The 114473-nt window shown below is 65.1% G+C and carries 107 protein-coding genes and 1 tRNA gene (1 of these 108 running past the window's edge); 75 read left to right on the top strand and 33 right to left on the bottom strand.

The window, feature by feature from the left end; all coding sequences use genetic code 11:
- A protein-coding gene (locus ACX80G_RS09385; protein ID WP_459307374.1) for a helix-turn-helix domain-containing protein crosses the window boundary here: on the bottom strand, nt 1-461 show its 5' portion. Its footprint begins 385 nt before the window's first position; 461 of the gene's 846 nt are visible here — the first part of the coding sequence; its start codon is at nt 459-461; its stop codon lies beyond the left edge, outside the window.
- Nucleotides 462-498: 37 nt separating this feature from the next.
- Here ACX80G_RS09385 and ACX80G_RS09380 point away from each other — a divergent pair, with 37 nt between their 5' ends.
- The 15 genes from ACX80G_RS09380 to ACX80G_RS09310 all read left to right on the top strand — a co-directional run bounded on the left by ACX80G_RS09380 (nt 499) and on the right by ACX80G_RS09310 (nt 16137).
- Nucleotides 499-1047 (top strand): maleylpyruvate isomerase family mycothiol-dependent enzyme, encoded by a 549-nt coding sequence (locus tag ACX80G_RS09380; protein WP_459307373.1) that lies wholly within the window; start codon nt 499-501, stop codon nt 1045-1047.
- Nucleotides 1048-1573: 526 nt separating this feature from the next.
- The gene (locus ACX80G_RS09375) at nt 1574-1969 is read left to right on the top strand and encodes a GntR family transcriptional regulator (RefSeq protein WP_459307372.1); all 396 of its coding nucleotides are present in this window, start codon (nt 1574-1576) and stop codon (nt 1967-1969) included.
- An 85-nt stretch (nt 1970-2054) separates the two neighbouring features.
- Nucleotides 2055-4955, top strand: coding sequence for an excinuclease ABC subunit UvrA (gene uvrA, locus ACX80G_RS09370; RefSeq protein ID WP_459307371.1), 2901 nt, complete (start codon nt 2055-2057; stop codon nt 4953-4955).
- A 27-nt stretch (nt 4956-4982) separates the two neighbouring features.
- Nucleotides 4983-5720 (top strand): HAD hydrolase-like protein, encoded by a 738-nt coding sequence (locus ACX80G_RS09365; protein WP_459307370.1) that lies wholly within the window; start codon nt 4983-4985, stop codon nt 5718-5720.
- Complete coding sequence (locus ACX80G_RS09360; protein WP_459307369.1) at nt 5707-6375, top strand: lysophospholipid acyltransferase family protein; 669 nt, start codon at nt 5707-5709, stop codon at nt 6373-6375. The genes ACX80G_RS09365 and ACX80G_RS09360 overlap by 14 nt, the downstream gene beginning before the upstream one ends.
- Entirely contained in the window at nt 6375-8390 is a 2016-nt protein-coding gene (gene uvrC / locus ACX80G_RS09355; RefSeq protein WP_459307368.1) for an excinuclease ABC subunit UvrC, read from the top strand. The genes ACX80G_RS09360 and uvrC overlap by 1 nt, the downstream gene beginning before the upstream one ends.
- Nucleotides 8391-8453: 63 nt before the next feature.
- Nucleotides 8454-9356: an RNase adapter RapZ gene (rapZ, locus tag ACX80G_RS09350; RefSeq protein WP_459307367.1), complete on the top strand. Its 903-nt coding sequence runs from the start codon at nt 8454-8456 to the stop codon at nt 9354-9356.
- Entirely contained in the window at nt 9356-10387 is a 1032-nt protein-coding gene (locus ACX80G_RS09345) for a gluconeogenesis factor YvcK family protein (RefSeq protein WP_459307366.1), read from the top strand. The genes rapZ and ACX80G_RS09345 overlap by 1 nt, the downstream gene beginning before the upstream one ends.
- A gap of 19 nt (nt 10388-10406) precedes the next feature.
- A complete protein-coding gene (whiA, locus tag ACX80G_RS09340; protein ID WP_459307365.1) occupies nt 10407-11387 on the top strand; it encodes a DNA-binding protein WhiA in 981 nt (326 codons plus the stop codon).
- A gap of 136 nt (nt 11388-11523) precedes the next feature.
- Nucleotides 11524-12150 carry a superoxide dismutase gene (locus ACX80G_RS09335; RefSeq protein ID WP_459307364.1) on the top strand — a complete coding sequence of 209 codons (627 nt, stop codon included), beginning with the start codon at nt 11524-11526 and terminating at the stop codon, nt 12148-12150.
- 97 nt (nt 12151-12247) lie between these two features.
- Nucleotides 12248-13258, top strand: a complete 1011-nt coding sequence (gene gap, locus ACX80G_RS09330) for a type I glyceraldehyde-3-phosphate dehydrogenase (protein WP_459307363.1) — start codon at nt 12248-12250, stop codon at nt 13256-13258.
- A gap of 13 nt (nt 13259-13271) precedes the next feature.
- The gene (locus ACX80G_RS09325) at nt 13272-14519 is read left to right on the top strand and encodes a phosphoglycerate kinase (RefSeq protein ID WP_459307439.1); all 1248 of its coding nucleotides are present in this window, start codon (nt 13272-13274) and stop codon (nt 14517-14519) included.
- Between the two features lie 9 nt (nt 14520-14528).
- Complete coding sequence (gene tpiA / locus ACX80G_RS09320; RefSeq protein ID WP_459307362.1) at nt 14529-15344, top strand: triose-phosphate isomerase; 816 nt, start codon at nt 14529-14531, stop codon at nt 15342-15344.
- Nucleotides 15345-15398: 54 nt separating this feature from the next.
- Entirely contained in the window at nt 15399-15644 is a 246-nt protein-coding gene (gene secG / locus ACX80G_RS09315) for a preprotein translocase subunit SecG (RefSeq protein ID WP_459307361.1), read from the top strand.
- Nucleotides 15645-15741: 97 nt separating this feature from the next.
- Nucleotides 15742-16137, top strand: a complete 396-nt coding sequence (locus ACX80G_RS09310) for an RNA polymerase-binding protein RbpA (protein WP_459307360.1) — start codon at nt 15742-15744, stop codon at nt 16135-16137.
- Between the two features lie 20 nt (nt 16138-16157).
- Here ACX80G_RS09310 and pgl read toward each other — a convergent pair whose 3' ends face one another.
- Genes pgl through tkt form a run of 6 tightly spaced genes read right to left on the bottom strand, consistent with a single transcriptional unit; the run spans nt 16158 to nt 24468 of the window.
- Nucleotides 16158-17018 (bottom strand): 6-phosphogluconolactonase, encoded by an 861-nt coding sequence (pgl, locus tag ACX80G_RS09305; protein ID WP_459307359.1) that lies wholly within the window; start codon nt 17016-17018, stop codon nt 16158-16160.
- On the bottom strand, nt 17008-17949 hold the full coding sequence (locus tag ACX80G_RS09300; protein ID WP_459307358.1) for a glucose-6-phosphate dehydrogenase assembly protein OpcA: 942 nt from the start codon (nt 17947-17949) through the stop codon (nt 17008-17010). The genes pgl and ACX80G_RS09300 overlap by 11 nt, the downstream gene beginning before the upstream one ends.
- On the bottom strand, nt 17946-19490 hold the full coding sequence (zwf, locus tag ACX80G_RS09295; protein ID WP_459307357.1) for a glucose-6-phosphate dehydrogenase: 1545 nt from the start codon (nt 19488-19490) through the stop codon (nt 17946-17948). Before zwf ends, ACX80G_RS09300 begins: the two co-directional genes overlap by 4 nt.
- Nucleotides 19490-21145, bottom strand: coding sequence for a glucose-6-phosphate isomerase (locus ACX80G_RS09290; protein WP_459307356.1), 1656 nt, complete (start codon nt 21143-21145; stop codon nt 19490-19492). The genes zwf and ACX80G_RS09290 overlap by 1 nt, the downstream gene beginning before the upstream one ends.
- A gap of 3 nt (nt 21146-21148) precedes the next feature.
- Nucleotides 21149-22261 (bottom strand): transaldolase, encoded by a 1113-nt coding sequence (tal, locus tag ACX80G_RS09285; protein ID WP_459307355.1) that lies wholly within the window; start codon nt 22259-22261, stop codon nt 21149-21151.
- 26 nt (nt 22262-22287) lie between these two features.
- Nucleotides 22288-24468, bottom strand: coding sequence for a transketolase (gene tkt, locus ACX80G_RS09280; protein ID WP_459307354.1), 2181 nt, complete (start codon nt 24466-24468; stop codon nt 22288-22290).
- Between the two features lie 346 nt (nt 24469-24814).
- Here tkt and ACX80G_RS09275 point away from each other — a divergent pair, with 346 nt between their 5' ends.
- Both ACX80G_RS09275 and ACX80G_RS09270 read left to right on the top strand, forming a co-directional pair.
- Nucleotides 24815-25759: a heme o synthase gene (locus tag ACX80G_RS09275; RefSeq protein WP_459307353.1), complete on the top strand. Its 945-nt coding sequence runs from the start codon at nt 24815-24817 to the stop codon at nt 25757-25759.
- Nucleotides 25760-26003: 244 nt separating this feature from the next.
- A complete protein-coding gene (locus tag ACX80G_RS09270; RefSeq protein WP_459307352.1) occupies nt 26004-26909 on the top strand; it encodes a dihydrodipicolinate synthase family protein in 906 nt (301 codons plus the stop codon).
- Here the strand turns inward: ACX80G_RS09270 and ACX80G_RS09265 are convergent.
- Genes ACX80G_RS09265 through ACX80G_RS09255 form a run of 3 tightly spaced genes read right to left on the bottom strand, consistent with a single transcriptional unit; the run spans nt 26893 to nt 29590 of the window.
- Nucleotides 26893-27894, bottom strand: coding sequence for a COX15/CtaA family protein (locus tag ACX80G_RS09265; protein WP_459307351.1), 1002 nt, complete (start codon nt 27892-27894; stop codon nt 26893-26895). The genes ACX80G_RS09270 and ACX80G_RS09265 overlap by 17 nt on opposite strands.
- Nucleotides 27895-27899: 5 nt before the next feature.
- Entirely contained in the window at nt 27900-28643 is a 744-nt protein-coding gene (locus tag ACX80G_RS09260; RefSeq protein WP_459307350.1) for an ABC transporter permease, read from the bottom strand.
- Nucleotides 28640-29590, bottom strand: coding sequence for an ABC transporter ATP-binding protein (locus ACX80G_RS09255; protein ID WP_459307349.1), 951 nt, complete (start codon nt 29588-29590; stop codon nt 28640-28642). The genes ACX80G_RS09260 and ACX80G_RS09255 overlap by 4 nt, the downstream gene beginning before the upstream one ends.
- Before the next feature lie 182 nt (nt 29591-29772).
- On the opposite strand from ACX80G_RS09255, the gene ACX80G_RS09250 reads away from it, so the two are divergent.
- The 6 genes from ACX80G_RS09250 (at nt 29773) to ACX80G_RS09225 (ending at nt 34938) form a co-directional block, all read left to right on the top strand.
- A complete protein-coding gene (locus ACX80G_RS09250) occupies nt 29773-30591 on the top strand; it encodes a helix-turn-helix transcriptional regulator (protein WP_459307348.1) in 819 nt (272 codons plus the stop codon).
- A complete protein-coding gene (sufB, locus tag ACX80G_RS09245) occupies nt 30591-32066 on the top strand; it encodes a Fe-S cluster assembly protein SufB (RefSeq protein WP_459307347.1) in 1476 nt (491 codons plus the stop codon). The genes ACX80G_RS09250 and sufB overlap by 1 nt, the downstream gene beginning before the upstream one ends.
- Nucleotides 32067-32068: 2 nt before the next feature.
- Entirely contained in the window at nt 32069-33334 is a 1266-nt protein-coding gene (gene sufD / locus ACX80G_RS09240) for a Fe-S cluster assembly protein SufD (protein ID WP_459307346.1), read from the top strand.
- Complete coding sequence (locus tag ACX80G_RS09235; protein WP_459307345.1) at nt 33334-33693, top strand: non-heme iron oxygenase ferredoxin subunit; 360 nt, start codon at nt 33334-33336, stop codon at nt 33691-33693. Before sufD ends, ACX80G_RS09235 begins: the two co-directional genes overlap by 1 nt.
- A 79-nt stretch (nt 33694-33772) precedes the next feature.
- The gene (sufC, locus tag ACX80G_RS09230) at nt 33773-34561 is read left to right on the top strand and encodes a Fe-S cluster assembly ATPase SufC (protein ID WP_459307344.1); all 789 of its coding nucleotides are present in this window, start codon (nt 33773-33775) and stop codon (nt 34559-34561) included.
- A gap of 47 nt (nt 34562-34608) precedes the next feature.
- Nucleotides 34609-34938, top strand: a complete 330-nt coding sequence (locus ACX80G_RS09225) for a metal-sulfur cluster assembly factor (RefSeq protein ID WP_196841456.1) — start codon at nt 34609-34611, stop codon at nt 34936-34938.
- 143 nt (nt 34939-35081) lie between these two features.
- Here the strand turns inward: ACX80G_RS09225 and ACX80G_RS09220 are convergent, their stop codons facing one another.
- Genes ACX80G_RS09220 through ACX80G_RS09210 form a run of 3 tightly spaced genes read right to left on the bottom strand, consistent with a single transcriptional unit; the run spans nt 35082 to nt 37091 of the window.
- Complete coding sequence (locus ACX80G_RS09220) at nt 35082-35699, bottom strand: energy-coupling factor transporter transmembrane component T family protein (RefSeq protein ID WP_459307343.1); 618 nt, start codon at nt 35697-35699, stop codon at nt 35082-35084.
- Nucleotides 35696-36409 carry an energy-coupling factor ABC transporter ATP-binding protein gene (locus ACX80G_RS09215; RefSeq protein ID WP_459307342.1) on the bottom strand — a complete coding sequence of 238 codons (714 nt, stop codon included), beginning with the start codon at nt 36407-36409 and terminating at the stop codon, nt 35696-35698. The genes ACX80G_RS09220 and ACX80G_RS09215 overlap by 4 nt, the downstream gene beginning before the upstream one ends.
- Before the next feature lie 22 nt (nt 36410-36431).
- The gene (locus tag ACX80G_RS09210; protein ID WP_459307341.1) at nt 36432-37091 is read right to left on the bottom strand and encodes a biotin transporter BioY; all 660 of its coding nucleotides are present in this window, start codon (nt 37089-37091) and stop codon (nt 36432-36434) included.
- 152 nt (nt 37092-37243) lie between these two features.
- Between ACX80G_RS09210 and ACX80G_RS09205 the strand changes: the two genes are divergently transcribed.
- Nucleotides 37244-38842: an ABC-F family ATP-binding cassette domain-containing protein gene (locus ACX80G_RS09205; protein ID WP_116777768.1), complete on the top strand. Its 1599-nt coding sequence runs from the start codon at nt 37244-37246 to the stop codon at nt 38840-38842.
- Here ACX80G_RS09205 and ACX80G_RS09200 read toward each other — a convergent pair.
- The 3 genes from ACX80G_RS09200 to ACX80G_RS09190 are packed head-to-tail and all read right to left on the bottom strand — an operon-like array spanning nt 38839 to nt 40433.
- Nucleotides 38839-39675, bottom strand: coding sequence for an SURF1 family cytochrome oxidase biogenesis protein (locus ACX80G_RS09200; RefSeq protein ID WP_459307340.1), 837 nt, complete (start codon nt 39673-39675; stop codon nt 38839-38841). The two genes, ACX80G_RS09205 and ACX80G_RS09200, sit on opposite strands and share 4 nt — an antisense overlap.
- On the bottom strand, nt 39676-39948 hold the full coding sequence (locus tag ACX80G_RS09195) for a hypothetical protein (protein ID WP_459307339.1): 273 nt from the start codon (nt 39946-39948) through the stop codon (nt 39676-39678). It lies immediately after the preceding gene.
- Complete coding sequence (locus ACX80G_RS09190; protein WP_459307338.1) at nt 39945-40433, bottom strand: DUF3099 domain-containing protein; 489 nt, start codon at nt 40431-40433, stop codon at nt 39945-39947. The genes ACX80G_RS09195 and ACX80G_RS09190 overlap by 4 nt, the downstream gene beginning before the upstream one ends.
- Before the next feature lie 134 nt (nt 40434-40567).
- On the opposite strand from ACX80G_RS09190, the gene ACX80G_RS09185 reads away from it, so the two are divergent.
- Together ACX80G_RS09185 and ACX80G_RS09180 are read left to right on the top strand one after the other, a co-directional pair.
- Nucleotides 40568-41305, top strand: a complete 738-nt coding sequence (locus ACX80G_RS09185) for a beta-ketoacyl-ACP reductase (RefSeq protein WP_459307337.1) — start codon at nt 40568-40570, stop codon at nt 41303-41305.
- A gap of 65 nt (nt 41306-41370) precedes the next feature.
- Nucleotides 41371-42114 carry an SDR family oxidoreductase gene (locus ACX80G_RS09180; RefSeq protein ID WP_459307336.1) on the top strand — a complete coding sequence of 248 codons (744 nt, stop codon included), beginning with the start codon at nt 41371-41373 and terminating at the stop codon, nt 42112-42114.
- A 40-nt stretch (nt 42115-42154) separates the two neighbouring features.
- Here ACX80G_RS09180 and serB read toward each other — a convergent pair whose 3' ends face one another.
- The gene (serB, locus tag ACX80G_RS09175) at nt 42155-43036 is read right to left on the bottom strand and encodes a phosphoserine phosphatase SerB (RefSeq protein ID WP_459307335.1); all 882 of its coding nucleotides are present in this window, start codon (nt 43034-43036) and stop codon (nt 42155-42157) included.
- 206 nt (nt 43037-43242) lie between these two features.
- Between serB and ACX80G_RS09170 the strand changes: the two genes are divergently transcribed.
- The 5 genes from ACX80G_RS09170 to lplAB all read left to right on the top strand — a co-directional run bounded on the left by ACX80G_RS09170 (nt 43243) and on the right by lplAB (nt 47206).
- Nucleotides 43243-44034 carry an ABC transporter ATP-binding protein gene (locus ACX80G_RS09170; RefSeq protein WP_459307334.1) on the top strand — a complete coding sequence of 264 codons (792 nt, stop codon included), beginning with the start codon at nt 43243-43245 and terminating at the stop codon, nt 44032-44034.
- Nucleotides 44035-44052: 18 nt separating this feature from the next.
- Complete coding sequence (locus ACX80G_RS09165) at nt 44053-44832, top strand: sulfite exporter TauE/SafE family protein (protein ID WP_459307333.1); 780 nt, start codon at nt 44053-44055, stop codon at nt 44830-44832.
- Nucleotides 44829-45635: a TrmH family RNA methyltransferase gene (locus ACX80G_RS09160; protein WP_459307332.1), complete on the top strand. Its 807-nt coding sequence runs from the start codon at nt 44829-44831 to the stop codon at nt 45633-45635. The genes ACX80G_RS09165 and ACX80G_RS09160 overlap by 4 nt, the downstream gene beginning before the upstream one ends.
- A 137-nt stretch (nt 45636-45772) precedes the next feature.
- A complete protein-coding gene (locus ACX80G_RS09155; protein ID WP_459307331.1) occupies nt 45773-46027 on the top strand; it encodes a type B 50S ribosomal protein L31 in 255 nt (84 codons plus the stop codon).
- A gap of 102 nt (nt 46028-46129) precedes the next feature.
- Nucleotides 46130-47206, top strand: coding sequence for a lipoate-protein ligase LplAB (gene lplAB / locus ACX80G_RS09150; RefSeq protein WP_459307330.1), 1077 nt, complete (start codon nt 46130-46132; stop codon nt 47204-47206).
- Between the two features lie 18 nt (nt 47207-47224).
- Here the strand turns inward: lplAB and pepN are convergent, their stop codons facing one another.
- Entirely contained in the window at nt 47225-49828 is a 2604-nt protein-coding gene (gene pepN, locus ACX80G_RS09145) for an aminopeptidase N (protein WP_459307329.1), read from the bottom strand.
- Between the two features lie 227 nt (nt 49829-50055).
- Here pepN and ACX80G_RS09140 point away from each other — a divergent pair, with 227 nt between their 5' ends.
- The 5 genes from ACX80G_RS09140 (at nt 50056) to ACX80G_RS09120 (ending at nt 56650) form a co-directional block, all read left to right on the top strand.
- Nucleotides 50056-51681, top strand: a complete 1626-nt coding sequence (locus tag ACX80G_RS09140; RefSeq protein WP_459307328.1) for a circularly permuted type 2 ATP-grasp protein — start codon at nt 50056-50058, stop codon at nt 51679-51681.
- Entirely contained in the window at nt 51674-52600 is a 927-nt protein-coding gene (locus ACX80G_RS09135) for an alpha-E domain-containing protein (RefSeq protein WP_459307327.1), read from the top strand. The genes ACX80G_RS09140 and ACX80G_RS09135 overlap by 8 nt, the downstream gene beginning before the upstream one ends.
- A complete protein-coding gene (locus ACX80G_RS09130; RefSeq protein ID WP_459307326.1) occupies nt 52597-53448 on the top strand; it encodes a transglutaminase family protein in 852 nt (283 codons plus the stop codon). Before ACX80G_RS09135 ends, ACX80G_RS09130 begins: the two co-directional genes overlap by 4 nt.
- A gap of 44 nt (nt 53449-53492) precedes the next feature.
- Nucleotides 53493-55136 (top strand): IS1182 family transposase, encoded by a 1644-nt coding sequence (locus tag ACX80G_RS09125; RefSeq protein WP_459307438.1) that lies wholly within the window; start codon nt 53493-53495, stop codon nt 55134-55136.
- A 65-nt stretch (nt 55137-55201) separates the two neighbouring features.
- On the top strand, nt 55202-56650 hold the full coding sequence (locus tag ACX80G_RS09120) for an HNH endonuclease signature motif containing protein (protein WP_459307325.1): 1449 nt from the start codon (nt 55202-55204) through the stop codon (nt 56648-56650).
- 151 nt (nt 56651-56801) lie between these two features.
- Here the strand turns inward: ACX80G_RS09120 and glgC are convergent, their stop codons facing one another.
- Nucleotides 56802-58040 (bottom strand): glucose-1-phosphate adenylyltransferase, encoded by a 1239-nt coding sequence (gene glgC, locus ACX80G_RS09115; protein WP_459307324.1) that lies wholly within the window; start codon nt 58038-58040, stop codon nt 56802-56804.
- 97 nt (nt 58041-58137) lie between these two features.
- On the opposite strand from glgC, the gene glgA reads away from it, so the two are divergent.
- Entirely contained in the window at nt 58138-59340 is a 1203-nt protein-coding gene (gene glgA / locus ACX80G_RS09110; protein WP_459307323.1) for a glycogen synthase, read from the top strand.
- Nucleotides 59341-59392: 52 nt separating this feature from the next.
- Nucleotides 59393-59623: a hypothetical protein gene (locus ACX80G_RS09105; RefSeq protein WP_459307322.1), complete on the top strand. Its 231-nt coding sequence runs from the start codon at nt 59393-59395 to the stop codon at nt 59621-59623.
- A 14-nt stretch (nt 59624-59637) separates the two neighbouring features.
- Here the strand turns inward: ACX80G_RS09105 and ACX80G_RS09100 are convergent, their stop codons facing one another.
- Both ACX80G_RS09100 and ACX80G_RS09095 read right to left on the bottom strand, forming a co-directional pair.
- The gene (locus tag ACX80G_RS09100; protein WP_459307321.1) at nt 59638-61728 is read right to left on the bottom strand and encodes an acyl-CoA dehydrogenase family protein; all 2091 of its coding nucleotides are present in this window, start codon (nt 61726-61728) and stop codon (nt 59638-59640) included.
- A complete protein-coding gene (locus ACX80G_RS09095) occupies nt 61725-62465 on the bottom strand; it encodes a TetR/AcrR family transcriptional regulator (protein WP_459307320.1) in 741 nt (246 codons plus the stop codon). Before ACX80G_RS09095 ends, ACX80G_RS09100 begins: the two co-directional genes overlap by 4 nt.
- 65 nt (nt 62466-62530) lie before the next feature.
- Here ACX80G_RS09095 and ACX80G_RS09090 point away from each other — a divergent pair, with 65 nt between their 5' ends.
- From ACX80G_RS09090 to ACX80G_RS09075, 4 genes are all read left to right on the top strand, one after another.
- On the top strand, nt 62531-63862 hold the full coding sequence (locus ACX80G_RS09090; RefSeq protein WP_459307319.1) for an acetyl-CoA C-acetyltransferase: 1332 nt from the start codon (nt 62531-62533) through the stop codon (nt 63860-63862).
- Nucleotides 63859-65193, top strand: a complete 1335-nt coding sequence (locus tag ACX80G_RS09085; protein ID WP_459307318.1) for a 3-oxoacyl-ACP reductase — start codon at nt 63859-63861, stop codon at nt 65191-65193. Before ACX80G_RS09090 ends, ACX80G_RS09085 begins: the two co-directional genes overlap by 4 nt.
- Nucleotides 65190-66125, top strand: a complete 936-nt coding sequence (locus ACX80G_RS09080) for a MaoC family dehydratase (protein WP_459307317.1) — start codon at nt 65190-65192, stop codon at nt 66123-66125. Before ACX80G_RS09085 ends, ACX80G_RS09080 begins: the two co-directional genes overlap by 4 nt.
- A gap of 87 nt (nt 66126-66212) precedes the next feature.
- Entirely contained in the window at nt 66213-67445 is a 1233-nt protein-coding gene (locus ACX80G_RS09075; protein ID WP_459307316.1) for a kynureninase, read from the top strand.
- Between the two features lie 251 nt (nt 67446-67696).
- Here ACX80G_RS09075 and ACX80G_RS09070 read toward each other — a convergent pair whose 3' ends face one another.
- Entirely contained in the window at nt 67697-67999 is a 303-nt protein-coding gene (locus ACX80G_RS09070; protein ID WP_196841484.1) for a DUF4193 domain-containing protein, read from the bottom strand.
- Nucleotides 68000-68474: 475 nt separating this feature from the next.
- On the opposite strand from ACX80G_RS09070, the gene ACX80G_RS09065 reads away from it, so the two are divergent.
- The 5 genes from ACX80G_RS09065 (at nt 68475) to ACX80G_RS09045 (ending at nt 72119) form a co-directional block, all read left to right on the top strand.
- On the top strand, nt 68475-69179 hold the full coding sequence (locus tag ACX80G_RS09065) for an Rv2135c family putative phosphatase (protein ID WP_459307315.1): 705 nt from the start codon (nt 68475-68477) through the stop codon (nt 69177-69179).
- 18 nt (nt 69180-69197) lie between these two features.
- Nucleotides 69198-69761 (top strand): Rv2134c family protein, encoded by a 564-nt coding sequence (locus ACX80G_RS09060; RefSeq protein WP_459307314.1) that lies wholly within the window; start codon nt 69198-69200, stop codon nt 69759-69761.
- Nucleotides 69761-70528, top strand: coding sequence for an Rv2133c family protein (locus tag ACX80G_RS09055; RefSeq protein ID WP_459307313.1), 768 nt, complete (start codon nt 69761-69763; stop codon nt 70526-70528). Before ACX80G_RS09060 ends, ACX80G_RS09055 begins: the two co-directional genes overlap by 1 nt.
- A gap of 58 nt (nt 70529-70586) precedes the next feature.
- On the top strand, nt 70587-71009 hold the full coding sequence (gene arfB, locus ACX80G_RS09050) for an alternative ribosome rescue aminoacyl-tRNA hydrolase ArfB (protein WP_459307312.1): 423 nt from the start codon (nt 70587-70589) through the stop codon (nt 71007-71009).
- Between the two features lie 453 nt (nt 71010-71462).
- A complete protein-coding gene (locus tag ACX80G_RS09045) occupies nt 71463-72119 on the top strand; it encodes an HNH endonuclease family protein (protein ID WP_459307311.1) in 657 nt (218 codons plus the stop codon).
- 321 nt (nt 72120-72440) lie between these two features.
- Here ACX80G_RS09045 and ACX80G_RS09040 read toward each other — a convergent pair whose 3' ends face one another.
- Nucleotides 72441-72887 (bottom strand): DUF5956 family protein, encoded by a 447-nt coding sequence (locus tag ACX80G_RS09040; protein WP_459307310.1) that lies wholly within the window; start codon nt 72885-72887, stop codon nt 72441-72443.
- Between the two features lie 1024 nt (nt 72888-73911).
- On the opposite strand from ACX80G_RS09040, the gene ACX80G_RS09035 reads away from it, so the two are divergent.
- Nucleotides 73912-74313 (top strand): hypothetical protein, encoded by a 402-nt coding sequence (locus ACX80G_RS09035; protein WP_459307309.1) that lies wholly within the window; start codon nt 73912-73914, stop codon nt 74311-74313.
- Nucleotides 74314-74637: 324 nt separating this feature from the next.
- On the opposite strand, the gene ACX80G_RS09030 is transcribed toward ACX80G_RS09035, so the two are convergent.
- Both ACX80G_RS09030 and ACX80G_RS09025 read right to left on the bottom strand, forming a co-directional pair.
- Nucleotides 74638-74928 (bottom strand): hypothetical protein, encoded by a 291-nt coding sequence (locus ACX80G_RS09030; RefSeq protein WP_459307308.1) that lies wholly within the window; start codon nt 74926-74928, stop codon nt 74638-74640.
- 87 nt (nt 74929-75015) lie between these two features.
- Nucleotides 75016-75098, bottom strand: a tRNA-Leu gene (locus tag ACX80G_RS09025).
- Between the two features lie 151 nt (nt 75099-75249).
- Here ACX80G_RS09025 and ACX80G_RS09020 point away from each other — a divergent pair.
- Together ACX80G_RS09020 and ACX80G_RS09015 are read left to right on the top strand one after the other, a co-directional pair.
- Entirely contained in the window at nt 75250-76551 is a 1302-nt protein-coding gene (locus tag ACX80G_RS09020) for a M20/M25/M40 family metallo-hydrolase (RefSeq protein ID WP_459307307.1), read from the top strand.
- 11 nt (nt 76552-76562) lie between these two features.
- Nucleotides 76563-77723: an acyl-CoA dehydrogenase family protein gene (locus tag ACX80G_RS09015; protein ID WP_459307306.1), complete on the top strand. Its 1161-nt coding sequence runs from the start codon at nt 76563-76565 to the stop codon at nt 77721-77723.
- 13 nt (nt 77724-77736) lie between these two features.
- On the opposite strand, the gene ACX80G_RS09010 is transcribed toward ACX80G_RS09015, so the two are convergent.
- Complete coding sequence (locus ACX80G_RS09010) at nt 77737-77970, bottom strand: DUF5703 family protein (protein ID WP_459307305.1); 234 nt, start codon at nt 77968-77970, stop codon at nt 77737-77739.
- Between the two features lie 40 nt (nt 77971-78010).
- Here ACX80G_RS09010 and ACX80G_RS09005 point away from each other — a divergent pair, with 40 nt between their 5' ends.
- Complete coding sequence (locus ACX80G_RS09005; RefSeq protein ID WP_459307304.1) at nt 78011-78238, top strand: hypothetical protein; 228 nt, start codon at nt 78011-78013, stop codon at nt 78236-78238.
- On the opposite strand, the gene ACX80G_RS09000 is transcribed toward ACX80G_RS09005, so the two are convergent.
- A complete protein-coding gene (locus ACX80G_RS09000; protein WP_459307303.1) occupies nt 78235-79173 on the bottom strand; it encodes an aldo/keto reductase in 939 nt (312 codons plus the stop codon). The two genes, ACX80G_RS09005 and ACX80G_RS09000, sit on opposite strands and share 4 nt — an antisense overlap.
- Nucleotides 79174-79247: 74 nt before the next feature.
- On the opposite strand from ACX80G_RS09000, the gene ACX80G_RS08995 reads away from it, so the two are divergent.
- Both ACX80G_RS08995 and mshC read left to right on the top strand, forming a co-directional pair.
- Nucleotides 79248-80072 (top strand): undecaprenyl-diphosphate phosphatase, encoded by an 825-nt coding sequence (locus ACX80G_RS08995; protein WP_459307302.1) that lies wholly within the window; start codon nt 79248-79250, stop codon nt 80070-80072.
- A 72-nt stretch (nt 80073-80144) separates the two neighbouring features.
- On the top strand, nt 80145-81422 hold the full coding sequence (gene mshC, locus ACX80G_RS08990) for a cysteine--1-D-myo-inosityl 2-amino-2-deoxy-alpha-D-glucopyranoside ligase (protein WP_459307301.1): 1278 nt from the start codon (nt 80145-80147) through the stop codon (nt 81420-81422).
- Between the two features lie 17 nt (nt 81423-81439).
- Here mshC and ACX80G_RS08985 read toward each other — a convergent pair whose 3' ends face one another.
- Nucleotides 81440-82327 carry a PAC2 family protein gene (locus ACX80G_RS08985; protein WP_459307300.1) on the bottom strand — a complete coding sequence of 296 codons (888 nt, stop codon included), beginning with the start codon at nt 82325-82327 and terminating at the stop codon, nt 81440-81442.
- A 106-nt stretch (nt 82328-82433) separates the two neighbouring features.
- On the opposite strand from ACX80G_RS08985, the gene ACX80G_RS08980 reads away from it, so the two are divergent.
- The 18 genes from ACX80G_RS08980 to ACX80G_RS08895 all read left to right on the top strand — a co-directional run bounded on the left by ACX80G_RS08980 (nt 82434) and on the right by ACX80G_RS08895 (nt 103246).
- Complete coding sequence (locus ACX80G_RS08980) at nt 82434-83192, top strand: HAD family hydrolase (protein WP_459307299.1); 759 nt, start codon at nt 82434-82436, stop codon at nt 83190-83192.
- Nucleotides 83189-84346, top strand: coding sequence for a site-2 protease family protein (locus ACX80G_RS08975; RefSeq protein WP_459307298.1), 1158 nt, complete (start codon nt 83189-83191; stop codon nt 84344-84346). Before ACX80G_RS08980 ends, ACX80G_RS08975 begins: the two co-directional genes overlap by 4 nt.
- A gap of 71 nt (nt 84347-84417) precedes the next feature.
- Nucleotides 84418-85506, top strand: coding sequence for a tRNA (adenine-N1)-methyltransferase (locus ACX80G_RS08970; protein WP_459307297.1), 1089 nt, complete (start codon nt 84418-84420; stop codon nt 85504-85506).
- 121 nt (nt 85507-85627) lie between these two features.
- Nucleotides 85628-87397, top strand: coding sequence for a proteasome ATPase (gene arc, locus ACX80G_RS08965; protein WP_459307296.1), 1770 nt, complete (start codon nt 85628-85630; stop codon nt 87395-87397).
- 65 nt (nt 87398-87462) lie between these two features.
- Nucleotides 87463-89049 (top strand): depupylase/deamidase Dop, encoded by a 1587-nt coding sequence (gene dop / locus ACX80G_RS08960; RefSeq protein ID WP_459307437.1) that lies wholly within the window; start codon nt 87463-87465, stop codon nt 89047-89049.
- Nucleotides 89050-89099: 50 nt separating this feature from the next.
- Complete coding sequence (locus tag ACX80G_RS08955) at nt 89100-89315, top strand: ubiquitin-like protein Pup (RefSeq protein ID WP_459307295.1); 216 nt, start codon at nt 89100-89102, stop codon at nt 89313-89315.
- 5 nt (nt 89316-89320) lie between these two features.
- The gene (gene prcB / locus ACX80G_RS08950) at nt 89321-90145 is read left to right on the top strand and encodes a proteasome subunit beta (protein WP_459307294.1); all 825 of its coding nucleotides are present in this window, start codon (nt 89321-89323) and stop codon (nt 90143-90145) included.
- 2 nt (nt 90146-90147) lie between these two features.
- Complete coding sequence (prcA, locus tag ACX80G_RS08945; protein WP_459307293.1) at nt 90148-90879, top strand: proteasome subunit alpha; 732 nt, start codon at nt 90148-90150, stop codon at nt 90877-90879.
- Entirely contained in the window at nt 90879-92240 is a 1362-nt protein-coding gene (gene pafA, locus ACX80G_RS08940; RefSeq protein ID WP_459307292.1) for a Pup--protein ligase, read from the top strand. The genes prcA and pafA overlap by 1 nt, the downstream gene beginning before the upstream one ends.
- Nucleotides 92241-92439: 199 nt before the next feature.
- Nucleotides 92440-93375, top strand: coding sequence for an FKBP-type peptidyl-prolyl cis-trans isomerase (locus tag ACX80G_RS08935; protein WP_459307291.1), 936 nt, complete (start codon nt 92440-92442; stop codon nt 93373-93375).
- Between the two features lie 42 nt (nt 93376-93417).
- Entirely contained in the window at nt 93418-93813 is a 396-nt protein-coding gene (locus ACX80G_RS08930; protein WP_459307290.1) for an FKBP-type peptidyl-prolyl cis-trans isomerase, read from the top strand.
- A gap of 89 nt (nt 93814-93902) precedes the next feature.
- Complete coding sequence (locus ACX80G_RS08925) at nt 93903-95867, top strand: helix-turn-helix transcriptional regulator (protein ID WP_459307289.1); 1965 nt, start codon at nt 93903-93905, stop codon at nt 95865-95867.
- A gap of 54 nt (nt 95868-95921) precedes the next feature.
- The gene (locus ACX80G_RS08920) at nt 95922-96260 is read left to right on the top strand and encodes a hypothetical protein (protein ID WP_459307288.1); all 339 of its coding nucleotides are present in this window, start codon (nt 95922-95924) and stop codon (nt 96258-96260) included.
- Between the two features lie 60 nt (nt 96261-96320).
- Nucleotides 96321-96620, top strand: a complete 300-nt coding sequence (tatA, locus tag ACX80G_RS08915) for a Sec-independent protein translocase subunit TatA (protein WP_459307287.1) — start codon at nt 96321-96323, stop codon at nt 96618-96620.
- 60 nt (nt 96621-96680) lie between these two features.
- Nucleotides 96681-97466 (top strand): twin-arginine translocase subunit TatC, encoded by a 786-nt coding sequence (gene tatC / locus ACX80G_RS08910; RefSeq protein ID WP_459307436.1) that lies wholly within the window; start codon nt 96681-96683, stop codon nt 97464-97466.
- Between the two features lie 51 nt (nt 97467-97517).
- Nucleotides 97518-100340, top strand: coding sequence for a DEAD/DEAH box helicase (locus tag ACX80G_RS08905; protein ID WP_459307286.1), 2823 nt, complete (start codon nt 97518-97520; stop codon nt 100338-100340).
- A gap of 54 nt (nt 100341-100394) precedes the next feature.
- Nucleotides 100395-102056: an amidohydrolase gene (locus ACX80G_RS08900; protein ID WP_459307285.1), complete on the top strand. Its 1662-nt coding sequence runs from the start codon at nt 100395-100397 to the stop codon at nt 102054-102056.
- 431 nt (nt 102057-102487) lie between these two features.
- Nucleotides 102488-103246 (top strand): polyprenol monophosphomannose synthase, encoded by a 759-nt coding sequence (locus ACX80G_RS08895; RefSeq protein ID WP_459307284.1) that lies wholly within the window; start codon nt 102488-102490, stop codon nt 103244-103246.
- Between the two features lie 103 nt (nt 103247-103349).
- Here ACX80G_RS08895 and ACX80G_RS08890 read toward each other — a convergent pair whose 3' ends face one another.
- The 4 genes from ACX80G_RS08890 to ACX80G_RS08875 form a co-directional block, all read right to left on the bottom strand.
- A complete protein-coding gene (locus ACX80G_RS08890) occupies nt 103350-103697 on the bottom strand; it encodes an RNA polymerase-binding protein RbpA (RefSeq protein ID WP_196840475.1) in 348 nt (115 codons plus the stop codon).
- Between the two features lie 177 nt (nt 103698-103874).
- Nucleotides 103875-104795, bottom strand: coding sequence for an SPFH domain-containing protein (locus tag ACX80G_RS08885; protein WP_459307283.1), 921 nt, complete (start codon nt 104793-104795; stop codon nt 103875-103877).
- Nucleotides 104796-104821: 26 nt separating this feature from the next.
- The gene (locus ACX80G_RS08880; protein ID WP_459307282.1) at nt 104822-105298 is read right to left on the bottom strand and encodes an NfeD family protein; all 477 of its coding nucleotides are present in this window, start codon (nt 105296-105298) and stop codon (nt 104822-104824) included.
- Between the two features lie 106 nt (nt 105299-105404).
- Nucleotides 105405-106274 (bottom strand): putative RNA methyltransferase, encoded by an 870-nt coding sequence (locus ACX80G_RS08875; protein ID WP_459307281.1) that lies wholly within the window; start codon nt 106272-106274, stop codon nt 105405-105407.
- 57 nt (nt 106275-106331) lie between these two features.
- Between ACX80G_RS08875 and ACX80G_RS08870 the strand changes: the two genes are divergently transcribed.
- The gene (locus ACX80G_RS08870; RefSeq protein ID WP_459307280.1) at nt 106332-108386 is read left to right on the top strand and encodes a S9 family peptidase; all 2055 of its coding nucleotides are present in this window, start codon (nt 106332-106334) and stop codon (nt 108384-108386) included.
- A 4-nt stretch (nt 108387-108390) separates the two neighbouring features.
- On the opposite strand, the gene ACX80G_RS08865 is transcribed toward ACX80G_RS08870, so the two are convergent.
- Nucleotides 108391-109833 (bottom strand): sensor histidine kinase, encoded by a 1443-nt coding sequence (locus tag ACX80G_RS08865; protein ID WP_459307279.1) that lies wholly within the window; start codon nt 109831-109833, stop codon nt 108391-108393.
- 291 nt (nt 109834-110124) lie between these two features.
- Here ACX80G_RS08865 and ACX80G_RS08860 point away from each other — a divergent pair, with 291 nt between their 5' ends.
- From ACX80G_RS08860 to ACX80G_RS08850, 3 genes are all read left to right on the top strand, one after another.
- Nucleotides 110125-112518 (top strand): ATP-binding cassette domain-containing protein, encoded by a 2394-nt coding sequence (locus tag ACX80G_RS08860; RefSeq protein ID WP_459307278.1) that lies wholly within the window; start codon nt 110125-110127, stop codon nt 112516-112518.
- Between the two features lie 420 nt (nt 112519-112938).
- On the top strand, nt 112939-113415 hold the full coding sequence (locus tag ACX80G_RS08855) for a DUF421 domain-containing protein (RefSeq protein ID WP_459307277.1): 477 nt from the start codon (nt 112939-112941) through the stop codon (nt 113413-113415).
- Between the two features lie 71 nt (nt 113416-113486).
- Nucleotides 113487-114164, top strand: a complete 678-nt coding sequence (locus tag ACX80G_RS08850) for a hypothetical protein (protein WP_459307276.1) — start codon at nt 113487-113489, stop codon at nt 114162-114164.
- Nucleotides 114165-114473 lie beyond the last annotated feature (309 nt).

The following is a 114473-nucleotide window of genomic DNA, read 5'->3' as shown; positions in this document are numbered from 1 at the left end:
CGGTGCGCTCCCGGGGAATGCGGGTCATTGAACATTGCTGCGCGGACACGGTCGGTCAGCTCCTTTCCGGACCGGCCGAGGACGTCGGACACGTCGACGTGCCGGTCGGTGAATCGGGCCATCGAGCCCCGGCCGATGAGTGAGCCGGCGGCCGGAGTGCACATGACACCTCCGGCCCACCCGTTCCCGGTCAGTACTGTCTGCGACAGGCCGGTCGTGACGCCGTAGAAGCGGGCGTAGTCCGAAGCGATTACGAGCAACGACACCGGGTACTGCAGAACCCGCTGCACTGACTGCTCACCCGCAGGGACGGACCAGACCGGTATCCAAAACCGCTGCACGAGGCTCGCCAGCTCGGACGGAGCCGGATACCGGTACATCACGTGCGAAGCGTCGTCGGGCGCCTTCAGGTGAGCTCGCTCGATCTCGTCCAGAGTACGCGGTGCTGTGTCGGGTTCCATCAATACTTAGGATGCCTCATCTGGCACCGTTGAGCATATGAATTCCACAGCCATCGCCTACGAGGCCGCCCTCCGCCCCCTCTCCCTCATTCTCGACTCGGTTCCGGCCGAGGCATGGACCGACCCTTCGCCATGCACTGGATGGACCGCACGGCATGTTGTTGCGCACATGATTGACACGCAGCGGAACCTGCTCTCCGAACATGGCCACGACCTCGGGCCGACCCCCGACCTGACCGACCCTGCTGCCGGGTTCCGAGATCACACCGAACGAGTATCGATCGTGATCAGCTGCGATGACGTCACCGACGTCGCGTATGACGGCTTCTTCGGCCCCACCACCGTGGGCGCGACCCTGGAGCAGTTCTATGTCTGGGATATGCTCGTCCACCGCTGGGACATCGCCCGAGCCACGGGTGGGAACGAGGTCATCTTTCCCGAAGAGATGGACCGCATCGAAGCTGGCGCTGACAGCTTCGGCAGCGCGTTGCACATGGACGGAATCTGCGGACCCGCCGTACCTGTCCCCGCGGATGCTGACCGGCAGACCCGGCTTTTAGGTCGGCTCGGGCGCATCACCTCGTGATCTAACGAGCACCGCTGGACTACCCGATTCGGCTCACATAGGGATGGGCTTACGGGCCGGCTCGGAACCGGAGATCGGCGCGAGCCTGCGGAGAGGGGCGCGCTCCAAGTGATGTTCCGGTGACTCGTTTTTTCTTGCGCAATGGCGGCATAAGCAGAACAGCTTGCAGCCGATCAACCTTCGAGTTCAGAGCCTCTTGTGCCCGATCGTTATGTAGTGCCATCTTTGCTGGCGTACCCCTAGCCTTGCGTGTCAGGCCGGAACAAGAGCTCATAGCAAGTCAGCTCAATCGCTTCGGGCGAGTACCAGGAAATAGATCATCGTGTCTACTCCAGTTTTAGCCGAAGAGAGCCGGGACGGATCCACGAACAGTTCCGGACCGCCCCCGACGTATCCCACGTCTAGGCACGCCGGGCAGTGACGGTCACGGCCGGGGCCCGGGGACGCGTGGAACAATGTGGATCAACGGTCCGGCCGCGAGATGGCAGGACGAAAACGATCAACAGACAGCGACCGAAAGGCCACCGTGAATCCTGGCGCAACAGGTAGCACCGATGTCACCAGTTGGCTCCGCATTGACCAGGCAAGTTCCGTCCCTCCCTACGAACAGCTCCGGGTCCAGATTCTCGACGCCGCCAACCAGGGTTCCCTGCCCGTAGGCACCCGGTTGCCGCCGGTGCGCACTTTGGCCGCCCATCTGGGCGTCGCAGTCAACACCGTCGCCCGGGCCTACCGGGAACTCGAGCAGGCAAACATTGTGGTCACCCGGTCACGGGCCGGAACGGTCGTCGCCGCCGCCGGAGATGAGGCACGGCAACGCGCCGCGGCGGCCGCCGACGGTTACGCCGAGGTGATCAAAGCCAACGGGCTCACCGAGGACGAAGCGGTAGCTTATCTGAGGGCCGCTCTGCGCCGACGGTGAACATCGGGACACAACGCGCCGACGACACGCTGAAAAGACACCTATCGAATATGTATTCGAACAATGTTTCAATTAGAGTGAATGGGTGTCTATTGCAACTTCGCTCGAATCCGAGTTTTCCGACCCTCACCTGCCGCAGGATCTTTCGCGCCTGATCGTCAAGGGGGCGCGCGAGCACAACCTGCGCAACGTCGACCTCGACCTGCCGCGGGACGCGATGATCGTCTTCACCGGGCTCTCCGGGTCGGGTAAGTCCTCCCTCGCGTTCGACACCATTTTTGCCGAAGGCCAGCGACGCTACGTCGAGTCCCTGTCCGCCTACGCCAGGCAATTCCTCGGCCAGGTGGACAAGCCGGATGTTGACTTCATCGAGGGCCTGTCACCGGCGGTGTCCATCGACCAGAAGTCAACCAACAAGAACCCCCGTTCAACGGTCGGCACCATCACCGAGATCTACGACTACATGCGCCTTCTCTGGGCGCGCGTCGGACGCCCGCACTGCCCCACCTGCGGCGAGCCGGTGGCCAAACAGACCCCCCAGCAGATCGTCGACCAGCTGCTGGAACTGGAGGAGGGCACCCGCTTCCAGATCCTCGCCCCGGTGGTCCGTGGCCGCAAAGGTGAGTTCGTCGACCTGTTCCAGGAGCTGACCGCCAAGGGGTACGCGCGCGCCCGGGTCGACGGCGACGTCGTCCAGCTCTCCGATCCGCCCAAGCTCGGCAAACAGTACAAACACACCATCGAAGTGATCGTTGACCGCCTGGTGGTCAAGGACGGCATCAGCCAACGGCTCACCGACTCGGTGGAGACGGCCCTAAAGCTGGCCGACGGTCGGGTGCTCGCCGATTTCGTCGACCTTCCCGAAAAGGACAGCAAGCGCGTCCGGGCGTTCTCCGAACATTTGGCCTGCCCCAACGAGCACCCGCTCGCCATCGACGAGATTGAGCCCCGCTCGTTCTCCTTCAACAACCCCTTCGGCGCGTGCCCGGCGTGTACCGGCATCGGTACCAAACTTGAGGTCGATGAGGAACTGGTGGTCCCCAACCCGGACCTCACTCTCGCTGAGGGGGCCATTGCCCCCTGGTCGCTGGGCACCGCAACCCTCGAATACTGGAACCGACTCCTCGAAGGGCTCTCCAAGGAGCTCAACTTCACGATGGACGTGCCGTGGCGCAAGCTACCGGACCGTGCCCGCGAGGCCGCCCTGTACGGCAAGGACCACAAGGTGGTGGTGCAGTACAAGAACAGGTTCGGGCGCGAGCGTAAGTACAGCACCGGCTTCGAGGGTGCCGTGCAGTACATCCACCGCAAGCACCTCGAAACCGAATCAGATCACGCGCGTGACCGCTACGAGGAGTACATGCGGCAGATCCCCTGCCCTGCATGCGGGGGAGCCCGGCTGAATCCCGCCTCACTGTCGGTCCTGATCAACGGCAAATCCATCTCCTCGGTCGCCGCCATGCCGATGCGCGACTGCAGCGACTTCCTCAACAACCTGGTCCTGACCGGCCGTGAAGCCCAGATCGCCGCCCAGGTGCTCAAGGAGATCCAGGCCCGCCTCCAGTTCCTGCTCGACGTCGGGCTGGAATACCTCAACCTCGAACGCGCCTCCGGGACCCTTTCCGGCGGTGAGGCGCAGCGCATCCGTCTGGCCACCCAGATCGGTTCGGGCCTGGTGGGTGTCCTCTACGTCCTGGACGAGCCGTCGATTGGTTTGCACCAACGCGACAACCGCCGGCTGATTGAAACCCTGGCCCGGCTCCGCAACCTCGGGAACACGCTCATTGTTGTGGAGCATGACGAGGACACCATTCAGGAAGCCGACTGGATCGTCGACATCGGTCCCGGCGCCGGCGAGCACGGCGGCGAGGTGGTGCACTCCGGCCTCCTCGAAGACTTGCTCACCAACGAGCGCTCCATCACCGGCGATTACCTGTCGGGTCGCCGGAAGATCGAGATCCCGAAGAAGCGTCGGAAGATCGACAAGTCAAGGCAACTGAAGGTGATCGGCGCCCGCGAGCACAACCTGACCTCCTTCGATATTGCCTTCCCGCTGGGCGTCCTGACCGCCGTCACCGGGGTCAGCGGATCGGGAAAGTCGACCCTGGTCAACGAGATCCTGTACAAGGTCCTGGCCAACAAGCTCAACGGCGCCAAGCAGGTGGCCGGGCGGCACAAGCGAATCGACGGCCTCGAGCACCTCGATAAGGTGGTCCACGTCGATCAGAGCCCGATCGGCAGGACACCACGGTCCAATCCCGCGACCTACACCGGTGTGTTCGACAACATCAGGAAGCTTTTCGCCGAGACCACCGAGGCGAAGGTCCGCGGGTACCTCCCGGGCCGGTTCTCCTTCAACGTGAAGGGCGGGCGCTGCGAAGCGTGCTCCGGTGATGGCACCCTGAAGATCGAAATGAACTTCCTGCCGGACGTGTATGTACCGTGCGAGGTCTGCCACGGGCAGCGCTACAACCGCGAGACGCTCGAAGTTCACTACAAGGGCAAAACCATCGCCGATGTGCTGAACATGCCGATCGAGGAAGGCGCCGAGTTCTTTGCCGCCTTCAGCCCCATCGCCCGGCACCTCACCACCCTGGTGGATGTTGGTCTCGGGTATGTCCGGCTGGGACAGCCGGCCACCACCCTCTCCGGCGGCGAAGCGCAGCGCGTGAAGCTGGCCAGCGAGCTGCAGAAGCGGTCCAACGGTCGTAGCATCTACGTGCTCGACGAACCGACTACCGGCCTGCATTTCGAGGACATCCGCAAACTCCTGCTTGTCCTGCAAGGGCTGGTGGACAAAGGCAACACGGTGATCACCATCGAGCACAACCTCGACGTGATCAAAAGCGCGGACTGGGTTATCGACCTCGGGCCCGACGGCGGATCCGGCGGCGGGCAGATTATCGCCACCGGCACTCCGGAGCAGGTCGCCAAGTCGACCACCAGCTACACGGGGACCTTCCTCGCCGAGACTCTCGGACGATAGGCAGTCCCGATATATTCCGCAGAGGGAATGCAGTTATCGGGTGGGCACCGGCTGTGGGAAACTTGGCCGGTGATGGATTACCGCCTGCTCGTGCTCTTTGACCTTGATGGAACCCTCGTCGACCCCGCAGGCGCCATCACCGGGGGAATCGTCTCATCGTTGGAGGCCCACGGGCTGCCACGCCCCTCCGACACTGCTTTGCGGGCCATGGTCGGACCACCCCTGATGACGTCGCTGCGCAGCATCGGGGGCGTTCCCCAGCATCAACTGGAGTCGGTCATCGCGCACTACCGTGAGGGCTACCGCAGCCACGGGATGGCCGGCAGCAAACCGTACCCGGGCGTCATCGGCGTCGTCGAGGCACTGCGGTCCGGCGGCCACCTGGTCGCCGTAGCCACGCAGAAGCCACAGGGACTCGCCCGGGAGCTACTCCGGGTGCAGCGGATGGACACCCTGTTCGGCTCCATTCACGGGTCGCCCGACGAGGAGCATGCGCCCGGGATGGAAGGGAAAACACCCATCATCGCCGCCGCCTTGGCCGAGTATCAGGGTGGGTACGACGGCGCCATCATGGTCGGCGACCGGTCGCACGACATTACCGGGGCGGCAGCGAACGGGCTGGACTGCATCCCGGTGACCTGGGGGTTCGGGTCAGCCGAAGAATTCAGCGCCGCGGGCGCCACCCAGCCGGCGGACTCGGCCGAGCGGCTGTTGGAACTGATCCTCACCAGGGTGCAGCGTGGGGTGGACCATGGGAATCTATGACCTGACCCGGAGCGGCACCCGGGGCCTGATCGCCGGACTGTGCCGGCCGACCGTTGAAGGCCTCGCCAACGTTCCTGCCGACGGGCCGCTGATCGTTGCAGCGAACCATCTGTCGTTCCTGGACAGTGTGCTGATCCAGGCGCTCATGCCACGGCCCGTCGCCTTCTTCGCCAAAGCCGAGTACTTCACCGGCCGCGGTATCAAGGGCAAGGCCATGCGCTCGTTCTTCGAGGGCGTTGGCTCGATCCCGGTCGAACGGGGGCAGCAGGCGGCGAGTGTCCAGGCGCTGAAAACACTTCACAAACTCCTGGAAGGCGGCAACGGGATCGGGATCTATCCCGAGGGTACCCGGTCCCGGGACGGGCTGCTTTACCGGGGGCGGACCGGCGTCGGCTGGCTCGCCCTGACCACCGGTGCGCCGGTCCTCCCCGTAGGGCTGGTCGGCACCGAGGGCCTGCAGCCGGCCGGCCAGAAACGCATCAAACCCCAGCACTTCACCATGAGGATCGGCGTGCCCCTGTACTTCGAGAAGACCGGGCCGGGTCACTCCCTTCCGGCACGCCGGCACGCCACCGACACCATCATGGATTCCATCGCAGCGCTGAGCGGCCAACAACGTTCCACCAGCTACAACCAGAGTCCGGTGCTTGAGTAATGGCCGATCCCCGCAGCTACCGGCCCAAGACCGGCGAGATTCCGGTCGACCCTGGCGTTTACCGTTTCAGGGACGAACATTCCCGCGTGGTTTATGTGGGGAAGGCTAAGAATCTTCGGTCCCGGCTGAACTCCTACTTCGCGAACCCGCAGGGCCTGCTGCCCCGCACCCGGGCGATGGTGTTCACCGCAGCGAGTGTTGAGTGGACAGTGGTGGGCAGCGAGCTCGAAGCCTTGCAGCTCGAATACACCTGGATCAAAGAGTTCAACCCCCGGTTCAACGTCATGTTCCGCGACGACAAGTCCTACCCTTACCTTGCGGTCACGATGGGGGAGAAGTACCCCAGGGTTCAGGTGATGCGCGGGGACCGCCGGAAGGACACCCGCTATTTCGGGCCGTTCTACCCGGCCAAGGCGATCCGCGAGACCGTCGATACCCTGCTCCGGGTCTTCCCCGTACGGACGTGCAGCAGCGGAGTTTTCAAACGTGCCGAGCGCACTGGCCGTCCCTGCCTCCTGGGCTACATCGACAAGTGCTCGGCACCGTGCGTCGGACGGATCACCCCCGAGGACCATCGGGACCTCGCGGCCCAGTTCTGCGACTTCATGGGGGGCCAGGCGACCCGGTTCATCGTCGACCTGGAAAAAAGGATGACCGCCGCCGTCGCCGAGCTGGACTACGAGTCGGCGGCGAGGATCCGCGACGATATCGCCGCCTTGAAACGCGTGTTCGAACGCAACACCGTGGTGCTCTCCGAGGACACCAACGCCGACATCTTTGCCCTGAAGGAAGACGAGCTTGAGGCCGCGGTCCAGGTGTTCCACGTCCGCGGTGGCCGGATCCGCGGTCAGCGCGGTTGGATGGTGGAGAAGGTCGAGGACATGAGCACCGCCGACCTGGTGGAGCACCTCCTGCAGCAGGTGTACGGCGACGGCAGCAGCAGCAACAACCAGATCCCCCGCGAAGTGCTTGTACCGGAGCTGCCCAGTAACGCCGAGGAGATGTCAGTCTGGCTCGCCGGGCTCCGCGGCGCCCGGGTGGACCTGCGGGTTCCCCGCCGCGGCGACAAGGCGACCCTGCTGGGAACTGTCGAGCAGAACGCCGCCGACGCGCTAAGGCTCCACAAAAGCCGCCGCGCCGGCGACCTCACCACGCGGTCCGCAGCCCTCCAGGAGCTACAGGAGGCCCTCGACCTGCCGCAGCCCCTGATGCGCATCGAGTGCTTCGACATCTCGCATGTGCAGGGCACCAACGTGGTGGCCTCCATGGTGGTGGTCGAGGACGGGCTGCCCCGCAAGGCCGACTACCGCAGGTTCTCGATCACCGGTGACGCCGCCCGCGACGACACTGCATCGATGTACGACGTGATTCAGCGCCGGTTCCGCAACTACCTGGCCGAGAAGACCGGTCCGGTGCCCCGTGAATCCGGCGAGGTTAGTGTTGACGACGGCGTCGGCACGGCAGTCCCGCTAGCCGACACCACCACCACCGCCACCCGGCACAAGTTCGCCTACCCACCCAACCTGGTCGTGGTCGACGGCGGTCAGCCGCAGGTGCACGCCGCCGCCCGGGCGCTGAAGGACCTCGGCATCGACGACGTCTTCGTCATCGGCCTCGCCAAGCGGCTCGAGGAAGTGTGGCTGCCCGACAGTGATTTCCCGGTCATCCTGCCCCGCGCCTCGGAAGGACTCTTCCTCCTGCAGCGGATCCGGGACGAGGCGCACCGGTTCGCCATCGCCTTCCACCGGCAGAAACGCGGCAAATCGATGACGGCGTCAGCGCTCGACTCGGTTCCCGGCCTCGGTCCGGCCAAAAAGAAGGCGATCCTCAGCCACTTCGGGTCGGTCAAAAAAATCCGCGCCGCAACGATCGAGGAACTGCAGGACGTGCCCGGCGTCGGTCCCTCCCTCGCGGACACACTGCAGCGCACCCTCGCGACGGAGGGACCCGATGGGGCGTCGGACGCACCCGCACCAGCAGTGAATATGGCCACCGGCGAAATCCTCGAGACTTAGTTAGGGTAGAGAGTGGGGAAGACCAGTTCGAGCCACCACAAATCGCCGGGATGGAACACGCACATGACTGAGGGCGACGACAGCCTTACTCCGATCAAGCCTGCCGAATCGGAACTACTGGTGGTGACCGGCATGTCCGGCGCCGGCAGAAGTACGGCCGCCAACGCCCTGGAAGACCACGGCTGGTACGTGGTCGAAAACCTGCCACCCCAGATGCTGGGCACCCTCACCGAGTTGGTGGCCCGGATGCCGCAGTCCATCCCGAAGCTCGCTGTCGTCGTCGACGTCCGCAGCCAGGAACTGTTCCACGATATCCGGGGGTCCCTGCAGGCGCTCCGCACGTCGGGCGTCAATTACCGGGTCCTCTTCCTCGATGCCGCCGATGATACGCTCGTGCGGCGGTTCGAGCAGGGCCGCCGGCCCCACCCGCTCCAGGACGAGGGACGGATCCTCGACGGGATCGCCGCCGAACGGGAAGTGCTGAAGGAACTCAAAGAGGCGTCCGATCTGGTGGTTGACACGTCCCTGCTGAACGTCCATGCCCTCGCCACGACCATCACCGAACTGTTCTCCGAGTCCGGCCCGATCGTCCTGCGGATCAACGTCATGAGCTTCGGCTTCAAGTACGGGCTGCCAGTCGATTCCAACTACGTTGCCGACGTCCGCTTCATTCCCAACCCGCACTGGGTACCACTGCTGCGGCCCCAGACCGGACTCGACCAGCCGGTCCGCGACTATGTGCTGGGAGCCACCGGCGCAGCGGACTTCGTGAACCGGTACGTCCACGCCCTGGAACCCGTGCTGGAGGGGTACCGGCGTGAGAACAAGCATTACGCGACCATCGCGATCGGGTGCACCGGTGGCAAACACCGGTCAGTGGCAGTCACCGAGGAGATCGCCAAGCGGCTTGCACAGCAGCCGCGTCTGCAGGTCACCGCGCATCACCGTGATCTGGGCAGGGAATAGTGGCTATTCTCACGGGGTCCCTGCCGATGCTGCCGGCGGCGGCTGCGAATCGGCGCGGGTCCGGCCCGCAGGAAAACGCACCCTCGGTGGTCGCTCTGGGCGGCGGCCACGGATTGTCGTCGTCACTCTCCGCCCTGCGGCTGCTCACCTCCGAGCTGACTGCCGTGGTGACGGTGGCCGACGACGGCGGATCGTCCGGCAAGCTCCGTAAGGAACTCGGTGTGCTTCCCCCGGGCGACCTGCGGATGGCCCTCGCCGCCCTGTGTGATGACACGGACTGGGGACGTACCTGGCGTGACGTGATGCAGCACCGGTTTACCTCCCGGCACGGTGAGGAAGGGGCGCTGGACAACCACGCGCTGGGCAACCTGCTGATTGTCACCCTCTGGGAACTGCTCGGCGATCCCGTGGCCGGGCTGCAATGGGCCGGCGCGCTCCTGGGCGCGCGGGGCCGGGTCCTCCCGATGGCCAGCGTGCCGCTGACCATCGAGGGTGACGTGCTCGCGGAGATCGATGGCGCGCTGCGCATGCGGACCGTCAGCGGACAATCGCAGCTTGCTGTCGCCGGAAGTGCCGGGAACGTCAACAACGTCCGGCTCCTCCCCGCCGGCGCCCCGGCCTGCGTGGACGCGCTCACCGCTGTTGAACTGGCTGATTGGGTGATCCTCGGGCCGGGTTCCTGGTACACGTCGGTGCTCCCGCATCTGCTCCTCCCGGAGCTTCGGGATGCACTCTGCAGCACCACTGCAAAGCGGTGCCTGACCATGAATCTCAGCAATGAAACCAAGGAAACCGTTGGCATGTCAGCGGTCGACCACCTTGCGGTGATCAGACGGTACGCCCCGGAATTCACAGTGGATGTGGTGATCGCCGATCCGGCGGTGATCGGCGACCGCGCCGAGTTCGTTGCCGCCGTCGCCGAGATGGGGGGCCGTGCCATGTTGGGTAAAGTAGGCTCTTCAACGGGCAAACCTGTTCATGATCCGCTGCGGCTCGCAACCGCGTTTCATGACATGTTTGGCGAAAACTAATCGATCTGAGGGTGTATTTGTGGCGCTGACTGCGGACGTAAAAGAGGAGCTGTCGCACCTCCCTGTCAAGAAGTCATCGGTTCGCAAAGCCGAGGTTTCCGCGCTGCTGCGATTCGCGGGCGGGCTGCACATCATCTCCGGCAGGATCGTCATCGAAGCCGAGGTTGACCTCGCCTCGACGGCCCGCCGGCTGCGCACCACCATCGCCGAGGTTTACGGGCACAACAGCGAGATTATCGTCGTCTCCGGCGGCGGTCTGCGCCGCGGTAACCGGTATGTGGTGCGGGTGGTGCGCGACGGCGAATCCCTCGCCCGCCAGACGGGTCTGCTCGACAACCGGGGCCGGCCGGTGCGCGGCCTGCCATCCGCCGTCGTCAACGGATCGACTGCCGACGCGGAGGCAGTGTGGCGCGGCGCCTTTCTGGCGCACGGCTCCCTGACCGAACCGGGCCGATCCTCCTCGCTGGAGGTCACCTGCCCCGGACCGGAGTCGGCGCTGGCCCTGGTCGGCGCGGCGCGGCGTCTGGGCATTGCCGCCAAGGCCCGCGAGGTCAGGGGAGTGGACCGGGTGGTGATCCGCGACGGCGACACCATCGCGGCCCTGCTCACCCGGATGGGCGCCCATGATGCGCTCATGGTGTGGGAGGAACGCCGGATGCGCAAAGAGGTGCGGGCCACGGCCAACCGGCTGGCCAACTTCGATGACGCTAACCTGCGGCGGTCGGCCCAGGCCGCGGTAGCCGCCGGTGCCCGGGTGGAACGCGCCCTGGAAATCCTGGGGGAAGGGGTTCCCGACCACCTCAAGTACGCCGGCGAGTTGCGGGTTGCGCACAAGCAGGCGAGCCTCGACGAGCTGGGTGGGCTGGCCGACCCCCCCATGACCAAAGACGCCATTGCCGGGCGCATTCGACGCCTGCTCGCCATGGCCGACAAGCGGGCCATCGAGATTGGCATCCCCGGAACTGAAGCCAATGTGACTGCCGACATGTTGGACGAGTGAATCTCTGCATAGGATGGAAGCGGCATGGCAACACCACCGACACCGGTGGTGTGCCATACGGTATTGAACCAACTACGGTGTCTGACCCGGTGCGGTGCCACATCACCCACGGCGGCAGACCAACCTGGAGGAATTCGTGAGCGAATACGTACTGCCCGAACTGAACTACGATTACGCTGCGCTGGAGCCGCACATCTCCGCACGCATCATGGAGCTCCACCACAGCAAACACCACACTGCCTACGTCAAGGGCGCCAACGACGCGATGGCTCAGCTGGCAGAGGCGCGGGAAAAGGGCGACTTCGGTAACATTTCGAAGCTTTCCAAGGACCTCGCCTTCCACACCGGCGGCCACATCAACCACTCGGTCTTCTGGAACAACCTGTCACCGGACGGCGGCGACTCCCCTGACGGAGAGCTTGCGGCAGCCATCGACGACGCCTTCGGCTCGTTTGACAAGTTCCGTGCCCAGTTCAGCGCAGCTGCCCTCGCCCTGCAGGGATCCGGCTGGGCCTTCCTCGCCTACGAGCCCATCGGCGGGAACCTCGTCATTGAACAGCTCTACGATCAGCAGGGCAACGTCGCGGTGGGTACCACCCCACTGCTCATGCTGGACATGTGGGAGCACGCCTTCTACCTGGACTATGTCAACGTCAAAGCCGACTACGTCAAGGCGTTCTGGAACATCGTGAACTGGGCCGACGTCGCCAAGCGTTTCACCGCGGCCCGCACCTCGGCGACGTCCCTGATCGTCGTCGGCTAGCACAGCAGGCCCAGCGCCCTCACGGGCGCATCCGGGACGCCGCCCCACGGCGGCGTCCCGGCCCACAACCTCAATACAGTTCAAGGAGATAGAACAAGTGACTACTCGTGTAGGTATCAACGGCTTCGGTCGAATCGGGCGTAACTTTTTTCGCGCCGCACTGGAACAGGGCGCTGACCTGGAAATCGTTGCGGTCAACGACCTCACCAGCCCTGAGGCGCTGGCCCACCTCCTGAAGTACGATTCCGTCACCGGACGGCTCGCCGCGACGGTAGAGGTCAAGGACGGAAACATCGTCGTGGACGGCAAGTCCATCCGGGTGCTCGCCGAGCGCGACCCCGCGAACCTGCCGTGGCAGGAACTGGAGGTGGAAATCGTTGTTGAGTCCACGGGTTTCTTCACCAAGGCAGCCGACGCGCGCAAACACATCGACGCCGGTGCGAAGAAAGTCATCATTTCCGCGCCAGCCTCCGATGAGGACATCACCGTGGTGCTCGGCGTCAACGACGACCTGTACGACCCCGAGAACCACCACATCATCTCGAACGCGTCCTGCACCACCAACTGCCTCGGGCCGTTGGCGAAAGTGCTCAACGACAACTTCGGCATCGAGCGTGGCCTGATGACCACCATCCACGCCTACACCGCCGACCAGAACCTGCAGGACGGCCCGCACAACGACCTCCGCCGCGCGCGCGCCGCCGCCATCAACATGGTTCCCACCTCAACTGGGGCCGCGAAGGCCATCGGCTTGGTCCTCCCCGAGCTGAAGGGGAAGCTGGACGGCTACGCCATCCGCGTGCCGGTCCCGACCGGCTCGGCCACCGACCTGACCGTGACCGTGTCACGCGAAGTGACCGTCGAGGAAGTCAACGCCGCCTACCAGGCCGCCGCTGCCGAGGGCAAGCTGAAGGGCTACCTCTCCTACACCGACGCGCCGATCGTGTCCTCGGACATCGTGGGCGACCCCGCCTCATCGATCTTCGACTCGGGTCTGACCAAGGTCATCGGCAACCAGGTCAAGGTTGTCGGCTGGTACGACAACGAGTGGGGCTATTCGAGCCGCCTCGTCGACCTGACCAAAATCGTCGCCTCCAAGCTCTCCTAGTACCCAAGGATCGATAGTGGCCTCCTCCCTTGATGACCTGCTCAGCACCGGCGTCCGTGGACGAACAGTACTGGTGCGGTCAGACCTGAACGTCCCGCTCGACGCCTCGGGCACAGCCCCGCGGGTGACCGACGACGGCCGGCTTCGGGCCTCCCTGCCAGTCCTGCGCAAGCTGACGGGGGAGGGGGCTTCAGTGATTGTGATGGCTCACCTCGGACGCCCGAACGGCAGCCCTGACGAGCGGTATTCGCTGAAACCCGCCGTGGACCGGCTCGCGGAGCTGGCTGATTTCCCCGTCACGCTGGCGGCTGACACCACGGGGGAGGACGCCCGGGGGCGTGCCGCCGCCCTGACCGGTGGCAGTGTGCTCGTACTTGAGAATGTGCGCTTCGATGCCCGGGAGACCAGCAAGGACGACGGCGAACGTCGGGCCTTCGCCACCGAGTTGGCTGCGCTGACCGGCGACAACGGCGCCTATGTGGACGATGCCTTCGGCGCCGTCCACCGGAAACATGCGAGCGTCTACGACATCGCGTCGCTTCTGCCGTCCTACCAGGGCGACCTGGTGCAGGCCGAGGTCGAGGTACTGCGCCGCCTCACCGGGGAACCAGTTGCCCCGTTCGTGGTGGTCCTCGGCGGTTCCAAGGTCTCCGACAAACTCGCTGTGATCGAGAACCTGATGGGGACGGCAGACCGGATCCTGGTCGGCGGCGGCATGGTCTTTACCTTCCTCGCGGCTCAAGGCCATGCGGTCGGTGCAAGTCTGCTGGAGGATGACCAGCTCGACGTCGTCAAGGGGTACCTGGCGCGTGCAAAGCAGGCCGGTACGGAGTTTGTCCTGCCGACCGACATCGTGGTGGCTGAACGGTTCGCCGCCGACGCCGCCCACGAGACTGTCGCGGCCGACGCTATCGAGGCAAGTTCCTTTGGCTCCGGGGGACTGGGCCTCGACATTGGGCCGGTCTCGGGTGCTGCCTTCGCAGAGTCGATCGCCACGGCCGGAACGGTCTTCTGGAACGGCCCGATGGGCGTGTTCGAGTTCGACGCGTTCTCCGGCGGTACCAAAGCCGTGGCGCAGGCGCTGACCGAGGCCACAGCACGCGGAGCGCTGACCGTCGTGGGAGGCGGCGACTCCGCAGCAGCCGTGCGGTCGCTTGGCTTCACCGATGACCAGTTTGGCCACATCTCTACCGGCGGAGGTGCCAGCCTCGAGTACCTCGAAGGCAAGGAACTCCCCGGACTGACAGCCCTCGGGCAGTAGGAGCAGCACATGACTTCCTCAACCAACGGCACGTACGACCGCCGACCACTGATTGCTGGCAACTGGAAGATGAACCTGGACCACGTCCAGGGCATCACCTTGCTACAAAAGCTTGCCTGGACCCTCGACGACGCCGGTCACGATTACCAGCGCGTCGAGGTGGCGGTGTTCCCTCCGTTCACTGACCTGCGCGGAGTACAGACCCTGGTCCGTGGCGACGACCTGCAGACCGTGTACGGGGGCCAGGATCTTTCGCCCCACGATTCCGGCGCCTACACCGGCGACATTTCGGGTCAGTTCCTCAAGAAGCTTGATTGCAGCTACGTCCTGGTCGGCCACTCCGAACGCCGGGCCATCCATCAGGAGAGCGACGAGCTCCTGAACAGTAAGGTGCAGGCCGCGTTCAGGCACGCCCTGACCCCCATCATCTGCGTCGGGGAAGGGCTCGACGTCCGTCAGGCCAACAACCATGTGCAGCACACCCTGAGCCAGCTGCGCGGCGGTATCGCCGGGTTGAGCGCCGAACAGGTCGCAGACCTGGTGGTCGCCTACGAACCGGTCTGGGCTATCGGCACCGGCGAAGTCGCCGGGCCGGAAGACGCGCAGGAGATGTGCGCAGCCCTGCGCGCCGAGCTCACCTCGCTGTACGACGCGGAGACGGCCGGAAAGGTCAGGATGCTCTACGGCGGATCAGTCAAGGCTGCCAATGCCGGCTCAATTCTGAAGGGCCGCGACGTCGACGGCCTGCTGGTCGGCGGGGCCAGCCTGGACGCCGCCGAGTTTGCTAGTATTGTCAGGTTCGAACATCTCCTGGTCACTGACTAAGCTCTGATCCGACTCCGGTCGATCACGCACGTCGGTCACCCCTGAAAGGCCACTGTGGACATTCTCCGAATCATCTTGCTGGTGCTCCTTGGCGTCACCAGCTTGCTGCTCACCCTTCTCATCCTGCTGCATAAGGGCCGCGGCGGTGGCATGTCTGACATGTTCGGTGGCGGCATGACCAGCAGTATGGGTTCGTCGGGCGTTGCCGAACGGAACCTGAACAGGTTCACCGTTGCCCTGGGCCTGTCCTGGGGTGTCGTGATCGTGTCGCTGGGCTTGATCCAGCGTTTCGCCGAGTGACCCTTCCCGCTTAATTTCCCGCGTTAGCCACCATGTGCTGGGTTCTGCATTGGGCGTAGACTGACCTTGTTGTCAGAGCCTAGTCCAGGAGCAATCCATGGTTAACGCGGGAAACGCATTTAAGGGCACACGGGTCGGAACTGATTCCTACGGGGGGATGGCCGGTTGGCAGGCCGAGTCCGGGCGAAGACCCGCTGTGGTGGACCGAACCGTCGTGAGCTACTGGTGTATCGAGAACCACGAAACCAAACCGACGTTCGCCAAACTTCACGACGACGAGATTCCCGAGGTGTGGGAGTGCGGTCGGTGCGGCCGTGCGGCGGGCAGGCTACCAGGGGTGGAACCCCTGGTGGACGGCGTCGAACCGTACAAAAGCCACCTCCAATACGTCAAGGAACGGCGTACCGAGGAAGAAGCAGCCAGCGTGCTGGAGCAGGCGCTCCGGAATCTGCGGGAGCGACGGTCCGGTCTCAGTGGCGGCCTAGCCTCCTAGACCGTTCCGATGTCACTGCTTTAACTGTCACTGCTGTCATTGTCACTGCTGAAGTTATCACTGTCATCGCCGGCGATGAGGCGGCCAGGCAGTTGGGCCGCTGCCTCCTGATCGATCAGCCAGAGTGTCTTGCGGCGGCCGCGGGCTCCCGCCGCTGGCACCTGAATGGGCCCGGCGCCCGCCAGGGCCAGCCCCACGGCACCGGCTTTGTCCTGGCCACCGGCTGCAATCCAGATTTCCTCTGCCGAGTTCAGTGCTTCAAGGGTGAGGGAGATGCGAAGCGCTGGCGGTTTCGGGGCGTCTGATACGCCCACCACCGTCTGTTCCCTGGTCCGGATTCCTTGCATCTCGGGAAACAGGGAGGCAATGTGGGCATCGGGTCCAACGCCCAGCAGCAGCACGTCGAACCGGGGGAGACGGGAGTCCTGGCCGTCGTCGTCGCCCGGCTCCGCCCGGTCCCCTGAGTGTGCCCACTCCGCGTCGGCAGCGTCCTGGAGCCGAGCTGCGTAGTCGGCGGCAGCCGCGTCCTGGTCCGGGAAGTCGTCGCTGGAACCAAACTCGTGGACCTGGGATCCGGCCAGACCGAGCTTACCGAGGAGGGCTTCCTTCGCCTGGACGGCATTCCGTTCGGGGTCAGTTGAGCTGAGGAAGCGTTCGTCGCCCCACCAGAAATCAACCCTGCTCCAGTCCACCGCCGAGCAGGCCGGGGAATCGGCGACGGCGGCAAGGGCAGCAGTGCCGAGCGAGCCGCCGGTGAGCACCACGGTGGCTGACCCGCGTTCGTTCTGGATATCGACCAGCCGGGTGATCAACCGTGCAGCGACTGACGCTGCGAGCAGGGCAGAATCGGGGTGGATGCTTACTTTGGGGTCAGCGTTCACTGGGACGCACGCTCCTTAGATTGGTCCGGGCGAGCCCCTCCATGATGACTTCACCAAATACCTCATCCGGGTCAAGACGGCGGAGCTCTTCTGCGAGACAGTCTTGCAGGCTGCGCCGCGGCAGTGAAATCCGCTGCACCGGTTGCCCAGGCTGGTACAGTTCGGCGACGGCCAGGTGGGGCCGGTTCAGTTCAACGTCGCCGGCGGGACGGGACAGCCGCACCCGCCGTAGGCCGGTTCCGGCGGGTCCCGCGGCGATGGTGACCGGGGCGTCGAGAGCCAGGGTGAGCCAGGCGGCGAGCAATACGGTGCTGGGCGAATCGTCGGCACCCTCGACGGTGACCGACGTGATCGGGGAGTCATCGATCTGATCGAGGACCGCAGCCAACTGGATCCGCCAGTTCGTCAGGCGTGTCCAGGCCAAATCAGTGTCACCGGCGGCGTACGTATCCCTGATGGTGAAAAGCGCGGCCACCGGGTCGGGTTCGTTGGCCGTATCGGTGATCCGGCGGTGCGCGATGCTCCCGATCGAGGTCATGGCCGCGTTCGCCGGTGCACCGTGGGGCCACCAGGCCACGATGGGCGCGTCGGGGAGCAGCAGCGCCGACACAAGGGACTCATTCTCCTCGGAGAGCTGACCGTACCCCTTGAGGACAATCACTTCCGAGGCGCCTGCGTCCCCGCCGACGCGGATCTGCGCGTCCAACCGGGTATCCTCGTCCCCTGCGCCGAGGGCGAGGACGATGATGCGGCAGGGGTGTTCCCTGCTCGCCAGGTTCGCCGCGAGGATCGCTTCCTCCTCATTGCCTGAGCTGGTAACAACCACGAGGGTGAGGACCCGGCCGAGCGCGACGACGCCGCCCTTGTCCCGCAGGGTCATGATTTCCTTGGACACCTTCGACGTGGTGGTGTCGGGCAGTTCAACGATCATGGCCTGCGCCACGTCCTTCCATCACGGGCGAGGAGCTCATCCGCCGAGGCGGGCCCCCAGCTCCCCGGCACATACTTCTCGGGCTGGTCTCCGAGGCTGGCCCAGTACTCCTCGAACGGGTCGAGGATCTTCCAGGACAGCTCGACCTCCTCATGCCGGGGGAACAGGGGCGGCTCCCCGAGCAGTACATCGAGGATCAACCGCTCATAGGCCTCCGGGCTGGATTCGGTGAACGAATGTCCGTAGCCGAAGTCCATGGTCACGTCCCTGACCTCCATCTGCGTGCCGGGAACCTTGGACCCGAACCGGATGGTGGCACCCTCGTCGGGTTGCACCCTGATGACCACGGCGTTCTGGCCGAAGTCGTCCTCGCCGTGGTCCCGGAACAGCAGGTTGGGTGCGCGTTTGAAGACGACGGCGATCTCGGTCACCCGCCGTCCCAGCCGCTTGCCCGCCCTCAGATAGAACGGCACTCCGCTCCAGCGACGGGTATGGATGTCCAGGCGGAGGGCGGCGAAACTCTCCGAAGTGGAATGAGCGGGGATGCCCTCTTCCTCAAGGAAACCCTTCACCAGTTCGCCGCCCTGCCAGCCGGCGTCGTACTGACCCCGGGCAGACGAACCCGACAGATCCTCGGGCAGCTTGACAGCGGCAAGGACCTTCTCCTTTTCCGCCCGCAGGTCATTGGCGTTGAAGGAGATCGGCTCCTCCATGGCTGTCAGGGCCAGGAGTTGCAGGAGGTGGTTCTGGATCACGTCGCGGGCGGCGCCGACGCCGTCGTAATATCCTGCCCGGCTCCCGATGCCGATGTCCTCGGCCATGGTGATTTGGACGTGGTCAACGTAATTGGCGTTCCACAGCGGTTCGAACAGCTGGTTGGCGAAACGGAGGGCCAGGATGTTCTGGACCGTCTCCTTACCGAGGTAATGGTCAATCCTGAAGACTGCATCCGGCGGGAAGACCTGTTCAACGATGGCGTTCAGCTCACGGGCCGACTGCAGGTTGTGGCCGAACGGCTTTTCGATGACCACCCGGCGCCACTGGCCCTCGCCGGGCTGGGCCAGACCGTGCTCGGAGAGCTTCTGGCAGACCAGCTCGAAGTCCTTCGGCGGGATGGACAGGTAGAACGCGTGGTTCCCGCGGGTCCCGCGACATGAATCGAGTTCCTCAAGGGTGACTCCGAGCCGGGCGAAGGCGTCGTCGTCGTCGAAATTACCCTGGACAAAACGGATCCCGGCCGAGAACTGTTCCCACACCGTCTCGTCGAACGGGGTACGCGAGTACTGGGTGACGGCGTCGCGCACCTCTGTGACGAACCGTTCGTCATCCCATTCCCGGCGGCCGAACCCGATCAGCGCGAAGCTCGGAGGGAGCAGTCCCCGGTTGGCGAGGTCGTAGATTGCCGGCATAAGTTTCTTGCGGGCTAGGTCCCCGGTTACACCGAAGAGCACCAGCGAGGACGGCCCGGCTATCCGGCTGAGTCGCCGGTCGCGGGGGTCCCGTAGCGGGTTGGTGGACCGTCCCTCTGCAGAATCCTGCACTACGCTGTACCGCTTTCATTGGATGCCCGCTGGCCGGCGGCCCCGCCCAGCAGATGGGTGATCACCTGGGTGAGCTGGTCGATCCCGGCGGCGCGGTCGGCGAGGTGTAGGCGCAGGACTGGACGCCCCTTGCCGGCCAGTACTTGGGCGTCGCCCGCCGCCTGGGCGGTGATCAGCTCGCCGAAGGTGAACGGCCGGTCGGGGATGGCCAGATCGTCGGCTGCCGCGCCGGTGATCGACAGGTACACGCCCTGCGCGGGTCCACCCTTGTGGAACTGGCCGGTGGAGTGGAGGAAGCGCGGTCCCCAGCCAAAGGTGACGGGACGGCCGGTGAGTGAGGCGAGTGGCGACCTGATCTCCTCGAGCGACGCCTGCACTGAGCGGTCCAGATAGGCCTGGACCGAAAGGTAGCCGTTCGGGCTGAGTGTTGCGAAGAGGTTCCGGAGTGCATCCCCGAGCGTGCTGGCGTCGCCGAGGAGCTCGCTGTCGCCGCGGATCTCCACCGCGCCGTCCACGAAGTCCGCCGGGGCCGTCTCGGGCTGCGCGTCGAGTAGTCCGCGCGCCGCGATCTTGGCCGCCTCGACGTCGGGCTGGTCGAACGGGTTGATGCCCAGGAGACGCCCGGCTACTGTGGTGGCGAATTCCCACACCAGCAGCTGGCTGCCCAGGCTACCGCTGACCGTGACCTGGTGTCCGACGGGTTCGATGTCGGTGTCCGCTGCGGTGAGGCGGACGGCGAGGACGTCGTCGTCGGCGGTGAGGATCTCCGGCGCACCCTCTTCGGCGACCACGGGGAGGACCCCGGTGCCCAGCTTGCCGGTGGACTCGGCGATGAGCTGCTCGGCCCAGTCGGCGAGGCCGGGAATTCCCGACGCCTCGTCGGCGAACACGATCTTGTCCCGCAGGGGGGCGGTGGCGCCCAGCACAGCACCGAGCCGCAGCCCGATATTGGTGGGATCGTCCTCGCCCAGGAACTCTACCGTTTCCTCGGCGTCGTCGAGCAGGGCATCGAGGTCGACGCCCGCGAGACCCGAGGGGACCAGGCCGAAGGCGGTGAGCGCCGAGTACCGGCCGCCGACGTTGGGGTCAGCGTTGAACACCGCACGGTAGCCCGCTTCGCGCGCGGAGGCGTCCAGCGGCGACCCGGGATCGGTGACGATGACCACGCGGGTAAGCGGGTCGATGCCGGCAGCGGCGAAAGCTGCCTCGAATATCCGTCGCTGCGAGTCGGTCTCCACCGTCGACCCCGACTTCGAGGACACCACCACGGCCGTCTCTGCCAGCCGGTCCTCAACCGTCCGGCGCACCTGGTCGGGATCCGTTGAATCGAGCACTGTCAGTTCGACGCCGGCCGTCTGGGTGATCACTTCGGGTGCCAGCGAGGAGCCGCCCATCCCGCACAGGACGATCCGGCTGACGCCGTCGGCCTGCAGGGTGGCCCGCAACTCCATGATCCTCGGGACGAGGCTGCGGGAGGCACCGATGAGGTCTACCCAGCCCAGGCGGACCGCCGCTTCCGACTCAGCGTCGCCACCCCACAGGGTGGGATCCTTGGCCATCAGACGCGACGCCACCCGATCCTCGACGAGGGTGCCGGTCACGCGGTCGATGGCTTCCTGGGCGGCACCGGCCGCCGCGAGCGTCATGGAGCTCATGGACTAGCCCTTCGCCGTATCCAGTGCGGTTCGAACAGTCTCGAGGAGTTCTTCCCAGCTGGCCACGAATTTGTCCAGGCCTTCGACCTCCAACTGCTGCACGACCTCGACGTAGGAGACGCCGAGGTTCTCGAGGTTGTTGAGCACCGCGTTGGCGTCGTCGTAGGTCCCGGTGATTGTGTCACCGGTGATGACTCCGTGGTCGGCGGTGGCTTCGAGGGTCTTCTCCGGCATGGTGTTCACCACGCCGGGCGCGACCAGTTCCGTGACGTACAGGGTGTCCGGAAGGGCCGGATCCTTGACGCCGGTGGAGGCCCAGAGCGGGCGTTGACGCCGGGCACCGGCGGCGGCGAGGACTTCCCACCGTTCGGTGTCGAAGAGCTCCTCATACACCTGGTAGGCGAGCCGGGCATTCGCGAGCCCGGCCTTGCCCTTCAGCGCTGCCGCCTCGTCGGTGCCGATCGCGTCAAGGCGCTTGTCGATCTCGCTGTCCACGCGGGACACGAAGAAGGAAGCCACCGAGTGGATGGTGGAGAGGTCGTACCCGTTTTCTTTAGCCTGCTCAATGCCCAGCATGAAAGCGTTGATCACGGCGCGGTAGCGTTCAAGCGAGAAGATCAGGGTGACGTTGACGCTGATGCCCTCGGCAATGGTCGCGGCGATCGCCTCGAGGCCTTCAACGGTGGCGGGAATCTTGATCAGGACGTTGGACCGCTGCACCTTGGCGTGGAGGCGCTTCGCTTCAGCGATGGTCCCCTCGGTGTCCTTCGACAGACGCGGGTCAACCTCGATGGACACCCGGCCGTCGACGCCACCCGTGCTCTTCGCGGCGGCAGCGAAAATGTCGCAAGCCTGTGCCACATCGTGGGTGGTGATATCAAAGACTGCGTCGTTGACCGGGACATTGGCAGCCGCCAGTGCCTCGACCTGGGTGGCGTAGGACTCGCCCTGCTGCAGGGCGGCGGCGAAGATGCTCGGGTTGGTGGTGACACCCACCACGTTGCGCTCTTCAATCAGGTGCTTGAACGCCCCCGAGTTGATGCGCTCCCGTGAGAGGTCGTCGAGCCAGATGGATACGCCTGCGGCCGAGAGGTCTGCCGTGGGGGTGGAAGTCATAGGGGGTCTCCTTGAATTGTCGACGATTACTGCTGGTCGCCGGTTTCTGATGATGAGGGACCGGACCAGGCCGGTGTGCCATTCGGTGCGCGGTGCTTCCCGGCAACGGCGATCGAATCGCGGGCTGCCTGGACCACCGCGTCGGTGGTGATGCCGAACTCGGTGAACAGCCGCTTGTAGTCGGCTGAGGCCCCGAAGTGTTCCAGCGAGACTGACCTGCCGGCGTCGCCAATGAGCTCGCGCCAGCCCAACGCCACGCCGGCCTCCACGGAGACCCGCGCCTTGACGTCCCCGGGAAGGACCGATTCGCGGTACGACTCGTCCTGCCGGTTGAACCATTCGAGGCTGGGCATGGAGACAACGCGGGCGTTGATACCTTCGGCCTGCAGGGTGGCGCGCGCTTCAACGGCCAGCTGTACCTCGGACCCGGTGCCGATCAGGATGACGTCGGGGGTTCCGTTGGCGGCCTCGGCCAGCACATAGGCGCCCCTGGCGGTGCCCTCGGCCGAGCCGAAGGTGTCGCCGTCGGCGGCACCCGTTCCGCGCTGATAGGTAGGAATGTTCTGCCGGGTGAGCACAATTCCTGCCGGGTTCCCGGTGTTCTCCAGGATGGTGCGCCACGCGACCGCAACCTCGTTCGCGTCACCGGGGCGAACGACGTCGAGCCCCGGGATAGCGCGCAGTGCAGCCAACTGCTCCACCGGCTGATGGGTGGGTCCGTCCTCGCCGAGACCAATTGAGTCGTGGGTCCAGACGTAGATGGAGGGAACGCCCATCAGGGCACCCAGCCGGATGGCTGGCCGCTGGTAGTCGCTGAAGATCAGGAAGGTACCGGAAAATGCCCGGGTGCTGCTATGCATGACAATGCCGTTGACGATCGCTGCCGCCGCGTGCTCGCGGATGCCGAAGTGCAGGACCCGGCCGTAGGGGTTGCCCTGCCAGGCGTCGGTCTGCTTGCCGGCCGGGATGAATGACGGCGAACCTTCGATCGTGGTGTTGTTGGATTCCGCCAGATCAGCGGAGCCGCCCCATAGTTCGGGAAGGACCGGACCGATGGCGGACAGCACCTTGCCCGACGCCGCCCGCGTGGAGACGTCCTTGCCTGCTTCGAACGTGGGCAGGGCGTCGTCCCAGTTGTCGGGGAGGGTCCGCGACGCGATCCGGTCCAGGAGGGTCGCGTTATCGGGGTTGGCCTGCTGCCAAGCACCGAAAGACTCCTCCCACTCGGCGCGGAGGGCCTGCCCGCGGTCGGTGACCTGGCGGGCGTGCTCAAGCACCTCGGGTGCGACGTCGAAATGCCTGGCCGGATCGAGCCCGAGGGCCTCCTTCAGGGCGGCCACCTCGTCGGCGCCCAGCGCTGAGCCGTGAATCTTTCCGGTGTTCTGCTTGGTCGGCGCTGGCCAACCAATGATGGTCCGCAGGGACACAATGGAGGGCTTGCTGGTTTCATCCCGCGCGGCGGTCAGTGCCCGGTGGAGTTCCTCAATGTCTTCGACGTAGTCGCCGGTTTTGGTCCAGTCGACCCGCTGGACGTGCCAGCCGTAGGCCTCGTAGCGGCCCAGCACGTTCTCGGTGAACGCGATATCGGTGTCGTCTTCGATGGAAATGTGGTTCTCGTCGTAGAGCACCACCAGGCTGCCGAGTTCCTGATGCCCAGCTAGGGACGAAGCCTCGGCTGTAACGCCCTCCTGGAGATCGCCGTCGGACGCAATGGCCCAAATGGTGTGATCAAACGGGCTTTCGCCGGCCGCCGTGTCGGGGTCCATCATGCCGCGCAAGCGGCGCTGGGCGAAGGCGAAGCCGACCGCCGCGGCAAGGCCCTGGCCGAGGGGACCGGTGGTGATTTCGACGCCGGGGGTATGGCGGTATTCGGGGTGTCCGGGGGTTTTTGAGCCCCAGGTGCGCAGGGACTTCAGGTCCTCGAGTTCGAGCCCATACCCGGAGAGGAAAAGCTGGATGTAGAGGGTCAGCGAGGTGTGGCCCGGCGACAAGACGAAACGGTCGCGTCCCGTCCATTCGGGCTGGGAGGGGTCGTGCCTGATCAGTTTCTGGAACAGGAGGTAGGCGGCGGGGGCCAGGCTCATCGCCGTGCCGGGGTGACCGTTGCCCACCTTCTCCACAGCGTCTGCGGCCAGCACGCGGACTGTGTCCACCGCGCGGTCATCCAGGTCAGTCCAGGTCAGTTCTTGTGTGTTAAGCTGCGGCACGAAACCTTAGCCCCTCTCTGTGCTCCTCGGCCAGCGCCGCGGCGCCCTGTGGGACCGGCAATTGCCGTCTTTGCGCACCGAACCAACTGGCCGTTCACCGTTGTCAAATCTGCATTCTGGCTACCCTCGCCCCGAGACCGCTGGTGTGGACCGGCGGATACGGACTGGGCATAACTATCACCCTATCGCTTTGGGCTGTTTTTCAAATTCCAAAGCCACATCGTGACGCGTGGAGTCACCCGGCACACACGGTCACCGGAAGTTCTACACGACGTAAAATCTGAAGGGGAGGGGACGGTATGATGAGAGAGGACTTTCCCCCCAGCAGAAACGGCAGTGTTACCTCGTGAAGACCGAGCAGGATCCGCGCCTTGCCAGCACAACGGGCACCCGTACGGGTTTCAAACGGAAGGCAAAAGCCTACCTCGCTCTGACTAAGCCTCGAGTCATCGAGCTGCTGCTGGTGACCACCCTGCCCACCATGATCTTCGCCGAGGGCGGTTTGCCCGAGGTGTGGCTGATGATTTCGACAATGGTCGGCGGCGCCCTGGCCGCAGGAAGTGCCGGTTCGTTCAACTGCTACATCGACCGGGACATTGACAAGGTCATGCACCGGACCGAGAAGCGGCCACTGGTGACCGGAGAGGTCACACCGCGTGAAGCGTTGATCTTCTCCTGGGTCCTCGGCATCGCGGCCATCACCGTCCTCTGGTTTGGTGCAAATCCGTTGGCTGCAGGTCTTGGCGTTGCCGCGATTTTCTTCTACGTGGTGGTGTACACGCTGATCCTCAAGCGTCGCACCCCGCAGAACATCGTCTGGGGCGGCCTTGCAGGGTGCATGCCCGTGCTGATTGCCTGGGCAGCGGTGACCAACACCGTCGAGTGGCCCGCCGTCGTCCTCTTCCTGATCATCTTCCTGTGGACGCCCCCGCACTACTGGCCGCTGTCCATGAAATACAGCGATGACTACAACGCGGCGAAGGTCCCCATGCTGGGAGCGATCGCGGGGGCCCGCGTCGTCTCCGTCCAGGTGGTCCTCTACGCCTACGCTACGGTCGCCTGCTCGCTGCTCCTGATCCCCGTGGGTGGAGCCGGTTGGGTGTTCACTGTGGCAGCCGTCGCGGCCGGGATCTGGTTCCTGTCCGAAACGCACAAGCTCCACAACTCGGCGGTCCGTGGCACCGTCACTGACAAAGGTTCGATGAAGGTCTTCCACGGGTCGATCAGCTACCTCACCGTGATCTTCCTGGCGCTGGCCATCGACCCGTTCATCGGCGGCCCGGTCGTCTGACCGGCCGGTGCGGCACCTGTCATCGGTGGCGGCTCGACTTCCACTCCGGGTGCCCAAGTGTGGTGCTGCATCCCCTTTGAGACCGCGTAACGCGCAGGTTTGCTCAGGTTCTTGACCCCAACCCGGGTGTCGAACACCTACACGCCGCGCCCGGACGCCGTCGGGCAGCACAACCTGAGCAAACCTGCACGGCCCCACCGGGCGGCCCGGTCGTCTGACCGGCCGGTGCGGCTAGCATGATCACATGGTATTCAACGGTCTTATCGCGTACCCGGTCACTCCCTTCCACGAGAACGGTGACATCAACTTTCCCGAGCTGACCTCCCTGGTGTCCTCCCTGGCGTCGTCGGGGGTCGACACCATCGCTGTCCTGGGTTCGTCGGGGAGTTTCGCCTACCTGAGCGCCGCTGAACGCTCGAAGGTCGCTGCAACAGCCGTCGACGCCGCACGGCAGGCCGGCACCGGCGTCCCCGTGGTGGTGGGGATCAGCTCGGTCGGCACCCGGGAAGTGCTCGACGCCGCCCGCGACGCTGAGCGCGCCGGCGCTGCTGGCGTGGTGCTCTCCCCAGTCTCGTACGTGCCGTTGAACAACGATGAGGTCGCCGCGCAGACGGCTGCCGTGTGCGACGTGACGTCCCTGCCCATCTGCCTCTACAACAACCCCGGCACCACCCAGTTCCATTACGACCTCGAACTGGTCGCCGAGCTCCTCACCCTGCCCAACGTGCAGGCGTTCAAGGACACCACCGCGGACGTCACCGGTTTCCGGCAACGCTACGACCGGCTGCGGTCGCTGACCGACCAGCCCTTCAGCCACGGGCTGAGCGGTGACCTGCTGATCGCTTCGGGAGAACTGGCGGCCGACGCCTGGCACACCGGCCCCGCCGCGCTGCTCCCACTGGCGTACACCGAGTTTCGGGCGGCGGTGCTTGAAGGGGATGCGGCCCGGATCGACGAGTCACGGCGCCTCCTGCTGCCGGTGGTGCAGGCGGTCCTGCGGTTGCGGAAACTCAGCGGGCTCCACTCCCTGGCGAAGGCCTGCGGTGTGGATGCCGGCGAGCCACGGCTGCCGGTGCTGCCCGTTCCCGGCAGCGAACAACGTGATCTGGCCCGGCTGGTTGATGCGCTGGAGGTTACCGGCCGTCTCTGAGGGCCGCACGATCAGCGGTTGCCCCACCGTTGGCCTGCTCCGCTGACACCTGATCCTGACAGTTGACTGCCAGGTACAGGGCATTTGCCATCGCCGCAGTGAGAACCGACGCCCCGAGCATGTGCAGAGCCACCAACGCGACAGGCAGGTGCAGAAAGTGCTGGAGGTAGCCGATGGCGCCCTGCGTCAGGACCACCGCAGCGAGAACAAGAACCGACGTTTTCAGCCGGGGTGCGACCGGCCTGCGGTACACCAGCACCAGCGCGACGACGACGGTGAGGACCAGCAGGTAGACGGGCGCCGCATGGATCCGCGTCATCAAATCCGGGTCAAGGTTGTTTCGGGCGGCGCCGGCGTCCCCGGCATGCGGGCCCGACCCCGTCACGATGACGCCCAGCATAACGGCGATGGCCGTCAACACCGCAGCAGCGGTCAGGATCTGGCGCACCAGCCGTGACCCTGACGGCGCAGCGGTACCCGCCGCTTGCACGGTGGTGAGCCTGACCCGGTTGACGAGTACGGTCGCCAGCACAATCAGAACCATCGACACGATGAAGTGCCAGCCCACCACCCACGGGTTGAGCTGCGTCAGGACCGTAATTCCCCCGAGGATGGCCTGGGCCGGAATACCAGCGGCGAGGGCGAGGGCGAGCCGGAACAGATCCTTGCGTTCCTTCCGCGAATTCCAGAGGGACACCACCATGGCGATGGCAATGGCGGTCAGCACGAAGGTCAACAACCGATTCCCGAACTCGATGACCCCGTGGATGCCCATCTCCGGCGTATTGACGATCGACGTGGATGTGCACCGCGGCCATTCCGGGCAGCCCAACCCTGAAGCGGTCAGCCGGACGGCTCCGCCGGTTACCACAATCATGATCTGGGAAACCAGGGATGCGACCGCCAACCCGCGGACCAGCCGGGAGGTGGTGTGCGGTAGTTTCGCCGTGATGCGGCCCCTGCCGTCAGGTGCAGTTTGTGTCATGTGTGCTAACTCCATTTGAACCAGCGAATAGCGGCCAGGCTGGACAGGGTAGCCCATCCCACCAGAATGAGGAATGCCGGAAGATTGAAGACCCCATCGATCAGCGCCGACCGCAATCCGTCACCCAAGGCCGACGACGGCAGGACGTCGACGACCGGCTGAATCGATTCGGGCAGCAGGCTCCCCGGAAGGACAATCCCGCCGGCAACCGCCAGCAGAATCCATACCAGGTTGGTCACCGCGAGAGTGGCCTCGGGTCGCAGCGTCCCAGCCACGAAAAGGCCCAGAGCAGTGAACGCGGCCGCACCGATGATGAGCTGGGCAAGCCCGAACAGCATTCCGGTGGGATCGGGACGCCACCCCAGCAGGGCGGCCGCGGAACCGATCACCACCAACTGCACCGCCAGGACGACGACGACGCCGAGCGCCTTGCCGAAGATCAGGCCGGGTTTGCCTAGGGGAGTGGTGGACAGGAAGCGCAGGACCCCGTAGCGGCGGTCGAAGCCGGTGGCGATGCCCTGCCCGGTAAACGCAGTGGACATGGCGCAGAGCGCGATGATCCCTGGGGTGGCCGCGTCGATGCGGCTTCCGGCCATCCCGTCGAGGAACGGCGCGAGGGTCAGCACCACCAGGCCCAGCAGCGGCAGGGCGATGGCGAGGACCAGTTGCTCACCATTGCGCAACATGGACAGCGCCTCGTAGCGGCCCTGCAGCAGGATCCGCCGGGTCAGTGGAGCGGCAGCACTCATCGGATCTCCCGGCCGGAAATGTCGAGGAACACGTCTTCCAGGGACCGCGGTTCCATGGTGATTGAGGCGGGGAGGATTCCTGCTTCTTCCCACCATCCTGCCAGTCCTGTCAGGTCCGCTGGGGTGAAGCAGCCGGCCACCGAGTAGCGGCCCGGCTCGGTCTCGCGGAAGGTCAGGCGGGGAAACGTGTCGGCTGGCAGGGTGAGGCTGGGGGTGGCCTGGAAACGCAGGTCCCGGTAAGTGTCGCCGGCGTCGTTGGCTGTCAGGTCGGCAACGGTGCCGTGCGTCACCGTGCGTCCGGCATCGAGAATGTAGACGTAGTCGGCAAGTTTTTGGGCGTCGTCGAGCAGGTGGGTGGTCAGAATAATCGCCAGGCCCTCGGCGCGCAGCTCCCGGATCAGCTCGAAGACGATGGTGCGTGACTGGGGATCCAGGCCGGCGCTGGGTTCGTCGAGGAAGAGCACTTCGGGGTTGCCGATGAGCGCGCAGGCCAACGCGAGCCGCTGCTTCTGACCACCGGATAGCCGCCGGATGCCGGTCGTGGCGTAAGAGTTGATGCCCAGCCGGTCGGCAAGTTCGGCAACCGGACGCGGTGAACCGTACATTGCTGCAACGTGGTTGAGCAGGGCCAACGGCCGGGCCGACGGCGGCAGCCCACCTTCCTGCAACATCACGCCCACCCTGCTCCGCAGCGCAGCGCCAGCGTTGAACGGGTTCTCCCCGAGGAGTCTGACCGTCCCGCTGTTTGGACGCTGCAGACCCTGGGCGCACTCAAGGGTGGTGGTCTTGCCGGCACCGTTGGCTCCGAGGAGTGCCGTGACCTGCCCGGGGTAGGCTCGGAGGTGGACGCCGTCGAGCACCCTGACCATTTTGCCGTCAAGCGAAGAAACGGGTCCAAAGTCCTTGATGAGCGCGTTGACTTCCAGCGCGGGAGAGGGATTTGGCACCCCATGATTCTACGGCATGTAGTAGCTTCGTCTTCCCTCTGCCACGCCTCTGGGTAGCCTCACCTTACTGGAACTGGGGAACAGATTAGGACATGATTATGTTGTCTATTGTGTGAGGACAGGATTGCTGTGGACTCACCACGACCACGAATAGCTGCAGCGCAGAATCCGGAGGAGGCGACATGACCCAGGCATACCCATCCAGCGCGGTTCCGGCTGCTGTGCTTTCGGTTGATGCGTACCCGGCCGACGCCGTCCGCCCCCATGAGGTTGAAGACCGGACCCGCAGCAAGGTGCTTGCGGCGGTCCTTGAGCACGGTCCCGTCAGCGCAGCCGAACTCGGCGAGCGGCTGGGATTCACTCCCGCGGCAGTGCGGCGCCATCTCGACGCCCTCTCCCGCAAACAGCTGATTGAAGTCAAGCTCGTCGGCAACCCGTCATCGGGTGCCGGCCGGCCCGCACGCCGTTATGTTCTCAGCCAGCGCGGGCAGGCTGAGCTGGGGACCGACTACCTGTCAATCGCCAAAGCCGCTTTGACCCAACTCCAAGACGTGGCGGGGCCCGACGCTGTCGAACAGTTTGCCCGTACCAGGTTCGCTGAGATGGAATCCCGGTACCGCCCTCTGGTGGAGGCCGCTGGCCCGGATCTTGAAGACCGCGCCAAGGCGTTGGCCGCTGCATTGACTACCGACGGATTCGTTGGGTCCACCACAGTGCTGGGCCGGAACGCGCCCAACGCTGCGATGCTGGCCGTCCAACTCTGCCAGGGCCATTGCCCCGTTCAGGAGCTGGCGGCCGAATTCCCTTCGTTCTGCGACCAGGAGACCGAAGTGTTTTCCCGACTGCTCGGCGTCGATGTGCGGCGGCTGTCCACGCTCGCCCGCGGTGGCCACGTCTGCACCACCCATATTCCTGTGGGCCGGGTTACGCCGGCCCACGCCGGGGCAGACACCCCCGGAACCGAACCGATCGTATCCATCCATCAGCAAGAAAGGCCGTGATGACGGATCAAGTAGACCAAAAGAGAATGGCTGAGCCAGCCGTTCCCGAGGCAGTTATCAGCGACATCCTGGAGCGAAACCCCGAGCTCGAAGGCATCGGCAACTATGCGTTCGGTTGGTCCGACAAGAACGACGCCGGCGCCAACGCCAAGCGGGGTCTCAGCGAAGAGGTGGTTCGTGACATCTCGTCGAAGAAAGACGAGCCCGAATGGATGCTTGATCTGCGCCTGAAAGGTCTCAAATACTTCGACCGGAAGCCCATGCCCGCGTGGGGTGCCGACCTTTCCGGCATCGACTTCGACAACATCAAATACTTCGTCCGGTCCACCGAGAAGCAGGCCGGCAGCTGGGAAGAACTCCCCGAGGACATCAAGAACACGTACGAGAAGCTGGGGATCCCCGAGGCCGAGCGTAACCGCCTGGTTTCCGGCGTCGCAGCCCAGTACGAGTCCGAGGTGGTCTACCACCAGATCAACGAGGAGCTCGAACGCCAGGGTGTGATCTTCATGGACACCGACACCGCGCTGAAGGAACACCCCGAGTTCTTCGAAGAATACTTCGGCTCCATCATCCCGGTGGGCGACAACAAGTTCGCCTCACTGAACACGGCCGTCTGGTCCGGTGGTTCGTTTGTGTACGTGCCGCCCGGCGTCCACGTCGAGATCCCGCTGCAGGCCTACTTCCGCATCAACACGGAGAACATGGGCCAGTTCGAGCGGACCCTCATCATCGCCGATGAGGGCTCCTACGTGCACTACATCGAGGGCTGCACCGCCCCGATCTACACGTCCGACTCGCTGCACTCAGCCGTCGTCGAGATTGTGGTGAAGAAGGACGCCCGGGTCCGGTACACCACCATCCAGAACTGGTCGAACAACGTGTACAACCTGGTCACCAAGCGGGCCATCGCCCACGAGGGCGCCACCATGGAATGGGTTGATGGCAACATCGGCTCGAAGGTCACCATGAAGTACCCGGCCGTCTACCTGGTGGGGGAGCACGCCAAGGGCGAGACCCTGTCCATCGCCTTCGCCGGCGAGGGGCAGCACCAGGACACCGGCTCGAAAATGGTGCACATCGCGCCGAACACGAAGTCGTCGATCATCTCGAAGTCGGTGGCCCGTGGCGGTGGACGTGCCGCCTACCGCGGCCTGGTCCAGGTCCGTGAGGGCGCCACCCACTCGGCTAACACGGTGCGGTGCGACGCGCTGCTGGTCGATACAATCTCCCGGTCCGACACATACCCGTACGTCGACATCCGTGAGGACGACGTCACCATGGGCCACGAGGCAACTGTCTCGCGGGTCAGCGAAGAGCAGTTGTTCTACCTGATGTCCCGCGGCATGCCCGAGGACGAGGCCATGGCGATGATCGTGCGTGGGTTTATCGAGCCCATCGCGCGGGAGCTCCCCATGGAGTATGCGCTGGAACTGAACCGCCTGATCGAACTCCAGATGGAAGGGGCAGTAGGCTGACAATGGCTGAAGCTACCCAATTGGACGCGCCAGCGTCCGAAGAGAAGATTGCCATCGACGGTTTCACCGAGGAGGGGGAGAACCTTTCCCCGTTCAACGAGGGCACCAGCCAGCACGGCGCGAAGAAGCACAGCCACGGCGACGCCCCGGTCATCCCCGAAGCGTCCCGCGGTGAGCGGCTCAAGTCCTACAGGCTGGCCGACTTCGCGCCGCTGAACGGCCGCGAAGAGGACTGGCGGTTCACGCCGCTCAAGCGCCTCCGCGGGCTGCATGATCAGCCGCTGACCGGGCAGGGCCCCGCAGTCGAGGTCACCGGCGCCAGTAATGTCACTGTTGAGACGGTAGGCCGAGACGATGCGCGCATCGGGTCCGCCTCGATTCCCGATGACCGGGTGTCGGCAGCCGCCTGGGAAGCGTTCACCGAGGCGACAGTGGTGACCATCCCGGCGGAGATCGTTGCCGACGGCGACATCCAGATCACCGTCACCGGTGTTGACGAGGCCCCCGCCGCGCAGCACCTGATCATCACCGCCGAACGGTTCTCGAAGGCTGTTGTGGTGCTCGATCACCGCGGGAAGACCACCCTTGCGCAGAATGTCGAGATCGTCGTCGGCGACGGTGCTGAATTGACCGTCGTCAGTGTTCAGGAATGGGACGACGACGCCGTCCACACCTCAACGCAGCAGGCGAAGATTGGCCGGAACGCGAGATTCAAGCACGTTGTGGTGAGCCTTGGTGGCGACCTGGTGCGGATGACGCCGTCGTCGCTGTTCACCGGACCCGGGTCCGAGGTGGAGATGTACGGACTGTACTTCGCTGACGCCGGCCAGCACCTTGAGCAGCGGCTCCTGGTGGATCACGCGGTCCCCAACTGCAAGTCCCGCGTCACGTACAAGGGCGCGCTGCAGGGCCAGGACGCGCACACCGTGTGGGTGGGTGACGTGCTGATCCGCAAGGAAGCCGAGGGGACCGACACGTACGAGACCAACCGGAACCTGCTCCTCACCGACGGCACCCGCTCCGATTCGGTGCCGAATCTCGAAATCGAGACCGGTCTGATCGAAGGCGCCGGCCACGCCAGTGCGACCGGCCGGTTCGACGACGAGCACCTGTTCTACCTGATGGCCCGCGGCATCGACGAAAAGACTGCCCGCCGGTTGGTGGTCCGCGGTTTCCTCAACGAGGTCATCCAGCAAATCAAGGTGCCGGCGCTCGAGGAGCGGCTGACCGCCGCCGTCGAGCGCGAACTCGCGGCAGGAAACATCTGATGACCGACGCACCGAAGGGCGAGTTGGTCTGCAATGTCAACGACATCGAGGTCCGGCAGGCCCTGCGCATCCTGATCGACGACTACCCGGTAGCCGTGGTGAAGGACTCCGAAGGTGCCATCCACGCACTGGGGGACACCTGCTCCCACGCTGACATCTCCCTCTCCGAGGGTGACGTCGAGGGCTGCGTCATCGAGTGCTGGGGCCACGGCTCACAATTCGACCTGCGTAGCGGCGCCCCGCTGCAGCTGCCAGCCTACGAACCGGTCCCGGTGTTCGCCCTGGAAATTCACGGCGACGAGGTTTACGTGGACATCTCCACTGTCACCAACGGCGCGGCCGTCCCGGACCTTGGCTAGCCCTACACAACTTTCGACAACCCGGCTCGACCACAGACTGCACACCCTGCCTCGGGCAGGGCGCGAAGGAGAACCACAGATGTCCACCCTCATAATCACTGACCTCCACGTCAGCATTGAAACGGAGCAGGGGGTCAGGAAGCAGATCCTCAAAGGGGTCAGCCTGACCATCAACACCGGCGAGTCACACGCCATAATGGGACCCAACGGTTCCGGCAAGTCGACCCTCGCCTCCACGATCGCCGGTCACCCCCGGTACCTCGTGGACAGCGGAACCATCACCCTCGACGGCGAGAACGTCCTGGACATGAGCGTCGACGAGCGCGCCCGCGCTGGCTTGTTTCTAGCCATGCAGTACCCGGTCGAAATACCCGGTGTCACTATGACGAACTTCCTCCGCACCGCCAAGACAGCTCTCGACGGCAAGGCTCCGAGCCTGCGTCACTGGACCAAGGACGTCAAGGAAGCCATGACGCAGCTGCGTATTGACGCCGACTTCGCCCAGCGTAACGTCAACGAAGGCTTCTCCGGCGGCGAGAAGAAGCGCGTCGAAATTCTCCAGCTCGAGCTCTTCAAGCCCCGCTTCGCCATTCTGGATGAGACCGACTCGGGCCTCGACGTCGATGCGCTGAAGGTGGTGTCGGAGGGCGTCAACCGCGAGCACTCAAAGGGCGGCATGGGCACCCTGTTGATCACCCACTACACCCGGATCCTGCGCTACATCAAGCCGGACTTCGTGCACGTGTTCGTCGACGGCAGGATCGCCGAGCAGGGGGGCCCGGAGTTGGCAGACCGTCTCGAGGCCGAGGGTTACGATCGCTTCGGGGCTTCCGCTCCGGCTCCAGTCGACGCTCCCGCCGGCGCCTAGGAGCGTTGGCATTCGAGCTCGGTACCACTTCGAGAAGGTAGAGAACAATGAGTGAAGTGAACGCGGGACAGACCGCAATCGACGACGTCGAGGAAGCCCTCAAGGACGTAATTGACCCCGAGCTGGGGGTCAATATCGTCGACCTGGGCCTGCTGTACGGCCTGAAGTACGCCGACGACGGCGCTCTGCTGATCGACATGACGCTGACCACTGCGGCGTGCCCGCTGACCGACGTCATTGAGGAGCAGGTCGGTCAGTCGCTGGACGGCGTCGTCGACGACTGGCGCCTGAACTGGGTGTGGATGCCACCATGGGGTCCCGAGAAGATCACCGAAGATGGTCGCGACCAGATGCGGGCCCTCGGGTTCAACATCTAGGCCGGTGCACTAGCCAGGACGCCGCACTAGAGAGCGGCATCCGCAGCAGGAAACAGCAGCCGCCCCAGATATATCTGGGGCGGCTGCCGGTTTCTGCAGCGCTAGCCGATTCGCGGTGCGCCGGGTGTGTCTCCGGAGCCGGACTAATCACCCAGACCGCGGGCCGCCAAGGCTTCGCCGGTCTGGTGGGCGTAGGCGACGGCCCCTATCACCACGGGAATGACGAGAGCACGCGGGTTGCGTTCGAGCCCCCGTGCCTTCGCTGCGTCCCGCACGTCGGCCACCGAACCGACCAGGTAGGGCAGGCTCCTGACCATCAGGGCCAGTGTCAGGCCGAACCGTTCGGGGTCGGCCCCCAATCGCCGAAACGGAACAGCCAGGGCGACCAGGCCGTCCAGCAGTCGCTGGCCCTCAGTGGTCAGGGTGAGCAGGCGTGCCGCCAGTAGACAGGTGGTGATGTTCCCGATCAGTTGCAGTGCTGGCTGCGGCCCGTTCACGATCACCTGGTAGCCGCCGAGGATGACCAGCATGGGCCAGACCGGGGCCAGCGGCCGCCACAGGTGGATCGGCGGCAGCCGGGCGCCGAGGAGATAGCCGGCCACCACCACGAGCAGCGCTGCACCGGTGAGCGCTGGGGTGTTCACGAGCAGCACGCTGGTCGACAGGAGCAGGACGGCGAGGCCCTTCGTCCATAGGGGGAGCCGGTGGAGCACGGAGTCGCCGTCAACATAGGTGCCCAACAGGCTGGCATGCCCCCTCATGGACTGGTGTTCGGCAGTGGTGCGTCACGGTGGAGGCTACGGTACCTGTCGATGGCGTCCCGGGGGTCGCCGTCGAACACCAGCCGCCCGGCGTCGATCACCAGCACCCTGTCGCTGTCGCCGGCGAAGTCGAGGTCGTGGGTGGTGAAGACGACCTGCTGGTCCAGCGAGCGGAACAGGCTGCGGACCCGCCGCTCGTTCCGCAGGTCGAGGAGGGTGGTCGGCTCATCGGCCACGAGGATGTCAGGGTCGACGGCGAGCACGGTGGCCAGCGCCATCAGCTGACGTTCCCCGCCCGAGAGGTCATAGATGCTTTGATCGGCCAGCGGGGCAAGCCCGAAGCGATCGAGCACCGCCAGGGCAGCCGTCCGCCGTTCGGCCGGGTGGCGGATTTTCGCGCGGAGGGACAGCTCAACATCTTCGCGACCCGTGGGCATCACCAGTTGCGACAGGGGATCGGTGAAGACAAACCCGACGCGCTGCCTGACCGCCCGGCCGGCCTTCACCGTGTCGAGCCCTCCAACAAGGACCCGTCCGGCGGACGGCGTGATCAGCCCGTTGAGGAGCTTGAGTAGCGTCGACTTCCCTGACCCGTTGGCACCGATCACCGCAATCCTGCGCTCGGAAAGGGTGAGGGTGAGCGGCTCAAGGATCTGGCGGGGGTCTACCGGGCCCTCGACGCTGACGGCTGCACCCTCGAAAGCGATCATGGTTGGGGCCCCGTTCCCGGGCTCAGCGAGTGGATTCGGGTGCCGGTCTGGCTGGCCGCCAGCGGCCGCCGAGCAGCCGCGGGAACGCACGATGCACGCTGAGCCCGATCGCTGCCGCCGCAAGATTCTTCAGGGCGTCGCCCGGCAGGTAGATCGCGTCGGCCAGCACGGCCGTCACGAAATCCAGCTTGCCGTTGATGATCAGGCCGGCGATACCCAGGGGATGGATCACCAGCAGGCTGGTGACCATGCAGGCCGCAAACAGGGCGGCGTACCGGAACCGTCGTACCCGGGTCAGGGCCAGCCGGGCCAGGAACCCGGCGACGACGGCAGCGAGGGGGAAGGCGAGCAAGTACCCGGCGGACGGCCCAGCGAGAACCCCAACCCCGCCGGTGAACCCGCTGAAGATCGGTAGACCGGCCAAACCGACCAGAACATACAGCGCGACGGCGGCACCGCCTCGGGCGGGACCGAGCACAATGCCGGTCACCATCACGGCAAGGGTCTGGAGGGTGATGGGTACGCCGAGCGGCCCGGCGGGGATAGCAGGTAGGATTGCTAGAGCGGCCACCATGGCCGCGAAGACCGCGATCAGCGAAAGATCTGTGGCATTCCAGCGGTGCCTGGCGTGGGTGGCATCATCCCCGGCGGCCGTCGCGGGAACCTGATTCTTCAGACGCATGGTGACTCTTCCTGTTAGTTATCGACAACAGTGTGCCGTCACTTACTGAGATTAGTGCCCCCGGTTTCTATTTCTCTTGTAGGTTTCCTACAAATTTAGGTACCCAGCAACCACCCGATGATGCGGATCCGTTCCATTGAAAGGCCACGTAATTGATTACCGTTTCGAACTTAGAGCTGCGCGCGGGAGCGCGCCTGCTTATGGATGCGGTGTCATTCCGTGTTGACCGCGGGGACAAGATTGGGCTGGTGGGACGCAACGGCGCCGGTAAGACCACGCTGACCCGTGTCCTGGCTGGCGAGGGGCTCCCCGCCGGCGGCTCCGTCACCCGGAAGGGCGAGATCGGGTACCTTCCGCAGGACCCGCGGACGCCGAACATGGAGCAGCTTGCCCGGGACCGGATCCTGTCCGCCCGGAACCTCGATGTCGTCGTCACCAAGCTCCGCGCCGCCCAGGAGGACATGGCGAGCGAGAACAACTCGGTGCGGGATAAGGCCATGGCGCGCTACGACCGGATCGAGGCCGAGTTCCTCGCCCACGGCGGGTATGCTGCGGAAGCCGAGGCAGCCGCCATTTCCTCGAACCTGGCCCTGCCAGACCGCATCCTCAACCAGCCGCTGTCCACCCTCTCCGGTGGCCAGCGGCGACGCGTCGAGCTCGCACGCATCCTGTACTCCGGCGCTGAGACGATGCTCCTCGACGAGCCGACCAACCACCTCGACGCCGACTCCATCACCTGGTTGCGCGAATTCCTGAAGAATCACCAGGGCGGTCTGATCGTGATCAGTCACGATGTGGACCTGCTCGAGGCTACGGTGAACAAGGTGTTCCACCTGGACGCCAACCGCGCCACCATCGACATTTACAACATCGGCTGGAAACGGTACCTGCAGCAGCGGGAAACCGATGAGCGTGCGCGGAAGCGGGAGCGCGCGAACACCGAGAAGAAGGCCCAGGTCCTGATGGACCAGGCCAACAAGATGCGCGCCAAGGCCACCAAGGCAGTGGCCGCGCAGAACATGGCGAAGCGCGCTGAGCGGCTGCTCGGTGGTCTCGAGGCGGTCCGTGCGCAGGACCGCGTCGCCGCCCTGCGGTTCCCCGAGCCCTCACCGTGCGGCAAGACTCCGATGACCGCCGAGGGGCTCAGCAAGTCCTACGGGTCACTGGAAATCTTTACCGACGTTGACCTTGCCATCGACCGTGGATCGAAGGTAGTGATCCTTGGACTGAACGGTGCGGGGAAGACCACCCTGCTGCGGATGCTCGCCGGCGTCGACAAGCCTGACACGGGCGAAGTCATTCCCGGGCATGGCCTGAAGGTGGGCTACTACGCCCAGGAGCACGAAACCCTCGACACCGAGCGGACCGTCCTTGAGAACATGCGCTCCTCCGCGCCGGACATGAAGGACGCCGAAGTGCGCGGCGTCCTCGGGTCCTTCCTGTTCACCGGCGACGACGTCGACAAGCCCGCCGGGGTGCTCTCCGGTGGCGAGAAGACCCGTCTGGCCCTAGCAACGATCGTCGCGTCCTCAGCCAATGTGCTGCTGCTCGACGAACCAACCAACAACCTCGACCCTGCCAGCCGGGCCGAGATCCTCGGGGCGCTGCGCAACTACAGTGGCGCCGTCGTCCTCGTGAGCCACGATGAGGGGGCCGTCGAGGCGCTTAACCCTGAACGGGTGGTGCTCCTGCCGGACGGCGTCGAGGACCTGTGGAGCGACGACTACCTCGACCTGGTCACGATGGCCTAGAAGCCCCGCGCGTCGAGGTAGGCGTCTTCCTCTTCCTCGGCGGTGGGCCGCCGCCGCCTGCGGGCGGGCGCCGTCGGGACGATTCCATTGGCTTCTGCGGCTTCTTCCTCATCGGCGCGCTGCTGCTGCCGGGCGGCGTAGCCGAAGCCGACGAACAGCAAACCGCCGAAAGCGAACCATTGCATCGAGTAGGACAGGTGCGGTCCGGCGTCCAGCGACGGCCGGGGGAAGATCCGCGGCGAGGTGGCGGGTGCTGGGCTTTCGGCTGACATCAGGCCGTAGGCGCCGGTCTGCACCTCATAGTCGACAACTTCCGCGTACCGGTCGAGATTGATGGATGCGATCTGCCCCTCCGGTGCGCCGCGGTCCAGTTGCGGCTCGCCGGGCTTGATCCGGGCGGTCACCGTAACTTCGCCGGTCGGCGGCTGGGGGAACGCGTCAGGGCGCCCCGCCTCGTTGTTGCCGATGGGAAGCCACCCGCGGTTGATGATCACCGCGGACCCGTCCGCCAGCTGGAGCGGCACCAGCACCTCATAGCCGGGCCGTCCGCTGAAGGGGCGGTTGCGGACCACCAGTTGATTGGCCGTGTCATACGTGCCGGTCAGCTCGACGGGCTGCCATTCCTTGGCGGGGTCAAACGATCTGAAGTCTGCTGAGCCGGGGTCGTACGGTGGTGCTGGCTGGTCGTAGTTGGCTTCGATCCGTTCGATCGTTTCGGCGAGCTGGTCGCTGCGGTCCAGCTGCCACAGGCCCAAGGCGCTGCACGCCGCTGCCAGAAGGACGACCAGCGCCAGCCAACCCAACCAGCGGGGCGAGAAGAGAAAGCGGTACATCTAGACGGTATTCCCTGCTGCCTCAGCCGGGAGGGGAAGGGTTTCCTTCCACAGGCCTCGGGTCTGGAGATAGTCTTCCAGCCAGTCGCGGTGCTCCCCGCAGGCGACCCACACCTTCCGGCGGTCGGGGGTGTGGATTTTGGGGTTGTTCCAGAGCAGCTGCCAGCTGGCGGGCACCCTGCAGGCCTTGCGGGAGCAGACGGCGTCGGCCGGTCGGCCGGTCGGCTCAGGAGAGGCAGGGTTGAGCTGCTGCAACTGGTCGAGGAGGTTCATGCGGTGGGTAGCCCTCTGTCTTGGTTGACGCTGTCGTGATTGACGCTGTCGTGGTTGACGCTCAGATGAATGTCGTGATCTATGTCGCTACCGTGGACGACGACGTCGTCGTCGTCGTCGTCGTCGTCGTCGTTAATAATTTCGCCCTGCAGCACATCGTCGACGGGCTCCGGTGATTCCGCCGGTTTCGGCGACTCCAGCGCGGGGACCGGCACGTTATCGATCAGGGATTGGCTGTGCGGCAGATCGCTGGTGTCGGACCCGCCATTGGCGAAGATGACCGCGAAATAGGGGAGCACCACGGCGCCGGCAATCATGACCCACTGCAGCCAGCCCTCGACGAAAAACACCAGGATGATGCACACCAGCCTGATGCCCATCGAAATCGAATACTTGATCATCCGCCCGCGGATTTCATCGCTGTGCGGATTTCGTGCATCGGTAATGCTGTGTACGTCTGCGTTGTGCCGGATCTGCTTGCTCATCACACTCCAAGGGACCTCTCCATTGTGTCACTCAGTGACCTAGTTGTTAAAAGCCTGGGAGACCCCGAAGGTTCCCTGCGGCATTGGTGCAGTTCAGCGGGTGCCAGCTAGGATCGGCAGGGATAGTTGAAGCAATGATTCTGGAGGAATCCGTGGCAGAGGCCCAGCAGGGACGCAGTGTTTTGGTAACCGGAGGCAACCGCGGCATCGGCCTTGCCATTGCGCGTGCGTTTGTGGACAACGGTGATCGGGTGGCCATCACCTACCGCGGCGGAGAGGTCCCCGAGGGCCTCCTTGGGGTGAAAGCCGACGTGACGAGCGAAGAGCAGGTCGACGCCGCGTTCACTGCCGTGGAGGAAGCCCACGGTCCGGTCGAGGTACTGGTCGCCAACGCCGGCATGACCCGCGACACCCTTCTGCTCAGGATGAGCGAATCCGACTTCACCGACGTCATCGACACGAACCTTACCGGCGCGTTCCGCGTGATCAAGCGGGCATCGAAGGGAATGATCCGGCTCCGCAAGGGCCGCGTCGTGCTGATTTCATCGGTCACCGGGCTGTACGGGGCGCCAGGCCAGATCAACTACTCGGCGTCCAAGGCGGGCCTGATCGGCATCGCCAGGTCGCTCACCCGCGAGCTCGGCTCCCGGGGAATCACCGCCAACGTGGTGGCGCCGGGCTTCATCAACACGGACATGACTGCCGAACTGCCCGAGGACACCCGCAAAAACTACCTTGCCACCATCCCCGCCCGCCGGTTCGCCGAACCCACCGAGGTGGCCAACGTGGTGCGGTGGATTGCGAGCGACGACGCCGCCTACATCTCCGGGGCGATCATCCCCATCGATGGCGGCCTCGGCATGGGCCACTAAGCGCACACCGACCGGTATCACTAGCTTTCACCACCAAGAGTTCACCGACTTAGAGGAGTACCCCCATGGCTGCGCTGAATGGCACAACCGCAATCGTCACCGGATCATCACGCGGAATCGGGGCCGACGTCGCGAAACTGCTCGCCGACCAGGGTGCCGCCGTCGTGGTCAACTACCGTCAGAAGGCTCCCCGCGCCGCGAAGGTGGTGGCGGGGATTGAGGCTGCAGGAGGGAAGGCCGTCGCCGTCGGCGCCGACCTGACCACCGCGGAAGGGGCAGCCGCACTGATCCAGGCCGCGGTGGATACGTTCGGTGGTCTGGGCCTGTTGGTCCTGAACGCGTCGGGAGGCATGGAGTCGGGCGTCGAGGAGGATTACGCGCTGAAGCTGAACCGCGATGCGCAGGTCACCATGCTGAAGGCGGCGGTGGAGGTGATGCCTGCGGGGTCCCGCGTGGTCTTCATCACCAGCCACCAGGCACACTTCATCAACACCGTTCCCACCATGGAAGCCTACGAGGCGGTGGCCCGCAGCAAGCGGGCCGGCGAGGACGCCCTCCGCGAGCTCCTCCCGGAACTGGAGGCCAAGGGCATCACGCTCGTCGTGGTGTCGGGTGACATGATCGAGGGAACCGTGACCGCGACCCTGCTGGACCGGGCTACCCCCGGCGCCATCGAAGCGCGTCGCGAGCAGGCGGGGCGCCTGTACTCGGTCGCCGAGTTCGCCGCCGAGATCGCGAAGATGGCCACTGCGGACGTTCCGAGCGGGCACACCGAGTATGTCGGCGGTTACGAGTACTTCACGAAGTAGCCTGCCCGGGCACCCCCGGATCTCATGATCGGTTTTGGGGCTAGTGGCGGATGAAGTGCTTCACGACGTCCAGGAAGGGTAGGTCGACGGCGACGTCGGCTGCCTCGCGCACCGCCGGCTTCGCGTTGAACGCCACCCCGAGCCCAGCTGCCCCGAGCATGTCGAGGTCATTGGCGCCGTCGCCGACGGCGATCGTCCGCTCCATCGGGACTCCCGCCGCCGCGGCCCAGCGGCGGAGCGAGCGTTCCTTCGCCGCGCGGTCCACGACCGGACCGACCACCTCCCCGGTAAGGTGCCCGCTGCTGACTCCCAGCAGGTTCGCCTCGGCATAGGTTAGGCCGAGTTGTGCGGCGAGCGGGTCCAGCAGTTGGGCGAAGCCGCCCGAAACCGCTGCGACCGCGTGACCGGCAGCCAGGTAGGCACTCACCAGGTCCTCGGCGCCGTCGCTGAGCTCAATCGTTGCCCCCACCTCGGCCAGGACGCCAACAGGCAGCCCTTTGAGTACTGCCACCCGGGATCTGAGGCTCTGCGCGAAGTCAATTTCACCCCGCATCGCCGCGCCGGTGACCGCCGCCACCTCAGCCTCCTTGCCGGCGTGGGCGGCCAGCAACTCGATGACTTCCTGGCGGATCAGCGTGGAATCCACGTCCATGATCAGCAACTTCCGTCCCCTGCCCACCAGCGGGGGAGGGACGACGGCGCAGCTCAGGTCCCGCGTCAGGTGGGGCTGCACCGCGTTCCGCAGGTCGTCGGCACTGCCGTCGAAGGAGACGAACACTGTGGACGCCTGAAACCGCGGGGCGCCAGAGTTTTCCAGTTCGATGATCTCGGCACCGGTGTTCTGGACGGCGCCCTGGACAGCGATCAGGAAATCATCGGGGAGCTGCACACCGTAACTGACGACACCGAATTCCCTGGGCATATTCCTCCACTTTCACCATTCGTCGCAGACCGCAGCGGTCAGCGCCTCTCAGCCATTATTGCCGGGCAACGGCCGGGCCCCGAAATTGTTCCCCGGGTAGCGCAGGACGCCGGCCCGCCTGCTGTCCCGGCCCGCCGCCGCCCGCCCGCGCGCCGGACCACCACCGTTTCGCGTTTGCCACCGCAATTGGCCTAATGTCTAGTGCTATGAGTGATGTTCTTGAGTTAGCTGGGGTAAGCCTCGTCCGGGGCGGCAAGACGCTGCTGGACAGTGTGGACTGGCAGGTCAAGGACGGCGAACGCTGGGTGATCATGGGCCCCAACGGTGCAGGAAAAACCACTCTGCTGCAGGTCGCCGGAGCCCGCATTCACCCCACCCAAGGTGTCGCCGGGATCCTTGACGAAGTGCTCGGCGCTGTTGACGTCTTCGAGCTGCGGCCCCGCATCGGGCTCGCCTCAGCCGCCCTCGCCGCCCAGATCCCCGAGCAGGAAACTGTGCTGAACGTGGTCATTACCGCTTCCTATGGTGTGACCGGCCGGTGGCGTGAACAGTATGAGAAGCAGGACGCCCGGCGGGCGCTGGCTTTGCTTGACGCCTGGGGCATGTCGACTTTCATGAACCGTCCGTTCTCCTCCCTGAGTGAGGGCGAACGCAAGCGGGTCCAGATCGCCCGCGCCCTGATGACCGATCCCGAGCTGCTGCTTCTCGACGAGCCTGGCGCCGGGCTCGACCTGGCCGGCCGGGAAGACCTGATTACCCGGCTCGCTGCCCTGGCCCAGGACGAGGAATCACCGGTCATGATTCTGGTGACCCACCACCTCGAAGAAGTGCCGCCGGGATTCACCCACGCCATGCTGCTGCGCGACGGCGGGGTGGTAGCGTCCGGCCCGATCGAGACGGTCTTCACGGAGGAACACCTCAGCGCGGCCTTTGACGTCCCCCTCGACGTTCGCCAGCAGGACGGCCGCTACACCGCGGTCGCCCGCTCCCGCGCGTAACGGCCGGGGAACCTGCCCGTGGATCTGCTCCAGGGCGCCCTGATTTTCGTGGCCGGCCTGTGGGCCGGTGCCATCAACACGATTGTCGGCTCGGGGACCCTCGTCACCTTTCCGGTCCTCCTGGCGCTGGGGTTCGCCCCGGTCACCGCGACGATCAGCAACGCGATGGGCCTGATCGCTGGCGGCGTCTCGGGAACCTGGGGGTACCGGCGCGAACTCACTGGTCTCCGCTCAACCATCCTCAAGTTGCTGCCCGCATCGGTTCTGGGCGGCATCACTGGAGCCGCCCTGCTGCTGAATTTACCCGAGCAGGTCTTCGAACTTGCGGCGCCAATCCTGATCATCATTGCCTTGGGCTTTGTGATCTTCCAGCCGACACTGCAACGCAGGGTCCTCCTGCGCGCGAAGCTGAGAGGATCCAGCGGATCCCACCCGGTGGGGCTCACCATCCTGGTGTATCTGGCAGGCGTGTACGGCGGCTACTTCGTGGCGGCGCAGGGCATCCTGCTGGTAGGTATCCTCGGCATCTTCCTGCACGGCACCATCCAGAACGCCACCGCCGTCAAGAATCTGTTGGTACTCGCGGTGAACGTGGTGGCCGGCATCTCCTACATGCTTTTCGCCTTTGACCGGATCAACTGGTGGGTGGTCTTGCTCATCGCCGTCAGCTCGCTCATCGGAGGCTTCCTGGGCGCCCTGATCGGGCGCCGGCTACGACCAGTGATTCTGCGCTCCATCATCGTTGCGCTGGGCCTGGTGGCCCTCTACATTATGGTTGCACGGCTGGTCACCGGATGAGCATCAACCGCCTGACCGACCCGGCCGATCCACGGGTGTCGGATTACACGTCCCTCACCGACACTCAGTTGCGACGGCGGAAAGAGCCCGCGGAGGGGCTCTACATCGCCGAAAGCACCAAAGTGCTCCGCCGGGCGATCGACGCCGGTCACACACCTCGGTCCTTCTTCCTGACCGACAAGTGGCTACCGGACCTGCAGGACCTCGTGGACCGGTTCCCCGACGTTCCGGCGTTCATCGGAACGGAGCAGATCCTCGAGCACATCACCGGTTTCCATCTGCACCGCGGAGCATTGGCCGCGATGGACCGTCCACAGCCTCTGGCCCTCGACGACGTACTGTCCGGCGCCCACCGTATCGCCGTCCTCGAGGACATCGTCGACCACACCAACCTGGGCGCCATCTTCCGGTCCGCCGCGGCACTGGGAGTCGACGCCGTAGTGATCAGCCCCCGCTGCGCCGACCCGCTCTATCGCCGGGCCATCCGCGTGAGCATGGGAGCCGTCTTTCAGGTGCCCTGGGTCAGGTTGACCGAATGGCCTGCCCCGTTGGGCGACCTGCAGCGGGCCGGGTTTGTGGTGGCGGGCCTGGCACTCGGGGAGCAGACCATCAACCTTGACAAGCTCAGCGCGGCACGCCACGACCGGCTCGCGCTGGTCCTCGGGACCGAGGGGGACGGCCTCTCCCAGGCGAGCCTCGACGTCGCCGACCACAGCGTGCAGATCCCCATGCGGGCGGGCGTCGACTCGCTCAATGTGGCGGCCGCCAGCGCCGTCGCGTTCTGGGAATGCCGCCCGCGCTAGGCGAGCCACGCACGCCTGTAGTGCTTTGGCCCCGGCGGCGTCACGTGCGGTAGAGTAGGTAGCTGGTCCCTGGGCCAGCCAACGTATTCAACCCCCTTGTGTCTGGCCAAATCCAGGCAACTAACGAAGGTAACACTGTGAAGTCTGATACCCACCCCAAGTACTCAGCGGTCGTTTTCCGTGACCTCGCGTCCGAGAAGTCATTCCTGACCAGGTCCACCGTGACCTCCAAGAAGACCATTGAATGGGAAGACGGCAACACCTACCCACTGGTCGAGGTCGAAATCTCCTCCGAGTCGCACCCTTTCTACACCGGCAAGCAGCGGATCATGGACTCCGCTGGCCGCGTGGAGCGCTTCAACGCCCGCTTCAAGGGCTTCGGCAAGAAGTAACTGCCGACAGCAGACTGGTCTGCCGGATGGGTCCGGACCGCTTCGGCGGTCCGGGCCATCTTTCGTTCACCCCACTTTCCAGCCGTTCAAGGAGTGCTCCCCATGACCAGCCAGCCACCTGTCGGACCCCTACACGGTGAGTACAAGGTGCCCGGCGGCAAGCTGGTCGCGGCGGACTTCGAGGTCATTGACGGCGCACTGACCGGCGTGTCCATCAACGGCGATTTTTTCCTTGAACCCGACGAGGCGCTCGATGACATTAACGCGGCTCTGGAGGGGCTCCCCGCTGGTGCCTCGCACGGCGAGCTGACTGCCGCCGTCGCGCAGGGCCTGGATCCGGCAGCACAGCTGTTTGGTTTCTCGCCGGAGGCGGTGGCTACGGCCCTCCGCCGGGCCCTCGGGCTGGCCACCGGGTGGGCCGACCACGAATGGGACATCATTGGGCCTACCCCGCTGTCCACCGAGATGCATGTGGCGATGGATGAGGTGCTGACCCGGGATGTGGGTGATGGGCGCCGCAATCCCACGCTGCGGTTCTGGGAGTGGGAATCGCCGTCGGTGGTGATTGGGAGTTTCCAGTCGATGCGTAACGAGGTCGACCCCGGCGGCGTGGCGCGGCATGGGGTGACAGTGGTCCGGCGGATCAGCGGCGGCGGAGCCATGTTCATGGAGCACGGCAACGCCATCACCTACTCCCTATACCTGCCGCAGACGCTGGTGGACTCCTTGAGCTTCGCCGAGTCATATCCATTCCTTGACGCCTGGGTGATGGACGCGTTGCGAACCCTTGGGATCGAGGCCTGGTATCAGCCACTCAACGACATCGCGACCGACGTCGGCAAGATTGGCGGTGCCGCCCAGAAGCGGCTGAGCAACGGCGGCATGTTGCACCACGTCACCATGTCCTACGACATCGACGCCGACAAGATGCTCCAGGTGCTGCGCATCGGCAAGGAAAAACTATCCGACAAGGGCACCCGGAGCGCGAAAAAACGGGTTGACCCGCTCCGCCGCCAGACCGGCCGGTCCCGGGAGGACATCATCAAGGTCATGATTGACACCTTCCGGGCGAAGTACGGAGCACGCGATTCGACGTTCACCGACGACGAGCTGGCACGTGCCGAGCGGCTGGTCGAGGAGAAGTTCGGCACCTCTGAGTGGCTGTACCGGGTGACCTAGAAACCGTCTGCCGGGTTTTCAGGAGTGCTTTTCCTGGGCATTCAAGGACCGCAGCAGGTGGTCGCGTTCCTCGACGACAATCCGGCGCAGGGCCGACGGAGAAGAACTGTGGGTTGCGAGCCAGGCGTCGGCGGCCAACACCACCCGGTGCTTACGGGCCGGTAGGCCGGGCGTCAGATCCTGCGAGCCGGGAAACAGGCCACGCACAATCCGGCTGGCCATTTCGATGCCCAGCGTGTCCCAGACCCGTCCGATTTCAGCGAAGTAGGGGTCCACATACGGGTCCCGCAGGTCGCTGGGGCCCTCCACGAAACCGGCGATCGTCGCTGAGAGCAGCTCGTTGGACAACCGGGTGTCGAACACTGCCTCCCGCCACGCTTTCTCCTTGATGGCCGGGTCCGGCACCGAGGTGGACGCCCTGGTGAAACCCGTTTTGCCTGCGGCGGTGCGGTCGCGGCCCAGTTCCGCTTCAAGTTCGGGCCCCGCCGCCTTGCCCTGCGCGGCCAGGGCCTGCCACAGGAGCCAGCGCAGCTCGGCATCCACGGCAAGCCCGGGGACCGTCGCCTCCTGACCGTCGAGCAGGTCTCGGAACAGCCCGACATAGGTGTCGCTGTGCAGGCCCAGGGCCGCTGCCGCCCGAGCCCAGACCAGCTGCAGGTCGGAGGCGGGTTCGGCGGCGTGCAGTCCGTCCACCACGAAACCGAACAGGTGCTCCCGCAGCCCGGCACGCGCTCCCGCAGCCGCGTAGTGTTCGACCGCATAGTGGGCGTTCCGGAGCATCACCTGCAGGGCTCCGACACCGGCTTCCAGTGGCGCTGCGAGTTGCACCGCACCCATATAGTCCACAGCGGATAAGGCCGCGTCGCGGGTATTCGACCACAGTGCGGCCTGGCAGACAGCGCGCGCCAGCGGCTCGTCGAGGCGGCCCACGCTGGCCAGCAGGGTGGTCAGGGACCGGTCGTCGAAGCTGATCTTCGCGTAGGTCAGGTCGTCGTCGTTGATGAGGAGCAGATCGGGCTGGGCGGTGCCGACCAGCTCCGGGACGGCCGTCAGGTCTCCGTCCACCCGGACCTCGACCATCCCGGTGCGCACCAGTGCGCCGTCGCTGAGGCTAAACAGTCCCAGCCGCAGCTGGTGTGGGCGGAGTGCCGACTCGCCGGTGACTGGGTCGATGGCGTTCTGGCGGATGAGCACCGAGCGGTAGGCTCCGTCGCCGTCGACCTCCACCTCGGCGCCCAACAAGGGCACGCCCGAGGTCTGTAGCCATTGCCGGGCCCAGCCGGCCATGTCCTGGCCGGTCGCAGCGGTGAGCGCCGAGAGGAGGTCGGACAGCCGGGTATTGCCGAAGGCATGGGTGGCGAAGTAGGCCCGGGCCGCGGCGAAGAACGCCTCGCTGCCGGCGTAAGCCACCAGCTGCTTCAGGACCGAGGCACCCTTGGCGTAGGTGATGCCGTCGAAGTTCTGTTTGGCGGCCTCAAAGTCGACGATGTCAGCGGTGATGGGGTGGGTGGACGGCAGTTGGTCCTGCAGATAAGCCCAGGCCTTCCGCCGGTTGGCGAAGCTCACCCAGGAGATGGCCGAACCGGTGGCCTCGGCGACGGCCAGCGCGCCCATGTAGTCGGCGAAGGATTCCTTGAGCCACAGGTCGTCCCACCAGAACATCGTGACCAGATCGCCGAACCACATGTGGGCCATCTCGTGGAGGATGGTGTTGGCGCGGGCCTCGTACTGGTCGTGGGTGGCCTTGGACCGGAAAATGTAGGCTTCGGTGAAGGTCACCAGGCCCGGGTTTTCCATCGCGCCGAGGTTGTATTCGGGGACGAACGCCTGCTCATATTTGCCGAACGGGTACGGGTAGTCGAACCGAGAGTGAAAGTAGTCGAGGCCTTGTTTCGTGACGTCGAAGATGGTGTCCGTGTCGAATGAGCCGGCCAGGGACGCCCTGCAATACAGTCCGAGTGGCACCTCAAGGGTTGAGCCGTCCGACATGGTCCCAGTCCAGTGGTCGGCTGCAGTGAAGTACGGGCCGGCGAGGATCGTGGTGATGTAGGTGGAGATCCGCTCGGTCGGGGCGAAGTGCCACACCGCGATGCCGTCCCCGGCGGTGTCCCGTGCGGTTTCGGCGCCGTTAGAGGCGACTGTCCATTCGGCGGGCGCGCTGACGGAGAAGGTGAAGGCCGCCTTGAGGTCGGGCTGCTCAAAGTTGGCGAATACCCGGCGGGCGTCGGCCGGTTCGTACTGCGTGTAGAGATAGGTCTCGCCGTCGGCGGGATCTGTGAAGCGGTGCATGCCCTCGCCGCTCCGGCTATAAAGAGCCGTACCCGTGACGGTGACGGTGTTGTCCGCGGCCAGCCCCGGGAGGGTGATCCGTGCGCCGTCGACGACGACGGCCGGGTCCAGGTCGCTGCCGTTGAGGTTAACCGAGTGGACTGTCCCGGCGATGAAGTCCATGAAGGTTTCGCTACCCGGCTCGGCGCAGGCGAACCTGACCGTCGATCGGGACCGGAACCCGGCGGTGTCGGGGTCAGCGGCGGTGCTCAGGTCCAGGTGGACCTCGTAGCTGTCGACGCTCAGGAGAGTAGACCGGTGGGCCGCTTCATCGCGGCGGAGATTTTCGTTCATCACCCGGTCATTCAATCACGGCTGACCGACGGTGCCCCTGCTGGGGTCGATCGACTCCTACCCCTGATCGCAAGCGATGGTCCGGGCAGTCCGCCGCGACACAAGCTCGCCCAGCGACTCTCTCCGCGCTGCCGGATCGCAATGCCTTGCCGGGTCGCAGAATCGGGCCCGTCATGTGACCTACTGCACAATATGTAATAGAGGAAATCCGTGGCAATGTTGACGCCATGTCCGACCTCTTCGAAGATTATGCAGCAGCAGCCAGCCGAACCCCCGCGTTCGACGAAATGTTCGCTCCCGGCCAACTGGCCCGCAGCGAGTATAGCCAGGTGGCCGCCGCCCTCAACGAACTGAACCTCGCCGATGTCACTGCCCGCGCCGATTCAATGGCCCGCACCTTCCTCGATCGCGGAGTCACGTTCGACTATGCGGGGGAGGAGCGGCCGTTCCCGTTGGACATTGTGCCGCGCGTCATCTCCGGCACCGACTGGCAGGTTCTCGAGCAGGGGGTCACGCAGCGGGTTCGCGCGCTTGAAGCCTTCCTCAACGACGTCTACGACAAGATGTCAGTGGTGGCCGACGGAGTCATTCCCCGCCGCCTCATCACCTCCAGTGCCCACTTCCACCGGCAGGTGTCGGGCTTCGACCCCGCAGGCGGGGTACGGGTCCACATCTCAGGGATCGACGTCGTCCGAGACCAGGAGGGCACGTTCCGGGTCCTCGAAGACAACGTCCGCGTCCCGAGCGGGGTGAGCTACGTGCTGGAGAACCGGCGAGCCATGGCCAAGGGGCTGCCCGAGGCCTTCGGGCAGCAGCACATCCGGCCGGTCGAGGAGTACCCGCGGCGGCTCCTTGCAGCGCTCCGCAAGACGGCGCCGTCGTCGGCTGAAGACCCAACCGTGGTGGTCCTTACCCCCGGCGTGTTCAACTCCGCCTACTTCGAACACACGCTGCTTGCGGGCTTGATGGGCGTTGAGTTGGTGGAGGGCCGCGACCTGATTTGCCGCGGCAACCGCGTCTACATGCGCACCACCGCTGGCGAACAGCGCGTCGACGTCATCTACAAACGGATCGACGACGAATTCCTCGATCCCCTGCACTTCCGCGCTGATTCAATGCTCGGCTGTCCCGGGCTGGTCAACGCGGCCCGCGCCGGCACAGTCACCATCGCCAACGCGCTGGGCAACGGGGTGGCCGACGACAAACTGGTCTACACCTACGTCCCCGACCTGATTCGGTACTACCTCGCCGAAGAACCCATCATCGCCAATGTTGACACCTACCGGCTGGAGGATCCGGCTGCCCGCGAAGAGGTACTGGACCGGCTGGATGAGCTGGTAGTTAAACCGGTGGACGGCTCCGGCGGCAAGGGTCTGGTCATCGGCCCCGACGCGTCGAAGGACGAGTTGGACGCGCTGCGGGAGCGGATTATCACTGATCCCCGCGGCTGGATTGCCCAGCCCGTCCTGCAGTTGTCAACGGTTCCCACCATGTCCGGCGGGCAGTTCAGCCCTCGCCATGTGGACCTGCGCCCGTTCGCCGTGAACGACGGCGACGATGTCTGGGTGCTCCCCGGCGGTCTGACCCGGGTGGCCATGAAGGAGGGGTCGCTGATTGTCAATTCGAGCCAAGGCGGCGGATCCAAGGACACCTGGGTGGTCGACGAACAGAACCAGGCGCCGGTGCGTCCGGTGATCGACACCGTTCGACGGCCGGTTCAGGAGCGGGTCTGGCCGATTGAGTCCGGGTGGCAGGACCGGCAACCTGAACAGCAACAGCAACAACTGGGGTCTGCCGATTGTCTAGCCGGGGCTGGCCGCCCGAATCATGGAGAGGAGACAGTCGATGCTTAGCCGGATCGCCGAATCGCTGTTCTGGATTGGTCGCTACGTGGAGCGGGCTGATGGGACCGCCCGTATTCTCGACGTCCACCTGGAGCGTCTGAACCAGATGCCGCGGGCCGAACAGCGGGACGTGTCCCGTCAGTTGCTGGGCGTCATGGGCAGCCGGGCAGACGGCGAAGAGCTTGAATTGTCTGACCTGTTGCAGTCGCTGGCCTACGACAGGACCAGTACCACCTCGATCGCCGGCGCTTTGGGCGCGGCACGGGAGAACGCCCGACGGGCACGGGAGACTGTGTCCGGCAGCGTCTGGGAGAGCCTCAATACGACGTGGTACGGCCTGACCCAGCATCGGAAGGATGTGGTGGGCACCTACCGGTTCTGCCACTGGGTGGTTGAACGCACGGCAATGATCCGTGGGTTGTCGGACACCACGATGAGCCATGACGAGAGCTGGCAGTTCCTGGTGCTGGGCCGCAGCCTCGAGCGGGCCGACATGACTGCGCGCATGCTTTCCACCCACGACGTGCACGCTGCTGGCATGTCCTGGGTCAACATGCTGCGTTGCGCCGGCGCGTACGAGTCCTTTTTGCGCACCCGCAGGGCATCGTTCGGGGACCAGCAGGCGGCGGAGTTCCTGCTGCTGGACCGGTTGTTCCCCCGCTCGATTGTGTACGCTCTCAGCGACGCCGAGAAGTGCCTGATTAACCTCAACCCTGCGTATCGCAGGGTCGGGTTCATCAACGATGCGAGCCGCATTGTGGGGCAGGCCAGGACGTTCCTTGAGTTCCACCAGACCGACGATCTGATGGCTGAGTTGCCCGAGCACATGGAACGCGTCCAGAAGGCCTGTGCGCAGGCTTCCGACGCGATCTCACGCACCTACTTTTCCCAGGCTGACGAACTGGCCTGGGTGGGAGAACTTTCATGACCCGCCTGCTCATAACCCATCGCACTGGCTACAACTACGTGCGCAAGGTCGCCCTGTCCTACAACGAAGCACGTATGACCCCACTGACCGATCCTCAGCAGGTGGTGTTGGAATCGACGCTGAAGGTGTCGCCGTCGAGCGCTGCCGTCTCGACGTACCGCGACTATTGGGGGACCCGGGTCACGGCTTTCGATATGCAAAGCGCCCACGAGGCACTCGAGGTCACTGCGGTCACCACGGTTGAGGTGAGCCGGATCGAGCGCATCACGGCAGAGGAAGAAGTGGTGACCTGGGAACGGCTGGGGTCCGACGACGTCATCAACGAGTTTGGGGACTGGCTCCCACAGACCAGCTTGACCGACCCCGACCCGGAGGTCAGCGCCAGAGCGCTGCAGCTGGCGACCGACTGCAATCCTCATCAGGCAGTGCACGCGATCTTCGACTGGATTAAGGAAGAGATGTCCTATGTGCAGGGTGTCACCGGGGTGCAAACCAATGCGCGGGAGGCCTGGGACACGCGTAAGGGGGTCTGCCAGGACCTCGCACATCTCGCTATCGGCGCGTTCCGTAGCATCGGCATCCCGGCCCGCTACATCTCCGGGTATCTGCATCCACGCAGCAGCGCTGGCATCGGGGAGACCGTCGCCGGACAGTCGCACGCCTGGGTGGAGTGGTGGGACGGCGAGTGGCGCGGCTGGGACCCGACCAACAGCGGACCGGTCAGCGATTTCCACGTGTCGGTGGCCCGCGGACGAGATTACAAGGACGTTTCGCCGCTGAAGGGCATTTTGTCCGGCGGCGGCGGGTCGACGCTCAACGTCAAGGTCGAGATCACCCGCGTCGCCTAGGACGCTGCTGATCTATTCGGGTGGTTTAAGGCGCGCCTCCTCGGATATCCGCGGATGTCGTTAAGGCTTGGGTCAGGCAGGGTCGTGATGATGGTCAGCGTCAGCTTCTGGATGTCGATGGGCTGGCGGGGCATATGCTCCCGGCGGGGTCGGTGTTCGCGTTCCTCGCCGGGCACCGGCACACGTTGTTCCCGGATGACGCGTTCGAGGACCTGTTTCCCTCGGGGCGCGGCAGGCCGTCAATCCCGGCGGATGTGATCGCCTCGATCATGGTGTTGCAGACCCTGCACAACCTCTCGGACCGGGAAGCCGCTGACGCGGTCACCTTTGATCTGCGCTGGAAAGCTGCGTGCGGGTTCGCGCTGACGGAGACCTCGTTCCGCCCGACGGTGTTGACATATTGGCGGCGCCAACTCGCGGCTAGTAAGAGCCCGCACCGGATTTTCGTGGCAGTGACCGAGGTCATCGCGCAATCCGGGGCGTTGTCGGGGCGCAAGCGCCGGGCACTGGACTCGACGATCCTTGAGGACGCTGTCGCCCGTCAGGACACTGTCACCCAGCTCATCGCGCAGATCCGCCGGGTTGCCCGGGAAGTCCCGGGCGCCGACGTGGTCGTGGCGGGTTTGACCGGACATGACGACTCGAAGCCGGGGAAACCTGACATCGCCTGGGATGACCGGGTTGCCCGGGACGACCTCGTCTCCAGGCTCGTCACGGACGCCCTGGCCCTGCTGGCGGCCATCGAGGTGGAGACGCTCACGGATGCGCAGCAGGAGATTGTGGCCTTGTTGGCGCTGGTCGCCGGGCAGGACGTGGAACCGGCGGAGGGCTCCGATGGCACCGACGGGCGGTGGGAAATCGCCCGCCGGGTCGCCCCGGACCGGGTCATCTCCACCATCGATCCCGATGCCCGCCATGCGCATAAGAGCCGGCAGAAGAAGATCGACGGATTCAAGAGCCGCATCGTGATCGAGCCCGACACGGGCCTGGTCACCGCGGCCGCCCTGACAAAGGCGGCCGGGCCGGAGAACAGCGACGCGGCCCGCGGCGCGGAACTCGTCGCCGCGGACACGAGCATCGGCAGCCAAAAGATCGAGGTGCTCGGTGATTCCGCCTACGGCAGCGGGGAGCTCCTCGCCGCCATCACGAAAGCCGGTCACACCCCGATCATCAAGCCCATGCCGCTGGGCCGGGCCATCCCGGGCGGGTTCAGCGTCGATGACTTCACCATCGACGAGGATGCGAAGACCGCGACCTGCCCCGCGAAGATCACCCGCCCCATCAGCGCGAAAGGGCGGGTGAGTTTTGGCAGTTCCTGCAAGTCCTGCTCGCTCATGCAGCAGTGCACGACTGCACGCAACGGCAAAAAAATGACGATTCACCCGCACGACCGGCTCCGCCGCGAACACCGGGCCAGGGCTTCCGATCCGGAATTCCAAACCGTTTACCAGGCCGCCGCTGGCCACTGGCGGCCCCACGCGGACCTACGCGACCCCCACCCAGCCCAGCTCGACGGCACCACAACCGAATTTCGGCCACGCATCGGCGCGCGCTACGCCCAGAAACGGTGCAAAAAATGCCCCTCCGTGACTCGCAAAACCTCCCGAACCAACCTAAATCAGCTCGCTCCTAGTACCGGGTCCCGACCACAGCCTGAGCGCAGTATCCCGTGTTCGCTGTGGGCGTAATTTGGCTGGGTTGCAACCTGTCTTTCCGGCCTTGAAATGTCGGAGGCGGGTGATGTGATAGAGGTATGAAGCAGAAGGTCCGCACCGGAACTCATCGGTTTGCAGGCAACAGCCCAGCCACGTTGGTGGAGGTGGCTGGCCCAGAATCATTGGTGGGCATGTTGACGCCGCAAGGCTCCCGGGCACACGAGGCCGGGGGAGGACCTGATACTGCTGAGTTGTTGGTGGCGGTGGAGCGGTTGGCGTCGTGGGTCGCTGCCCGGCAGGCGGAGCTGGTTGCTGCCCTCCATGTTGAGGTGCAGGCCCAGGCCGCCGCCCTTGCTGCCTCGCGTAGCGGATCGGGTTCGCAGATTGGTAACGGGCTCGGCTTCACCCTTTCTGCCGAGGAATTGGCGCCGTTGCTGAATATTTCCGGCCGGGCAGCGCACCGGTTGCTGGGTCAGAGCCTGACCCTGGTCCTGGACCTCCCGAAAACCCTGCACTGCCTGGGCCGGGGAATGATTTCGGTCCGGCAAGCCCAGCTGATCGCCGACGAAGTGTTGTTCTTACCGGCCGAGGTGTTGCCTGGGTTCGAGGATCAGGTCCTGGCCCGCGGCGCGCATCTGACCCCGCCACGGTTGAGGGCGACCTGTCACCGGGTCCGGGAAAGACTGCATCCCGCATCCATCGTCACCCGTAAGGCCGCCGCAGCCTTGGACCGGCACGTGGAAGTGACCTCAGCCCAGGACGGGATGGCCTGGCTCTCCGCGTATCTGCCGGCCGAGCAGGCCTGCGGCATCGAACACCGCCTGACCTTCACCGCACGGGCCCTGCAAAACCCGTCCGAATCCCGGACCCTCACCCAACTCAAGGCCGACGTCTTCAGCGACCTCCTCACCCACCACTGCCCACCCACCGAGAGCACTCACCACGACGACGCCGACGCTGATGGTGCTGGCGGTGCCGCTGACGGCCGCGCCGGCACTGGTGATACCGGTGGTGCCGGTGGTGCTGCTGGGGCTGGTGGTGGTGGGTTGGTTGATCTGGCGTCGGTGAAGGGTGTGCAGCCGGTGGTGTTCGTGACCGTTCCGGTGCTGACCCTGCTCGGCGGCGATGGGCCGGCCGACCTCGAAGGGTACGGGCCGATCGACCCGGAAACGGCACGCCAACTCGCCGCCCACGCCCCCGGATTCATCAGGATCCTCACCCACCCCGAAACCGGGACCGTGCTCAGCGTCGGCCGGGACCGCTACAAAGTCCCCCAAGGCCTGCGCACCACAATCCTGGTCAGGGATAAAACCTGCCGCCACCCGGGCTGCAACCGGTCCGCGCCGGCCTGCGATATCGACCACACGATCCCCTGGCACCAGGGCGGGACCACCAGCTACGACAACCTGGCAGCGCTCTGCCGACGCCACCATATGCTCAAAACCGAGGGTTTCTGGCACTACGAACAACCCGAACCAGGGACCATCGCCGCTACCTCACTGACCGGCAAAAACTACACCACCCTGCCCCAACCACCACCCTTCTAACCTGGGGCAACGTGGGGCACCACCCGGTCAGATTCCGGCACAGAGTGCGCACGGGAAGCAGTAGCGCGGACGAAGCAAAAACTGGGAGGACTTTGAGCGGTGCGGACGCGGGTGCCAGGAGAGTAAAGCCGGTGAGGCCTACACGAACTCCCTATCCTGGGAGGACTACCTGCCCCTTGCTGAGGATGGTGAGGCCCGACTCCGTCACGGTATATCCGCGGCTGAGATCCATTTCCCGGTCTACACCGATCCGCGCGCCGGCCGGCACCCTGACGTTCTTGTCGATAATCGCCCGCCGCACAATGGCTCCCGCCCCGATTGAAACCTTGTCCATCAGGACCGACCCGGACACCGATGCGCCCTCGTCCACGAACACATCGGTAGCAAGGATAGATCCCTGTACCTGGCCGCCGGAGACCACCGCGCCGTTTGAGACGATCGAGTCATGGGCTACACCTGAGCCACCCGATGCGCTGCGGACGAATTTAGCCGGGGGAGAGACACTCTGCCGCGTATAGATTGGCCACTCCAGGTTGTACAGATTGAACAGCGGCAGGGGCGAGATCAGGTCCATGTTCGCGTCGTAATAGGAGTCAAGGGTTCCGACGTCGCGCCAATACTGCCGATCCCTGTCGGTCGAACCGGCGATGTCATTGGATGTGAAGTCGTAAACCGCCGCATCCCCTCGCTCCACGAAAGAGGGAATGATGTCACCGCCCATGTCATGTTTGGTGTTCAGCCGGGCGGCATCTTCTTCGAGGGCGGCGACCAGCGCGTCGGCGGTGAACACATAGTTGCCCATCGAGGCCAGGAAGCTGTTCGGGTCATCGGGGAGCCCAGGGGTGCTTTCGGGCTTTTCAACAAATCCGGAAATCCTGCCGTTACCGTCCGTCTGAATGACGCCGAACTGGTCCACCAGGTTCATCGGCTGCCGCACCGCCGCAACACTGGCCGACGCACCGCTGGCAATGTGGGCAGTAACCATCTGCTCAAAGTCCATCCGGTAGACGTGGTCGGCGCCAATCACCACCACAATGTCGGGATTAGCGTCGTGGATCAGGTTCAACGACTGATAGATGGCGTTGGCGCTGCCCAGGAACCAGCTCTTCCCGCGCCGCTGCTGCGCCGGGACCGACGCCACATACTGCTGCAGCTGGGTCGACATCCGCCAGGTCTCGGAAATATGGCGGTCCAGGCTGTGGGACTTGTACTGCGTGAGCACCACGATCTCCAGATACCCAGAGTTGACGAGGTTCGACAAGGCGAAATCGATCAGCCGGTAGATGCCCCCGAACGGCACCGCAGGCTTCGCACGATCGGCCGTGAGCGGCATGAGCCGTTTCCCCTCGCCCCCGGCCAGGACAATCGCCAGTACCTTCTTCAATGCCACGAGTGGCCCCCTGCCATGCTGTTGCTCTTCATTGAGTTATTACCTCTTGAATGACTCACACTAGATGAGATGGCCGCGCTGCACTACGTTTGGAAACGTGCGTATAGACATTGTGACAAAAGAGTTCCCACCCGAGATCTACGGCGGCGCCGGCGTGCACGTCGCCGAGCTAAGCCGAGTGCTGGCCAGCCAGGTTGATTTGCGGGTTCACTGCTTCGGCGCGGAACGGGAGCCTGATTATCACGGGGCAACCGTGAGCACCTACCGGCCACCCGTCGAACTGGAACGCTCCAACGCCGCAGTGCAGACCTTCGGCACCGATCTGGCGATCCTCGACGGGCTCGCTGGATCGGATGTGGTCCACTCCCACACCTGGTATGCGAACATGGCCGGACACCTCGCGTCACTCCTGCACGGGGTGCCGCATGTGCTCAGCGCCCACAGCCTCGAACCGCTGCGACCGTGGAAAGCCGAGCAACTCGGCGGCGGATACGCGCTGTCCTCCTGGGCCGAACGGACCTCCTATGAGGCGGCCGCAGCGGTCATCGCCGTCTCGCATGGAATGCGGGCGGATATCCTGCGCAGCTATCCCCAGGTTGACCCCGAGAGAGTACAGGTGGTGCACAACGGCATCGACGTGAGCCTCTGGGAGCGGGACGAAGACCAGGACGCCGTCAGGAAGCTCGGCATCGACCCTGACCGCCCCAGCGTGGTGTTTGTGGGACGGAACACGCGCCAGAAAGGCGTTCCCTACCTTCTCCGTGCCGCAGCGCTACTGGAGCCTGGAGTGCAGCTGGTGCTCTGCCTTGGGGCGGCAGACACTCCCGAGTTGGCCGCCGAAACCGCTGAGCTGATCGCAGAACTGGAAGCCAGACGCGGGTCAGTGGTGCTGATCGAACGGATGCTACCCCGCAACGAACTCATCCAGGTCCTCAGCACCGCAACCGTCTTCGCCTGCCCCTCCATCTACGAGCCGCTCGGAATTGTGAACCTCGAGGCAATGGCCTGCGGGGCGGCGGTGGTAGCCAGTGCCACCGGCGGCATCCCCGAGGTAGTGGACGACGGCGTGACCGGCACCCTCGTCCCGCTGGAACAGGTCACCGACGGGACTGGCATCCCGCTGGACCCCGAACGGTTCGTCAAAGACTTCGCCGCCGCCGTCAACGCCCTCGTCGCCGACCCGGCCCGGGCGCGCACCATGGGTGAGGCAGGACGCCGTCGGGCTGAAGAGCACTTCTCGTGGGACTCGATCGCCGAGTCCACCCTTGAGGTTTACCGCTCGGTAATCCAGAAGGCCTGAGTACCCCGGCGCAGCAGTGCATCTACAGACAACGACCACGGAGGACCGAACAGTGACCGAACACCCCAGCCCAGCCTCACCTGACTCACCCAGCTCCCCGGACTCTCCCGATTCGGCGGCTAGCTCAGATTCTCCGGACGAGCCCGGCGTACCTGAGCTGAACGAAACAGAGGTCGACGAGTCAGTGATGGACGAGTCAGCCGAGAACCCGGCGCTCGACGTCGGGCGGGTCATCACCCCCGTCGATGAGGAGAACGAGGAGGACGACCCGCGGCAGGGCTAGCCCCTAGCGGCTGGCTAGCCGCCGGCCTTGGCTTTATGGGCCAGTACTGTCTTCTCGTCGATCGGGAAGGTACCGCTGGCTCGCTGCTGCCGCGCGTACGCCATGGCCTCGTCCTGGCGTTCCTTTTCCGCTCCTGTAGCGATTGCCGCTTGCAAATGTTCAGGTCCGTAGCCGAACGAATCGACCAGGTCCACGGCGTGCGGCCGGATCTTCACGAGGAGACGGTTGATGTAGGGAGAGAGGGTTCTCGCACGCTGAGTGGAGAGCCGCCCATGCATGAGGTACCAGGCGAGGTTGCGTTCGATCAGGCACAGCCCAAACAGGTCCCGCACCCACGTGAGTACCTGCCTGGTCCCGGAGTCATCCACCCGGTGCAGCGCTGCGGTGAAGGCTTCCCACTGCAGCAGCTCCGCATGGGCCTTGGCCGTCTCAATCAGCTCGTGCTGATGTTCGTTGAACTTCCGGGCTGCCGCCTCCTGCGACAGTTTCCTGACCCCGCGGAGCTCGCCGGCCAGGTCAGCGACCATCGCTTCGACCCGGTCGGACAGCAGCTCGTGCTGGGTGTGTTCATCCCGCAGCGCGATAGCCGACTTACGTTCGGAGCCGCCGTCGACGACGGTCTGCACCGCCCGGCGCAGGCCCGACCGGTGCAGCGTCTTTCCGGCCCGCTGGGTGACCACGTAGCGGGCCAGCACTCCGAAGTCGACCCCACTGAATTCCTTGGCATAGTCGGCGAGAAGGCGTTTCGCCACCAGCTGCAGCAGAACGTTGTTGTCCCCTTCGAAGGTCGCGTAGACGTCCATGTCCGCGCGGAGGGACGTAAACCGGTTCTCGGTCAGGAACCCTGCACCGCCACACGCTTCCCTGCACTCCTGCAACGTGTCGAGCGCATGCCAGGTGGACAATGGCTTGAACGCGGCGGCGAGCGTTTCGAGATCCTGGCGGTCCTCGTCGGTATCGTGTGCACCGGAGAACACGTCGTCGAACTTCGCCAACAACTCTTCGTGGGCGAAGGACGCAGCGTAGGTGGCGGCAATGCGGGGGAGGAGCCTGCGCTGATGCTGCTGGTAGTCGAGCAGCACCTCCTCCTTGAGATCGGACCCGGCGTTAAACTGCCGGCGTTCCACCGAGTACTGCACAGCAGTTTTCAGGGCCAGCTTGGTGACAGCAACCGCGGCACCGTCAAGGGACACGCGGCCCTGCACCAGGGTGCCGAGCATGGTGAAAAAGCGGCGGCCGGGGGAAGCGATCGGCGAGGTGTAGACACCGTCGCTGTCGACGTCGCCGTATCGGTTGAGCAGGTTGGTGCGGGGGATCCGCACGTTGCTGAAGTGGAGCCGTCCATTGTCGATACCGTTGAGTCCACCCTTCAACCCGTCGTCCTCACCGCCGATGCCCGGCAGGAAGACACCATCAGCGTCACGCAGGTCAATGTAGAAGGCGTGCACCCCGTGGTTGACGCCGCCGGTGATGAGCTGGGCAAACAACACCGCCGCGCGGCCGTCGATGGCGGCGTTGCCGATGTAGTCCTTCCAGGCAGCACGGAAGGGGGTGTGGATCTCGAACTCATCGGTGTCCGGCTGGTAGACAGCAGTGGTGGCGATGCTCGCGACGTCGGAGCCGTGGCCCGTCTCGGTCATCGCGAAGCAGCCCGGGATCTCCATGTTCATGATGCCGGGAATCCAGGCCCGGTGATGTTCGGCGGTGCCCAGGTGAAGCACTGCGCTGCCGAAGAGACCCCACTGCACGCCGGCCTTGATCTGCAGCGACGGATCGGCGACGACCAGTTCCTCGAAGCCGGCGATGTTGGCTCCATGATCGTCGTTCCCGCCGAACTCCGCCGGAAAGGCGCGGTGTACCGCCTTGTTGTCGACCAGGTAGTGCAGCTGATCGAAACACCGGTTCCGGTGCTCGGCGTTGGACTGGCCTTCGATCCGGTGTACTTCGGGGCGCCCTGCCAGCTCGCGGGCAACTCTCCGGGTGGCGGCCCACCGGCCGAGGAGGAGCTCGCCCAGCGCTTCGACGTCGACGACGGCGCGATCGTCATCCTTGATGGCGGCGGTCGCCGGTACCTTAAGTTCGGATCGCGTGGCGGTCTGTGTCATGGGGTGTCCTCCAGAGCGGATGTGGTGCTGTCGGGTGATGGAACGTGGTTGGCGATGCCCTCGAAAAGCCAGGTGGTGAGTTGTTCGCTGAGTTGGGCTTCAGTCGGTTTAGTGGGGCCGTCCGGTGTGGCGAGCCATAGCTCGCCGGCGGCCCGGATCATGCCAATCGCTGCCCGCGGCCACAGAAAGAGCGCCGGACCGCCGAACTGCCTGGCCTGCGGGTCGGAGGCAAGGAAGGACTTCATGGGGCTGGCGAGCATGGCGGTGACCGCCTCGATGAAGTGGCTGAGAAGCTCCGACGACTGGGGATCGGCAGGATTAGTGAGCGCGTCGGCAGCACCCAGCCGGGTGACAAAGGCGTAGACGTTGGGGGAGGTCTGGGCCATCTGCAGGTAAGCCGAAACCATGGCGTGAAGCCCCTCGCGGGGCGAGGCCGCCTGCCGTGCGGCGTCGAGCACCTTGTCTTGCATCTGGGCGATAACCACCTCGCCCATCGCCTGCTGCAACCCGGCCTTGTCACCAAAGTAGCGGTAGTACACCGATTTGGAGGTTCCGGCGGCTGTGGCAATCTCTTCCATCGATGCGCCGTAACCCAGCGAATGCACAGCGCGGCGGGCGGTTTTCACCAGCGCACGACGCCGTTTGTCGCGGTGCGCCTGCCAGCGACTGGAGCGCCCATCGCCTGCTGCCGCGCCGGGTAAGGCTGCGGGTCTGGGCACGGTGGCCTGCTTGTTCACGATACTCAGCGTATCAGGTACGCTGAGTATCGGTAACTCACCGTTTCGTGAAGGAGAATCACAGCATGGTCGACCAGGCAGCAGGCCAGCGCAGCGCGCAGCCTTCCACATCAGTCCGCAACGCGGTGGTCATTGGCGGGAACCGGATACCGTTCGCCCGATCCGGCGGTGCCTACGCGTACTCCTCCAACAAGGACATGCTGACGGCAGCCCTGGACGGCCTCGTGGCACGGTTTGGTCTTCAGGGTGAGCGGATCGGCGAGGTTGCTGCGGGCGCAGTGCTGAAGCACTCCCGCGATTTCAACCTGACCCGGGAAGCAGTGCTTGGTTCGGCGCTGGCGGCCGATACTCCCGCCTACGATGTGCAGCAGGCCTGTGCCACTGGCCTGGAGACCGTGATCGGCTTGGCCAACAAGATCAAGCTGGGCCAGATTGAATCGGGCATTGCTGGCGGCGTCGACTCCGCCTCGGACGCGCCCATCGCCGTGAGCGAGGGATTGCGCCGCGTCCTCCTTGACCTCTCGCGGGCGAAAACCGTCCCGCAAAAGCTCTCGATCCTTAGTCGCCTCCGCCCCAACGATTTGGCCCCCAATGCCCCGACTACCGGAGAGCCCCGCACCGGGCTGTCCATGGGCGAGCACCAGGCCATCACCACCGCCCACTGGGAAATCACCCGCGAAGCGCAGGATCAGCTCGCACTGAACAGCCACCACAAACTCGCCGCAGCGTACGAGCGGGGATTCTTCTCCGACCTGGTCACGCCGTACCGCGGAGTCACCCGGGACGCCAACGTCCGGGCTGATACCTCCCTGGAGAAACTGGCCAAGCTGAAACCCGTCTTCGGGAAGGGTCTCGCTGCCACAGCGACCATGACCGCCGGCAATTCGACGCCGCTGACCGACGGCGCCGCCACCGTGCTGCTTGGCTCGGAAGACTACGCACGACGGAACAACCTGCCCATGCTCGCTAACGTGGTGGACGCCGAGGCAGCTGCCGTGGATTTCGTCCACGGAGCCGAGGGCCTTTTGATGGCACCGGTCTACGCCATGCCCAGGATGCTGCAGCGCAACGGGCTGACCTTCGACGACTTCGACTTCGTTGAAATCCACGAAGCCTTCGCCGGCACCGTACTCAGTTCGCTGGCGGCCTGGGAGAACGAGGACTTCTGCCGGAACACCCTGGGACTCGACGGCGCCCTCGGAACCGTCGACCGCAGCAAGCTCAACGTCAATGGGTCCTCCCTTGCGGCGGGGCACCCGTTCGCGGCTACCGGCGGCCGGATCGTCGCGTCGCTGGCGAAGGCTCTCGCGGAGAAAGGCTCCGGCAGGGGACTCATCTCCGTTTGCGCCGCCGGCGGCATGGGCGTTGTCGCCATCCTGGAGGCACGCGAACAGTGACCGACACGTATCTCACCCTCGTAAACTCTGGTCCGGTCGGCCAGTTCGCCAAAAAGCTGGGCCTCCCACGTCCGGCGGTACTCCGTCGATACAGGCCCGGTGCGCCACTCGTTCCCGGTCCACTGTTGGTCCTCGGAACCGGCCCTGGAGCTGACAAGCTGGCCAGCCTGCTGCTGGACTGGAACCAGGACGTCCGCCGCCACGCCCGGCCAGGTGAGAAGCTCGGCGCCGTCGTGGTTGTGCTGGACACGGTCTCCCATCCGGGCGACCTCGCCGCTCCGGTCCTGGAACTCGGTCAGGCGCTCCGGCAACTGGCCCGCGGCGGACGGATCGTCACAGTTTCCCGCCCGGCCCGGGGATCCACCGCCCCCGCCGAAGCGGCGGCACGGCAGGCGATCGACGGAATCGTCAGATCAATTGGCCGTGAACTGCGAGCCGGGGCCACTGTCAACGGGATTTTGCTCCGCGACGATGGATCGGTTCAGTCCGTTGGCGGCGCCCTGCGGTTCCTGCTCTCAGGCAAAAGCGCCTTCGTCAACGGGCAGTTCATCACCGTCGGCGACAGCGCACAGGCCACCCCTCAGGACGAGGACCACCCGCTGGCCGGTCGGACCGCCGTCGTCACCGGCGCCGCCCGCGGGATTGGCGCTGAGATCGCCGCGGTCCTGGGCCGCGACGGTGCCCGGGTGGTGGTAGTCGACGTGCCGGCGGCCGGGGAACAGCTCGCCGCGGTGGCGAACCGGGTGGGAGGCACCGCCCTGCAACTGGATATCACCGCCGATGATGCTGCCGCGAGGATTCTCGAGCACGTGCAGCAGCGGTATGGATCGCTTGACCTGCTGATCCACAATGCCGGGATCACCCGCGACAAGTTACTGGCCAACATGGACACCGCCCGGTGGGAATCGGTGCTGGCAGTCAATCTTGCCTCGCAGCTGCGGGTCAACGAGTCGGTGCTCGCTTCCGACGTCTTTTCGGCGTCGGGCCGGATCGTCTGTCTCGCCTCGACCAGCGGCATTGCCGGGAACCGGGGCCAATCCAACTATGCAGCTTCCAAGGCCGGAGTCATCGGCATGGTACGCAGCACCGGCGCAGCAGTCGAAGGCTCCGGGCGGACCATCAACGCGGTCGCTCCCGGGTTCATCGAAACGGAGATGACCGCGAGGATGCCATTCGCCACCCGGGAGGTGGCCCGGCGGCTGAGCAGCCTGCAGCAGGGCGGGAAGCCGATCGACGTCGCCGAGACCATAGCGTTCCTCTCGTCGCCCGCAGCGGCTGGCATCAACGGCGAGGTGCTCCGCGTCTGCGGGCAGTCTCTGGTGGGCGCGTGAGCGAGGTTGTCCTGGACACCGTTCCGGGACTGCCCGCACTGTACCGCAGCGCCCTGGTCGGCAGCGTCCCGCTGCCGTGGGCCAGCAGTCAGTCGCGCAAAAGCTCTGACACCCCTGGGCTGCCGTCCGTGCGCCACCGTGTTGCGGGAGTCCAACCGTCGGTGCCTGATTTGTCCCGCTTCCAGCGGCTCATCGGCGCTCCGGCGCATGATCTGCTCCCGTCAGGCTTCGTCCACACTGTTGCCTTTCCGGCGGCGATGAGCATCATGGCGCGCCGCGACTTCCCGTTGCCGTTGCTCGGGATGATTCACTTGCGCAACTCTGTGGAACACCGGCGGGCGATTCATTTCAGCGAGACCCTCGACGTCTCCGCCTGGGCCGACCATCTTCGTCCACACCAGGCCGGGACACAGGTCGATCTCGTCACGGAGGTGACTGTCGACGGTGAGGCTGTGTGGACGGGACGCTCCACCTACCTGGCCAAAGGATCGTCTCTCGCTGGGGGAGCCAGTGTTCCAACGACGGACAGGGCTCACAAGGGGGAACGCGGCGTGTTCGTGGCGCCCTGCCTCACTGCCCGGTGGGACCTTCCCGCCAGTACTGGACGCAGCTACGCGGCGGTGTCGGGTGACTACAACCCGATTCATCTCACTGCCCTGACGGCCAAGGCCCTCGGTATGAAACGGGCCATCGCCCACGGCATGTACCTTGCCTCGCGCATGGTGCAGGAGAGCAAACCGGTGGGGGTAGAGTCCTTCGCGTGGAGCATCGACTTCCGGTCGCCGGTGCTGCTGCCCGCCCGGGTAACCCTCGCCGTCGAGCCTCAGCACCAGGCCGGGTCATGGCAGGGGGCGCAGATCACCGCCTGGAATGCCCGCCGCGGTCGCGAGCACTTCAGCGGCCGGCTCACCCGGCTGCCCAGCCAGAACTGACCATCGCACCACAGACTGCTCTCCTCACTCGACCGTGGGGAGGGCAGCAGGCGTCCTGAGCCGATGGTCCGGGCCTAAACTGTCATCATGAGCGAGAACGTACCCCTGCTGAACCGCGCCCGCACCCTTGACGCCGAGGATCCCCTGGCCGGGTACCGGTCACGGTTCGAGGGCCACGACGACCCCGACATCGTCGCCTACCTGGACGGCAACTCTCTGGGCCGACCCCTCACCGACACTCTCGGCCGGCTTGAGTCGTTTGTGCGGGAGCAGTGGGCTGGCCGGCTGATCCGTGGGTGGGACGAGGGCTGGCTTGAACTTCCGGAGCAGGTGGGTGACCTGATCGGGCGGGTGGCGCTCGGCGCCGCGTCAGGCCAATGCACGGTGGCTGACTCGACGAGCGTGCTGCTATACAAGCTGGCCCGGGCAGCGGTGGCTAGCCAGCCGGGTCGCACCGAAATAGTGGTCGACCGGGACAATTTCCCCACCGACCGGTTCATCATGGAGGGCATCGCCGCGGAGCGGGGTCTTCGGCTGCGCTGGGTTGAATTGCAGTACGACGGCGGTGCCACAGTTGCCGACGTCGCGGCAGCCGTTGGGCCGCAGACCGCCCTGGTGGTGCTCAGCCATGTGGCGTACCGGTCCGGGCATCTTGCCGACGTCCCGGCCATTACCGAGGTGGTGCACGACGCCGGTGCCCTGGTGCTGTGGGATCTGAGCCACTCGGTCGGATCGGTACCCGCCGAACTCGACGCGTGGAACGTTGACTACGCCACCGGCTGCAGCTACAAATATCTCAATGGCGGCCCGGGGGCGCCCGCCTGGGCCTACGTGGCGCAGCGCCATCTGAAGGATTTCCAGCAGCCCATCCAGGGGTGGCTTGGTAGTGCCGATCCGTTTGGAATGGGCTCGGACTTCGAGCCGGCTACCGGCATCCGTCGGATCGTTTCCGGTACCCCACCCATCATCGGAATGGTGGCGATGCAGGACATGCTGGGCCTGATCGGCGAGGTAGGCATGCCCGCCATCCGGAAGAAGTCCATCGCGCTGACCTCATTCGCGATCGAAGCGGTGGAGGAGCTGATGGCCGGGTGCGGCGTCGTCGTCGCCTCCCCCCGGGACCTCCGGCAGCGCGGCAGTCACCTGACGATTGACCATCCGGCGTTCCGTGATCTGGTTCCAGAGCTGTGGGCGAAGGGCGTCATCCCCGACTACCGCAACCCGGGGGGCATCCGGCTGGGGCTCTCCCCGCTGTCGACGTCGTTCGAGGAAACCTACCTCGGCATCGAGCGGATCGCCGAGCGTCTGCCCCGTCCCTGATCGCATCCGGTCATTCCCCCGAGTCGGACTCTGCTATTCATCCACAGAATCCAGGAACTCAGGCGCGCCTAATCGGCTTACGAGCACTCCCCGACAGAGGACCCCGATAAGAGAGTGGCGGTGCGGAGTACGACATTCCCCCGTGGATGCAATACCCGCCCCGGTTGGCCGGTGGAGGCAGGCTACCACCGAACATTCTCTCCTGCTACAGGACCTGCATTTCTGCTACCGGAACTGCAATAAGCCTTGGACTAGCCTTCGCATTCTGCGCAGTACTTAGCGCCATTTTTCTCGCGGGCGAGCTGGGTGCGATGCTTCACCAGGAAACAGGACATGCAGGTAAATTCGTCCTCCCGCTCCGGAATGACGGAGATCAGGAGTTCTTCCTCAAGAACCGCGCCGGGGAGATCGAAGCCCTCAGCGGTGTCACTTTCATCGGTATCGATGGTGGAGGACTGGGTGGTGGCGCTGCGCTGAGCCTGGATCGCCTCAAGCGATTCATTGACAGGCTGGTCTTCAGGCCTGACGCGGGGTTCGTCGTAGTCAGTTGCCATGCGGGGGTAGCTTCTCCTTCAGTTGTGTGATCAACCAGAGTACAGGGAGCGCCGGCTGTTATTAGCCGGGTTACGCTAATAGCGTCTAGCCGAGGCATTAAGTTCCGTCACTGGCTGCCGGATTTGCCCGGCTGGCTTGTTTCGCAAGGGTGGGTGCCCGGTACCGCGCCGGACGCTGCCAGCCGTCGAAGGCCGCCGTTTGACGCGAGGTGCTGGCCAGGACCCGGGCGTCAGGCCAAGGGAGGATCGTTCATCTGAATGTTCGTGGACTGCGGCTTCCCAGCTGAACTGACACGCCAGGTGATGCCTGCCCTCGGTGGTGGGATGGACGTCTGCGCTGCGCCGGGAAACAGGGAGGGCGCGACGACGGCGACCGGTGGCTCGTCCCGGTGCGGCCACCCCCGCCGTGGTCCTGCAGCCCGCCGACTGCACCGACCAGTTTCGCCGCCGTCGGGCAGATGATTAGGCTGGGCGGATGGCTACAGTTATTCTCGTGCGGCACGGCCGCACCACAGCGAATGCCTCCGGACTGTTGGCGGGACGGGCCGCGGGCGTCGGCCTGGACCAGGTCGGGCGGGACCAGGCGACCATCACCGGTGACCGGCTCGCGGCCGTCCCGGTAGTCGGAGTGGTGTCGAGTCCCCTGGAGCGCTGCCAGCAGACCGCCCAACTCATCCTCGACCGCCGATCCGGGGGGCCGCTCGCACCGGTGGATCTCGACCTTAATCTCACCGAGTGTGACTACGGCCAGTGGCAGGGCCGCACGCTCAGTGACCTCGCAACCGAGGATCTGTGGTCGGTGGTGCAATCACAGCCGTCTGCGGTCACCTTTCCGGGCGGCGAGTCCATGGCCGCGATGCAGGCGCGGTCGGTCGCAGCCATTCGACGTCACGATGCTGCCTTTGAGGCCGAACATGGGCCAGGGTCCGTGTGGGTGGCCGTAAGTCACGGCGACATCATCAAGTCGATCCTCGCCGACGCGCTCGGCATGCACCTTGACCTGTTCCAACGCATCAATGTGGGCCCCGCCTCGGTATCGATTGTGAGGTACGGCGCGAATCGACCGAGCGTCTACGCCACCAACACCGACGCCGGGGATCTGTCGTGGTTGGCCAGCAGTTCTCTCACGGGCGACGCGCCGGTGGGTGGCGGTGCAGGGCAACAGGCGCCACGAACCTGATACGCCTAAAATAGTTGTATGCCTACTAAAGTTCACGAATTTACCTGGCCCGATCGGGTCGTCGTCGGCACCATTGGCCTTCCAGGGGCACGCACGTTCTACCTGCAGGTGCGTGCGGGGACCCAGATCGTCAGTATCGCCCTGGAGAAGCAGCAGTCGGCCCAGCTCGCGGAGAAGATCGACGAGATCCTCGACCAGCTCATCACCCTCGAAGGCAACCCCTTCAGCATTCCCACCAGCACTCCCATTGAACTTGTCGACAATGAACAGCTCGAACCCGTCGAGGAGCAGTTTCGAACCGGCGCCATGAGCCTGGGGTGGGACCCGGCAACGGTGCAGCTTGTCATCGAGGCGTACCCGATCGCCGAGGTCGAGGCCAATGAGGACGGCAGCCTCGACGACGAGTCACTTCTTCAAATCGAGGAAGCCCCCGAAATGCTGCTGGTGCGCATGCCGGTCGGAACGGCACGCGCATTCGCCAAACGGACTCGCGAGATTGTTGGCGCGGGCCGGCCGACGTGCCCGCTCTGCGGCGAGCCAGTCGACCCCGGCGGGCACATGTGCGTGCCGCCCGAGGCCTGATGTCGGCGCTTGACCTTATGACCGCCGAGCTGACGCTCACCGGTCGCATCACGACCGCGTCAAACGCCACCTTCCTGGGCAGCATCGACGGCGCACTGGTCGTCTATAAGCCGATAGCGGGGGAGCACCCGTTGTGGGACTTCCCCGACGGCACCCTGGCCCACCGCGAGGTGGCCGCCTACCTGGTGTCGCAGGCTCTTGGCTGGGACGTTGTGCCGCAGACCTGGCTGCGTGACGGTCCGATGGGTGAGGGAATGGTGCAGCTGTGGCAGGAGCAGGACCCTGACCAGAACCCCGTGGACCTGATCGCGTCCGACGATGTGCCCGAGAAAGGCTGGAAGCACGTCCTTGAAGGGCGGGATGAGAACGAACGGCCGGTCACCCTCATTCACGAGGACTCACTGGCCCTTCGACGCATGGCCGTGTTCGACGTCGTCGTCAACAACGCCGACCGTAAGGGTGACCACATTCTCGCGATGGGTAACGGACGACGGCACGGCGTCGACCACGGTCTCACCTTTCACAGTGAGCCCAAGCTGCGCACGATCCTGTGGGGGTGGCTGGGTGACGAGCTGACCGCCGACGAGCTCGACGGCGTCGACCGGGTCAGCGCGGGCCTGCAAGGCGAGCTGGGCCGCGGCCTGGCGGACCTGCTGACCGCCGAGGAAATCACGTCGCTCGCCGCACGGTGCGCCCGGCTGCGCAGCGCCGGGCGGTTTCCGGGCCCAAGCGGTGGGATGCCTGCAGTGCCCTGGCCACTGTTCTAGGGGCCTGGTTTAGCCTAATCGTCGCCCCAGGCGCCACAGGATGTGTCAGGCTGGTCGCATGGATCTTGAGGTGTCGCCGGCGCTCATCATTCCCGAGCGCGAACTGGGCTGGCGATTTTCCAGGTCATCCGGCCCTGGCGGGCAACATGTGAACACCTCAGACAGCCGGGTCGAGTTGTCCTGGAGCGTCGTCGACTCGGCGGTGCTCACCGACGATCAACGGACGTCACTGCTCGCGCGCCTGGGTCAGCGTCTCGTGGCCGGAACGGTCACCGTCGCGGCCTCCGAACAACGGTCCCAGCTGCGCAATCGGGAAACGGCGTTACGCAAGCTAGCCGAGCTGGTGACCGTGGGGCTGGCTCCCGATGCCCCTCAACGTCGTGCGACCAGACCCACCCGCGGCTCCGTGCGGCGTCATGTCGCCGCCAAGCAGAGTCGCTCCGCCACAAAGCGTGACCGGCGGCGTCCACCGGCCGAGTAGGACGATCGGGGAAACAAGGTATCCAGGTGGCTTCCGGGTAGGTTGCCCAGCGCGGTGCCTCCGGCTCAGTTAGCTTCAGGACTGTGCGCCCGACCTCACGATAGCTCCGAGCAGGGCACGGCGCTCCTGCAGCAGCCTGCCGGCCCGGGTGTTGACCGTCGGACGTTCGTCCAGTTGGACGGCCGGTGCTCCGTCCCATCGAACACCCGGTATTCCTCAGGCTCACCGCTCCAACGAATTGGTACCCGTCCGTCTGCCTTGTCCTGGGGTTAGCGGGTGGGCGTCGCCTGGCATCTGGGCGGCCGAGACCCAGGGGTTGAGCCTACTGAGGGCTGAACGCAGGTCCAGGCGAAGTATTTGCGAAGCCTTTCCGCAGGTCCCCCCGGAATATTGCGATTGAGTGGGACGCTTATCGCGGCGTCCGCTGGGGGCGCTTCGACTTGGGGGACCACCATGAGCAAGAAATCGGCGCTTGTTAGCGCGCTTACTATCGCCCTGCTCTTCACAGGCATCCCGGCGCCGGCCAGCGCAGCCACCACCTACACCACCGATCTGCGCAGCGCGGCACGCGCGCTGCCGGTGGCTGCGGAGAGCAACGCCGGGTATGACCGAGACCGCTACTTCGGTCAATGGATGGATCAGAACAAGGACTGCCAGAACACCCGCGCTGAGGTTCTCATTTCCGAAAGTAAAGTGGCACCGAAGTACACCACCACCAAGTACTGCGCGGTAGCAACCGGTAAATGGGTGACCACATTCGACAACAAGGCGCACACTTCGGCCAGCACAGTCCAGATCGATCACATGGTGCCCGTGCATGAAGCGTGGGGGTCGGGTGCCCGGAATTGGACGCAGGCCCGCCGCGTCGCGTTCTATAACGACCTGGGGTACGCCGGATCGCTTAACGCCCAAACGAGCCGCCTGAACTCTTCCAAGCAGGCGTCCGGACCTGAACAGTGGATGCCGCCGGCGAACCATTGCAGCTACATCATCCAATGGACGGTTGTGAAGGCGCGCTGGGGCATGACAGTCGACAAGGCCGAGAAAGCCGCGCTCATCCAGTGGGCCGACAAATGTGCTGGCGTGAAGCTCACTATCACGAAGGTCTGATTCATAGAGGCAGGCCAGGCGTTCGCCGATGCCAGCGGTCTTTCCCTGACATCCGACGCGATGAACTTTTGATCACGTTTCGAAGAGTCCTCCCTGCGGGATGCCCGGCTTTCTGTGAGCCCACCAAATGCCCGCAGGTTCCAGGTCGCTATCAACAGGTTCGAAGCAGCCTCGCCTGGAATGTTCGCCTCCAGTGCAACCATGTTTGCCATAAGGGTCGAAGTGCTCCGCGGGTGGGCGCCCGAAGAAGGGCGTCGGGCAGTTGAACGGCTGTGGGCACCTTAAGTTCGTGAGGACACGTCACCTCGGAGTGGGTAGCACCTAGCTATACAGAGATGCCAACGCATCGGCTAGCTGTGGAAGGAATTGAGACGGACGATGAGCTTCGGGAGCCCTATCCGCGATTGCCTGGTTGAGGATCGACCAAAATTCTCGTTCGCTATTCACCCCGGGAGGTAGATGGATGTACCAAATGAATCCGCGGGGCCGCGAAGGTATGCCTGCCTCCGAGAGGTAGGTATCTACGTCCTCATCTGACTCTTGAAAATCCTTCACCGTCAGAGGTATTTCATGCGTTGTTGTAACGCCATTCGCGGTTACTGTTTGAACCACCTGCCCCTGATCCGATTGGCCCGGTTGTCTGATGAGGTTGCGGGGTTCGGAAACCCAGAGAACAAGCGCTCCCCAGCCGTTATTTGTGGCTTCTATCCAAACTTCACGATTCGCGGTAGCAGCTAGCGGGACTGCAGCCCATGTCTTGAGAGTCATCTAGTCCTTCAAGAGGCGCAGCCCTTGCCGAAAGTAAGGGCTGCACCTGTATGTAAAGGTCGGTTTAGGGGAAGTAGCAGTTATCGGCCCCGTAGCAGTTGAACTGAAGGGTGTTGAGTACCCTGATGCTCTGCCGAGGGTAGCCTGTTGGCGTGAAGTAGGACGTGAACTGGTTGTAATACTCGTTGCTGTTATTCAGACGATTTCCATAAATCAGCCCACTCGTGTGGCGTTTGCTACTCGAGGACACTGTGACGTTGCCAGCATCGTGTGAACCACAGGTCGACGGCCGAAATGTGGCCGTTTCCCGGCACCGAATGCGTGAACTGGTGAACGCCAGGGCCGGTCCTGAATCCCAGATTCGAGTCACTCGGCTGTTCGCTTGACGTCCGTCGAGGTTGGTTCGGATGACGATGTCAAAGCTGCCAGTTACTCCGCTGGTATTTCCGTAGGCAGCGTTTCCTTTAGTCTCTGCGATGTAAGAGGTGATCTTGCGACGGCAGACATCTCCACACTCGCACCAGGTGTCGTAGTCGTCTGCAAGGATGGAAAACGTCGGAGGCGATTCTCCCTCCAACGGCGCTTCAGCTTGCAACTCCGTGAACTGCTGTACAGGTTTACCCTTTGCGTCCGTACTTACGCTTAGTCCCTCTCCTGTGCAGACCCATTCTTGGGCCTTTTGCTTGAGTGCCATGTCAACGCACGGCACCAGCGACCTCCGGTGTGGGCAGGTCGGCTTGCCATTCGGGCAACTTGTCGGCCCGGGTGTGCTGCAGCGCGAAGGTGCCGTTGATGTCGACGGTGTGAGCAGGAGCCGGGGGAGAGGTAGCGAGGGTGATGCCTGGTTCGGAATGACGGAGGAGCTACACGCTTCGCAGCATATTGCCAATCCAGAATCCCAATATCGACCCGAACGCCACGCCATTGCCCGGTCTCGAACCTAACAACGACTAAATCTGAAACAGAGGAAACAAATGAATAAGACTCTCGCGCCGTTAGCTATGGCTGCCCTCCTCCCCACAGGATGTGCCGCACCCGCAGCTGGCAGTTCGCCGCTGCCCGAACCTACAGAAGAGATCGCCGAGGCTTACCAGCTCGTCGAGGCAGGCGAAGCGCCTACCGAGACTGCAGCGCCGGGGCCGGTTACGACGGCAGCGCCCTGGACTTCGAATACATGGGCGCAACCGGCACAGTGACCTTCCCCGCTGAACCGGCAGAAGATGTGGAGGCCCTCCGCACCACCATCGGCGAGGGACCCACCACCTATGCCAGCGTCTCGGTCGACAACCCGGCCGGCGAAAGCCCGATCAACTCGTACCAGATTTTCGCCTACACCCAAACGGGGGAGGAGATTCCATGCCCGGATGACGTGGACGATGGCAGCGGTCGCCGTCTTTGCGGAGGTCCCGGCGGCGCAGCGCAGTGACCTCGCTGAAGCAGTCCCGATCCAGCGAAGAACCTGATCATCGTTTCGAATCGCGGGTCGATCGTCTTCGCGATGAGGTCGAGTTCGTGCTTGCTCAGGAACAAGCCTCCCGGGTCCTCAGCCCGGTCTTGGGCGCCCCCGGATGCCTTTGGCCACGTTCTCGGGCACGAGGCGGATCTCGGCCGTCTCCAGCGAGGCCGAGAGTAGGGCATGGACGTTCTTGCGGGTCTTGTCCGCTACGGCGACCACGTCGAACCAGTTGAGGACCTGAGAGCGGGTGAGGCGGTCGACGGGGATGCCGCCGAGCGATTCGTCGATGTGATTCTAGAGGATCCGCCGGTATCGGTAGCGCGAACCGGATTCGATGCCCGTGAGGCTGTCGATATGTTCGCTGACTACTACGGACAGCCTGGGGGAGGCGGACCGCATCACGGAGGCGGCTTTGGCGGCGAGCCTGAAGGACTGTCCGTTGTCGTTGAGGAATCGCAGGAGCCTGTCGGCTGACTGTGCGTCGTCGAAGGATCGAGATGTCTGCTTGCCGGTGTCCTGATCGCGCCAGACGATTTGGTGTCGGGTGATGCCGTCGGAGCGGATCTGAGTCCGTATGGATGCCATAACCCGGAAGCCTGGGTAGCGATCAACAGAAATGTAGGTTTCATCAACAGAGCCCTAGCCAGATTGCTCTGGCTAGGGCTCTCATAGTGCGCGGAGGGGGACTTGAACCCCCACCCTCGTTAAAGGACTAGCACCTCAAGCTAGCGCGTCTGCCATTCCGCCACCCGCGCAGGTGATGTTTTCCGTAGCTCTAAACCTCGGAAGCAGCGAAAAAAACTCTAACACGAGGGGGGCCCAAGAGTTTAATCCGCCCCCTCACGGGGGCTCAGACAAAGTGGTTAGGCTGGTGGAACAGACCATTTGGCTCAGGAGGCCCACACGATGACCATCAAGCCCGAAGACGAAGTTGTCCGCATCTGCCAGGAACTGATCCGCATTGACACGTCCAACTATGGAGACAATGTGGGCCCGGGCGAACGAGCGGCGGCCGAGTACACGGCCGGCCTGATGGACGAAGTGGGTCTGGGGTCGCAGATCTTCGAGTCGGAGCCGGGACGCGCCTCGGTGATCGCCAGGATGCCGGGCTCGGATCCATCGCTACCCGCCTTGGTGGTTCACGGCCATCTGGATGTCGTCCCCGCCCAGAAGGAGGACTGGACGGTCGACCCGTTCAGCGGCGAGGAAAAGGACGGCCTGATCTGGGGTCGCGGCGCAGTCGACATGAAGGACATGGACGCCATGATCCTCTCGGTCCTCCGCAGCATGCAACGCGAGAAGATCCAGCCCAAACGGGACCTGATCTTCGGTTTCTTCGCCGATGAGGAGGCCGGCGGCACGTACGGTGCGTCTTGGCTGGTCGATACCCAGCCCGGACTGTTCGAGGGGGCAACCGAGGCGATCTCCGAGGTCGGCGGCTTCTCCGCCACCATCGGGGGCCAGCGCACCTACCTATTGCAGACCGCCGAGAAGGGCATCTCCTGGCTGCGCCTAGTAGCCCACGGCCGTGCCGGGCACGGGTCGCAGATCAACACCGACAACGCCGTCACCCGCCTCGCACGCGCCGTCACCAGGGTGGGGGAGTACCGGTGGCCGATCGAGCTCACCCCCACCACCCGTCAGTTCCTCGACGGCGTGACCGAACTCACCGGCGTCGAGTTCGACGCCGACAACCCCGACACCCTCCTCGCAGAACTCGGCACGGTAGCCCGTTTTGTGGGTGCCACCCTGCAGAACACGTCCAATCCAACAGTGCTCAAGAGCGGCTACAAGCACAACGTCATCCCCGGCACCGCCGAAGCCCTGATCGATGTGCGGACTCTCCCCGGCCAGGAGGAGCAGGTCCTCGCCACCATCAGGGAGCTCGCGGGCGACGGCGTCGACGTCACCTACGACCACAAGGACGTCTCCCTTGAGGTGCCCTTCGCCGGCAATCTGGTGGATTCCATGATCGACGCCCTCCACAGCCAGGACCCCGGCGCGAAGGTGCTGCCGTACACGCTCTCGGGGGGCACCGACAACAAGTCGCTGAGCCGCCTCGGCATCACCGGGTACGGCTTCGCCCCGCTCCAGCTGCCCGACGAACTGGACTTCACCGGCATGTTCCACGGCGTCGACGAGCGGGTCCCCACCGAATCGCTCAAGTTCGGCTCACGCGTTCTCCACCGCCTGCTCACCACCTACTAGGCGACCTCACCATGGAGACCCCCGAGGGCATCCTTCCCGACAGTCTGCTCGATACGCTCCGCGAACGCGCCGCCGGGTACGACGCCAGGAACGAGTTCTTCCACGCGGATCTGGCTGATCTCCGGGCCAGGGGTTATCTGGCGCTGATGACTCCGGTGCCCGACGGCGGTCGGGGGCTGGGCATCGAGGCAACGGCAGCGTGCCAGCGGCGCCTGGCCTCGGCCGCACCCGCCACCGCGCTGGCTATCAACATGCACCTGGTGTGGACCGGTGTCGCCCTGTTGCTGCAGCGCCAGGGGGACCACTCGCTGGCGCGGGTGCTGCGGGAGGCCGCCGAGGGGGAGCTCTACGCGTTTGGGCTGTCCGAACCGGGCAACGATGCGGTCCTCTTCGATTCCCTCACCACCGCTGCGCCACAACCCGATGGCGGGTATGCCTTTACCGGCACCAAGATTTTTACCAGCCTGGCACCCGCCTGGACCCGCCTCGGCGTGTTCGGCAAAGCCACTGCAGCAGACGGCTCAAAGGAACTGGTGCATGGCTTCGTCACCCGGGGGACGGCCGGGGTGCACACAGTCGAGGACTGGGACACCCTTGGTATGCGGGCCAGCCAGTCGCACACCACCCGGCTCGACGACGTCGTGGTGCCGCCGGAGCGCATTTTCAGGCACCTGCCGGTGGGTCCCCATGTCGACCCGCTGGTCTTCGCGATCTTCGGGGTGTTCGAGACGCTGCTGTCGGCTGTGTACGCGGGGATCGGGGACAGGTCGCTGCAGCTCGCCGTCGGATCGGCGGGGGAGCGAACCACCGGTCTTGACCCGGTGAGGCTCTCACAGACACCTGAAGCCCGCTGGCAGGTCGCAGACGCCGCGATGGCCATGGACACCCTCGACGCGCAGTTGCGGTCGGTAGCCCGCGACCTCGACGATGGCGTCGACCACGGGAGCCGGTGGTTTGCCAAACTGGTCGGTCTGAAACTACGGGCCACGACGGTGGCCCGAGAGGTCAACGACGCCGCCCTGCACCTGGCGGGAGGGCGTGGCTACCATGCCGCCAGCGAGATTGGCCGGCTGCACCGGGACGTCCTGGCCGGGCAGTACCATCCGTCATCGAGCGAATCGGCGCACCGGACCGTGGCGGCGGCGTGGTTGGGTCCGCTGACTGAGGATTAGGGGGCCAGCCGGTTCAGGCAGTCCGCTCCACCCGGAGCACCTTGCGGCGCATCCAGTACCGCCGGCCGCCGCCCAGGTAGATACAGCTGCGCTCCAGTTCCCACTTGCCGTATTCGGCGTGCTCAGTCAGCGCCTGGCGCGCTGCACTGACCGGTTCCCCGGCGTTGACGGTCAGCACCAGGTACTCGTACCGGCGTTCGACGTCGCGCTTCGGCGCGGTCGTCGCGTTCAGAAATTGTTCTCGCATTTCCCTCCAATTTTGATCACTTTACCGATAACGTCTACCCATGAGTATTGATCCGCGTGTCGCGCTCCAAACCCTGGTTTCGGCGCTTGAGGAGCATCTGAACGTGGCCGCCTCCCGGCGTGGCGACGAGGACCCAGCGGTCGAGGCCGCCTACCTGGCCATCGCAGATGCCTTCGATACCTATGAGGAAGTCCTCTACGACGCCCACGGCGAAGTGACACCGCTGGTCATCTATGAAGACGGCGACGACGACGAGGACGAGTCCTAGGGCTGAGCTGACACCTCGTCAAGCACTTCGGAAATTTGGGCGGGCAACGGATCCTGTGCAGCAGACAGCACATCCTTGAGCTGGTGACTCGTCCTGGCACCGGCCATCGCCGACGCGACCGTCGGACGATGCAGGACCCAGCGCAGGGCTACCTCCAGCGGGGCGAGATCCAGGCCTTTGGCCGCGGTGATCAGGGCCTCGGTAATCCGGTGCGGGCGGCCGCTCAGGTACGGCTCGACGTATGGCGCCCACACATCGGAGGCGGCCCGGGAATCCGACGGGGTCTGCCCCCGGTACTTGCCGGTCAGGACGCCGCGGCCGAGCGGGGCCCAGGCCACCAATCCCACACCGAGGGCCACGGCAGCGGGGGTCGCCTCACGCTCAACAGTGCGGTTCAGCAACGAGTATTCGGCCTCGTGAGCAATGATGGGAAAGCCTGCCGTGGCACGCGCAAGTGCCAGTTCCCAGCCCGCATGGTTCGACACGCCCACATAGCGGGCCCGGCCGGTCCGATAGGCGATTTCCAGCGCCCCGAGGGTCTCGTCCAGGGGCACAGCGGCGTGTCGGGCCGGTGCCAGCCACAGGTCAACGTGGTCGGTGCCGAGGCGGGCGAGCGACGCATCGAGCGAGTCGAGTAAGCCCTTCCGGGACCCGTCACCACGGCGCACACCGGCGTGCTGCCGGGCTGACCCACCCTGAACGGCGAGAACCAGCTCGGAACGGGCAACGGTGTCGCCGATGAGGTCGCCCAGCATCGCCTCCGCCCGTCCGTCCGAGTAGCGCGCGGCAGTACCCACCAGGGTGCCTCCCGCCTCGGTGAACAGGCGAAGCTGTTCCCGCGCGGTTTCCTCATCCACGTCCTGACCCCAGGTCATAGTGCCCAATCCCACACGGGATACTGTCAGACCGCTGCTGCCCACGTTGTGCCACTGCATACGGTAAGCCTAAAGCCTGCGGCAGGGCCGCTGCGTCCCGGTCCCCGGCAGGTATGTGCTCTAAGGTCTTAGATGTGAATTGGATCGAAGCTGCCATCCTGGGCCTGGTGCAGGGCCTGACGGAATTCCTGCCCATCTCCTCCAGCGCGCACCTGAGGATTGTTGGCGAGTTCCTGCCCGACGCCCAGGACCCGGGCGCCGCGTTTACTGCCATCACCCAGCTCGGCACTGAAACCGCGGTGGTGGTTTATTTCTGGCGGGACATCGTCCGGATTATCCGGGCTTGGGTCAAGTCGCTGGGCGGAAAGGTACCGACCAGCGACCCGGACGTGAAGATGGGCTGGCTCGTCATCCTTGGCAGCCTCCCCATCGGTATCCTCGGCCTGCTCTTCCAGGACCAGATCGAGAGCACGTTGCGGAGCATGTGGCTGACAGCAACGATGCTGGTGGTCTTCGGCCTGATCCTCGCGGTGGCCGACGCCGTCGGCAAGCAGGACCGATCACTGGACCAGTTGACGTACCGCCACGGCATCCTTTACGGCTTCGCCCAGGCCCTGGCACTCATTCCCGGCGTCTCCCGGTCGGGCGGCACCATCACCGCCGGCCTGTTCATGGGCTACAACCGGGAGGCCGCGGCACGCTATTCCTTCCTGCTCGCCATCCCGGCGGTCTTTGCCAGTGGCTTCTTCCAACTGGTCAAAAGCTTCGACGAGCCTGGCCCCTATGGTCTGGCCGAAACGGCGCTGGCAACCGGGATTGCCTTCGTGGTGGGCTTCGTCATCATCGGCTGGTTCCTGAAGTTCGTCTCGACCCGCAGTTACGGCCTGTTCGTCTGGTACCGGATCCTGCTCGGGCTCGCCCTGTTCCTGCTGCTCGGATTCGGCGTGATCAACCCCTGATCGTCGCTGCCACCAGTGGGGCGGGACCCCCGCTGGTCTGGGCTGCCCAGTGAAGAACGTATTGTAGAAGACGTGATTGCGTGGAACTCTCGTCCTATTCCTGTCCTGCCTGGCGAAAGCGCCGACATTGGGCTGTACGACACCAAACAGCAGCAGCAGGTCGCCCTGCCAACCGACCCCCGGCACGGCCTCTACGTGTGCGGCATCACACCCTACGACGCCACCCATATGGGCCACGCCGCCACCTATGTTGCGTTCGATCTCCTGAACCGGCTCTGGCGCGACTCTGGCGCCGTCGTGAACTATGTCCAGAATGTCACCGACATCGACGACCCCCTCCTTGAACGGGCGGCCGCGACCGGGGTGGAGTGGACCGACCTCGCCACCCAGCAGACGGATTTATTCCGCGAAGACATGTACGAACTGAACGTCATCCCGCCTGACCACTACGTTGGCGCCGTCGAATCGATTGAGTGGATCGTCCCGGTGATCGAATCCCTGCTGGAGCGGGGCATCGCGTACCCGGTGCCGGTTGACGGATCGGAGCCCGGCGGCGACATCTACTTCTCGGTGGACGCCGCGTCAGCGTCCCTGTCCGGGCCCGATGCCTGGTTCCTCGGCGCCGTGTCCCACCTCGGCCAGGACGAGATGACCGGATTGTTCGCCGAACGCGGCGGCGACCCCACCCGACCCGGGAAAAAGCATCCCATGGACCCGCTGCTGTGGCGCGTGGCCCGGGCCGGTGAGCCGGACTGGGACGGGAACACTCTGGGACGGGGTCGTCCCGGCTGGCACATCGAGTGCGCCGTCATCGCCCAACGTTTCCTCGACCTGCCGTTCACCGTGCAGGCGGGCGGTTCGGATCTGGTGTTCCCGCACCACGAAATGAGTGCAGCCCACGCCGAAGCGGCCACCGGGACTCCGCTGGCACGGCATTATTCCCACGCCGGCATGGTCGGTCTGGACGGGGAAAAGATGAGCAAATCCCGCGGCAACCTGATCCTGGTGTCCACCTTGCGCCGGGACGGCGTCGATCCGGCAGCGATCCGGTTGGCCATCCTGAACCACCACTATCGCTCCGACTGGTCCTGGACCGACAAGGTGATCCCCCGGGCCCAGGACCAGCTCTCCAGCTGGCGGCTTGCCCTGGGCTCCGCCACCAAGGAGTCAGCTGCCGCGCTCACCGCTGAACTGCGGGCAGCCCTCGTCAACGATCTCGACGCTCCGGCCGCCGTGGCCGCCGTCGACCGTTGGGCGGCCGCTGCACCCACCTCCGGGGGCAGCAACGACGGCGCCGCCGACATAGTGGACGCCCTGGACGCCCTCCTCGGCATCAGGCTAACCCGGTAGTCAGTCCTGGCGTCGCGTCAGTCCTTGCGGCGCTTCTTCAGGTACCGCTCGAACTCCCTGGCAATCGATTCGCCGCTCGCTTCGGGCAGCTCGGCGGTGTCCTTGGCCTCCTCCAATTGCCGCACGTAGGCGGCCACCTCAGGATCCTCGATAGCCAGTTCGTCGACGCCGCGCTCCCACGCCTCGGACTCTTCGACCAGGATGTGGGTGTCCACCGAGAGGTGGAGCATTTCCTCAAGCCGGTTCAGCAGGGCAAGCTGCGCCTTCGGCGACGGGGACTGGCCCACATAGTGCGGTACGGCCGCCCACAGGGACAACGTCGGAATGTCGGCCAGCAGACCCACCTCGCTGAGCACCCCGACAATGCCGATCGGACCCTCGTAGGTGGACGGCTCGATGTCGAGCTTTTCCCGCACCAGCTCATCGTCGGAGGTGACGGTAACCGGGATGGGCCGGGTATGCGGCACGTCGGCAAGCAGCGCCCCGACCAGGATGATGCAGTCGACGTTGAGCTCTTTGGCCGAGGCGATCAGCTCGGCAGTGTAGGCCCGCCACTTATAGGACGGTTCAACGCCGTGCACCAGAATGATGTCCACGTTGGTGTCCGGCACCGACGCCTTGCTGATCCGCGTGGTGGGCCATTTGATCTTGCGCTGGCCCGTGGCGTCCCGCGTGACCACGGGACGGGTGAACTGGAAGTCGTAGAACTCGTCGGCGTCGATCGTCGCCACCTTTTCGGTGCCCCAGTACCTCCCCATAAACTTCAGGGCATCACTAGCCGCCTCGCCGGCGTCGTTCCAGCCTTCGAAGGCGGCCAGCATGATCGTCACCCTGCGCCCGGGCGCATCACTGTGTTCAAAAAGGCCACGGATTCCGGGCGGGACGCTCTCATCAAAGGTACTCACCACTTCACCCTAAACCTCCCCGGCAGCCGTTGGCGGCTATTGGTCACCGCTTCGCGTAGAGCCTAAGCAGCCTCGGGCGCAGCTGCCCTCCCCGTAGACTGGGCCCATGGCTATTTCCGATCCCAATACAGCTGCGCTCCGTTCCGGACAGGCACCCAATGTCGACGTCGGGGGACTGCAGGCGGTTCTCTGGGACATGGACGGCACGATTGTTGATACTGAGCCGTACTGGATCCAAGCCGAGAAAGATCTGGTGGCGCAGCACGGCGGCAGCTGGTCAACCGCCGACGCCGAAGCCCTGGTGGGCCAGGCCCTCTCCTTCTCGGCCGGTGTTCTCCAACGGGCCGGCGTCGACCTGCCCATCCGCGACATCATCGATCACCTGACCACCGAGGTACAGTCCCGGGTCGCCGAAACCGCCCCCTGGCGGCCCGGTGCCCGCGAACTGCTGGCCGACCTGAATGCACAAGGCATCCCCTGCGCGATGGTCACCATGTCCGAGCAGCCCCTCGCCGCCGAAGTGGTCAGCCAATTGCCCCAAGGCACCTTTGAGCTTGTGGTGACGGGGGACATGGTCCAGCGGGGGAAGCCCGACCCGGAGGCCTACCAGCTGGCGTTCGACGGGCTGGTAGGGGGATCCGGGAGCCTGACCAAAGACCGGGTCGTGGCGATCGAAGATTCGCTTCCCGGTGCGACGTCGGCCGAATCCGCCGGACTGGTCACCCTGGCGGTGCCCCACATGACGGCCTTGCCCACCGATCGTGGCTGGTACGAATGGTCCACCCTCGAACACCGGTCGGTGGCGGACCTGAACCGGCTCGTCCTCGACCACTGCCCGGTCCCGGCGGAGCAGGCAACCCGGTGACCACCCCCGAAACCCAGGGCCTGCGTCGGCGGGAGGGGATCTCGCTGGGACGACTCGCGGGAATCCCGATAGTCCTGGCCTGGTCCTGGTTTCTCATTGCCGCGTTCGTTGTTGTGGTGTTCGGTCCGCAGGTGGCCCGCGCTTTTCCTGGGATCGGGGCCGGCGCCTATGGGGTCGCCCTCGGCTATGCCCTTCTGCTCGCGGCATCGGTGCTGATCCACGAACTGGCTCACGCCCTGTCGGCCCGCCGGTTTGGGTGGCCGACGGCCCGCATCGTCCTGAACCTCTGGGGCGGGCACACCCAGTTCGAAAACTTCAGCGCCACCCCGGGCCGCTCCCTGGTTGTGGCGCTGGCCGGCCCCGCTGCGAACTTCCTGCTGGCCCTGGGCGGCTGGCTGGCCATCCCCCTCTTCGAACCCCAGTCGGTGGGACGTCTCCTCGCCGACATATTCGTGTGGGCAAACCTCCTGGTCGCCGTATTCAACGTGCTGCCGGGCCTACCGCTCGACGGCGGGCGGATCGTCGAATCCGCTGTGTGGAAAGCCACCGGCAACCAGGACAAAGGCACCGTCGCTGCGGGCTGGGCCGGGCGCATCATCGTGATCCTGCTCGTCGTCGCTGTGGTCGGGCTGCCCCTGCTGCTCGGCGGAAGCCCGGACCTGACCGTGGTTATTCTCGCCGCGGTGATGGGCGCGTTCCTGTGGACGGGAGCGACAGCGGCCATCCAGAGCGCCCAAATGCGCTTGAGGCTTCCGGCAGTGAGCGCCGGGCGGCTGCAACAGCCGGCGCTGAGCATCGCGGCAGGGACCACAGTGCAGGCAGTCAGAAGGCTCGCCCGGGACCACCCGGGGGCGGCAATCGTCCTGACCGGTCCGGGGGGGCTGCCCGAAGCTGTCGTGGACACCGGAGCCCTGCTCAGCGTTCCCGACGACGCCGCCGAGCAGACCCTGATCAACGCAGTCGCCCGCGCACTCTCGCCCGGCGCCTACGTCCTGGAATCCGCCGAAGGCCAGGAACTGGTCCAGTTCCTGGCGAAACTGCCCGGCAGCGAATACGCGGTGATCGACCGGCTCGGCCGCGTTACCGGGCTGCTGCACCAGTCGACAGTCATCTCAGCCATCACCGGAAAACCCACCCCCGGCACCACCCCGTAGACCCCACCAACCCATCCTGTAGACCCCGCCTCCTCACCCGCTGCGCCCCCCACTAGCTAAGGACTTCCCTGATGAACACCCCCGGAACCACCCCCGCGGCACACCCTCCCCACGGTGCCGCCGTCCGCCGGGGTCCGTTCCGTGCCGGTGAACGCGTGCAACTGACAGACGAGAAGGGGCGCATGAACACCATCACGCTCACCCCCGGCGGGGCCTTCCATACGCACAAAGGATTTTTGTTGCACGACGGGTTGATCGGGTCCCTGGAAGGCTCTGTCCTCACCAATACCAGTGGCCAGCTGTATCAGGCGCTGCGCCCGCTGCTGTCCGATTTCGTGCTGTCCATGCCCCGCGGCGCGGCAGTGGTCTATCCCAAAGACGCCGGGCAGATCATCACCATGGCCGACATCTACCCCGGCGCCCGGGTCGTGGAAGCGGGCGTGGGCTCCGGCGCCCTGTCGATCTCCCTGCTGCGGGCCGTGGGGGATGCAGGCTACCTGCACTCGTTCGAGCGCCGCGCCGAATTCGCCGACATTGCCCAGGGAAACGTCGAAACCATTTTTGGTGGAGCCCATCCGGCATGGAGGATCACCCTGGGAGACTTCCAGGAACAGGTAGTCCAGCAGGAAGAGCCGGGCAGCGTTGACCGGGTGGTCCTGGACATGTTGGCGCCCTGGGAATGCCTCGATGCCGTCGCGACGGTGCTCGCACCGGGCGGCGTCTGGATCAACTATGTGGCCACGGTCACCCAACTGTCCCGGACCGCTGAAGCCATCCGCGCTGATGGCCGGTTCACCGAACCGGATGCCTGGGAGTCGATGGTGCGCGGCTGGCATCTCGAAGGCCTCGCCGTGCGCCCGGATCACCGCATGGTGGCCCACACCGGCTTCCTCCTCATCACTCGACGGTTGGCGCATGGCGTCACGGGACTGTCGCCGAAGCGGCGCCCGTCCAAGACGGATTTCAGCGAAGAGGACCTCAACGCGTGGACCCCCCAGGCGGTGGGCGAGCGTGAAGTATCGGATAAGCGACTGCGCCGGGTGGCACGCGATGCCAGCTCCACCATCCAGCGGGGTGCCCTCCCCGCCGAGGAGGCGCAGGCCCGCCGCGCGCAGGCCCGCCGCGCCCAGATCGCTACCCGGCACGACGACGAGCGCTGAGCCGGGGCGGGTCCGGGGCGGGTTCACCTCCGGTGGCTGGGGTGACTTTCAGGAATTACGCGGCCTACTGCGCTATGGTCGAATGAGAGCAACAATCGAGCACTGAAGGTGGGCGATACGCATGGCTGACTTCGAGAACGTAGACCCTCCAGAATTGTCCGCGGCCGTCCCGCACGAGGCCGCACCTGGCGCGGGCCAGCTGGCCGCAACGCAACGCCAGCTGAATATCCTGCGGGACCGAATGCGCACCATTGACCGGCAGCTGTCCTCGGCCGCGCAGAACAACACCAAACTGGTCGCCGCGCTCGAAACCGCGCGAACCGAGATCGTCCGTCTCAAGGGCGCCCTGGAAAACGAGGGCGCCACCCCCTTCAGCTTCGGCACCATCATCGCCATCAACGTGCAGGGCCCCGCGGGCCGGGGCCCGACAGCGTCGGGCGCTGGCCAGGACAGCGCCGACATCCTGCAATCCGGCAGGAAACTGCGGGTGGCGATCAGCCCCCTGGTCAACGTTGAAGAGTTGATGCCCGGGCAGGAGGTCCTCCTTAACGAGTCGCTGACCATTGTGGCGGGGCTGGCCTTCGAGCGTGCCGGGGAACTGGTGACCGTCAAGGAGCTGCTCGGCACCGACCGTGCCCTGGTGATCGGGCGGGCCGACGAGGAGCGCGTGGTCCGGCTCAACGGACCCCTCCAGTCGGAGCGGATCAGGGTCGGCGATGCGCTGTCGGTTGACAACCGGTCCGGCTACGCACTGGAAAAGATCCCCCGCAGCGAAGTGGAGAATCTGGTGCTTGAAGAAGTACCGGACATCGCCTATGAGGACATCGGCGGCCTCGGTCCGCAGATCGAGCAGATCCGCGACGCCGTCGAGCTGCCCTTCCTCCACCCCGACCTATACCGGGAGCACGGGCTCAAAGCACCCAAAGGCATTCTCCTGTACGGTCCACCGGGCTGCGGCAAGACCCTGATCGCCAAGGCAGTAGCCAACTCGCTTGCCGCCCGCGCCATCGAACGCACCGGGTCCACCGGAACCCGCAGCTACTTCCTGAACATCAAGGGACCCGAACTGCTGGATAAATACGTCGGCGAGACCGAACGCCACATCCGGCTGATTTTCGCCCGGGCCCGCGAAAAAGCCTCGGACGGCAGCCCCGTGGTGGTCTTCTTCGACGAGATGGATTCTTTGTTCAGGACCCGCGGTACCGGGGTTTCCTCCGACGTCGAGACCACGATTGTGCCGCAGCTCCTCAGCGAGATCGATGGCGTCGAGAAGCTTGAAAACGTGATTGTGATCGGCGCCTCCAACCGGGAAGACATGATTGATCCCGCCATCCTCCGGCCGGGCCGCCTGGACGTCAAGATCAAGATCAACCGGCCCGACGCTGAGGGCGCCGCCGAGATCTTCGCCAAGTACATCACCGAGAACCTGCCCCTCCATGACGACGATCTGGGGGAGCACAACGGCAACCGGTCGGCCACCGTGCAGGGGATCATCCGGCGCACCGTGGAGAAAATGTATTCAACCGAAAAGTCCAACGAGTATCTCGAGGTAACCTACGCCAACGGCGACACGGAGATGCTTTACTTCAAGGATTTCAACTCCGGCGCCGTGATCCAGAACGTGGTGGACCGGGCCAAAAAGTACGCGATCAAGGACCTGCTGCTGGATGGGCAGAAGGGCCTGAGGATAGAGCATTTCCTCCGCGCCGTCGTCGACGAGTTCCGCGAGCACGAGGACCTGCCCAACACCACCAACCCCGATGATTGGGCCCGCATCTCCGGCAAGAAGGGTGAGCGGATTACCTACATCCGGACCATCGTGCAAGGCAAGGCCGGCCAGGAACCCGGGAAGACCATCGAAACCACTGCGAATACCGGACAGTATCTGTGACACCAGTTGGACCATTCACCGATCCATCAGTCCTCGACCCTGAACGGTTTTCCGCCCACCGCGTGATGGGCACGGAAACCGAGTACGGCATCATCGCACCGTCGATCCCCGACGCCAACGCCACAGTCCTGTCCTCCCAGGTCGTCAACGCCTACGCCGCGACGCTGCGGGAGGGGCTGGGGAATCTCGCTGGCACCCGCTGGGACTACACGGATGAGGCACCGCTGGCCGATGCACGCGGCTGGCACCAGGCCCGGTACGCCGCCGATCCGTCCCAGCTGACCGACGCCCCGCCGGTGCTCTCCGCCGAGCAGATCGCCCTGGTGGATGCCTCCCTGGACGACGCCGGCCCCCTGAATCAGGCGGTGCTGATGAACCTGGTCCTGAATAACGGGGCCCGGCTGTACGTCGACCATGCCCACCCGGAATACTCGTCCCCCGAAGTGACCAACCCGCTCGACGCCGTGCTGTGGGACCGTGCCGGGGACGCCGTCGCGCTGGCGGCCATGCGCAGGATCTCGGCAACCCCCGGCTTCGCCCCGGTCCACCTCTACAAAAACAACACCGACAACAAGAGCGTCTCGTACGGTTCGCACGAGAACTATCTGGTGCCACGGAGTGTTCCCTTCAACCAGCTGGCGTCGGTGCTGATACCGTTCTTCGTGTCCCGTCAGACGATCTGCGGGTCGGGCCGGGTGGGCATCGGCGCCGTCAACCAGGCGCCGGGTTTTCAGCTCAGCCAGCGCGCCGACTTCTTCGAGAACGAGATCGGCCTCGAAACGACCGTCCGCCGACCGATCATCAACACCCGTGACGAGCCGCACGCCGTCGCCGAAAAGTACCGGCGGCTCCACGTCATCATCGGTGACGCCAACCTGAGCGAAATTTCCAACTACCTGAAATTGGGCACCACGTCGCTGGTGCTCTCCCTGATCGATCGGGGCAGCGCACCGGTCCCGGCGATCCAGGATCCGGTCGGTGAACTGCAGGCCGTCAGCCATGATCCGAGCCTGAAGCACCGCATCAGGCTGGTGGACGGGCGGCTGCTGACGGCGCTCGACCTGCAGGAACTTTACCTTGAGGCGTGCCTGGGCGAAGCCGACCGCCAGGGTGGGGTCGACGGGCAGAGCGCCGACTTGTTGCACCGGTGGGGGACACTGATCGACACCCTACGCCGGGACCCGTTCGACGCCGCACACCAGCTTGACTGGGTGGCCAAGCTGAAGGTACTCGAGGCCTATCGGAGCCGTGATGGACTATCCTGGGAGGACCCTCGCCTGGCCCTGGTGGACCTGCAGTACTCCGACCTGCGCCCCGAGAAAAGCATCTACTACCGGCTGTCGGCCCGCGGCCAGATGGACCGGCTCGTCACCGACGAGCAGGTGAAGGCTGCCGTATCCCGCCCGCCCGAGGACACCCGCGCCTACTTCCGCGGCCGCTGCATCAGCAGTTTCCCGCGAGAGGTGGTCGGCGCCAGTTGGGACTCGATCATCTTCGAACTGCCCTCCCAGCGGCGGCTGCAGCGGATCCAGACCCGCGAACCGCTCCGCGGAACCGCCGCCCTCACCAGGGAATTGTTCGCAGCGTCGGGCGACGCCGAAGAATTTGTTGCCCGGCTTTTGAGCAGGCCACAATCCAACATGGCACCATAGAGATCACTAGGTTTAGCGCATCACATCCTCAGCAATGAAAGGTGTCCGCCATGGCAACACAGGACCGCAAAAACACCGGGTCTCGCCCCGAGGAACAGGACGAGCAGCAGGACACGCCGGTCCCGGATACCGGGGGGACCCCCGACGGCGGAGCGCCCACCGCGCAGACCCAGGGGGTCGACGACCTGCTCGACGAAATCGATGGGGTCCTTGAGTCCAACGCCGAAGAGTTCGTCAGAGGGTTTGTCCAGAAGGGCGGCCAGTAACCTCGATGAAGGTGGAAGACGCTACCGCGTCGATCGGCCGCGCCGCCTCAACGTCGTTCAGCGGGTACCTCGGGGCAAACCACCCCGATCTGCTCCCCTCCAGCCGCTCGGCTGGCGGGTTGACGCCAGCCAGCGCCGCCACTGTGGTGCCCCACGCCACCACCATCGTGTCGATGACCTACGCCGGCGGTGTGTTGATGGCCGGCGACCGGCGGGCCACGATGGGCAACATCATCGCCAGCCGCCACATCGAGAAGGTGTTCCCCGCCGACATGTTCTCGGTCCTCGGCATAGCCGGCAGTGCCGGGATAGCGCTCGACATCATGCGGCTGTTCCAGGTGGAGCTTGAGCATTACGAAAAAATCGAAGGCACCCTGATGAGCCTCGACGGCAAAGCCAACCGGCTGGCAGCGATGATCCGCTCCAACCTGCCGCTGGCCCTCCAGGGGCTGGCCGTCGTCCCCCTGTTCGCCGGGTTCGACACCGTCCGGCGGGTCGGCCGGCTGTTCTCCTACGACGTGACCGGCGGACGCTACGAGGAGCAGGAACACCACAGTATCGGCTCCGGTGCCGCCTTCGCCCGGGGTGCCCTGAAGAAGCTGTGGAAACCGAACCTCGACGAGGACCGGGCGGTGCGGGTCGCCGTCGAATCCCTGTACGACGCCGCGGATGACGATTCAGCGACGGGTGGCCCCGACGTCGTCCGACAGCTCTGGCCGGTGGTCTACACCGCCAATAGCGCCGGAGCCCGCCGCATCCCCGAGCGGGAGCTGGCGCTGGCGGCCGCGCAGATCATCGATTCGCGCTCGGTGGCAGGCCGGGAGGCATGACCATGACCCAACAGTTTTACGTCTCACCGGAGCAGCTCACCAAGGACCGCGCCGATTTTGCCCGAAAGGGGATCGCCCGCGGACGCTCAGTAGTGGTGCTCAGTTGCCGGGACGGGATTGCACTGGTCGCCGAGAATCCCTCGCCGTCCCTGCACAAGGTCGGTGAGATCTACGACCGGATCGCTTTCGCCGCGGTGGGGAAATACAACGAGTTTGAAAGCCTGCGCCAGGCCGGAGTCCGTTACGCCGACGTGCGCGGGTACTCCTATGACCGCGAGGACGTCACGGCGCGCGGGCTGGCCAGCGTCTACGCCCAAAGCCTCGGCGCGGTGTTCACCGCCGACAGCAAGCCCTTCGAAGTGGAACTCGCCGTCGCCGAGGTCGGCGCCCGAGTGGACGCCGACCACCTGTACCGGCTCACCTTCGACGGTTCGATCGCCGACGAGCGCCGGTTCATCGTGATGGGCGGGCAGGCGGACGCCGTCGGTGATGCCCTGACCGGCCGGTGGGACGAAGAGCACAGCTTCGCCGACGCGGTGCGGACCGCCGTCGACGCGCTCCGGCACGACGGCGGTCCGACTGGCGCACCCCGTCCCCGGCTCGAGTCGAGCGCACTGGAGGTCGCCGTCCTGGATAGGGACCCGCTCACCACCCGGGGGGCGCGCCGGGCCTTCCGCAGGTTGCAGCCCACCGAGGTGGAGGAGATCCTCAACGTCGGGAAGATCGGCACCTAATGGACCGCAGAATTTTTGGCATCGAAACAGAATTCGGCATCGCCTACTCCGGGCCCAACTCGCGCCCCCTCTCACCCGAGGAGGTGGCCCGCTACCTGTTCCGCAAGGTGGTGAGCTGGGGGAGATCCTCCAACGTGTTCCTCACCAACGGTTCCCGGCTGTACCTCGACGTAGGCTCCCACCCCGAATACGCCACGGCAGAGTGCGACGACGTCGCCCAGCTCATCGCCCACGACCGTGCGGGTGAGCTGATCCTTGAGGATCTGGTCGCTGAAGCGCAGCGGCGCCTGGCCCACGAGGGGTACGACGGGCGGGTGTACCTGTTCAAGAACAACACCGACTCGGCGGGCAACTCCTACGGCAGTCACGAGAATTACCTCATTCCGCGGAAGCTCGAATTCAGTCGGCTGGCCGACATCCTGATCCCATTCCTGGTCACCCGGCAGCTCCTGGTCGGCGCAGGTAAGGTCCTCAAGACGCAGACCGGTGCCGTATATGCCTTCTCGCAGCGCGCCGACCACATCTGGGAAGGGGTATCCTCGGCCACCACGCGGTCCCGGCCCATCATCAACACCCGGGACGAGCCGCACGCCGACGCCGAGTATTACCGCAGGCTCCATGTCATCGCCGGGGATTCGACCATGGCGGAGACCACGACCCTGCTCAAGGTGGGATCCGTTGACCTGATCCTGCGGATGATCGAGGCCGGGGCCATCATGAAGGACTTCCGGCTGGAGAACCCGATCCGCGCGATCCGGGAGATCTCCCACGACCTCACCGGCCGGCAGCCTTTGAAACTGGCGAGCGGACGCACCATGTCGGCACTCGACCTGCAGCAGGAATACCTGTCACGGGTGAGCCAGTTCGTTGAAACGAACGGCGCCCACACCCCTCACGTGGAACGAATCCTTGAACTGTGGGGGAGGACCCTGCAGGCGGTCGGCAGCGGGGACCACGGGCTCATCGACCGCGAAATTGACTGGGCGATCAAGAAGAAACTGATCGACCGGTACCGGGACCGCCACGAGTTGGGCCTGGAATCGGCGAGGGTCGCGCAGCTCGACCTCACCTATCACGACATTTCCCGCGAACGGGGCCTGTACTTCCTGCTCCAGCAGCGCGGCGAGACCGAGCGGGTCGTGGACGACGTCGACATCAAGAATGCGGTGGACATTCCGCCGCAAACCACCCGTGCGCGTCTGCGGGGCGAGTTTGTCCGCCGCGCCAAGGACGCCAACCGCGACTTCACCGTCGACTGGGTGCACCTCAAACTCAACGACCGTGCCCAACAGACCATCCTGTGCAAAGACCCGTTCCAGTCGGTCGACGAACGGGTCGAGGCGTTGCTGGCCCAGCTGTGAATCCCCGGGGAAACCGAGCATCAGGAGAAACTTCGGCCCGCAAACCGTTAGGCTGGACAGGTTCATTCACCGGTCACAGGACGCTCGCCGCGGGCCGGGCGGGACGCACCACCGATCAACTGCATTACCGATCAACTGCATTACCGATGAACTGCTCAACCGATCTACTGCTTAGCCGATCAACTGCGAAAGAAGCACCGTGCGAAAAGCCCTCACCCTTGCTCTGCCCCTCCTGCTAGTGCTGACAGCCTGCGGCGGTGACACCGACCAAACCGAACGGAAGACGGCCGGAGACGCCGCAATCCTCGAATCGGTTCGCGTCGAGGGCGGATCCGACGAGGAGGCTCCCGAAGTGACGTTCGAGTCACCGCTGGAGGTCACCGGCCCCGCTGCTGCCACCGTCAGCACCGGTGACGGCGAGCCGATCGCCGACGGCGACCGCGTGACCTTCCACCTGGTGGGTCTCAACGCCGAAGACGGTGCCGTCCTCGGCGACACCTACTCCGCGGAACCGCAGACCCTCGATCTGGTCGAGAAACTGCAAGCAGACGACCCTGAGCTGTACGAGGTGCTGGTGGGGACCCCCATCGGGTCCCAGATCGCCTACACCAATGTCATTGAGGGCCAAGATCCCCAGCAGCTCATCGTGATGCGCGTAGTCGGCGCCGAAGAAGCACCTCCAGCGCCTCCGGTGCCCGAGGTTCTGACCCCTGAGGAGGTTGAGAAGCTGGACGCCGACGGCCAGCTTCCCACGTTCACGTTCGACGATGACGACGCTCCGGTCATCGACATCCCCGACAACGAGCCCTCAGACGACCTGGTCATCAAGGTCCTTGAGGCCGGCGACGGCGAGGTTCTCACCGAGGCAGACACGATCAGCGCCAACTACGCTGGCTGGCGCTGGGACGACGGCGAGCAGTTCGACTCCAGCTACCCCGGCGGTGAGCCGGTCGAGTTCCCGCTGACCGGCGTGATCGAAGGCTGGACCAAGGGCCTGGCCGGCCAGACCGTCGGCAGCAAGGTACTGCTCGTGATCCCCGCCCCCATGGGCTACGGCGATCCAGCTCCTGAAGGGCGCCCCTCCGGCACCCTGGCTTTCTATATAGAGATCGTCGAAAAAGTCGCCGCCGAATAATCACCGGCAGCACCACCCGAAGCACCAACCCAGAGGAGAGCTATGTCACTCGGATCACACGAAACCGACCGCACCAAACCGGAGATCGAATTCCCCGGCACCAATGTCCCCACCGAACTGGTCATCTCCGACCTGATCGAAGGGTCGGGTGACGAGGCGAAAGCCGGCGACACCGTCTCCGCGCACTACGTGGGCGTGGCCTTCTCCACGGGCGAAGAGTTCGACTCGTCCTGGAACCGCGGCGCACCGCTCGACTTCAAGGTGGGCATCGGCCAGGTCATTCAGGGCTGGGACCAGGGCCTGCTGGGAATGAAGGTCGGCGGACGTCGCCGGCTGGAAATCCCCGCCAGCCTCGCCTACGGTGACCGCGGCGCCGGCGGCGCCATCGCCCCCGGGGAATCGCTCATCTTCGTGGTGGACCTGATGGGCCTGCGCTAACCACAACGCCCGGGTGACAACGCGCGGGTGAAGATGATGGCCGGGGCGTAGTGTGCCCCGGCCATCATCTTGCGGGTACTCTTTCCAACGTGTCAGCTAAACGAACCGAACGCCTTCTCACCCTGGTCATGCTGCTGCTGTCCACCCGGCGCGGATACTCCAAGGAAGAACTGTTCGACGAGATCGAGCTCTATGGTGCGGCCCCATCGCCCGCCGCCCGGGAGAAACTGTTTGACCGCGACAAGGCAGCGCTCCGCGAGCAGGGCATACCAGTCCAGTCCTTCAGCGACGACCCGGCCTTCGACCACGACAACTCGATCCGGCGGTACCGGATCGCCGCCACCGAGTACCGCCTGCCGGCCGTCACCTTCACCGCCCAGGAGTCGGCGGCGCTGACCCTCGCCGCGGGGATGTGGGATGTTGCCACCCTCGACTCGGCAGCCGCCCGGGCGCTGCGGAAGTTGCAGAACCGCGGCGCCGCCCGTGACGACGCGGCAGCCGTCCCCGTTGAACCGCGCATCCACACCAACGAACCCCACTGGGATGAGGTGTGGCGTGCCACCACCTCACGCCGGCCCATCTCCTTCGGCTACCGGGCCGCCAGCACTGGCCGGGAGGAGGAACGGCGGCTCCAGCCGTGGGGGATGGGAAGCCGCTATGGGCACTGGTACGTGGTGGGCCGCGACCTGGACCGCGGCGAGGAGCGCTACTTCAGGCTTTCCCGGATCACCACAGCCCCCGTGCAACACGAGGGGACCTTCGACGTCCCGGACGACTTCACCATGCGTGACTCCCTGGCCTCGCTAGGACGCGCCAGCGAACCATTCAGCGCCGTCGTCGCAGTCCGCCCCGACACCTGCCACCTACTACGCACCCGCCGTGGCGCACTCAGCAGCGGCGACGACGGCGGCTGGGACACCATCACCTTCCCCTACGGTGACCCGGGAGAAGCGGCCGCCGACATCGCAGCGTTCGGTCCGCGCGCCCGGGCGGTGGCCCCACCGGAGCTCGTGGCACGAGTGGCGGAGCAGCTCGTTGCTGCAACAGCCGCCCAGGACGGGCCGTTCACCGCCCTCACGTTCACCGGTCGCGCGGCACGACCGGCCCGGCGGAAAACGTCATCCGACGCCCACCTTCGCAGGCTCCTCGACCTGGTGCCCTATCTCCTCGACCATCCGGGGGCGGACATGGACGAGACGGCCGACCGCTTCGGCGTCACCCGCGCGCAACTGGCCTCCGACCTGGAACTGTTGTTTGTCAGCGGCCCCCGTTTCTACCCGGAAGGCCTGATCGAGGTCAGCCTGGACGGTGACCTCATCTTCCTGAGCAACGCGGACCACCTTGCCGAACCGGTTCGGCTGAACCTCGATGAGGCGTGCACGCTGATTGTGGGCCTTGACACGCTGCGGCGGTTGCCGGGGTTGGACCCCGGCTCTGCCGCTGCCACAGCCCACGCCAAACTCACCGAGGCGGCCGGTGACGCCGGGCGGGCCGGACGGGCCATCGCCACCACCCTCACCGAGGAGGCAGTGAGCCACACGCTCGAAACCATTCAGGCTGCCCTGGCCTCCCGGGTGCGCCTCGAGCTCACCTACCTCGTCCCCACCCGCGACGAGGTCACCCAGCGCACGGTCGAACCCATCAGGGCCTTCTCACGGGACAACACCTGGTACCTCGAGGCCTGGTGCACCAGCGCCCGCTCGGTCCGCAACTTCCGCCTCGACCGGATCCAGGCGGCCCACCTCACGGCAGACCCCGCAACGAGACGGCCATCCATCGCCGACGGCGATCTCCTGTTCCGCCCCACCGCAGGCGATACCCTGGTGACCTTCATCCTTCGGCCACCGGCGCGCTGGGTCGCCGAGCAGTACGACGCCGAGCGCACCCAGGAGTTAGCCGATGGGCAGCTCGCGGCGGAGATCAGGGTTGCGACCACCGAGTGGATTCCCGGCCTGATCGGCAGGCTCGGAGGGGACGCTGCCGTCGCAACGCCCGACGCTCTTCGGCGGGACTGCGTGGCGTGGCTGACCGCCGCACGCCTGAACTACTCCTGACAGCGATCGACCCGCCTGTCCCCATGACGGTCCTCGCTCCCTTAGACTTGAGCCATGCCTTGGTGGACGTGGATTGTGATCTGGGTGGCACTGCTTGCGCTAACCCTCCTGGTACTTGCCGTGCTGGGCTACCATCTCTTCCGCAAGGTCAAGGCCCTCCTCGCTGAGGTTGAGCACGCCACCGGCATGATCGACCAGTCCACCAGCCAGATGGCCGGCCCCGAACAGGTGGCATGCGATTCACCCGTGGCAGTGTTCAGGGATCCGGGCACTGTCAGGGACGAACTTCACGACGCCAAGGCACTGCGGGTTGCCTCTCGCCGTGAGCGCCGCATCCACCGCCGGGTGGAGCACGGCCAGCCGGTGCGCCTGAAAGACCTTCCCCATGTTTGATCCTCGGCCCACGCTGCGCCAGCGCACCGATCCGACCGAGAACTATGAAAGGATTTCGTCATGAGACCTGAAGGTTGGGCACTTGTTGCCATCATCGTTGTCGCCCTGCTCCTCTTCGGAGCCCCCAAACTGCCCGGACTGGCCCGCAGCGTCGGCCAGTCCCTGCGGATCTTCAAGTCCGAGGTGAAGCAGATGAAAGACGACGATCCCGCAGACACGCCCGACCAGGGTTCCCCGGTTGAAGGGCGCGTCGTACCGCCGTCACACGGCAGTAGCGGCTACCGTGACCAGTCAGGACCGGCCACCCCCGGGCAGCACAACCCGCCGGGGTCAGCCGATCCGACGTCCCGCACACCCTAGGGTGAGCGGGCGGTGCTGAAGGTGCGGGGCAGGGGTCGCAAATCCAACCCTGAGGGGCGGATGGCTCTCAGGGAGCACCTGATAGAGGCCCGGAACCGGGTGGTCAAAGCGGCGCTGGCCCTCGTCGTCGGGACGGTTGCCGGCTTTTTTATCTACAATCCTGTCCTGACGGCGTTGTCCCGCCCCATTCTTGAGCTGAACGCCCGGGAGGGCAGGGAAGCGGTCCTGAACTTCGACGGCGTAGGGTCGCCGTTCGACCTGCTGGTTCAGGTATCGGTCTTCATCGGTATCATCCTCGCCAGCCCGGTCTGGCTGTATCAGCTGTGGGCGTTTATCACGCCTGGACTGAGAACCAAGGAACGCCGGGTGGCATTGTCCTTCATCGCCGTCGCCGTTCCGCTGTTCCTGGCGGGGATCTATCTCGCGTGGCTGGTGTTGCCGAACGCGGTGCGGGTGTTGACCGACTTCACCCCCAGCGGATTCTCGAACATCATCCTGGTGACCGCCTATATTACTTTTGTGCTGCGCCTGATGCTGGCCTTCGGCATCGCCTTCCTGCTTCCGGTGGTGCTCTTCGGATTGAACGTGGTGGGAATCCTCACCGGCAAGCAGATCCTCAAAGCGTGGCGGATCACGGTGTTCCTGATCTGCGTGTTCGCCGCCATGGCAGCACCGGGCGGCGACGCCCTTGGCATGCTCTACCTGGCCGCCCCGATGGTGGTGCTCTTCTTCATCGCCATCATGTTGTGCCTGCTCAACGACAAACGCCGCGAGCGGCGACGCGCCGCCCGGGACGCCGAGGTTGAGGCGGGGGCCGATACGGCGTCCACCATTGACGGACTCTAACCCGCCTCACCCGGTGCAACCCGCCAGCCGGGACAGTTTAGGCTTGATCGTATGACCTCCCCCGCCGAGCGGTACCAGCTAGCACGGGCGCGCACCGCACACACAGCGACGTCACTGCACCACTTTGAGCAGACTCTGGGTTTCGACCTGGATCAGTTCCAGCGGGACGCCTGTGTCTGCCTCGAAGCCGGGCGTGGGGTACTTGTCGCCGCACCCACCGGGGCGGGAAAAACGGTGGTCGGGGAGTTCGCCGTCTATCTTGCCCTTGAAAAGCGGCTGAAGGCGTTCTACACGACACCCATCAAGGCGCTCAGCAACCAGAAATACTCGGAACTATGCGCTGTGTACGGGGCGGACCGGGTGGGCCTGCTCACCGGTGACACCTCAATCAACCCGGACGCCGCCGTCGTCGTCATGACCACCGAAGTGTTGCGGAACATGCTGTACGCCAACTCGGACACCCTGGCTGACCTGGGGTACGTGGTGATGGATGAGGTGCACTACCTTGCGGACCGGTTCCGGGGCGCCGTGTGGGAGGAAGTGATCATTCATCTGCCGTCCGAGGTGCGGCTGGTATCCCTCAGCGCGACGGTCTCCAATGCCGAAGAATTCGGCGCCTGGCTCGACACCGTGCGGGGGCATACCGATGTGGTGGTCTCCGAGCATCGGCCGGTGCCTCTCTGGCAGCACGTCATGGTGGGCCAGAACCTCCTCGATCTCTTCGCCGGGGATGTGGCCTTTGACGAGGCGGCGCCCGCCGGAGCTGACGCCGGAGCCGAGGACCGCTACGAGGTTAATCCTGAGCTCCTCGATCTGGCAAACTCGGAAACCCGCCTGAACCAGCGTTCAGGGTGGGGCGGAGGCGGTCCCCGGCGGGGGAGGGGGCCGGCGAAGAGGCCCCCGCAGGCGGCGTCCCGGGTCAGGCGTGCCAGCCGACCCCAGGTCATCAGCGCCCTCGACCGGGACGGCCTGCTTCCGGCCATCACCTTCATCTTCTCCCGTAACGGCTGCGAAGCGGCAGTCAGCCAGTGCCTCGACGCTGGCCTGTGGCTGACCACCGAGCCGGAACGCGAGATCATCGGCCGTCGCGTCGATGAGGCGGCCGCCGACCTGCCACCCGAGGACCTGGCGGTCCTCGGGTTCTGGGAGTGGCGGGAAGGTTTGATCAGGGGTTTCTCGGCGCACCATGCGGGGATGCTCCCCACCTTCAAGGAGGTGGTGGAGAAGCTCTTCGCGATGGGGCTGGTGAAGGCAGTGTTTGCCACCGAGACGTTGGCCCTCGGCGTGAACATGCCGGCCCGCTCGGTGGTCCTGGAGAAGCTCGACAAGTTCAACGGTGAGGCCCACGTCAATGTCACGGCGGGGGAGTACACCCAGCTGACGGGACGTGCCGGCCGCCGGGGGATCGATGTGGAAGGCCACGCCGTCGTCCTGTGGCAGCCCGGCACCGATCCGGGCGCCGTGGCCGGTCTCGCGTCCCGCCGCACCTACCCGCTGAATTCCAGCTTCCGCCCCACCTACAACATGAGCATCAACCTGGTCGCCCAGTTCGGTCAGGACCGGTCACGGGAAATCCTTGAAACGTCGTTCGCCCAGTTCCAGGCGGACCGTTCGGTGGTGGGTCTCGCGAAGCAGGTGCGGACCCGCGAGGAGTCCCTGAAGGGCTACGAACAGTCCATGACGTGCCACCTCGGTGACTTCACCGAGTACTCGAAACTCCGGCGGGAACTATCAGACCTCGAGGACGCCGCAGCGAAAACCAACTCCCGCAGCAGACGGTCGGCAGCCGCCTCGTCCCTGGAGATGCTCCGGCCCGGCGATGTCATTGACGTCCCTGCCGGACGCAGCCAGGGGTACGCGGTGGTCCTCAGCGCCGACACCTCCCGGGAGCCACGGCCCACCGTCCTCACCGAGGACAAACAGATCCGACGGGTCGGAGTGCAGGACCTCAGCGGGCCACTGGAGATACTGTCCCACATCAGGATTCCCAAGAACTTCAACGCCCGCAGCCCCAAGGACCGGAAGGATCTGGGTTCGTCGCTGCGCAACGCGCTTCACGATAGACGCCCGCCGCGCAGGGGGTCGGCCACCCAGGACGGCTTCCACACAGCGGTCGCCGAGCGTCAGGAGGCGGCCATCGCCGAGCTTCGGCGAAAGCTGCGAGCCCACCCCTGCCACGGCTGTAGTGACCGGGAACAGCACGCCCGGTGGGCCGAACGCTGGTGGAAGCTGCGCCGGGAAACCGACCGCCTCACCGGTCAGATCCGTGGCCGGACCAACACCATCGCGAAAACCTTCGACCGCGTGTCGGACGTCCTCCTTCACTACGGGTACCTGCAGGACACCCCAGCAGGCGCCACTGTCACCGCTGCTGGCCGAAAACTGCGGCGGGTTTATGGCGAGAAGGACCTGCTGATCGCCCTATCGCTGGAGCGTGGTGCCTTTGACGGCCTCGACGCCACGGAGACCGCCGCGCTCGCGTCGGTACTGGTCTACCAGGCCAAACGGGAGGAACGCGGCCTGCGGCCGAAACTGCCCAGCGCCGCACTCGACTCCTCGGTCGACGTCGTCGTCCGCCAATGGTCGGCCCTGACGGACCTGGAGGAGCAGTTCAAACTCCCGGTCACCGGTGAACCCGAACTGGGCCTGGTCTGGCCCATGCACAAGTGGGCCAGTGGCACGGCGCTGCAGGCCGCGCTGAGCGGCACCGAACTGGCGGCCGGCGACTTTGTGCGGTGGACCAAACAGGTCATTGACCTGCTCGATCAGCTCGCCAAGATCGACGACCTGGCGCCGGGGCAACGCCGGTTGTGCATTGATGCGATTGGTCTCATTCGCCGCGGCGTGGTCGCCTACTCGGCCATCGGCGACTAGTTCCCGGCGTTCTCCCTGTTTGCACCACCGCTTGCACCACCGTCTGGAGCCCGAATGACCCCGACCCGCCCCGTGCTTTACCGCAACGGCTCCGTTTATAGCGCCGCGGACCCGTTCGCTACGGCGATGCTGGTTGACGGCGACACCGTCGCGTGGATCGGCTCCGAGCATGCCGCCGAATCCCTGGCCGACTCCACCATGACCGTCGTAGACCTGGCGGGTGCGCTCATCACCCCGGGGTTCGTGGACTCCCATGTCCACACCACCGAGACTGGACTGGCGTTGGAGTCCATCGACCTGGCCGGTTGCACCAACGTCACGGACCTTCTGGACCGGGTGGCCACCGCAGCGCGCACCGGCGGCCACACGGTGTTGGGGCATGGCTGGGACGAGTCCCGCTGGCCGGAGCCGACCATCCCCACGGCTCAGCAACTCGACGCGGCAGGGGGAGGGAAGCCCGTTTATCTGGCCCGCGTAGATGTCCACTCGGCTGTCGTATCAGGGTCGCTCGCCGCCAGCCTGGGATTAGCGGCGCTCCACGGCTGGGACAACGGCTTCGTGACGCACGACGCCCACGTCACGGCACGCCTCGCCTCCCGGAACCTCGGTGACTCCCTGCGGTCGTCGTACCAACGCGCAGCACTCCGCCGGGCGGCAGCCAACGGCATCGTCGCCGTCGCCGAGATGGGGGCACCGCATATTTCACCCACCGACGACCTGCTGTCGCTGCTCCGCCTGGAAGAGCAGACGCCGGTCGAGCCTCTCCCCGAGATCCTGGCGTACTGGGGGCAGGCGGTCACCACTCCGGCCGAACTCAGAGAGATAGTGGACCTCTTCGGTGGACGCCTGGCCGGGCTGGGCGGGGACCTCAACGTTGATGGGTCGATCGGGTCCCGCACCGCAGCCCTCCGGCAGCCCTACGCCGACGATCATACCCACCAGGGTTCAGTGTTCCTCACTGCCGACGCCGTCGCGGCCCACCTTGGTGCTGCGACCAGCGTGGGGATGCAGGCCGGATTCCATGTGATAGGTGACGCCGGCCTGGACGCGGTACTCGGGGGCCTGGCCCTGGTCGCTGGCGCGCACGGGATCGAGGCAGTCCGGAAGGCACGCCACCGCCTCGAACACGTCGAGTTCGCAGACGCTGAGGCCATCGCCCAGCTGGTGCACTTCGGTATTACCGTGAGCGCCCAACCAGCCTTTGACGCCCGCTGGGGTGGCGCCGATGGCCTGTACAGCCAGCGGGTGGGTGCTGACCGACTGGCCAGCATGAATCCTTTCGCGGGCTTCCTGGCCGCGGGCGTCCCACTGTGCTTCGGCTCGGACAGCCCGGTGACATCCCTCGACCCGTGGGCCAGTCTCCGGGCCGGCGTGATGCACCACAACCCTGCCCACCGGATCTCCGCCCGGGCGGCATTTATTGCCCACACCAGGGCCGGGTGGCGGGCGGTCGGCACGGCGCACCCCCTGCTCGGGCAACTGGTCCCCGGCGCCCCGGCGTCCTACGCGGTCTGGGAGGTCGAGGAATTGATGGTCCAGACCGCCGACAGTCGCGTGCAGTCCTGGAGTACCGATCCCCGGGCGGGGACTCCGCTCCTGCCAGCGCTTGACACCGGGGCGGATCCGCTCTGCCTGGAGACGGTCCACCGGGGCCGCCAGCTGTACCAGGCCGAAGGATTCCGAGAAATTTCCTCGGCACTGCGTTCCGCGTCCTGACCTGCGTAAACAAGCGTTTGTGCAGGTCAGGGAGCTGTTGACACGTGCCGCACAGCACGTAGGCTTGCAACTCAACGGGTCGATAATCCAGCACCACCGATGACCCGACCGTGCCGATTCAACGCACTTTTGGGGCAGCCACCGATTGTTTGGGATGGTTCGCCCCTGCGTTGCGGTATCGGTAACCAAAAAAACGGGTAGGTTCGCGCGCCAGTAGAAAACAGCTGTGATCCATCAGGATCCGTGCTGGCCCGAAGGCGCGTGAACCTACCCGGTTTCTTGGCACAGTTTTCCTGGCAATGGTGCGTTTGACCACGGCTGGGCGGCTCTTTTCGGTCCTGTCCGGGCATCCAATATACTGATCGTTTGGTTCCGGCCCACGGGACGCGTGCGCCCGAGGCGCACCTGCTACTTGATCAAAGGTTGCCTGAGTGCGAGTCGTCACCATCATTCCCACCTACAACGAGATCGAGTCGCTACCCCTGACCATCGCACGGCTGCGGCGCGCGGTACCGCTCTCGGACGTTCTCGTGGTGGATGACAATAGCCCTGACGGAACCGGGGGTCTCGCCGACACTCTCGCCAGCGCCGACCCGCAGATCTACGTGCTGCACCGCACGGGCAAGGCGGGACTCGGTGCCGCCTACCTTGCCGGATTCGTGTGGGGTCTCGGCGCCGGGTATGACGTGCTGGTCGAAATGGACGCCGACGGCTCCCACCGTCCGGAGCAGCTACAGTCCCTGCTCGACCGGGTCCCCGACGCGGACCTGGTCATCGGGTCCCGCTGGATCCCCGGTGGCAGCGTGGTGAACTGGCCGCGCCGTCGGAAGCTGCTGTCCCGGGCCGGAAGCACGTACTCGCGGCTCATGCTGGGCATCGGTGTCAGGGATATCACTGCCGGCTATCGTGCCTTCCGTAGGGAAACCCTTGAGAAGGTCGACCTGACTACAGTCGACTCGGTGGGGTACGGGTTTCAGGTCGATATGACCTTCCGGGTGGCTACGCTGGGCCTGACGATCATCGAGGTCCCCATCACGTTCGTGGAGCGGGAATTCGGTGCGTCAAAGATGAGCGGCGGAATTGTGCTGGAGGCGATCGCCAACGTCACCCGCTGGGGGTTGGCCGCCCGGTGGCGGGCACTCACCGGGCGTTCATCGCCGAAGCGCGCTCTGCCCGCGCGGGACGCCTGACGAAGGCTGCCCACGCGAACACCGAACGAGGCTCTGGCGGCACGAAAAAGCCGGGCCGCTGGCCTTTCGGCGAACGACCCGGCCTGATGCGCTGGTGTTCCGGCTAGGCGGAACGACGCTCTCCGCGGCGTTCCCGCAGGATGGTCAACCGGTCCTGCAGGATTTGCTCCAACTCGTCCATGCTGCGGCGCTCCAACAGCATGTCCCAGTGGGTTCGCACAGGCTTGTCGCCTGACGTATCGGGGCGTTCCCCATCCACCAGCAGCGCTTCCTTGCCGGTTTTGGACACCCAGATCGGTGGAACATCGGCTTCCGCAGCGAAAGTGACGAACACCCGCTCGCCATCCCCACAACGGTATTCAACCCGCTGACGCGGAGCTGGCTCAACCCCGGACTCAGTCTCCATGCTTTGCGCTCCGAGGCGCATTCCGCGCAAGCTACGATCGCTCATGTATTCTCCTACTCAACAATTTGGCATCCGTAACGGCGGACGGTGGCGCGGCATTGGCTACCGCAACCTGCCATCTACATAACGCTGTGGAATTAGAGTCTGTTCCCGAGCAGACCAGCGAAACTACGGCAAACACTCAATTATACGCGGGGATGGTTGCAAACAGAAACCGGTCGGTTAGGCTTTCAGCTCGCTGTCGGGGGCGTCCGCTGTTGCGTCGCCCAGCACCTTGCCGATTCCCTTGAGCGCCTCGCCCACTTCACTGGGAATGATCCACAGCTTGTTGGATGACCCTTCGGCGAGTTTAGGGAGCGTCTGCAGGTACTGATAGGCGAGGAGCTTCTGCGTCGGGTTGCCCTTATGGATGGCATCGAAGACCTTCTGGATGGCCTGGGATTCGCCGTCGGCACGGAGGATGGCGGCTTTGGCGTCGCCCTCAGCGGCGAGAATAGCTGCCTGCCGCTGACCCTCAGCGGTAAGGATCTGCGACTGTTTGGTGCCCTCGGCGGTCAGGATGGCCGCACGCCGATCCCGTTCGGCGCGCATCTGCTTTTCCATTGAATCCTGGATCGACAGGGGCGGGTCGATGGCTTTGAGTTCCACCCGGGACACCCGGATCCCCCAGCGGCCGGTCGCCTCATCGAGCACGCCGCGCAGTTGGCCGTTGATCTGGTCGCGGGACGTCAGTGCTTCTTCAAGGTTCAGTCCACCCACCACGTTGCGCAGGGTAGTGGTGGTGAGTTGTTCAACTGCCTGGATGTAGTTGGCGATCTCGTAGGTCGCCGCCCGCGGGTCGGTCACCTGGAAGTAGACCACCGTGTCGATCGACACCACCAGGTTGTCTTCCGTAATGACCGGCTGTGGCGGGAAGGACACCACCTGCTCCCGCAGGTCGAGGAGGGGGAGCAGCCGGTCAACAAAGGGGATCAGGATGGTCAGCCCTGGTTGCAAAGTCCGCTGGTACTTACCGAGTCGCTCCACGACGCCGGCGCGCGCCTGCGGAATGATCCGCACGGATTTCACCAGGACGATCAGGACGAAAATGATCAGGGCAATCAGGACCACCGTTAGTCCGATTGCCCCTGCGTCGCTAGGCATAGGTTCCCCTTTGGTTTGGTAGCACGTTAGTTGGAAGAGTCGGCGGCCTGCGGGCGGGCTGGTGCACTGATCAGCGCCGTCGCACCGTCAATCCTGGAGACAGCGACGCGTTCGCCGGCAGGAATCAATGAGCCATCCAGCGTGCGGGCCGACCAGGTGTCCCCGCCAATTTTCACGGTGCCTGATTCACCGGTCACTACGTCGAGGGTAAGCGCCGACTCGCCAATCAGCCGGTCGATGTTGCTGAGTTGCTCGGGGGAACCGCGTTTGAGGTGCTTCAACGCCACCGGACGTACCACCAGCACCATGAGCAGCGATACCGCGCAGAAGAGGATCACCTGCAGGAAGAAGGCCGCGCCGAGGAAGGTGCTGATCATGGCCGCCAGGGCGCCCATGGCCATCATGACGAAGAACAGGTCGAGCGTGAGCGTCTCCACAGCGGCTAGACCAAGGAACAGGCTCAGCCAGAGAACCCAGCCGTTCTCCATCAGCCACTCGAACATGTCTTCCCCTTGGGCTAGGGCGCCGGTGGGCGCGCGGACTGCGTTACTCCATCATGCCAAAGGGACTGGGGGAAACCTAGGGATCCGGGGCTCTGAAGGGCGGTTGTTATACATCCGCAAGCCGCTCCGGTCCGGGGGGTCGCCGGAACACCTGGACGGTGAACCTGGCGCTCGTGGCCGTCCGCTCGGGAAACCCGGCCAACCCCGCCACCAGGTCGGGCGCGGCCAGATGGTGGCCAGCCGGGCCCATCAGGGCGACGTTGTAGATGTCGGTGGGGGACAGCTGCACGGTGGTGTCGACGGTGGCCATCTCGACTTCCTCGAACAGTCCCGCGAGTGTGATGGCCACGCCTTCGGCCTTGTCGGGTCGCACAGCGAGCAGCCCGGCGTCGTCGGCAATTTCGGCGAGATGGCCCGGCAACGGCGTCACGACCAGGAGCACACCCCCGGGAGTCAGCACCCGGTGGAACTCCTCCGGGTTGCGGGGGGCGAAGATGTTGATCATCATGTCCACCGCGGCGTCCCGCACCGGCAGGGTCCGCCAGACATCCCAGACCAGGCACACGCCAGCGTCAAGGGTCCCTGCAGCCCGGCGCAGGGCGAACTTCGAAATGTCGAGGGCAACAACCGCCGCACCCGGGTGTCTGCGGTGCAGCTCGGCCAGGTAGTAGCCAGTGCCGGCGCCGGCGTCGAGGATGACCCGCGGGTGGGGTGCGTGCCGCTGCGCGAGGTCGGCGACGGCCGTTTGCAAGGGGCGGTAATGGCCTGCGCCAAGGAAATCGGAGCGTGCCTGCACCATCACCGCTGTATCCGGTTGAAACGCCGTGCCCCGCCCGGTCAACAGATTGAAGTAGCCCTGCTTGGCTGCGTCGAAGCGGTGACCGGCCGCGCAGGCAAGCGTTCGACCGGCCTCCGAAAGCTCCAGTTGCCCGGCGCACACCGGGCAGCGCAGCAGGTCTTCCGGGAGGCGGGGCATGGTTTCATCCTAGGGCCGGAATTGGGAACGGTCAGCGACTGATCTAGTCTCGGACGTGTGAAACCACATGAGCTGAATCACCTCCAGTCCGTAAGTTCACCGTCGCTCTCACCCGATGCGCAGCGCTGCGTCGTCTCGGTGACCCGACCCGATTTCGACGCCGACACGTACGTCGGGCAGTTGTGGGACCTGGCGGTACCCGATGGCACAGCCCGGCGGCTGACCCGGGGTTTCCGCGACACTGCGCCACAATATTCGCCCGACGGGACGGCCATTGCTTTTCTGCGGTCGGCACCGGGTGGCAAGCCACAGCTGATGATCGTGGACAGCCGCGGCGGCGAACCGCAGCAGCTGACCGACCAGAAGCTGGGGGTCGGGGCGTTCACCTGGTCACCTGACGCGGCCAGGCTCGCTTTCACTGCCCGGGTCCCCGAGCACGGGCGCTACGGGACGGTCGACGGCGTCGGCCCTGGGCTCGAAGACCCCCGCCTGATCACCACGTTCAAGTACCGGATGAACGGCCTGGGCTATTCGCTGGACAAGCGTTCCCACATCTTCGTCCTGGACGTGCCCCGCCTCGACGCCGAACCATTTGTGGAGCCGGTGGGTCGGGCCAAGGAAGCAGCAGCGGACACGGTGGCCAAGGCTGCCGAACCCTCGTCGTCCGCAGCTGGGGCCAAGGGACTTCCCGACGCCGTCCAGCTAACCACGGCGGACGCCGATCACAACGAACCGGTGTTCACCCGGGATGGGCAGCGCATCCTGTTCACCGCCGCATTGCATCACGACGCCGACACCACCCTGTACACCGACATCCATTCGATGGCCGTCGACGGGTCCGACGTCGTCCGGCTCACCAACCGCGGTTCCGGCACCCGGGTGGGCTGCAACCGACCGGTCGAGAGCATCGACGGCAAGTGGCTGTTTTTCCTCGGAAGCGATCTGTCCGAGGACGGGCTGGACTTCCTGGCCCGCAACACCGCTCTCTACGTGGCTCCCGCCGGCGCGCCCGAGGAGGCGCGCGCCATCACCGACGCCGAAAGGCTCGATCTCGGCGAGGTCGGCGACATTGTGCCACGTGGTGCCGACTCGGTGCTGGTGTTCAACCGCACCCGGGGCAGGGGCACGCTGCTCGAGGTGTCAGCCGACGGTGCGCTGACCACCCTCGTCGACGGTGAGCTGATCGTGACGGGTGCCGCAGCGGCGGGGGACGTCGTCGTGGCGGCGTACACCGATCCGGGCACCATGGGGGAGCTGGCAGTGGTGTCCGGCGGGTTCCTCGCCCCGCTGACCGATCTGTCCCACACCCTGAGGGCTCACACCACCGTGGGCGCCCCGGTGGAGGAGACGTTCACCGCCAGCGACGGGCACGGCGTCCACGGCTGGGTCCTTGAACCCGAGGGGGAGGGACCCCACCCGGTACTGCTCAACATTCACGGTGGACCGTTCGCCCAGTACGGCTGGGGCTACTTTGATGAGGCCCAGGTGTACGCCGATGCCGGCTACGCCGTCGTCATGTGCAACCCGCGCGGTGCGGCCGGGTACGGGCAGGAGCACGGCAGGGTGATCAAGGGGGCCATGGGAACTGTCGACCTGCTGGACGTCATCGGCTTCCTTGAGGGCGCGCTGGACAAGTACCCGGCCCTTGACCGGGAACGGCTGGGAGTGATGGGCGGATCGTATGGCGGGTACCTGACCGCGTGGACCATCTCCCAGGACCACCGGTTCACCGCGGCAGTGGTGGAGCGAGGGTACCTTGACCCGCCGTCGTTCGTAGGTTCCTCGGACATCGGCTGGTTCTTTTCCGACGCGTACACCGGGTCGGACCCGGAGCAGGTGAGGGCCCAGAATCCGTTCGCCCACGTGGATCAGGTGCAGACCCCCACCTTCGTGGTGCACTCGGAAGATGATCTGCGCTGCCCGTTGGAGCAGGCCCAGCGCTACTACACGGCGCTGAAGCTGCGCGGTGTTCCCACCGAACTCCTGGTGTTCCCGGGGGAGACCCACGAACTGTCCCGGGCCGGATCCCCGTGGCACCGCCGGCAGCGGTTCGAGCACATCCTCCGGTGGTGGGCCACCTACCTGCCCACCGCCCAGAACCCGCCGTCGTGACCGGCTAGCCGGGAGGTGCCGGCGGCAGCGCAGCGTGCCGGGGAAGCAATATCTCGAAGCACGCACCCCACCCTGGCCTGGGGACCAGGGCTGCGCTGCCGCCGTGGGCTTCGGCGATCGCCGCGACAATGGATAAGCCCAGGCCTGCCCCACCCGCTTTCTCCGCCTCCCGGCCCGAGCCACGGTGGAACCGGGTAAAGATTTCCTGGGCATCCTGCGGCTGGATTCCGGGCCCGGAATCCAGCACCCACAACCGCACCCCGTCGGTTTCGACAACGGCTCCGAGCCTGATGATGGCGCCGACGGCGGTGAATTTCACTGCGTTGTCCGCCAGCTGCAGCAACGCCTGCGTCACCCGGTGCCGGTCTGCGAGGATGATGGCCGGTTCGGGGGCGGCGACCTGCCAGTCCCGGTCGGCGAGCGCCGTTATCTTCCGGTAGACGCCCAGCACCAGCTCCCTCACCTCGACCCGGTCCAGCTGCAAAAAGTCAGGCCGTCCAGCGCGGGCCAGCACAAACAGATCCGAGACGATCTGGTTCATCCGATCCACCTCATCGGTCACCAGCGCAACAGTCGCCGCACGTTCTGCCCGGGTTTCATCGAGGTCGAGGAGCTCCATGTGCCCCCTGATCACTGTGAGCGGAGTCCTCAATTCATGGCTGGTGTCGTCGAGGAACTGGCGTTGGGTCGTGAAGGACTGCTCGAGGCGGCCCAGCATGTCGTTGAACGCATCAGCAATCTGGGAGGCTTCATCGTTTCCGGTCGTGCCGATGCGCCGGGACAGGTCGGTGTCCGAAATGATTCTCGCCGTCTCGGCCAGGGACCTAAGCGGGCGGAGCACCCTCCCGGCCAGCGCGAGGCTGAGCAGGGACGCCAGGATGGTGGTGCCCAGCTGGACGATCAGCTGCGTCTGCACTGCACTATCGATCTCGTTCTGCTCGTTGGCGGGGAAGTTGGCCACCACGAACAGGCCATCAGTGGGGTCGCCCGGCACGGGCACGGCCACGTAGCTGGTGTTGCCCGCTGGTGTGTCGATGGTTCCCTTCTCCATCTCCTCAAGCCCCAGCCAGTACTCCACTGTGCTCCGGTACTCCCCGGGATCGGGTACCTGCTGGGCCCGGCGGGATTCGTACAGTTCACCGTCGATGAAGGCGAGCAGGGTTTCACCCTCGTCAGCGATCTCGCGGGAAAAATACACGTCGAAGATCGCGGCCAGGTCCTCGCCAAACGGATCCCCGGTCCGCGGGTCGACACCTCCGGCGAGGAGCCTGAACTCGTCGGCCTCACGATCCAGGCTGGTGCTGATCTCTTCATTGAGGCGTTCAAAAAGGACCAGTCGCAGCAGCAGCACTGACCCCACCGAGGACAGCACCAGCAGGACCACCACGACGGCGACAATGCGAACGCGGATGCTCGACGTCCAGCGCCACGAAGGAGTCCCTCTCATATCGCAACAGTATGCCCCGGATGCTGCACTGCCGGACGAGCCGATGCCCGAGGGTGCATGATTCCCCTGCGACCAGCCGATGGACGTCGAGGCGCTAGCCCGGCGGGTTGAACTGATTGCGCGGGCGTCGTTGCCACGCAGCCCGTGTCTGCACCAGGATCGGCAGTACTGTTGGTTTTGCTGGTGGGCATGAGGCCAACGACGCCGTCCAAAACTGCCTGATCCGCCGTAGCGGCCGTCGGTGGCCGTCGGTGGCCGTCGGGACTAGAGACTAGGGACTAGGGAGACACAATGAGCACGTCAACGACGACCGCGGCGCATCAGTCAGGACTGCACGCCGCCGACCACCACGATCTGATCCGTGTTGAAGGCGCCCGGGAGAACAACCTCAAGGACATCACCGTTGAGATTCCGAAGCGGCGCCTGACGGTGTTCACCGGGGTGTCCGGTTCGGGGAAGAGTTCCCTGGTCTTCGCCACCATCGCCGCCGAGTCCCAGCGGATGATCAACGAGACCTACAGCGCGTTCGTGCAGGGGTTCATGCCCAATCTGGCCCGGCCCGACGTCGACCATCTTGAGGGCCTGACGACGGCGATCATCGTCGACCAGGAACGGATGGGCGCGAACCCCCGGTCCACTGTCGGCACCGCCACGGACGCCAACGCAATGCTGAGGATTCTGTTCAGCAGGCTCGGATCACCCTCTGTGGGACCGCCGACCGCCTTCTCCTTCAACGTTCCCACCCGTAGGGCAAGCGGGGTGATGAGCACCGAGAAGGCCGGCGGCAGGGTGGAGAAGAGCGTGGTGAAGGACGCAGTCTATCTGGGTGGCATGTGCCCGCGCTGCGAAGGGATGGGATCGGTCTCCGACTTCGATCTGACAGCACTGTTCGACGAGACCAAGTCGTTGGGGGAGGGAGCCCTGACCGTGCCCGGTTACAGCATGGACGGCTGGTACGGCAGGATCTTCAGCGGCGCCGGTTTCGATCTTGACAAACCGCTCGAAAAATTCAGCAAGAAAGAACTCTACAACCTGCTCTACCAGGAGCCCACCAAGATCAAGGTGGAGGGCATCAACCTCACCTTCGAGGGTGTCATCCCGAAAATCCAGAAGTCGATGCTGTCCAAAGATGTCGAAGCGATGCAACCCCATATCAGGGCTTTCGTGGAACGAGCCATCACCTTTCAGGCATGTCCCGAGTGCGAGGGGACCCGGCTCAGCCCGGAAGCCAGGTCGTCGAGGATCCAGGGCAGGAACATTGCCGATCTATGCAGTATGCAGATCGATGAGCTGGCCACCTGGGTTCGTGGCCTTCGCGAACCTTCGGTGGCGCCGCTCCTGAAGGGGTTGCAGCACCTGCTCGACTCGTTTGCCGGGATCGGGTTGGGCTACCTGTCGCTCGACCGGCCAGCCGGAACGTTGTCCGGGGGAGAGGCCCAGCGGACCAAGATGATCCGGCACCTCGGGTCGTCCCTGACCGATGTCACCTATGTTTTCGACGAGCCGACCATCGGGCTCCATCCCCACGACATCCAGCGGATGAACGGGCTGCTCCTTCAACTGCGCGACAAAGGGAACACCGTGCTCGTCGTCGAGCATAAGCCGGAAACCATCGCCATCGCTGACCATGTGATTGATCTGGGCCCGGGCGGTGGCACCCAGGGCGGCATCGTCTGCTTTGAGGGGAGTGTCGACGGACTACGCTCCAGCGACACTGTCACCGGACGCCACCTCGATGATCGGGCCGCCGTCAGGGACAAGGTGCGGTCGCCGTCGGGCAGCTTGAAGGTGCGCAACGCCTCGATGCACAATCTGCAAAATGTTGACGTGGATATCCCGCTGGGTGTCCTGTGTGTGATCACCGGGGTGGCCGGGTCGGGGAAGAGCTCGCTGATCCACGGGTCGGTAGCTGGCGGTGAGGGAGTGGTGGTGATCGACCAGGCCGCGATCAAGGGATCCCGGCGGAGTAATCCTGCTACCTATACGGGCCTGCTGGAGCCAATCCGGAAGGCTTTTGCGAAGGCGAACGGTGTGAAACCTGCTCTGTTCAGCTCCAATTCTGAGGGGGCGTGCCCCACCTGCAATGGTGCCGGCATAATTTTCACCGAGCTGGGAGTCATGGCCACCGTCGAGTCCACCTGTGAAGACTGCGAGGGCAGGAGGTTCCAGGCGTCGGTGCTCGAATACACGCTGGGCGGGCGCAACATTTCGGAGGTCCTGTCCATGTCGATGACCGAGGCCGAAGCATTCTTTGGTGCGGATGAGGCCCGCACGCCGGCGGCGCACAAGATCCTGGACCGGCTGGTCGACGTCGGGCTCGGCTATCTTACGCTCGGCCAGCCGCTCACCACGTTATCCGGTGGTGAACGGCAGCGCGTTAAACTTGCCACGCAGATGGCTGACAAGGGCGACGTGTACGTGCTGGACGAGCCGACCACCGGCCTGCATCTGGCCGACGTCCAGAACCTGCTGGGCCTGTTGGACCGGCTGGTCGACTCCGGTAAATCGGTGCTGGTGATCGAACACCATCAGGCGGTAATGGCTCACGCCGACTGGCTGATCGACCTTGGCCCGGGTGCAGGCAACGACGGCGGCCGGGTAATCTTCGAGGGAACCCCGGCCGATCTCGTCGCCGCCAGGTCAACACTGACCGGCGAGCACCTGGCGGCCTACGTCGGCGCCTGAAACCAGCTCTTGATCGTTCTCGTCGAAACGCCGATAATCTACATTATGTCAAGTGGTAGTAAAGCGGCCCCATTTGATCCGCATGGCTATGACCGGGTTTTTCTCAGAGACTGTTCGACCGTCAGGTATCTGGCTAGGTGATCGGATGTGCGTTTTGCTGCCGGAGCCGAACGTCCGCGAGCCCAATACATCGCGGCACCAATCTGGCACGGGATAGCTAAGGGAGCGAGGACGCGGGTTATGGCCCTCGAAATCCCGACCGTCTGGGCCACTGCAGCGGGTGACCTACCGACCTACGCCGTTCGGATGCGGTAACTATCTTCAACCCGGCACTCCCCCGGCGAGGTCAGCAGGGCGGGGAGATTCTGTCCGCACGCGGTGCAAGCAATACAGACACCGGCCGTATGAAACCATTACTCCATGTGGTTTGAGTCGTGGGAACAAGTTTTGAGGGTGCTGATCACCGGGTCGGTGTCGTGTGCCGCGTTGGTGGTGGTGCTACGTGCATCGGGCAAACGAACACTGGGCCAGCTCAATGCCTTTGACTTCATTGTCACAGTTGCCTTCGGATCGACGCTCGCCACGATCCTGCTCAGCGCAGACGTGTCCGTTGCGCAGGGGGCCGCTGCGCTGGTGTTGCTGGCTTCGCTTCAATTCGTTGTCGCCTGGCTGTCGGCACGCGATGGGCCGTTGCAACTGGACCAGGTGCGCAGGAACAGCCTAACGAAATCTGAAGTGCTCCAGGCGGTCCGCAGTAGTCGCTCAGGAGATCTATCGGACATCGCTGTCGTGGTGCTTGAGACCAACGGTACCTTCAGCGTCATTCCCGACATCAAACTCGGTAGCGGATCGGCACTCGACGGCGTGTCCAACTGGCGCAACCCGGGCACATCATGACGAGTCCGGAGAGGGTCCCCCGCGCTGATCCCCCACCCGCGGATCGGCTACGGTCGGCGGAGGAATTCGCCTTGCGCCTTGACAAGCCCATGGGAATCCTGGGCATCATCTTCCTTTTCATTGTGCTCGGTCAGCTTTTGGCCAAAGACCCAACTGTTGTTTTCGTGTTCAGCATTGTCGGCTGGGCTTTCTGGGCAGTTTTTGTCGCGGAGTTCCTGCTCCGTGCCTACATCGGCAGTTTCAGCGGTGCGTTCTGGCGCCGGAACTGGTGGCAATTGGTCTTCCTTCTGGTGCCGTTCCTCAGGTTCTTCAGGGCATTACAGGCCTTCCGCCTGATCCGGCTGACCCGGTTTGCACGGTTTGGAGGGATCCTCTCGGCTGGCATTCGAGGATCTCGTTCCGCTGGCAGATTACTCTCCAGCAGGATCGGCTGGCTCGCCGCAGTGACGGCCGTGGTGATCCTTGCCGCCAGCCAGCTGCTCTACGCCACAGGCTCTCACGAGTCCTATATCGACGCATTGTTCGAAGCTGCAATGGCGACAATTACCGGGGCAGGTATCACTCCAACCGACCCTTTCGCCCGGGTGCTGCAGGTGTTGCTGGCCATCTACTCGGTGGCAGTTTTTGCGACCCTCGCCGGATCTTTGGGAGCCTTCTTCCTCAGGGACCAGGTGCCGACGGCCCAGGTGGCGACGGCCGGCGATAACCCCGCGGAGAAAGCACAAGTTGGGGTGATCGTGGACAGCTGAGCAGCCTTCGCCAGACGGCATACCGGTGCGATGGACGCCCAGACCAACCGACAGAAGCTGGAGGCGGGCCTGCCCGACTGGCGGCACCTGGCACAGGCATCCGGAGCTGGCTGAGGCGTTGGAAATCTATCTGAATCCTGTGAAGGAAGCGTATTTGGAGCGGGGCTAGGCTTTTCTGGGTGTGGATAACTCTTGTCCACTGCTCCTGCACATTGGTCTTTTTTACTGGTTTGTTCGAAGGTGTATTCGATAGAATTGGTGTATGGCAATCACCCAGTTCGAGCGGCCGACTGATACTCCCCGGTATTT

The sequence above is a fragment of the Arthrobacter glycogeni genome (assembly GCF_054510815.1).
The sequence above is the reverse complement of the archived record's forward strand: the minus strand, read 5'-3'. Positions and strand labels throughout refer to the sequence as shown.

What these genes read in the sequence shown, in the direction of transcription:
- ACX80G_RS09380 (WP_459307373.1), top strand. Translation starts at nt 499, where the DNA reads ATGAATTCCACAGCCATCGCCTACGAGGCCGCCCTCCGCCCCCTCTCC.
- ACX80G_RS09365 (WP_459307370.1), top strand. Translation starts at nt 4,983, where the DNA reads ATGCAGTTATCGGGTGGGCACCGGCTGTGGGAAACTTGGCCGGTGATG.
- ACX80G_RS09360 (WP_459307369.1), top strand. Translation starts at nt 5,707, where the DNA reads ATGGGAATCTATGACCTGACCCGGAGCGGCACCCGGGGCCTGATCGCC.
- uvrC (WP_459307368.1), top strand. Translation starts at nt 6,375, where the DNA reads ATGGCCGATCCCCGCAGCTACCGGCCCAAGACCGGCGAGATTCCGGTC.
- rapZ (WP_459307367.1), top strand. Translation starts at nt 8,454, where the DNA reads ATGACTGAGGGCGACGACAGCCTTACTCCGATCAAGCCTGCCGAATCG.
- tpiA (WP_459307362.1), top strand. Translation starts at nt 14,529, where the DNA reads ATGACTTCCTCAACCAACGGCACGTACGACCGCCGACCACTGATTGCT.
- ACX80G_RS09310 (WP_459307360.1), top strand. Translation starts at nt 15,742, where the DNA reads ATGGTTAACGCGGGAAACGCATTTAAGGGCACACGGGTCGGAACTGAT.
- ACX80G_RS09300 (WP_459307358.1), bottom strand. Translation starts at nt 17,949, where the DNA reads ATGATCGTTGAACTGCCCGACACCACCACGTCGAAGGTGTCCAAGGAA.
- ACX80G_RS09290 (WP_459307356.1), bottom strand. Translation starts at nt 21,145, where the DNA reads ATGAGCTCCATGACGCTCGCGGCGGCCGGTGCCGCCCAGGAAGCCATC.
- tal (WP_459307355.1), bottom strand. Translation starts at nt 22,261, where the DNA reads ATGACTTCCACCCCCACGGCAGACCTCTCGGCCGCAGGCGTATCCATC.
- ACX80G_RS09270 (WP_459307352.1), top strand. Translation starts at nt 26,004, where the DNA reads ATGGTATTCAACGGTCTTATCGCGTACCCGGTCACTCCCTTCCACGAG.
- ACX80G_RS09265 (WP_459307351.1), bottom strand. Translation starts at nt 27,894, where the DNA reads ATGACACAAACTGCACCTGACGGCAGGGGCCGCATCACGGCGAAACTA.
- ACX80G_RS09260 (WP_459307350.1), bottom strand. Translation starts at nt 28,643, where the DNA reads ATGAGTGCTGCCGCTCCACTGACCCGGCGGATCCTGCTGCAGGGCCGC.
- ACX80G_RS09250 (WP_459307348.1), top strand. Translation starts at nt 29,773, where the DNA reads ATGACCCAGGCATACCCATCCAGCGCGGTTCCGGCTGCTGTGCTTTCG.
- sufB (WP_459307347.1), top strand. Translation starts at nt 30,591, where the DNA reads ATGACGGATCAAGTAGACCAAAAGAGAATGGCTGAGCCAGCCGTTCCC.
- sufD (WP_459307346.1), top strand. Translation starts at nt 32,069, where the DNA reads ATGGCTGAAGCTACCCAATTGGACGCGCCAGCGTCCGAAGAGAAGATT.
- ACX80G_RS09235 (WP_459307345.1), top strand. Translation starts at nt 33,334, where the DNA reads ATGACCGACGCACCGAAGGGCGAGTTGGTCTGCAATGTCAACGACATC.
- sufC (WP_459307344.1), top strand. Translation starts at nt 33,773, where the DNA reads ATGTCCACCCTCATAATCACTGACCTCCACGTCAGCATTGAAACGGAG.
- ACX80G_RS09225 (WP_196841456.1), top strand. Translation starts at nt 34,609, where the DNA reads ATGAGTGAAGTGAACGCGGGACAGACCGCAATCGACGACGTCGAGGAA.
- ACX80G_RS09220 (WP_459307343.1), bottom strand. Translation starts at nt 35,699, where the DNA reads ATGAGGGGGCATGCCAGCCTGTTGGGCACCTATGTTGACGGCGACTCC.
- ACX80G_RS09215 (WP_459307342.1), bottom strand. Translation starts at nt 36,409, where the DNA reads ATGATCGCTTTCGAGGGTGCAGCCGTCAGCGTCGAGGGCCCGGTAGAC.
- ACX80G_RS09210 (WP_459307341.1), bottom strand. Translation starts at nt 37,091, where the DNA reads ATGCGTCTGAAGAATCAGGTTCCCGCGACGGCCGCCGGGGATGATGCC.
- ACX80G_RS09200 (WP_459307340.1), bottom strand. Translation starts at nt 39,675, where the DNA reads ATGTACCGCTTTCTCTTCTCGCCCCGCTGGTTGGGTTGGCTGGCGCTG.
- ACX80G_RS09195 (WP_459307339.1), bottom strand. Translation starts at nt 39,948, where the DNA reads ATGAACCTCCTCGACCAGTTGCAGCAGCTCAACCCTGCCTCTCCTGAG.
- ACX80G_RS09190 (WP_459307338.1), bottom strand. Translation starts at nt 40,433, where the DNA reads ATGAGCAAGCAGATCCGGCACAACGCAGACGTACACAGCATTACCGAT.
- ACX80G_RS09185 (WP_459307337.1), top strand. Translation starts at nt 40,568, where the DNA reads ATGATTCTGGAGGAATCCGTGGCAGAGGCCCAGCAGGGACGCAGTGTT.
- ACX80G_RS09180 (WP_459307336.1), top strand. Translation starts at nt 41,371, where the DNA reads ATGGCTGCGCTGAATGGCACAACCGCAATCGTCACCGGATCATCACGC.
- serB (WP_459307335.1), bottom strand. Translation starts at nt 43,036, where the DNA reads ATGCCCAGGGAATTCGGTGTCGTCAGTTACGGTGTGCAGCTCCCCGAT.
- ACX80G_RS09170 (WP_459307334.1), top strand. Translation starts at nt 43,243, where the DNA reads ATGAGTGATGTTCTTGAGTTAGCTGGGGTAAGCCTCGTCCGGGGCGGC.
- ACX80G_RS09160 (WP_459307332.1), top strand. Translation starts at nt 44,829, where the DNA reads ATGAGCATCAACCGCCTGACCGACCCGGCCGATCCACGGGTGTCGGAT.
- lplAB (WP_459307330.1), top strand. Translation starts at nt 46,130, where the DNA reads ATGACCAGCCAGCCACCTGTCGGACCCCTACACGGTGAGTACAAGGTG.
- pepN (WP_459307329.1), bottom strand. Translation starts at nt 49,828, where the DNA reads ATGAACGAAAATCTCCGCCGCGATGAAGCGGCCCACCGGTCTACTCTC.
- ACX80G_RS09140 (WP_459307328.1), top strand. Translation starts at nt 50,056, where the DNA reads ATGTCCGACCTCTTCGAAGATTATGCAGCAGCAGCCAGCCGAACCCCC.
- ACX80G_RS09135 (WP_459307327.1), top strand. Translation starts at nt 51,674, where the DNA reads ATGCTTAGCCGGATCGCCGAATCGCTGTTCTGGATTGGTCGCTACGTG.
- ACX80G_RS09130 (WP_459307326.1), top strand. Translation starts at nt 52,597, where the DNA reads ATGACCCGCCTGCTCATAACCCATCGCACTGGCTACAACTACGTGCGC.
- ACX80G_RS09120 (WP_459307325.1), top strand. Translation starts at nt 55,202, where the DNA reads ATGAAGCAGAAGGTCCGCACCGGAACTCATCGGTTTGCAGGCAACAGC.
- ACX80G_RS09100 (WP_459307321.1), bottom strand. Translation starts at nt 61,728, where the DNA reads ATGACACAGACCGCCACGCGATCCGAACTTAAGGTACCGGCGACCGCC.
- ACX80G_RS09090 (WP_459307319.1), top strand. Translation starts at nt 62,531, where the DNA reads ATGGTCGACCAGGCAGCAGGCCAGCGCAGCGCGCAGCCTTCCACATCA.
- ACX80G_RS09075 (WP_459307316.1), top strand. Translation starts at nt 66,213, where the DNA reads ATGAGCGAGAACGTACCCCTGCTGAACCGCGCCCGCACCCTTGACGCC.
- ACX80G_RS09070 (WP_196841484.1), bottom strand. Translation starts at nt 67,999, where the DNA reads ATGGCAACTGACTACGACGAACCCCGCGTCAGGCCTGAAGACCAGCCT.
- ACX80G_RS09065 (WP_459307315.1), top strand. Translation starts at nt 68,475, where the DNA reads ATGGCTACAGTTATTCTCGTGCGGCACGGCCGCACCACAGCGAATGCC.
- ACX80G_RS09060 (WP_459307314.1), top strand. Translation starts at nt 69,198, where the DNA reads ATGCCTACTAAAGTTCACGAATTTACCTGGCCCGATCGGGTCGTCGTC.
- ACX80G_RS09055 (WP_459307313.1), top strand. Translation starts at nt 69,761, where the DNA reads ATGTCGGCGCTTGACCTTATGACCGCCGAGCTGACGCTCACCGGTCGC.
- arfB (WP_459307312.1), top strand. Translation starts at nt 70,587, where the DNA reads ATGGATCTTGAGGTGTCGCCGGCGCTCATCATTCCCGAGCGCGAACTG.
- ACX80G_RS09045 (WP_459307311.1), top strand. Translation starts at nt 71,463, where the DNA reads ATGAGCAAGAAATCGGCGCTTGTTAGCGCGCTTACTATCGCCCTGCTC.
- ACX80G_RS09040 (WP_459307310.1), bottom strand. Translation starts at nt 72,887, where the DNA reads ATGACTCTCAAGACATGGGCTGCAGTCCCGCTAGCTGCTACCGCGAAT.
- ACX80G_RS09035 (WP_459307309.1), top strand. Translation starts at nt 73,912, where the DNA reads ATGTGCCGCACCCGCAGCTGGCAGTTCGCCGCTGCCCGAACCTACAGA.
- ACX80G_RS09030 (WP_459307308.1), bottom strand. Translation starts at nt 74,928, where the DNA reads ATGGCATCCATACGGACTCAGATCCGCTCCGACGGCATCACCCGACAC.
- ACX80G_RS09020 (WP_459307307.1), top strand. Translation starts at nt 75,250, where the DNA reads ATGACCATCAAGCCCGAAGACGAAGTTGTCCGCATCTGCCAGGAACTG.
- ACX80G_RS09015 (WP_459307306.1), top strand. Translation starts at nt 76,563, where the DNA reads ATGGAGACCCCCGAGGGCATCCTTCCCGACAGTCTGCTCGATACGCTC.
- ACX80G_RS09010 (WP_459307305.1), bottom strand. Translation starts at nt 77,970, where the DNA reads ATGCGAGAACAATTTCTGAACGCGACGACCGCGCCGAAGCGCGACGTC.
- ACX80G_RS09005 (WP_459307304.1), top strand. Translation starts at nt 78,011, where the DNA reads ATGAGTATTGATCCGCGTGTCGCGCTCCAAACCCTGGTTTCGGCGCTT.
- ACX80G_RS09000 (WP_459307303.1), bottom strand. Translation starts at nt 79,173, where the DNA reads ATGCAGTGGCACAACGTGGGCAGCAGCGGTCTGACAGTATCCCGTGTG.
- ACX80G_RS08980 (WP_459307299.1), top strand. Translation starts at nt 82,434, where the DNA reads ATGGCTATTTCCGATCCCAATACAGCTGCGCTCCGTTCCGGACAGGCA.
- ACX80G_RS08970 (WP_459307297.1), top strand. Translation starts at nt 84,418, where the DNA reads ATGAACACCCCCGGAACCACCCCCGCGGCACACCCTCCCCACGGTGCC.
- arc (WP_459307296.1), top strand. Translation starts at nt 85,628, where the DNA reads ATGGCTGACTTCGAGAACGTAGACCCTCCAGAATTGTCCGCGGCCGTC.
- dop (WP_459307437.1), top strand. Translation starts at nt 87,463, where the DNA reads ATGGGCACGGAAACCGAGTACGGCATCATCGCACCGTCGATCCCCGAC.
- ACX80G_RS08955 (WP_459307295.1), top strand. Translation starts at nt 89,100, where the DNA reads ATGGCAACACAGGACCGCAAAAACACCGGGTCTCGCCCCGAGGAACAG.
- prcB (WP_459307294.1), top strand. Translation starts at nt 89,321, where the DNA reads ATGAAGGTGGAAGACGCTACCGCGTCGATCGGCCGCGCCGCCTCAACG.
- prcA (WP_459307293.1), top strand. Translation starts at nt 90,148, where the DNA reads ATGACCCAACAGTTTTACGTCTCACCGGAGCAGCTCACCAAGGACCGC.
- pafA (WP_459307292.1), top strand. Translation starts at nt 90,879, where the DNA reads ATGGACCGCAGAATTTTTGGCATCGAAACAGAATTCGGCATCGCCTAC.
- ACX80G_RS08930 (WP_459307290.1), top strand. Translation starts at nt 93,418, where the DNA reads ATGTCACTCGGATCACACGAAACCGACCGCACCAAACCGGAGATCGAA.
- ACX80G_RS08920 (WP_459307288.1), top strand. Translation starts at nt 95,922, where the DNA reads ATGCCTTGGTGGACGTGGATTGTGATCTGGGTGGCACTGCTTGCGCTA.
- tatA (WP_459307287.1), top strand. Translation starts at nt 96,321, where the DNA reads ATGAGACCTGAAGGTTGGGCACTTGTTGCCATCATCGTTGTCGCCCTG.
- tatC (WP_459307436.1), top strand. Translation starts at nt 96,681, where the DNA reads ATGGCTCTCAGGGAGCACCTGATAGAGGCCCGGAACCGGGTGGTCAAA.
- ACX80G_RS08905 (WP_459307286.1), top strand. Translation starts at nt 97,518, where the DNA reads ATGACCTCCCCCGCCGAGCGGTACCAGCTAGCACGGGCGCGCACCGCA.
- ACX80G_RS08900 (WP_459307285.1), top strand. Translation starts at nt 100,395, where the DNA reads ATGACCCCGACCCGCCCCGTGCTTTACCGCAACGGCTCCGTTTATAGC.
- ACX80G_RS08890 (WP_196840475.1), bottom strand. Translation starts at nt 103,697, where the DNA reads ATGAGCGATCGTAGCTTGCGCGGAATGCGCCTCGGAGCGCAAAGCATG.
- ACX80G_RS08885 (WP_459307283.1), bottom strand. Translation starts at nt 104,795, where the DNA reads ATGCCTAGCGACGCAGGGGCAATCGGACTAACGGTGGTCCTGATTGCC.
- ACX80G_RS08880 (WP_459307282.1), bottom strand. Translation starts at nt 105,298, where the DNA reads ATGTTCGAGTGGCTGATGGAGAACGGCTGGGTTCTCTGGCTGAGCCTG.
- ACX80G_RS08875 (WP_459307281.1), bottom strand. Translation starts at nt 106,274, where the DNA reads ATGCCCCGCCTCCCGGAAGACCTGCTGCGCTGCCCGGTGTGCGCCGGG.
- ACX80G_RS08865 (WP_459307279.1), bottom strand. Translation starts at nt 109,833, where the DNA reads ATGAGAGGGACTCCTTCGTGGCGCTGGACGTCGAGCATCCGCGTTCGC.
- ACX80G_RS08860 (WP_459307278.1), top strand. Translation starts at nt 110,125, where the DNA reads ATGAGCACGTCAACGACGACCGCGGCGCATCAGTCAGGACTGCACGCC.
- ACX80G_RS08855 (WP_459307277.1), top strand. Translation starts at nt 112,939, where the DNA reads ATGTGGTTTGAGTCGTGGGAACAAGTTTTGAGGGTGCTGATCACCGGG.